This is a genomic window from Spirillospora sp. CA-108201 (assembly GCF_050936235.1).
In the GTDB taxonomy this organism is placed as follows: domain Bacteria; phylum Actinomycetota; class Actinomycetes; order Streptosporangiales; family Streptosporangiaceae; genus Spirillospora.
On record NZ_JBNJNE010000001.1, the window covers coordinates 5,107,043 to 5,220,679 of the forward strand.

The 113,637-nt window shown below is 69.0% G+C and carries 104 protein-coding genes and 6 pseudogenes (2 of these 110 only partly in view); 51 read left to right on the forward strand and 59 right to left on the reverse strand.

Annotated features, from left to right (window positions below):
• Positions 1-1,653, forward strand: the 3' portion of a protein-coding gene (locus ACQEU6_RS24525) for a DUF262 domain-containing protein (RefSeq protein ID WP_499335314.1). The gene continues 213 nt to the left of window position 1, outside the view; the window shows 1,653 of its 1,866 coding nt (coding positions 214-1,866); its start codon lies beyond the left edge, outside the window; its stop codon occupies positions 1,651-1,653.
• Positions 1,654-2,068: 415 nt separating this feature from the next.
• Here the strand turns inward: ACQEU6_RS24525 and ACQEU6_RS24530 are convergent, their stop codons facing one another.
• Entirely contained in the window at positions 2,069-3,598 is a 1,530-nt protein-coding gene (locus ACQEU6_RS24530) for a tyrosine-type recombinase/integrase (RefSeq protein WP_499335316.1), read from the reverse strand.
• Between the two features lie 476 nt (positions 3,599-4,074).
• Between ACQEU6_RS24530 and ACQEU6_RS24535 the strand changes: the two genes are divergently transcribed.
• Positions 4,075-5,679, forward strand: coding sequence for a restriction endonuclease (locus ACQEU6_RS24535; RefSeq protein WP_499335317.1), 1,605 nt, complete (start codon positions 4,075-4,077; stop codon positions 5,677-5,679).
• Positions 5,680-5,884: 205 nt separating this feature from the next.
• Here the strand turns inward: ACQEU6_RS24535 and ACQEU6_RS24540 are convergent, their stop codons facing one another.
• Positions 5,885-6,949 (reverse strand): helicase-associated domain-containing protein, encoded by a 1,065-nt coding sequence (locus tag ACQEU6_RS24540; protein ID WP_499335319.1) that lies wholly within the window; start codon positions 6,947-6,949, stop codon positions 5,885-5,887.
• 353 nt (positions 6,950-7,302) lie between these two features.
• Here ACQEU6_RS24540 and ACQEU6_RS24545 point away from each other — a divergent pair, with 353 nt between their 5' ends.
• From ACQEU6_RS24545 to ACQEU6_RS24565, 5 genes are all read left to right on the forward strand, one after another.
• Positions 7,303-7,959, forward strand: coding sequence for a hypothetical protein (locus ACQEU6_RS24545; protein WP_499335320.1), 657 nt, complete (start codon positions 7,303-7,305; stop codon positions 7,957-7,959).
• Positions 7,935-8,336, forward strand: a complete 402-nt coding sequence (locus tag ACQEU6_RS24550; protein ID WP_499335322.1) for a hypothetical protein — start codon at positions 7,935-7,937, stop codon at positions 8,334-8,336. Before ACQEU6_RS24545 ends, ACQEU6_RS24550 begins: the two co-directional genes overlap by 25 nt.
• 398 nt (positions 8,337-8,734) lie before the next feature.
• Positions 8,735-9,109 (forward strand): hypothetical protein, encoded by a 375-nt coding sequence (locus ACQEU6_RS24555; RefSeq protein ID WP_499335323.1) that lies wholly within the window; start codon positions 8,735-8,737, stop codon positions 9,107-9,109.
• Positions 9,110-9,237: 128 nt separating this feature from the next.
• Complete coding sequence (locus tag ACQEU6_RS24560) at positions 9,238-10,008, forward strand: transposase family protein (RefSeq protein ID WP_499340330.1); 771 nt, start codon at positions 9,238-9,240, stop codon at positions 10,006-10,008.
• A gap of 173 nt (positions 10,009-10,181) precedes the next feature.
• Complete coding sequence (locus tag ACQEU6_RS24565) at positions 10,182-10,853, forward strand: hypothetical protein (protein ID WP_499335325.1); 672 nt, start codon at positions 10,182-10,184, stop codon at positions 10,851-10,853.
• Between the two features lie 100 nt (positions 10,854-10,953).
• Here the strand turns inward: ACQEU6_RS24565 and ACQEU6_RS24570 are convergent, their stop codons facing one another.
• The 5 genes and pseudogenes from ACQEU6_RS24570 to ACQEU6_RS24590 all read right to left on the reverse strand — a co-directional run.
• Positions 10,954-12,906, reverse strand: a complete 1,953-nt coding sequence (locus tag ACQEU6_RS24570; protein ID WP_499340332.1) for a tyrosine-type recombinase/integrase — start codon at positions 12,904-12,906, stop codon at positions 10,954-10,956.
• A 139-nt stretch (positions 12,907-13,045) separates the two neighbouring features.
• Complete coding sequence (locus ACQEU6_RS24575; protein WP_499335326.1) at positions 13,046-14,620, reverse strand: DUF5722 domain-containing protein; 1,575 nt, start codon at positions 14,618-14,620, stop codon at positions 13,046-13,048.
• The gene (locus ACQEU6_RS24580) at positions 14,617-17,916 is read right to left on the reverse strand and encodes a cutinase family protein (protein ID WP_499335328.1); all 3,300 of its coding nucleotides are present in this window, start codon (positions 17,914-17,916) and stop codon (positions 14,617-14,619) included. The genes ACQEU6_RS24575 and ACQEU6_RS24580 overlap by 4 nt, the downstream gene beginning before the upstream one ends.
• 241 nt (positions 17,917-18,157) lie before the next feature.
• Entirely contained in the window at positions 18,158-19,141 is a 984-nt protein-coding gene (locus tag ACQEU6_RS24585) for a helix-turn-helix domain-containing protein (RefSeq protein WP_499335329.1), read from the reverse strand.
• A 509-nt stretch (positions 19,142-19,650) separates the two neighbouring features.
• Positions 19,651-19,860, reverse strand: a pseudogene (locus ACQEU6_RS24590) (IS1380 family transposase); the annotation flags it as partial.
• Between ACQEU6_RS24590 and ACQEU6_RS24595 the strand changes: the two are divergent.
• From ACQEU6_RS24595 to ACQEU6_RS24615, 5 genes and pseudogenes are all read left to right on the forward strand, one after another.
• Positions 19,775-20,005, forward strand: coding sequence for a hypothetical protein (locus tag ACQEU6_RS24595; protein ID WP_499340599.1), 231 nt, complete (start codon positions 19,775-19,777; stop codon positions 20,003-20,005). The pseudogene ACQEU6_RS24590 and the gene ACQEU6_RS24595 sit on opposite strands and share 86 nt — an antisense overlap.
• A 555-nt stretch (positions 20,006-20,560) precedes the next feature.
• Entirely contained in the window at positions 20,561-20,998 is a 438-nt protein-coding gene (locus ACQEU6_RS24600; protein WP_499335330.1) for a nuclear transport factor 2 family protein, read from the forward strand.
• 640 nt (positions 20,999-21,638) lie between these two features.
• On the forward strand, positions 21,639-21,767 hold the full coding sequence (locus tag ACQEU6_RS24605; protein WP_499335332.1) for a hypothetical protein: 129 nt from the start codon (positions 21,639-21,641) through the stop codon (positions 21,765-21,767).
• A 461-nt stretch (positions 21,768-22,228) separates the two neighbouring features.
• Positions 22,229-22,691 (forward strand): annotated as a pseudogene (locus ACQEU6_RS24610) (IS701 family transposase); the annotation flags it as partial.
• 2,364 nt (positions 22,692-25,055) lie between these two features.
• Positions 25,056-25,370, forward strand: a complete 315-nt coding sequence (locus tag ACQEU6_RS24615) for a tetratricopeptide repeat protein (protein WP_499340334.1) — start codon at positions 25,056-25,058, stop codon at positions 25,368-25,370.
• On the opposite strand, the gene ACQEU6_RS24620 is transcribed toward ACQEU6_RS24615, so the two are convergent.
• Positions 25,367-25,654: a DUF397 domain-containing protein gene (locus tag ACQEU6_RS24620; RefSeq protein ID WP_499335334.1), complete on the reverse strand. Its 288-nt coding sequence runs from the start codon at positions 25,652-25,654 to the stop codon at positions 25,367-25,369. The two genes, ACQEU6_RS24615 and ACQEU6_RS24620, sit on opposite strands and share 4 nt — an antisense overlap.
• Positions 25,635-26,186 (reverse strand): DUF397 domain-containing protein, encoded by a 552-nt coding sequence (locus ACQEU6_RS24625; RefSeq protein ID WP_499335335.1) that lies wholly within the window; start codon positions 26,184-26,186, stop codon positions 25,635-25,637. The genes ACQEU6_RS24620 and ACQEU6_RS24625 overlap by 20 nt, the downstream gene beginning before the upstream one ends.
• Between ACQEU6_RS24625 and ACQEU6_RS24630 the strand changes: the two genes are divergently transcribed.
• Together ACQEU6_RS24630 and ACQEU6_RS24635 are read left to right on the forward strand one after the other, a co-directional pair.
• Positions 26,082-26,339 (forward strand): hypothetical protein, encoded by a 258-nt coding sequence (locus ACQEU6_RS24630; protein ID WP_499340601.1) that lies wholly within the window; start codon positions 26,082-26,084, stop codon positions 26,337-26,339. The two genes, ACQEU6_RS24625 and ACQEU6_RS24630, sit on opposite strands and share 105 nt — an antisense overlap.
• A 201-nt stretch (positions 26,340-26,540) precedes the next feature.
• Positions 26,541-26,822: pseudogene (locus ACQEU6_RS24635) on the forward strand (IS110 family transposase); the annotation flags it as partial.
• Positions 26,823-26,952: 130 nt separating this feature from the next.
• Here the strand turns inward: ACQEU6_RS24635 and ACQEU6_RS24640 are convergent.
• From ACQEU6_RS24640 to ACQEU6_RS24655, 4 genes are all read right to left on the reverse strand, one after another.
• Positions 26,953-28,179: an IS110 family RNA-guided transposase gene (locus ACQEU6_RS24640; protein ID WP_499335337.1), complete on the reverse strand. Its 1,227-nt coding sequence runs from the start codon at positions 28,177-28,179 to the stop codon at positions 26,953-26,955.
• Between the two features lie 316 nt (positions 28,180-28,495).
• On the reverse strand, positions 28,496-29,545 hold the full coding sequence (locus ACQEU6_RS24645; protein ID WP_499335339.1) for a pentapeptide repeat-containing protein: 1,050 nt from the start codon (positions 29,543-29,545) through the stop codon (positions 28,496-28,498).
• A gap of 839 nt (positions 29,546-30,384) precedes the next feature.
• Complete coding sequence (locus ACQEU6_RS24650; protein ID WP_499335340.1) at positions 30,385-30,750, reverse strand: hypothetical protein; 366 nt, start codon at positions 30,748-30,750, stop codon at positions 30,385-30,387.
• Positions 30,751-30,807: 57 nt separating this feature from the next.
• Positions 30,808-31,932 carry a glycoside hydrolase family 76 protein gene (locus ACQEU6_RS24655; protein WP_499335342.1) on the reverse strand — a complete coding sequence of 375 codons (1,125 nt, stop codon included), beginning with the start codon at positions 31,930-31,932 and terminating at the stop codon, positions 30,808-30,810.
• A gap of 282 nt (positions 31,933-32,214) precedes the next feature.
• Here ACQEU6_RS24655 and ACQEU6_RS24660 point away from each other — a divergent pair, with 282 nt between their 5' ends.
• Positions 32,215-32,967, forward strand: coding sequence for a DeoR/GlpR family DNA-binding transcription regulator (locus ACQEU6_RS24660; RefSeq protein ID WP_499335343.1), 753 nt, complete (start codon positions 32,215-32,217; stop codon positions 32,965-32,967).
• Positions 32,968-33,463: 496 nt separating this feature from the next.
• Here the strand turns inward: ACQEU6_RS24660 and ACQEU6_RS24665 are convergent, their stop codons facing one another.
• Positions 33,464-34,051, reverse strand: coding sequence for a tyrosine-type recombinase/integrase (locus ACQEU6_RS24665; protein ID WP_499335345.1), 588 nt, complete (start codon positions 34,049-34,051; stop codon positions 33,464-33,466).
• A gap of 106 nt (positions 34,052-34,157) precedes the next feature.
• On the opposite strand from ACQEU6_RS24665, the gene ACQEU6_RS24670 reads away from it, so the two are divergent.
• Positions 34,158-34,286 carry a hypothetical protein gene (locus ACQEU6_RS24670; protein WP_499335347.1) on the forward strand — a complete coding sequence of 43 codons (129 nt, stop codon included), beginning with the start codon at positions 34,158-34,160 and terminating at the stop codon, positions 34,284-34,286.
• A gap of 59 nt (positions 34,287-34,345) precedes the next feature.
• Here the strand turns inward: ACQEU6_RS24670 and ACQEU6_RS24675 are convergent, their stop codons facing one another.
• The 4 genes from ACQEU6_RS24675 to ACQEU6_RS24690 are packed head-to-tail and all read right to left on the reverse strand — an operon-like array spanning position 34,346 to position 37,955.
• Positions 34,346-35,140: an ABC transporter permease gene (locus ACQEU6_RS24675; protein WP_499335348.1), complete on the reverse strand. Its 795-nt coding sequence runs from the start codon at positions 35,138-35,140 to the stop codon at positions 34,346-34,348.
• Positions 35,141-35,180: 40 nt separating this feature from the next.
• A complete protein-coding gene (locus ACQEU6_RS24680) occupies positions 35,181-36,218 on the reverse strand; it encodes an ABC transporter substrate-binding protein (protein ID WP_499335349.1) in 1,038 nt (345 codons plus the stop codon).
• Positions 36,219-36,252: 34 nt separating this feature from the next.
• Positions 36,253-37,119: an ABC transporter permease gene (locus ACQEU6_RS24685; RefSeq protein WP_499335351.1), complete on the reverse strand. Its 867-nt coding sequence runs from the start codon at positions 37,117-37,119 to the stop codon at positions 36,253-36,255.
• The gene (locus ACQEU6_RS24690; protein WP_499335352.1) at positions 37,116-37,955 is read right to left on the reverse strand and encodes an ABC transporter ATP-binding protein; all 840 of its coding nucleotides are present in this window, start codon (positions 37,953-37,955) and stop codon (positions 37,116-37,118) included. Before ACQEU6_RS24690 ends, ACQEU6_RS24685 begins: the two co-directional genes overlap by 4 nt.
• A 314-nt stretch (positions 37,956-38,269) precedes the next feature.
• Between ACQEU6_RS24690 and ACQEU6_RS24695 the strand changes: the two genes are divergently transcribed.
• From ACQEU6_RS24695 to ACQEU6_RS24730, 8 genes are read left to right on the forward strand one after another with little or no spacing between them, the layout of a single operon-like run.
• Entirely contained in the window at positions 38,270-39,079 is an 810-nt protein-coding gene (locus ACQEU6_RS24695) for a nucleoside phosphorylase (protein WP_499335354.1), read from the forward strand.
• Positions 39,080-39,105: 26 nt separating this feature from the next.
• Positions 39,106-40,107 (forward strand): dihydroorotate dehydrogenase, encoded by a 1,002-nt coding sequence (locus tag ACQEU6_RS24700; protein ID WP_499335356.1) that lies wholly within the window; start codon positions 39,106-39,108, stop codon positions 40,105-40,107.
• A gap of 2 nt (positions 40,108-40,109) precedes the next feature.
• Positions 40,110-40,991 carry an IclR family transcriptional regulator gene (locus tag ACQEU6_RS24705; protein WP_499335357.1) on the forward strand — a complete coding sequence of 294 codons (882 nt, stop codon included), beginning with the start codon at positions 40,110-40,112 and terminating at the stop codon, positions 40,989-40,991.
• A complete protein-coding gene (locus ACQEU6_RS24710; RefSeq protein WP_499335359.1) occupies positions 40,988-41,590 on the forward strand; it encodes a hypothetical protein in 603 nt (200 codons plus the stop codon). Before ACQEU6_RS24705 ends, ACQEU6_RS24710 begins: the two co-directional genes overlap by 4 nt.
• Positions 41,587-42,108, forward strand: a complete 522-nt coding sequence (locus tag ACQEU6_RS24715; RefSeq protein WP_499335361.1) for a hypothetical protein — start codon at positions 41,587-41,589, stop codon at positions 42,106-42,108. The genes ACQEU6_RS24710 and ACQEU6_RS24715 overlap by 4 nt, the downstream gene beginning before the upstream one ends.
• Complete coding sequence (locus tag ACQEU6_RS24720; protein ID WP_499335362.1) at positions 42,098-43,420, forward strand: Zn-dependent hydrolase; 1,323 nt, start codon at positions 42,098-42,100, stop codon at positions 43,418-43,420. The genes ACQEU6_RS24715 and ACQEU6_RS24720 overlap by 11 nt, the downstream gene beginning before the upstream one ends.
• On the forward strand, positions 43,417-44,271 hold the full coding sequence (locus ACQEU6_RS24725; RefSeq protein ID WP_499335363.1) for an iron-sulfur cluster-binding protein: 855 nt from the start codon (positions 43,417-43,419) through the stop codon (positions 44,269-44,271). Before ACQEU6_RS24720 ends, ACQEU6_RS24725 begins: the two co-directional genes overlap by 4 nt.
• Positions 44,264-45,550, forward strand: coding sequence for a dihydroorotase (locus tag ACQEU6_RS24730; RefSeq protein WP_499335365.1), 1,287 nt, complete (start codon positions 44,264-44,266; stop codon positions 45,548-45,550). Before ACQEU6_RS24725 ends, ACQEU6_RS24730 begins: the two co-directional genes overlap by 8 nt.
• Positions 45,551-45,805: 255 nt before the next feature.
• Here ACQEU6_RS24730 and ACQEU6_RS24735 read toward each other — a convergent pair whose 3' ends face one another.
• The 4 genes from ACQEU6_RS24735 to ACQEU6_RS24750 form a co-directional block, all read right to left on the reverse strand.
• The gene (locus ACQEU6_RS24735) at positions 45,806-46,594 is read right to left on the reverse strand and encodes a VOC family protein (protein WP_499335366.1); all 789 of its coding nucleotides are present in this window, start codon (positions 46,592-46,594) and stop codon (positions 45,806-45,808) included.
• Positions 46,595-46,769: 175 nt separating this feature from the next.
• Positions 46,770-47,267 (reverse strand): hypothetical protein, encoded by a 498-nt coding sequence (locus ACQEU6_RS24740; protein ID WP_499335368.1) that lies wholly within the window; start codon positions 47,265-47,267, stop codon positions 46,770-46,772.
• Positions 47,268-47,380: 113 nt separating this feature from the next.
• Positions 47,381-47,857 carry a hypothetical protein gene (locus ACQEU6_RS24745; protein WP_499335370.1) on the reverse strand — a complete coding sequence of 159 codons (477 nt, stop codon included), beginning with the start codon at positions 47,855-47,857 and terminating at the stop codon, positions 47,381-47,383.
• A complete protein-coding gene (locus tag ACQEU6_RS24750; protein WP_499340603.1) occupies positions 47,814-48,365 on the reverse strand; it encodes a hypothetical protein in 552 nt (183 codons plus the stop codon). The genes ACQEU6_RS24745 and ACQEU6_RS24750 overlap by 44 nt, the downstream gene beginning before the upstream one ends.
• Here ACQEU6_RS24750 and ACQEU6_RS24755 point away from each other — a divergent pair.
• Complete coding sequence (locus ACQEU6_RS24755) at positions 48,260-48,580, forward strand: alpha/beta hydrolase (protein WP_499340336.1); 321 nt, start codon at positions 48,260-48,262, stop codon at positions 48,578-48,580. The genes ACQEU6_RS24750 and ACQEU6_RS24755 overlap by 106 nt on opposite strands.
• A 103-nt stretch (positions 48,581-48,683) precedes the next feature.
• On the opposite strand, the gene ACQEU6_RS24760 is transcribed toward ACQEU6_RS24755, so the two are convergent.
• Complete coding sequence (locus tag ACQEU6_RS24760; RefSeq protein ID WP_499335372.1) at positions 48,684-49,241, reverse strand: BlaI/MecI/CopY family transcriptional regulator; 558 nt, start codon at positions 49,239-49,241, stop codon at positions 48,684-48,686.
• A gap of 808 nt (positions 49,242-50,049) precedes the next feature.
• Here ACQEU6_RS24760 and ACQEU6_RS24765 point away from each other — a divergent pair.
• The 4 genes from ACQEU6_RS24765 to ACQEU6_RS24780 all read left to right on the forward strand — a co-directional run bounded on the left by ACQEU6_RS24765 (position 50,050) and on the right by ACQEU6_RS24780 (position 53,643).
• A complete protein-coding gene (locus tag ACQEU6_RS24765; protein ID WP_499335374.1) occupies positions 50,050-51,141 on the forward strand; it encodes a serine hydrolase domain-containing protein in 1,092 nt (363 codons plus the stop codon).
• A gap of 358 nt (positions 51,142-51,499) precedes the next feature.
• Positions 51,500-52,594, forward strand: coding sequence for a serine hydrolase domain-containing protein (locus tag ACQEU6_RS24770; protein WP_499340338.1), 1,095 nt, complete (start codon positions 51,500-51,502; stop codon positions 52,592-52,594).
• A 218-nt stretch (positions 52,595-52,812) separates the two neighbouring features.
• The gene (locus ACQEU6_RS24775; RefSeq protein WP_499335375.1) at positions 52,813-53,142 is read left to right on the forward strand and encodes a hypothetical protein; all 330 of its coding nucleotides are present in this window, start codon (positions 52,813-52,815) and stop codon (positions 53,140-53,142) included.
• Between the two features lie 27 nt (positions 53,143-53,169).
• Positions 53,170-53,643 (forward strand): SDR family NAD(P)-dependent oxidoreductase, encoded by a 474-nt coding sequence (locus ACQEU6_RS24780; protein WP_499340340.1) that lies wholly within the window; start codon positions 53,170-53,172, stop codon positions 53,641-53,643.
• A 234-nt stretch (positions 53,644-53,877) separates the two neighbouring features.
• On the opposite strand, the gene ACQEU6_RS24785 is transcribed toward ACQEU6_RS24780, so the two are convergent.
• Positions 53,878-54,828 (reverse strand): WD40 repeat domain-containing protein, encoded by a 951-nt coding sequence (locus tag ACQEU6_RS24785; protein WP_499335377.1) that lies wholly within the window; start codon positions 54,826-54,828, stop codon positions 53,878-53,880.
• Between the two features lie 493 nt (positions 54,829-55,321).
• Here ACQEU6_RS24785 and ACQEU6_RS24790 point away from each other — a divergent pair, with 493 nt between their 5' ends.
• Entirely contained in the window at positions 55,322-55,684 is a 363-nt protein-coding gene (locus tag ACQEU6_RS24790) for an SH3 domain-containing protein (RefSeq protein ID WP_499335378.1), read from the forward strand.
• 409 nt (positions 55,685-56,093) lie between these two features.
• Here the strand turns inward: ACQEU6_RS24790 and ACQEU6_RS24795 are convergent, their stop codons facing one another.
• The 9 genes from ACQEU6_RS24795 to ACQEU6_RS24835 all read right to left on the reverse strand — a co-directional run bounded on the left by ACQEU6_RS24795 (position 56,094) and on the right by ACQEU6_RS24835 (position 66,596).
• Positions 56,094-57,149 (reverse strand): alpha/beta hydrolase, encoded by a 1,056-nt coding sequence (locus tag ACQEU6_RS24795; RefSeq protein ID WP_499335381.1) that lies wholly within the window; start codon positions 57,147-57,149, stop codon positions 56,094-56,096.
• Positions 57,150-57,295: 146 nt separating this feature from the next.
• Positions 57,296-58,495, reverse strand: coding sequence for an amidohydrolase family protein (locus ACQEU6_RS24800; RefSeq protein ID WP_499335383.1), 1,200 nt, complete (start codon positions 58,493-58,495; stop codon positions 57,296-57,298).
• A complete protein-coding gene (locus tag ACQEU6_RS24805; protein ID WP_499335385.1) occupies positions 58,492-59,751 on the reverse strand; it encodes a metal-dependent hydrolase family protein in 1,260 nt (419 codons plus the stop codon). Before ACQEU6_RS24805 ends, ACQEU6_RS24800 begins: the two co-directional genes overlap by 4 nt.
• Positions 59,752-59,793: 42 nt before the next feature.
• Positions 59,794-60,792 carry an ABC transporter ATP-binding protein gene (locus tag ACQEU6_RS24810; RefSeq protein ID WP_499335387.1) on the reverse strand — a complete coding sequence of 333 codons (999 nt, stop codon included), beginning with the start codon at positions 60,790-60,792 and terminating at the stop codon, positions 59,794-59,796.
• Entirely contained in the window at positions 60,770-61,774 is a 1,005-nt protein-coding gene (locus ACQEU6_RS24815; RefSeq protein ID WP_499335388.1) for an ABC transporter ATP-binding protein, read from the reverse strand. Before ACQEU6_RS24815 ends, ACQEU6_RS24810 begins: the two co-directional genes overlap by 23 nt.
• Before the next feature lie 10 nt (positions 61,775-61,784).
• Positions 61,785-62,696, reverse strand: coding sequence for an ABC transporter permease (locus tag ACQEU6_RS24820; RefSeq protein ID WP_499335389.1), 912 nt, complete (start codon positions 62,694-62,696; stop codon positions 61,785-61,787).
• Entirely contained in the window at positions 62,689-63,612 is a 924-nt protein-coding gene (locus ACQEU6_RS24825) for an ABC transporter permease (protein WP_499335391.1), read from the reverse strand. Before ACQEU6_RS24825 ends, ACQEU6_RS24820 begins: the two co-directional genes overlap by 8 nt.
• A gap of 16 nt (positions 63,613-63,628) precedes the next feature.
• A complete protein-coding gene (locus ACQEU6_RS24830) occupies positions 63,629-65,167 on the reverse strand; it encodes a peptide ABC transporter substrate-binding protein (RefSeq protein ID WP_499335393.1) in 1,539 nt (512 codons plus the stop codon).
• 262 nt (positions 65,168-65,429) lie between these two features.
• Positions 65,430-66,596 carry a diaminopropionate ammonia-lyase gene (locus ACQEU6_RS24835; protein ID WP_499335395.1) on the reverse strand — a complete coding sequence of 389 codons (1,167 nt, stop codon included), beginning with the start codon at positions 66,594-66,596 and terminating at the stop codon, positions 65,430-65,432.
• Between the two features lie 114 nt (positions 66,597-66,710).
• Here ACQEU6_RS24835 and ACQEU6_RS24840 point away from each other — a divergent pair, with 114 nt between their 5' ends.
• Genes ACQEU6_RS24840 through ACQEU6_RS24850 form a run of 3 tightly spaced genes read left to right on the forward strand, consistent with a single transcriptional unit; the run spans position 66,711 to position 69,678 of the window.
• The gene (locus ACQEU6_RS24840; protein ID WP_499335396.1) at positions 66,711-67,370 is read left to right on the forward strand and encodes a GntR family transcriptional regulator; all 660 of its coding nucleotides are present in this window, start codon (positions 66,711-66,713) and stop codon (positions 67,368-67,370) included.
• A complete protein-coding gene (locus ACQEU6_RS24845) occupies positions 67,371-68,474 on the forward strand; it encodes an aminotransferase class I/II-fold pyridoxal phosphate-dependent enzyme (RefSeq protein WP_499335398.1) in 1,104 nt (367 codons plus the stop codon).
• Positions 68,455-69,678, forward strand: a complete 1,224-nt coding sequence (locus tag ACQEU6_RS24850; RefSeq protein WP_499335399.1) for a pyridoxal phosphate-dependent aminotransferase — start codon at positions 68,455-68,457, stop codon at positions 69,676-69,678. Before ACQEU6_RS24845 ends, ACQEU6_RS24850 begins: the two co-directional genes overlap by 20 nt.
• Positions 69,679-69,792: 114 nt before the next feature.
• Here ACQEU6_RS24850 and ACQEU6_RS24855 read toward each other — a convergent pair whose 3' ends face one another.
• Positions 69,793-70,857 carry an acyl-CoA dehydrogenase family protein gene (locus tag ACQEU6_RS24855; RefSeq protein WP_499335400.1) on the reverse strand — a complete coding sequence of 355 codons (1,065 nt, stop codon included), beginning with the start codon at positions 70,855-70,857 and terminating at the stop codon, positions 69,793-69,795.
• 235 nt (positions 70,858-71,092) lie between these two features.
• Here ACQEU6_RS24855 and ACQEU6_RS24860 point away from each other — a divergent pair, with 235 nt between their 5' ends.
• The 6 genes from ACQEU6_RS24860 to ACQEU6_RS24885 all read left to right on the forward strand — a co-directional run bounded on the left by ACQEU6_RS24860 (position 71,093) and on the right by ACQEU6_RS24885 (position 77,333).
• On the forward strand, positions 71,093-71,506 hold the full coding sequence (locus ACQEU6_RS24860) for a hypothetical protein (protein WP_499335402.1): 414 nt from the start codon (positions 71,093-71,095) through the stop codon (positions 71,504-71,506).
• Positions 71,507-71,614: 108 nt separating this feature from the next.
• On the forward strand, positions 71,615-72,769 hold the full coding sequence (locus ACQEU6_RS24865) for an MGDG synthase family glycosyltransferase (protein ID WP_499335404.1): 1,155 nt from the start codon (positions 71,615-71,617) through the stop codon (positions 72,767-72,769).
• The gene (locus ACQEU6_RS24870; protein WP_499335406.1) at positions 72,766-73,545 is read left to right on the forward strand and encodes a polysaccharide deacetylase family protein; all 780 of its coding nucleotides are present in this window, start codon (positions 72,766-72,768) and stop codon (positions 73,543-73,545) included. Before ACQEU6_RS24865 ends, ACQEU6_RS24870 begins: the two co-directional genes overlap by 4 nt.
• An 879-nt stretch (positions 73,546-74,424) precedes the next feature.
• Positions 74,425-74,760: an ArsR/SmtB family transcription factor gene (locus ACQEU6_RS24875; protein ID WP_499335407.1), complete on the forward strand. Its 336-nt coding sequence runs from the start codon at positions 74,425-74,427 to the stop codon at positions 74,758-74,760.
• A 13-nt stretch (positions 74,761-74,773) separates the two neighbouring features.
• Complete coding sequence (locus ACQEU6_RS24880; protein ID WP_499335409.1) at positions 74,774-75,028, forward strand: hypothetical protein; 255 nt, start codon at positions 74,774-74,776, stop codon at positions 75,026-75,028.
• A gap of 178 nt (positions 75,029-75,206) precedes the next feature.
• A complete protein-coding gene (locus tag ACQEU6_RS24885; protein WP_499335411.1) occupies positions 75,207-77,333 on the forward strand; it encodes an MMPL family transporter in 2,127 nt (708 codons plus the stop codon).
• Between the two features lie 398 nt (positions 77,334-77,731).
• Here the strand turns inward: ACQEU6_RS24885 and ACQEU6_RS24890 are convergent, their stop codons facing one another.
• The 6 genes and pseudogenes from ACQEU6_RS24890 to ACQEU6_RS24915 all read right to left on the reverse strand — a co-directional run.
• Positions 77,732-79,540, reverse strand: a complete 1,809-nt coding sequence (locus tag ACQEU6_RS24890) for a hypothetical protein (protein ID WP_499335412.1) — start codon at positions 79,538-79,540, stop codon at positions 77,732-77,734.
• 712 nt (positions 79,541-80,252) lie between these two features.
• Positions 80,253-80,720, reverse strand: coding sequence for a nuclear transport factor 2 family protein (locus tag ACQEU6_RS24895; protein ID WP_499335413.1), 468 nt, complete (start codon positions 80,718-80,720; stop codon positions 80,253-80,255).
• A 621-nt stretch (positions 80,721-81,341) separates the two neighbouring features.
• Positions 81,342-83,897 (reverse strand): helicase-associated domain-containing protein, encoded by a 2,556-nt coding sequence (locus ACQEU6_RS24900; RefSeq protein ID WP_499335415.1) that lies wholly within the window; start codon positions 83,895-83,897, stop codon positions 81,342-81,344.
• Positions 83,898-84,073: 176 nt separating this feature from the next.
• The gene (locus ACQEU6_RS24905; protein ID WP_499340342.1) at positions 84,074-85,300 is read right to left on the reverse strand and encodes a WD40 repeat domain-containing protein; all 1,227 of its coding nucleotides are present in this window, start codon (positions 85,298-85,300) and stop codon (positions 84,074-84,076) included.
• A 139-nt stretch (positions 85,301-85,439) separates the two neighbouring features.
• A pseudogene (locus ACQEU6_RS24910) lies at positions 85,440-86,114 on the reverse strand (serine/threonine-protein kinase); the annotation flags it as partial.
• 192 nt (positions 86,115-86,306) lie between these two features.
• Positions 86,307-86,476: pseudogene (locus tag ACQEU6_RS24915) on the reverse strand (ATP-binding cassette domain-containing protein); the annotation flags it as partial.
• A gap of 869 nt (positions 86,477-87,345) precedes the next feature.
• Between ACQEU6_RS24915 and trpA the strand changes: the two are divergent.
• A complete protein-coding gene (gene trpA, locus ACQEU6_RS24920; protein ID WP_499335416.1) occupies positions 87,346-88,356 on the forward strand; it encodes a tryptophan synthase subunit alpha in 1,011 nt (336 codons plus the stop codon).
• 256 nt (positions 88,357-88,612) lie between these two features.
• Here trpA and ACQEU6_RS24925 read toward each other — a convergent pair whose 3' ends face one another.
• A complete protein-coding gene (locus ACQEU6_RS24925) occupies positions 88,613-88,996 on the reverse strand; it encodes a DUF5997 family protein (protein ID WP_499335417.1) in 384 nt (127 codons plus the stop codon).
• Between the two features lie 55 nt (positions 88,997-89,051).
• Here ACQEU6_RS24925 and ACQEU6_RS24930 point away from each other — a divergent pair, with 55 nt between their 5' ends.
• Entirely contained in the window at positions 89,052-89,840 is a 789-nt protein-coding gene (locus ACQEU6_RS24930; protein ID WP_499335419.1) for a LysR family transcriptional regulator substrate-binding protein, read from the forward strand.
• Positions 89,841-89,993: 153 nt separating this feature from the next.
• Here the strand turns inward: ACQEU6_RS24930 and ACQEU6_RS24935 are convergent, their stop codons facing one another.
• Positions 89,994-90,260 carry an FAD-dependent oxidoreductase gene (locus tag ACQEU6_RS24935; RefSeq protein WP_499335421.1) on the reverse strand — a complete coding sequence of 89 codons (267 nt, stop codon included), beginning with the start codon at positions 90,258-90,260 and terminating at the stop codon, positions 89,994-89,996.
• A 381-nt stretch (positions 90,261-90,641) separates the two neighbouring features.
• A complete protein-coding gene (locus ACQEU6_RS24940) occupies positions 90,642-91,280 on the reverse strand; it encodes a DedA family protein (protein ID WP_499335422.1) in 639 nt (212 codons plus the stop codon).
• Between the two features lie 325 nt (positions 91,281-91,605).
• Between ACQEU6_RS24940 and ACQEU6_RS24945 the strand changes: the two genes are divergently transcribed.
• Both ACQEU6_RS24945 and ACQEU6_RS24950 read left to right on the forward strand, forming a co-directional pair.
• The gene (locus ACQEU6_RS24945) at positions 91,606-92,238 is read left to right on the forward strand and encodes a TetR/AcrR family transcriptional regulator (protein WP_499335424.1); all 633 of its coding nucleotides are present in this window, start codon (positions 91,606-91,608) and stop codon (positions 92,236-92,238) included.
• A gap of 41 nt (positions 92,239-92,279) precedes the next feature.
• A complete protein-coding gene (locus ACQEU6_RS24950) occupies positions 92,280-93,188 on the forward strand; it encodes an alpha/beta hydrolase (protein WP_499335426.1) in 909 nt (302 codons plus the stop codon).
• A 155-nt stretch (positions 93,189-93,343) separates the two neighbouring features.
• Here ACQEU6_RS24950 and ACQEU6_RS24955 read toward each other — a convergent pair whose 3' ends face one another.
• The 6 genes from ACQEU6_RS24955 to ACQEU6_RS24980 form a co-directional block, all read right to left on the reverse strand.
• Positions 93,344-94,066, reverse strand: a complete 723-nt coding sequence (locus ACQEU6_RS24955; RefSeq protein ID WP_499335428.1) for a class I SAM-dependent methyltransferase — start codon at positions 94,064-94,066, stop codon at positions 93,344-93,346.
• Positions 94,067-94,071: 5 nt separating this feature from the next.
• The gene (locus ACQEU6_RS24960) at positions 94,072-95,055 is read right to left on the reverse strand and encodes an ABC transporter substrate-binding protein (protein WP_499335429.1); all 984 of its coding nucleotides are present in this window, start codon (positions 95,053-95,055) and stop codon (positions 94,072-94,074) included.
• 33 nt (positions 95,056-95,088) lie between these two features.
• Positions 95,089-95,895: an ABC transporter ATP-binding protein gene (locus tag ACQEU6_RS24965; RefSeq protein WP_499335431.1), complete on the reverse strand. Its 807-nt coding sequence runs from the start codon at positions 95,893-95,895 to the stop codon at positions 95,089-95,091.
• Positions 95,896-95,902: 7 nt separating this feature from the next.
• Positions 95,903-97,009 carry a FecCD family ABC transporter permease gene (locus ACQEU6_RS24970; protein ID WP_499335432.1) on the reverse strand — a complete coding sequence of 369 codons (1,107 nt, stop codon included), beginning with the start codon at positions 97,007-97,009 and terminating at the stop codon, positions 95,903-95,905.
• A gap of 58 nt (positions 97,010-97,067) precedes the next feature.
• On the reverse strand, positions 97,068-97,205 hold the full coding sequence (locus ACQEU6_RS24975) for a hypothetical protein (protein ID WP_499335434.1): 138 nt from the start codon (positions 97,203-97,205) through the stop codon (positions 97,068-97,070).
• 92 nt (positions 97,206-97,297) lie between these two features.
• Positions 97,298-98,143 carry an NAD(P)H-binding protein gene (locus ACQEU6_RS24980; RefSeq protein ID WP_499335435.1) on the reverse strand — a complete coding sequence of 282 codons (846 nt, stop codon included), beginning with the start codon at positions 98,141-98,143 and terminating at the stop codon, positions 97,298-97,300.
• 80 nt (positions 98,144-98,223) lie between these two features.
• Between ACQEU6_RS24980 and ACQEU6_RS24985 the strand changes: the two genes are divergently transcribed.
• Entirely contained in the window at positions 98,224-99,165 is a 942-nt protein-coding gene (locus ACQEU6_RS24985) for an AraC family transcriptional regulator (protein ID WP_499335437.1), read from the forward strand.
• A gap of 69 nt (positions 99,166-99,234) precedes the next feature.
• Here ACQEU6_RS24985 and msrA read toward each other — a convergent pair whose 3' ends face one another.
• Together msrA and ACQEU6_RS24995 are read right to left on the reverse strand one after the other, a co-directional pair.
• Positions 99,235-99,744, reverse strand: coding sequence for a peptide-methionine (S)-S-oxide reductase MsrA (gene msrA / locus ACQEU6_RS24990; protein WP_499335439.1), 510 nt, complete (start codon positions 99,742-99,744; stop codon positions 99,235-99,237).
• A 181-nt stretch (positions 99,745-99,925) separates the two neighbouring features.
• Positions 99,926-100,225 (reverse strand): hypothetical protein, encoded by a 300-nt coding sequence (locus ACQEU6_RS24995; RefSeq protein WP_499335441.1) that lies wholly within the window; start codon positions 100,223-100,225, stop codon positions 99,926-99,928.
• Between the two features lie 63 nt (positions 100,226-100,288).
• Here ACQEU6_RS24995 and ACQEU6_RS25000 point away from each other — a divergent pair, with 63 nt between their 5' ends.
• Complete coding sequence (locus ACQEU6_RS25000; RefSeq protein ID WP_499335442.1) at positions 100,289-101,326, forward strand: hypothetical protein; 1,038 nt, start codon at positions 100,289-100,291, stop codon at positions 101,324-101,326.
• Between the two features lie 38 nt (positions 101,327-101,364).
• On the opposite strand, the gene ACQEU6_RS25005 is transcribed toward ACQEU6_RS25000, so the two are convergent.
• From ACQEU6_RS25005 to ACQEU6_RS25025, 5 genes are all read right to left on the reverse strand, one after another.
• Positions 101,365-102,600 (reverse strand): FAD-dependent monooxygenase, encoded by a 1,236-nt coding sequence (locus tag ACQEU6_RS25005; RefSeq protein ID WP_499335444.1) that lies wholly within the window; start codon positions 102,598-102,600, stop codon positions 101,365-101,367.
• Complete coding sequence (locus tag ACQEU6_RS25010) at positions 102,597-104,111, reverse strand: MFS transporter (protein WP_499335446.1); 1,515 nt, start codon at positions 104,109-104,111, stop codon at positions 102,597-102,599. Before ACQEU6_RS25010 ends, ACQEU6_RS25005 begins: the two co-directional genes overlap by 4 nt.
• A 244-nt stretch (positions 104,112-104,355) precedes the next feature.
• The gene (locus ACQEU6_RS25015; RefSeq protein WP_499335449.1) at positions 104,356-105,036 is read right to left on the reverse strand and encodes a response regulator transcription factor; all 681 of its coding nucleotides are present in this window, start codon (positions 105,034-105,036) and stop codon (positions 104,356-104,358) included.
• Positions 105,033-106,319: a sensor histidine kinase gene (locus ACQEU6_RS25020; RefSeq protein ID WP_499335453.1), complete on the reverse strand. Its 1,287-nt coding sequence runs from the start codon at positions 106,317-106,319 to the stop codon at positions 105,033-105,035. Before ACQEU6_RS25020 ends, ACQEU6_RS25015 begins: the two co-directional genes overlap by 4 nt.
• 186 nt (positions 106,320-106,505) lie before the next feature.
• On the reverse strand, positions 106,506-107,207 hold the full coding sequence (locus tag ACQEU6_RS25025) for a TetR/AcrR family transcriptional regulator (RefSeq protein WP_499335457.1): 702 nt from the start codon (positions 107,205-107,207) through the stop codon (positions 106,506-106,508).
• Between the two features lie 59 nt (positions 107,208-107,266).
• Here ACQEU6_RS25025 and ACQEU6_RS25030 point away from each other — a divergent pair, with 59 nt between their 5' ends.
• Complete coding sequence (locus ACQEU6_RS25030) at positions 107,267-108,031, forward strand: DUF4097 family beta strand repeat-containing protein (RefSeq protein ID WP_499335459.1); 765 nt, start codon at positions 107,267-107,269, stop codon at positions 108,029-108,031.
• Positions 108,032-108,141: 110 nt separating this feature from the next.
• Here ACQEU6_RS25030 and ACQEU6_RS25035 read toward each other — a convergent pair.
• Positions 108,142-108,623: pseudogene (locus tag ACQEU6_RS25035) on the reverse strand (DUF998 domain-containing protein); the annotation flags it as partial.
• 34 nt (positions 108,624-108,657) lie between these two features.
• Here ACQEU6_RS25035 and ACQEU6_RS25040 point away from each other — a divergent pair.
• The 3 genes from ACQEU6_RS25040 to ACQEU6_RS25050 all read left to right on the forward strand — a co-directional run bounded on the left by ACQEU6_RS25040 (position 108,658) and on the right by ACQEU6_RS25050 (position 110,395).
• A complete protein-coding gene (locus ACQEU6_RS25040) occupies positions 108,658-109,038 on the forward strand; it encodes a TetR/AcrR family transcriptional regulator C-terminal domain-containing protein (RefSeq protein WP_499335460.1) in 381 nt (126 codons plus the stop codon).
• Positions 109,039-109,565: 527 nt separating this feature from the next.
• Positions 109,566-109,817 carry a DUF4873 domain-containing protein gene (locus ACQEU6_RS25045; protein ID WP_499335461.1) on the forward strand — a complete coding sequence of 84 codons (252 nt, stop codon included), beginning with the start codon at positions 109,566-109,568 and terminating at the stop codon, positions 109,815-109,817.
• Between the two features lie 224 nt (positions 109,818-110,041).
• The gene (locus ACQEU6_RS25050; protein WP_499335462.1) at positions 110,042-110,395 is read left to right on the forward strand and encodes a hypothetical protein; all 354 of its coding nucleotides are present in this window, start codon (positions 110,042-110,044) and stop codon (positions 110,393-110,395) included.
• Between the two features lie 103 nt (positions 110,396-110,498).
• On the opposite strand, the gene ACQEU6_RS25055 is transcribed toward ACQEU6_RS25050, so the two are convergent.
• Positions 110,499-111,650 carry an epoxide hydrolase family protein gene (locus ACQEU6_RS25055; protein WP_499335463.1) on the reverse strand — a complete coding sequence of 384 codons (1,152 nt, stop codon included), beginning with the start codon at positions 111,648-111,650 and terminating at the stop codon, positions 110,499-110,501.
• A 62-nt stretch (positions 111,651-111,712) separates the two neighbouring features.
• Here ACQEU6_RS25055 and ACQEU6_RS25060 point away from each other — a divergent pair, with 62 nt between their 5' ends.
• Positions 111,713-112,765, forward strand: a complete 1,053-nt coding sequence (locus ACQEU6_RS25060) for a helix-turn-helix transcriptional regulator (RefSeq protein ID WP_499335464.1) — start codon at positions 111,713-111,715, stop codon at positions 112,763-112,765.
• A gap of 14 nt (positions 112,766-112,779) precedes the next feature.
• Here ACQEU6_RS25060 and ACQEU6_RS25065 read toward each other — a convergent pair whose 3' ends face one another.
• Positions 112,780-113,301, reverse strand: coding sequence for a hypothetical protein (locus ACQEU6_RS25065; RefSeq protein ID WP_499335465.1), 522 nt, complete (start codon positions 113,299-113,301; stop codon positions 112,780-112,782).
• Positions 113,302-113,388: 87 nt separating this feature from the next.
• Between ACQEU6_RS25065 and ACQEU6_RS25070 the strand changes: the two genes are divergently transcribed.
• Positions 113,389-113,637, forward strand: the beginning of a protein-coding gene (locus tag ACQEU6_RS25070; RefSeq protein ID WP_499335466.1) for a serine hydrolase domain-containing protein. It continues 888 nt past the right edge of the window; only the first 249 of its 1,137 coding nucleotides appear in the window; it begins with the start codon at positions 113,389-113,391; the stop codon falls past the right edge of the window.

The window sequence follows — 113,637 nt, forward strand, 5'->3', positions numbered from 1 at the left end:
CTCGGCTCGGTCATCATCAGCCACAGGGAGAAGAAGCGGTACATCGTCGATGGCCAGCAGCGACTTACGTCGCTTACCCTGCTCCTCGTCCACCTGTACCACCTGGCCAAGGACGTGGACGGCGTGACGCCGGTCACCAACCTGATCTTCTCTGAGAGGTTCGGCAAGCGCTCCTTCAATCTCGAGGTCGATGTCGAGGATCGCGAGCAGGCGATGGAAGCCCTGTTCAAGGGGGTCGCCTTCGAGACCCATAGCGACTCGCCGTCGGTTCGGACGCTGCTCGCACGTTACGAGGACATCAAGGAACTCTTCCCCGATACCCTCACCGGCCATGCCTTGCCGTACTTCGTCGACTGGCTGCTCGACAACGTCTCGCTGATCGAGATCACCGCCTACAACGACGACGACGCCTACACGATCTTCGAGACCATGAACGACCGGGGGCTGTCGCTCACCCCGACCGACATGCTCAAGGGTTTCCTGCTAGCCCACATCAACGGCGACGACGAGAAGGCGAAGGCTGACGCGACCTGGAAGAAGACCGTCGAGCGGCTCGTCCAGCAAGGCGGCAAGGACACCGCCGCCGACTTCATCAAGGCATGGCTGCGGGCCAGGTACGCCACCAGCATCCGTGAGCGCAAGAAGGACGCCGTCCCGCGCGACTGGGACCGGATCGGCACTGAATTCCACAACTGGCTCCGCAACAACCGCGAGGCCGCCGGGCTGACGTCGTCGGCTCCCGCCGCCGAGTTCACCCAGCCGTACGCCGAGTTCATCCACAGCCACTTCGCCGGCTACAGCAGGCATTACCTGAGCATCCTGGACGCGACAATGAATCCGGTCCCAGGCCGGGAAGCGATCTACTACAACGCACACAACGACTTCACGCTGCAGTTTCCGCTGATTTTGGCGCCGATCGAGATCATCGACAGTGCCGCCGAAGTCGACAGGAAGATGCGTCTGGTAGCGGACTTCCTCGACATCTACTGCGCCCGCCGCGTGGTCAACTACCGCCAGATCGGCTATTCGGCGATGTCGTACACGATGTTCAACCTGCTCCGCGAGATCCGGGGCTTGAGCGTCGAGCAACTCGCCACGACCCTCAAGAGGCGCCTGCAGGACCAGCCTGAGTCCTTCGCCGGGATCAGCGACTACAGGTTGCACCAGATGAACCGTCCGCAGGTCCGCTACATCCTCGCCCGGCTCACCGCACACGTCGAGGCCGAATGCGGAGTCGAGTCCGACTTCGTCACCTACGTCTCCGGTAAGATCAAGAAACCATTCGAGATCGAACATATCTGGGCCGACGACTATCAGAGGTTCAAGGACGTGTTCGCCTCACCCCAGGACTTCTCTCTCACTCGTAACCGGCTCGGCGGCCTCATCCTCCTCCCCCGTGGGTTCAACCAGTCCCTGGGAGCGAACGACTACAAGGACAAGGTCGGCCACTACTATGGTCAGAACCTGCTCGCGAAGACTCTGTCGCCGCAGTGCTACCAGAACAATCCCAGTTTTATCGCGTACACCACTAACAGTGGCCTGCCGTTCAAACCATACGAGGGAGAGTTCACTAAGGACGCCCTGGGAGAGCGGCAGGATCTTTACCAGCGCATTGCCGAACAGGTCTGGAGTCCGTGCAGGCTCGACGTATAGACGATCGACGTCATCGCCCAGGTAGCGGGCCAAGCGCAGCCGTCCGGTCTCAGTTAGCGGGCGTCCGGTCGGGCATGAGGGCCTCCTGGACACCTGCGCTGGCCGAAGGCTTCGTCCTTACAGGTCGGCGGCAAGGGACCGCCAACGACGAGAAGTCACAAGGTCCCTCAAGGGCCCATGTCGGCTCGTTGTCGGCTCGGCGGTTCCGAAACGAATCGATACGCGACGACATCGAGCGACATGGAAATTGGGCTTGATGCGGACAGGCCAGCATAGAATGGCACCGAAAGCACCGCGCTGATACGACAAGTTCCGGACTTTTAATCCGTAGGTTGTGGGTTCGAGTCCCACGCGACCCACCTAACGCATCGCCTATGCGGCTTGCGTATACGCGTCGTGTGCACGCGGCGACGGGCTACTCTTCCTCGCCTTGGGAGGACGTGGGGAGGACGGGAGTCCGGGCTTCCTGAGCCGGGATCTTCCTTGGCACCAGTGCTACGGCGGCTTCAGCGGCCTCGCGGGCGATCTCTGGGAGGACGCTGGTGTAGGTGTCGGCGGTGATGGCGAGCGAGGAGTGCCGCAGCATTGCCTGGATCAGTTTCATGTCCGCGCCACCGGCGAGCATCAGCGTCGCGGCGCCATGGCGGAGGTCGTGCAAGCGGATGGGTTGTAGTCCGGCACCGTAGGCGAGCCGAGCGAAGGTATCGGTCACGTGGTCGGGGTGCAGCGCCGAGCCGTCCTCCCGGGTGAACACTTTTCCTGAGGCCTGCCACGCCTGGCCCCATTCGTCCCTGGCCTGTTCCTGCCGACGGCGGTGGGTTTGGAGCACAGTGACCGTGCCGGAGTCGAGCGGGACCGTGTCGTCGCCCGCGTCGGTCTTGGGGGCGCCGTCCTCGATCTCCTGGTAGGTGATCTTCACACGGTTCTCCCGGACGATCAGCGACGCGGCAGCCAAGTCCAGGTCCGGCCACGCCAGTCCGCAAGCCTCCCCGCGGCGCAGCCCCCGGAAGGCCATCAGGTGGAAGAGCGGATACAAAGGGTGGCCTGCGGCGTGATCAAGGAAGATCCCGGTCTGTTCGGGCGTCCACACCATCACCCGCGAAGGGCGCGGCAGCGACACCCAGATCTTGAACGCGTTGCCCGTGCGGCCGCCAGCTCGTTCCCGCTCGGCCGCCAGTTCCCGCTCATAAGCGGTCTGCCATGCGGTGACGCGTTCGGCGGTCCACACCAGTGCCTTGGGGCGCTTGCCTATTTGGAGCTTGGTCAGCTTCGCCACGTTCACCGTGACCAGGCCTTGCCCTACCGCATCCGCCAGGGCCGACCGGAGGGTCGCGCGGATCCGCTGCATGGTCGCTGCTCCGACCGTCCGACGGTGCGGCGGAAGCCCGGCGAGTTCGGCACGGGCGGCCTTGTGTGCGGCCTTGTCCCCAGACCGCCATGCCTGCCGGGCAGCCGCATGCAATCGTCGGCGTTCCCCGGCTACGCAGGAAATGCGCTCGTTGTCGGCCTCGATCGCGGCGAACATCTCCGTCAGATGCGCAATGCATAGCTGATCCAGGTCGATGTGGCCGAGATGGGGTTTGAGGTAGTACTCGATGTGCTCGCCGTAGGATTTGCGGGTACTCCTGCGCAGGCCGCGGTGGTCGGCGAGCCACTGATCTAGGTATTGCCCGACCGTGTACCGAACGCCCGGATTTAAGCCGCGCAATGCCCGGCACCGCGCATCCTCCAGAGCGTTCTCAGCGTCCTCTTGTGAGGTGAACCCGCCCCGGCGGATCCGACGGCGCTTGCCACCCGGGCCAGGATCGAGCTCCAGGTAGAAGTACCAGGTACCGTGCCGTGGATTCCAGGTGCCGTCCGAGTGACGCAGCTGCGGGCAGCGGGAAGCAAGTTCCTTTCCGTCCGCACCACGGCATTTACACCTCTTGTACGTCGACCCCTTCATGGAAACCTGAGGCTACATACCGGGACGCGGCGTGAACCAGTACCGAAGATTTCTTCAGCGTCCGCCCATAACGCCGGGAACGAACCCATTTCCCTTGTTCTGCCGCTTGAACCTCGGCGCCGTTTCCGTCGTTTGGTAGCCGAAAGCAGGGATACAACGCCACATGATTGAGCCCCTGCCGGGTGCGCGGCCGGGGCGAGGAGGTCTGCGTGCGCCTGCTCAGAACGGTCAGCCCTGGTCCGCGGGCCCGCGCCCGTTACCTGCCGACGTTTCAGGGCCGGGTGCGCGCGCGAGTTCACGGTCTGGACTGACGTGCTTGCGGCCGACGACCGTGCTCGGCTTTCCCTCGAACTCGGAAGGCCCCTACACCGGGGCCTGGGGTCTCCGCTTGGGCGGGGCGCAGTTCATCCCTTCCATTACGGAAGTCGACAACTTACAGTGGACAAGGGGCGTACGTCAGGATCTGACAGGAGGTCGTGACCGTGGCGCAGCGTGGGGGCGGCCGTTCGGAGTGGGAACGACGGCAGGTGGCGATGCGGCGCGAGGCCGAGCGCGCGGAGCGAGAACGAGCCCGGCAGGAGAAGGAGGCCGAAAAACGCCGCAAGGAGCAGCATATCACGGCCCAGCAAGAACTGGCCGAACGCAAGACATCCGAGATCGATCACCGCCTCGGGCTGTTCGACTCGATCCTGACCGATGCTCTCTCGAAGAAACCGTTGCGCATTGAGGACCTATCGGTCACGCCGCGCATCCCGCCCTTCGACTCCGGTCACCTCGCAACGGCGGAGCGGGCTCCCGAATGGGGCGACTATCCGCCCGTACCGCCAGGTCCAGTGGGACGGCTCTTCGGTGGTGGCGCCCGCCACGAGCGAGCACTCACCGAAGCGCGGCGGCAATACGAGGAAGATCTCGCCGCCCACGGGCAACGCGAGTCGCAGCGACTCAGCGCCCTCGATCGGGCCCGAGCCGCGTACACCAGCCATCTGCAGGCACTGAAAGCGCAAGCAAAGGCCGCGAACGCCAAGTTGAGCCGGCGCCGGGCCGGTCTGGACGCTGGAGAGCCTGAGGCGGTCGAGTGGTTCGTCGATCAGGTGCTACAAGCCTCCCGATACCCGGATGACTTCCCTCGACGTGTCCGGGTCGCCTACCGGCCGGAGAACCACGACGTTGTGGTGGACTGCGAATTTCCTCCCAACACCACGATCCCGGACATCCGCGGCTACAAGTACGTCAAGACACGGGATGCCATCGATCCACTTCCTCGACCCATCACCGAGACGAAGAAGCGGTACGCGCAACCCATCGCCCAGATCACGCTACGAACCCTGCACGAGATTTTCAGCGCGACACCGCCCGCGGTGGTGGAGGCGGTCGTCTTCAACGGGCGACTCACCACCATCGACGCCGCCACCGGCAAGACGGTACGGCTCCACCTGCTCAGCGTGGAGGCCGAACGCGCCACCTTCGAAGACCTGGTCCTCGCCAAGGTCGACCCAGCGGCGTGCCTGAAACGGCTCAACGCACTGGTCTCACCCAACCCCTACGATTTGGAGGCAATCGAGCCGTTTATCACCTTTGACCTCAAGCGCTTCCGGTTCACCGAGGATATGGACGTGGTCTCGGGCCTGGATTCCCGGCCCAACCTCATCAAACTGTCACCGACGGAGTTCGAGCACCTCATCCGCCAACTGTTCGTTGCGATGGGCGCCGAGGCATGGACCACCATCCCGTCCAAAGACGGCGGCGTCGACGCGGTCGCCACCAGCAAGAACATGTTCTTCGGCGGCGTATGCCTGATCCAGGCCAAAAGATGGTCCGGTCTGGTCGGTCTAGATGCCGTGCACGCACTCACCGGCGTCATGGCAGACCACAACGCGACCACCGGGGTCCTGGTGACGACATCATGGTTCGGCCGCGCCAGTGAACAGTTCGCACAGCGCAACCGCATCACCCTCATCAACGGCGCCGAACTCAAGCACCTGCTCAAGAAGCACCTGGGTGCTGATGTCATTCCGGGCGTCACCCCGCCCCGCCGGGTCCGCGCCTCCAACAACACTCAGACCGGCCGTCCCGGCCCCTGAACATGTTCGGACCATCCTCAGGCCACGGCCCGGACGCGGCCGGCGTGGAAGTCCCGTGCGCGGTCGCGCAGTCGACACCAGGCGGGTGAGGAGGGGACGTCGAGCCGGATCTTCTCGATCACACGAGCCAAGCCTCCCCGCGTCGCTGCCCCCGGAAGCGGCCCCGCACCGCGGGCCTCGGCGGCGATGCGCCGGTGGCCGGTCCTCAGGTCATGAGAACGGCTGGAGTCACGGCTTGGACGCGGCCGATGTGGAAGACCCTCTCGTCGTCGCGCAACCGGCACCAGGCGGAGAGGAAGGGGGCGTCGACCTTGACCTTCTCGATCACACGGGTGGTGGGATTGCCCTCGCCGTTGACGTAATCGATGCCGACGGCAGCGCCCGTCCGCACTGCGTGGACCAGCATGCGCCGTTCGGAAACCGACAGGTGCGGAGCGAGGTCCGCCATGCCGGCCCCGACGACGTCCGCTTCGGCGGGCGGTTCCCGTGGCGTTCCGTGCAGCCGGGCGGCCAGGTCGATCGGCGTGCGCGGCCGGGAAGCCTCGTCTTTCCTGGCCGAATGCTTCATGCGGCGTGAGGGGCGCGCCGGCGCGTGTTCGATCAAGGGTGCGCCACCGTCGCCCGCACCGACCGGTACGTAACCGGCAGCCCGGAGAGCCGCGAGGGTCCGGTCCACCGGCTCGGCGCTGGCGAGCACCGTGGGCGCCAGTTCTCGGAGCTTCAGCCGGCGCAGCCCTCGATGGGCCAGGATCTCGGCGAGCAGCGCGGGACGGGAGCAGCAGATCGCGCAGGCGAACGCGGTGACGGTGACCTCGCCGTGCCTGCGGGCGACGTCGTCGATCAGGTACGCCAGCGGCTGCGGCAGGTCGGTGCCCGCCGCCGCCTCCAGGTCGGAGCGGATCCCTTCGGCGAAGCGGCCCTCGTCCAGGGCGCGCCGCACGCTGGCCATGCTGAACCTCCAGACCGAGGCGGTGCCCCGGGATTCGCGATCGGCGACCAGATCCAGGAGTCCCGCCAGCCACGGCGCGGGCGGCCCGGGGACCACGGCCGTGAGGTCGCTCTGCAGGAGTACCCGTCCGCAGGACGCTTCCAGCGCGTCCACGGCGGCCTCGTCCAGCGTCGGGGCGTCGGCGCCCGCCAGCACGCGTCCGGTCGCAGTGAGCGCGCCTTGGGCGAGCACACCGAGCAGTTCCGCCTCCTGCCAGACGGCCGCGATGTAAGGCGGTGCCAGCTCGGCGTCCTCGAACAGAAGCGGGGACCGCCATGTCACCGCCGCGACCAGCTGCTCGGGTCCGGACGCGCCGCGCCCTCCGGGCGACCGACGGCACGCTCCCGACCACAGACGCCCCCGCACCCTGCCCTTCGCGCCTCTACCGGCGCACCGGCTCCACAGGCCGGCGGCCCTCGGAGATCAGCAATGAGCTACCCCACTGGTCAGCGCAACAAACGACCAGGTCACCGCCGGGAACCGAACACACCGCGGCCTTTGGACGGGCTTTGACCCAGCACCTCCCCTGCGGTGGGCCTGGCCGGGAACACTCACCGCAGGAAAGGCCAGACATGTGGCGCAATCACAGTCGCAGTGACACCACCGCAGCGATCTACCGAACGAAGGCAGCGACCATGGCACCCCAGGCGAAGCTCTCCATCACCCACGACGACGAGCAATCCGCCCCCAGCAAAAAGCCCAACGAGTACCGCAAGTGCTGCGACTTCAGCAGACTCGCCCCGAACGGCGAGACAGACCCGTTCTCGATCACCCTCACCCGCCACCACATCGTCCCCAGAAACCGTCTCGCCACCCTCTGGAACTGGGCACTGGAGAACCAGAAATTTACCCTTCTACACGACTTGTTCCAAGCGATGGCCCACAACCTCACAAACTACAACTGCGATGGCATCAGCAAAGAAATCATGGGAAGACTACTGACACTCCTGGGGGACTTGTCGACCTATGACGACAACGGCGAGAAGAAATCCGCGGTAGACGAATTTCAGGCGGTCAAACGGATCTATCTCTGGCTGCCGGCCAACTGGTTCGTCGGACCGGACGCCGATTTCCGCTGCGACGACCCCGACAAGAACCTCGAAGCACACATCGAAGAGTACCTGACAGATGAGAAGTGCGACATCTTCCCGGACCTGCAAGAAGTGTTCAATGCCTGCAAGACGCTCATCGAGACCGTAGACCAGAGACTCCCCCGGAAAAGAAGCAACAGAAACAGGAGGTACTCAATAAAGCGAAGGACAAGGCCGTGCTGGTCGCACTGCAGTCACTGACGCGAATCGCCGGCACGATTCCCACGAGTCTGCCCGAAGACTACAAGCCTTATGGCAACAATTTCTGGCGCGCCTTCAAATATTACGAACTGGCACTGAAGAAGGTCACCAAAACACCGAAGGGCAAAGACAAGATCGCGTACGAGACGGTCGTCGACCAAAAATGGTGGTGCGACCACTTCTCAAAGGACACTTCGCGTTACCGGCTCAGGCCGAGCGCCTCACAGAAGGCAGGAAAGCCGAAGAAGCAACGCGCGCCGCGGCTCGCCGTGCTCCCCGTACCGCCCAGGCCCGTCGCTGACTGGCCACCCGACATCGACGCCCCACCCGGCTCAGCCCGGCGACCTGCCCGCTCCCTCGAGCACCTGCTCGCCTGAACCGCCCGATCACAAGTCACGCGGACTTCCCGCGAACGTTTCGGCCACCAGCCCCGAGCATCCCTGCGCTCGTAGCACCTGCGAGCAGGACTGGACCGCTCACCAACAGGGTGGAGTGCTTTGCCGACCCGACCAGTGCGCAGCGCCGGGTCGGCCTGGTCCCCAACCCCTCGGCGAGCCGCGACACGATGAGGCTGAGCCTCTCGCCCTTCCTGCACACGGCGGTTCTACGCATCCCAGTCCCAGCATGTCCACGCACCGGGAAGGCCGAGATGGGAAAGGTATTCGTTCTCACCTCGCCTCCTTCCGGTCATGGTGGGTGTGGTGAGCTGACAGCTTGGTAGGTGCGATGGCGAGCAGCGATGCCGTTGCTGCGCCGACCTGGAGGTGGAGAGGCTGTGACCACGGAAAAGGACCCGAAGACGCGGCTGGAGGGGGCCGAGGGGATCCGGGCGGAGGACCTGAAGGTGCCGCCGCGGATCGAGAGGAACCCCGGCGACGTTCCCGATGCGCTGTCCATCGGGGAGAGCACTCCGCTGCTGGGCCGGTCGGTGTCCATCACCGAAGTCCAGATCGGCGGCGCGATCACCAACGGACAGCACATCATGACGGTCGATGGCATCCCCTACAGTTTCGTGGCGGCCGGGAACGGGTCCTGGCATTTCATGTCACTGGACAAGGACCACCGCAACTGGTGGATCGGCCACCTGACGGCCGGGCGGCTTCCTCAAAGCCATGAACCTGCGCAAGAAGAACGAACCGATCATCAATGAGGCAATTCCAACCTGAGCCTGCAGGTCACGGGCTGGTTGCGGACGGCAGATAGGCGCCCGCAAAGAGTGAAGCTCCTGCTAGATGAGGTTGTCGACCAAGATCAACCTTGTCCGCGCAGGAGCTTCATGTGCTTTTCTACCGTGCCGCGCTCGATCTGTCGCGCCAGACCCTTACGTTCGTGGCCCAGCTGGTGCGCGAGCGCCGCCGCCAGATCGGAACGCGGTGGCGAGTGCTGGGCCCGGACCGCCAAGCGCTGCTGGTGCTGGTGCATCTACGCCGCAACGAACCCTTCGCCCGCCTGGCCGCCGCGTTCGGCGTCGGGGCCGCCACCGCACACCGGTATGTGACCGAGGTCGTGGAACTGCCCGCCGAACAGGCACCCGACCTGCGCGAAGCCCTCCGGATCGCACAGCGCAAGGCCTACGTCATCCTGGACGGCACCCTCATCGCCACCGACCGCCTGTCGGGCGAGAACGATCGGCTGTTCTACTCGGGCAAGCACCGGCGGCACGGAGTGAACGTCCAGTTCCTCACCGATCCGCACGGCGAACTGATCTGGGCGTCCCCGGCGCTGCCGGGATCGACCCATGATCTGACCGCCGCCCGTCACCACGGCATCGTCGCCGGCCTGACCGCGCGAGCGATCGCCTGCTACGCCGACAAGGGATACGTCGGCGCCGGCGGCGCGATCGGCACGCCGTACAAACGGCGCAAGCGCCGCACACTGGGCAAACCCAAGAAGCTGTTCAACCGGCATCACGCCCAAGTCCGTGCCCAGGGCGAGCGGGGCGCTGCCACGCTCAAGAACTGGCACATCCTGCGCAAGGCCCGCTGTTCACCCAGCAGACTGACCGCCATCGTCCAGGCCATCCTCACCCTCCACCACCAGGCCAACTGAAGATGGAATGGGCTCAATGGAATGCCCCCAGGAAAATGGAGTCTTCCGAGCGCGGGAGGAGACGGCAGATTCTACATCCAGGACGAACAGACCCTCCAGTACATGAAGGCGATCGGGCCCGCGAACATGGTCATGCAGGTGTACATGGTCGACGATCGGAAAGATGCGAGCGCGTGGCGCATCGCCGCCGACGGGTTTATGACGCGCCAGCGCTGCGGAGCCTGCGGGGCGCTCCCGATCCACCCGACTACGGAACACCGCCCGCGCAGACCTCGCTGGCCCCGCCGCCCGAGCACACGCCCGAAAAGTTCATTGGCGAGGTGGCGCTGCCCGCACCGGTCGTGGACGATGGCCACGATCTTGAGTGGAAACTCAAGCACAGCCCGTTCTATGTGCTGCGCCGCTACACCAAGTGGGTATCGAAGTACCAGAGTTACGACGGGTACAGCACGACGACCTACAAAGATTCCTACACCGAGGGGGTGGAGCACACCACCTCCGAGACGATCGAAAAGAAGCTGAACCTGTCGATCACCTACACCTGCGGGTTCTCGCTTAAGGGCCTGTCGGCCCAACTCAGCACTACCTTGTCGGCGGGACTGGCGATCACCACCACCGATCAGTGGGTGACCTCCTACAGCCATCTGCATGAGTACTTCGTGAAATACCCCTCCAACAAGGGCCACGAGTACATCATCGCGACCTGGCACCGCGTGGACGTGTACCGACTGCTGCGCGTGCCCAACGGCACCACCGACCCCACCGACGAGACCCTGAACTGGGAGGTCGTCGTGCCCGGCGCGTTCATCGCCCGCTCCTTCGGAGCACCCGACCCCATCAAGTGATCCTGCCGGTCGCCGGCTCCGCCCGGAGCGTGGGACCCGATGGTGCGTCCAGTCATAGGCTCTATCGCTCTGTCGGTGGTGGTCGGTCATGGTCACTGCCTCATGGCGGGTGCGCAGCCGTGTCGGTAGAGCAATCCAAGGGCTGGTCACGGGAGGTTGCCGACGAGCAGCAATCCCAAAGGCCATGTCGGCTCGTTGTCGGCTCGGTGGTTCCGAAACGGACTGGCACGGAGCGGGATGTGGCGGCACGGGGATGGTGCTGGATGCGGACGAAGCGGTACAGTCTGATACTGAGAGCACTGTTCTGATATGAGAGCAGCCGACTTTTAATCCGTAGGTTGTGGGTTCGAGTCCCACGCGACTCACCACCCTGACCAGGGCGAACACGGCTTTGACAGCCCTCCGATAATCGTGCCTGGGGCCGGGCTGAGGCCCTCCTGGGGACGGGGATCCAGGCACAGAGACCTACAAAGGGGCACTTCTCCCCCAGGCCGTCGTTAGGGCAGGTTGGATCGCGCACCGTCCGGTCGTCAGGTGCGGAGATGGGTATGTGGTTGTCCTTTCCGGTCGCAGATCTCAAGGCAGATCTCAAGTCGGGAGCCGAAGCTCTGAGTTGCGTACAAGCGCCGCTACAACGCGGGAGGCTTCGCGGCCGGTCGAGCCCGGGGGCGCGCACGCGTAGGCCTGCTTGTCCTGCTGATGCGCTTTCGGGGCAGCCGCACCTGTCCGTTGCGCGGGCGTACCGCTTGCGGCGGGTCGGGCCTTTGCCGCGGCGGCGGTTGGTGCCGACCACGATACCGGCGGCGTGCATGAGCAGCGCGGCGGTTTTCTCGGCTGCGGTGTGGGCGACCTGGGGTAGGACGCTGGTGCAGGTGTCGGCGGTCGGCACGATGCTGGAATGCCCCAGCATCTCCTGGACCACCTTCAATTCCACACCCGCTGCCAGGGCCAGGGGCGCGGCGCCGTGCCGCAGATCGTGCAAGCGGATCGGCGGCATGCCCTGCTCAGCGATCAACCGCTGGAACTGATGCGTCAACCACCCCGGCGGCACCGGCTCACCGTTGAGATTGGTGAACACATAACCGCTGTCGCGGTACCCCTCGCCGAACGCCTCCTGCTGGGCCCGCTGCCGGCTCCGGTGGCCCGCAAGGCGGTCACGGTGGTGCGGTCCAGCGCGATCACTCGGTTGCTGTGCGGCGTCTTGGGCCCGCACGCGGTCAGCCGGGCGTTTCTGCGCTGCACCTGCTGGCAGATCACCGCGGTTCCTGCGTCTAGGTCGACCTCGCACCAACGTAATCCGGCCGCCTCGCCGCGCCGCGGCCCGCGCAGCGCGATGAGGTGGTAGGCGGCGTACGGCCGATGGCTTCGGATGCCGTTGAGGAACTGGGCGGTCTGCGCGACCGTCCACACCGCCACGCTCGGGCGCTCCCCCCTCCGCCGCCACTGCTCGACCCGACCCGCAGTCCACACCACCGCACGCGGCCGCCGCGCCGATGGAAGCACCACCAGCGACGCCCGGGTTCTCCTCGATCACGCCCGCCCGCAGCGCGGCATTCAACGCCGCACGCAACGTCGCCCGGATCCGGTGTAGCGTCGCCGCTGTAACCGGCCGTCCCTTCTGTTCGTAGTCGGGCGCGATCGTGGCCAGCATCCGCTCCACCTGCCCGACCGACACCTCCGCCACCAGCAGATCACCCAGCAACGGCTCCAGATAACGCTCCACGTGATCGGCGTAACCGGCCACCGTCGACGCGGCACCGGGATGGTTCGCCAACCACCGCCCCAGCCACTCCGCCACCGTCAATGGACTGCCCGTCGGCCCACGCAACCGCCGCAGTTCCTCCTCAGCCGCCTTCCGGGTGGGGAACCCGCCCCGCCGGACCCGCCGACGGATCCCGCCCGGACCGCTGCCCAGTTCCAGCCGCAGATACCAGCTCCCATGACTCCGCTCCATCGCCAGCCGGGGGCATCTGCCACCCACCGCCCGGCCCGAAGCCGGATCTTCACACCCACACCGGCGGTACACGCCACCAGCACCTCGAACACGTCCCATACGACCATCGTGCGCTCCACCGGAACACCCCAGGCGAGACAACACCACATCGACCAAGCCAGAGGTCACCAACGCCACCCGCTACGTCCACTCCTGCACGACAGCCTTGAACCTCGTCACAGAAACCGGGGCACCTTACTTAGAAGGCGTAGCCGAGTCTGCCCTCGGCTCGGTGTCCTTCGCATGCTTGATCGGTGGAGATGAAGTGGTCTCCGTTCGCGGGGATCTGGCAGCGGTACAGGGGGACGGTCCCTGGCAATTGCTGGTTGTAGGCGTAGCCGACTGGGCCGAGCGGGAACTGTCCTTCGCAGCCGGGGTCGCGGCTGAGCATGCTGTGCGTGCCGACACGGCACTCGAACAGCGGTGACGTGCCGGGCACCTGGTCGCGCCATAGCCGCCAGTTGCGTTCGGCGGTGAAGCCGGCCGGTAGCAGCCGCGACGAGGCCCAGTGGCCGCGCGCGGGGTTGTAGCCGCGGACCAGGCGGGTGTACGGGAATGTCTCGAACCCGCAGGACAGCCGGGGCGGCGTCAGGTCGTTGCGGTTGGCCAGTGCCCACGTCGCCCAGGCGGGTTTGGCGGAGCCGTCGGGGTTGCGCAGGCCGAGTGCGAGGTCGCCGGCCACCTCGTCGGGGTTGTCGCGCATCCGGTGGTACACGTAGTTGCTGATGCCGGGGGTGGCGAGCACATTGCGGAAGGAGTCGCAGACGGCGGTCGCCTGCCGTTGCGGGGTGGAGGGTGCGACGGAGTTGAGGCCGCTCTCAGTGAGCTGGATGTCCCAGGTGTGCGGACGGGTGGGGTAGGTGGCGCGCAGCCAGCCGGCGAGTACGCCGATGTTGCCGTAGGTGACGTAGGGGAAGTCGTCTGGGCTGGTTGCGGGGTCGCGCAGGTTTTTCGGATACGGGTGGAACGCGACCCGCCAGGCGCGGTCACCGACCCGGTCGGCCAGGCCGCGCAGGACGGTCTGGCCGGCGAGGGTGGCATCGCTTGCGGTCGGGCGCTGCAGGGCGGTGCCGAACTGGTGGTCCAGCGAGATGAGGACCTTGGCGGTCGGCTGCTCGGCCACCACCCGGTCGTATGCGGCGGTGTAGTCGCCGGCGATCTCGTCGAGCCAGGCGTCGACGTCACAGGGCACGCCCTGGCCGCAGCCGATGTCGAACCAGGTGTTGGAGTTGACCTCGTTCATCACCACGAAGTCGGCGATCCGGCCGTGGCCGCGCAGGCCGTCGTAGCGATGGGCGAGCATGCCGGCAAACCGGCCGTAGTCCGCGGGGTCGGTCGGCGTGCAGAAGATGTCGAAGCCGACCGCCGCCGGCGAGCAGACCTTGCCCTGCCGAGCCCAGGCCGGCACCCCGTAGACGACGGCGGTGACGATCAGGCCGCGCGCGGTCCAGTCCGCGATGTCGGCGTCGACCCGGGCCGGCACCGCGAAGCAGTACCCGTCGTAGGTCTCCTCACCCGCCGCGCACGGCGCCGCCTTACGGGTCGGCTGCCACTGTGCCCAGACCAGGTTCATCGCCACGCCGCCGGTGTTGTTGCCGGCGATCTCCGCCTTGTCCGGCCAGAAGTCCGGCTGGATCGCCTTGATGCGGTAGGCGTCGCGCTGCGGGTAGGGCAGTGGCGGGTCCGCCGCCGCGACCGGCGTCGATCCGAGGACCAGAGCGAACAGTGAGGCGAGTGCGGCGGCGGCCAGCGCATGGAGGCGGCGGGCGGTCACAGGTTCACCCGCAGATAGCCGAGCAGCCCTTGGTTCGGGTGGCCTCCGCAGGCCACGTCGGTGGCGTCGAAGTGCTCACCGGTGTCGGTGAGTGCGCACCGGTACAGGGGCAGGCTCGGCACGCCTGTCGGCGGCCGGCTCCAGATCCAGCCGAGCTGCCCGAGCCTGTCCCGGCCCTCGCAGTCGGCGGCGAGCGCGGTGAAGGCGTTGCCGCCGCTCTGGCAGGAGTAGAGCGGCACGGTGCCGGCCTCGTTGGTGCCGGCCAGGATGCCGAGCGTGCCCTCGTGGCGGTAGCCGGCAGGGAGGGCGCCGGTCCCGCTGCGGTGGTCGGTGCCGCGTGTGGCGCGGGTCAGCATCTTGCGCGCCAACACGTAGCCGAGCCGTCCTTCCACGGTGCGCCCTTCACAGGCGGCGTCGAGCGAGTCGAAGTGGTCGCCGGCGGTGGTTTTGCACCGGTACACCGCGACCGACGGCTGATCCGCCGGCGGTGCCGTGTAGATGAAGCCGAGCTGCGACACCTCTGTCTGCCCCTCGCAGGTGGCCGACGTGGCCGTGAACAGATCGGTGCCGGCACGGCAGGCGAAGACCGGGACCGTGCCCGGCGTGGTCGCCAAGGGCAGCAGACCCAGGGTGCCCTCCGCCTGGTACCCGACCGGCACCGTCATCGTGGCGCTGCCGTGCTCACCGCCGGCGTTGTACCGCGTCAGCTTGCCGTACCCGAGCACGTAGCCGAGCCGTCCTTCGACGGTCATCCCGCCGCAGGTCGGGTTGGCCGAGTCGAAGTGTTCACCCTCGGCGGTCTTGCAGCGGAAGACCGCGACCGCGGGATGCCCTGCCGGTGGCGAGGCGTAGATGTAACCGAGTCGGGAAAGGACGGTCCGCCCCTCACAGGTCGTGGAGGTGGAGGAGAACACGTCCTCGCCGGTCTGACACGAGTAGAACGGCAGCGTCCCTTCGTCGGCGGTGCGGGCCAGCAACCCGAAGGTCGCCGCCAAGCGGTAGCCGGCGGGCACGCTGCCGAGGCTGCTGCGTGTTTCCGTGCCGTTGGCGTAGCTGGCCAGCAACCCGTATTGCGGACCGCGGTTGGCCACACCATGCGCGATCGGGTCGACGGACGCCTGGTTGACGACCACCGCGGTGGAGCAGCCGCTCGCGGCCGGGCACTGCCCAGCAAGGTCCGCCTCACCGCCCCGGGTACGGAACAACGTGCCGTTCTCCACCGCCTTGATGTTGGTGCCATTGGCCGGGGCAGGCTTCATGTGTTCGCGGCTGTCCACAGTCCACTGTGTGACGTTGACCGGATCACCGCAGCCGGGATCGCAGTTGGACAGCCACAGCGGCGCGCCGCCAGCGAACTTGTAGACCGCACCCGTCTCGGTCCGCACTGTCGCGTTGTCGCCGGGCACCGGACGCATGTGGTCCAGGTTCGCGACGCTGGCGCCACTGATCCGGACCACCGTGTCACAGCCGATCTCGCAACTGGACAGGCGCAATGGCGCACCACCGGCGAACACGAACGCGTCGTTGCTCTCGGTCACGATGGTCGTCCCGTTCTCCGGGACGGGATTCATGTGATCGAGCATGACGATGCTGCCCGCCGAGATCGACACCGGATTCCCGCACTCGACGGCGCAAGATGCCAGATGGATCGGGGCGCCACCGGCGAACTTGAAGATGTTCCCCGCCTCGTCCTTCATCGTCGCACCGTCGGCCGGCCGGCTGCGCATGTGATCACCGATGACGATGCTGCCCGCCGAGATGCCCACCGGATTCCCGCAACCGCCCGCAATATTGCAGGTGGTCAGGTGGATCGGCGCCCCACCCACGAACCGGAACACGTTCCCGGCCTCGTCCTTGGCCGTCGCGCCATCGACCGGCGCCGGGCGCATATGGTCGTAGTTGACGACGCTCCAAGCCGTGATCGGCACCGGGGTCCCGCAACCGCCCGCGATGTCGCAGGTGGTCAGGTGGATCGGCGCCCCGCCCACGAATTTGAAGATGTTCCCGGCCTCGTCCTTGGCCGTCGCGCCATCGGCGGGCACCGGGCGCATGTGGTCGTAGTTGACGATGCTGCCCGCCGTGATCGGCACCGGACTGCCACAACCACCCGCGATATTGCAGCTGGACAGGTGGATCGGCGCACCACCCACGAACTTGAACACATTGCCCGCCTCATCCCGCGCGGTCGCCGCATCCCGGGGGACCGCCGGACCAGCGTCGATCACCGCCTGCGTGGTCGGCCGCGGATCCGGGCACAGGCCGTTCGCGCAACTGGTCAGCCACACCGGTGCACCGCCCACCATCTTGTAGACCCGTTTGGAGTCGGAGGTGACCAGCACGGTCCCGTCCTCCAAACCGTGCACCGAGGTGACCGGGGGCGGGCCCGCCGGAGGCGCCGGAATCTCAGGCGGCGCAGGCCGCCCCTGGCCGCCCAACCCCAGCAGCCGCTCCCGGAAGCTCCCACCCAGCCGGTACCGGTAGTCGGTCACCCCGCAGCAAACCTGATAAGCGTCCCTATGGATTCGACTGTTCAACGCCGCGACCAGCGAATTCCACAGCACACTCGAGCTGCGGGAATCACATACCTTATCCCCGGCGACACACAACTCACTCGACCGGTCTTGAACGGACCAGGGCAGTTCGCGGTTGCCGAGCATGCCATGACCATCGCGATAGGCACTACCGCCATAGTCGGTGATATAAGTAAGATACCTCTGATAGTTCCCACCATTAGTGGAGCTGTTCGGGTTTCCGAGCAGCAACACTGACTTGACCGCGTCGAGGGCCTTCGATTCCGCCATTTGCTGCAGGGTCATGGCGATGACCAGCGCGCCCTGCGAGTAGCCGACCAAGCCTATCCGCTTGCCGAATTGAGCACATTCTTCTATCTGCTGCCGAAGTTCACTTATTCCCACGAGTACCGATAGCCACCACGCCGCGACGTTGGTTACCGGCGTAGCGGGGTATTCGAGCGCCTGTACGATTGTCTTATCGCGTTGCTGCCAGTCCATTCCATTGAGGGCTTTCTCTATATAGGGGGCCACGCGCGTCCCCACCCCCTCGGGCGACCCGCTATTCGCCGGCTCGCCCGATCCCCGCACCCCGATAATCCAATAATCGTAAATATCGCCCTCATAGCAGTGAAGAGGGCTGAGCGTGCGGTGGGTCCCGGACGCGGCCGGCGGACCAGCGGGTGCCGCTTCCGCATCCGGAAGCGTCGCGACCGACGCCACGAGAACCACCACCAGCAGCGCGCCAACGCGTCGCCGCAGCCGACCGATCCAGCCTCTGTCCACGACCGACCTTTCCTCGGACCCGCAGGCGGCCCTCATCGCCATGGCCACCCTCACCTGCGGCGGCCGCTGTGCTCCGACCTCCCAGGAAGGCGGTGACCCAGGGAACGACATGAGGGCCGACCTGACCGGGACGGTGAGCTTGCCAACGGTTTCAGCTCTTACTTCTCGCCCCCGTTGGCCTTCCTCACCAAAGGATGCAGACCGAAGGCGATCTTGTCGTTACGCGTGAGTGCACAGGTCTTTAGTCAGAGCGCACCGTCGCGCACTGCTGGCGGAACTGGCGCGGTGACAGGCCGTAGGCGCTGCAGAACGCCTGGCTGAAATGCGCGGGGCTGGTGAATCCCCACCGGGCCGCGATCGCCTTGATCGGGCGGTCGGCCAGCCGGGGGTCGGCCAGGTCGCGGCGGCACCGCTCCAGGCGACGCCCGCGGATCCAGCCGGCGACGGTGTGGCCCTCCTCGTGGAACAACTGGTGCAAGTAGCGCAGGGAGATGTGGTGCGCGGCGGCGATCACGCCCGGGGTCAGGTGCGCATCGCCCAGGTTGGCCTGGATGAAGGCGTGGATCTGTGCCATCAGAGCACGCCGCCTGGTGTGGGCCGGCACTGCCTCGTGGGCGTCCAGCGCGCCGGCCAACGCGGCGGTCAGCACATCAAGGGTCAGGGTGGATACCCGCGCCGCCTCGGTCGGGCTGAACTCCTCCAGGCGCCGGGTCAGTTGCAGCAGGAACTGCGAGGCCAACGCACCGATGCCTCGGTCGCCCCGGATGCGGACCGCGCTGAGCCCCCGCACGCCCCGCTCGGGCAACGGCAGCATCGAGCGCGGGAACTGCAACGACAGCAATTGTCCCCCTGCGGGATCGCTCGACCCGAACCTGGTCAGGTAGGGACGCGAGCTGTCGCGCAGCATCAGATCCCCGACACCCAGATCCGCCTGCCGACCGGCTTGCTCCCCGATGGCGTGACCGCGAACGGTGCAGGTCACGAAAAGGGTTTCCGGGTCGGACCGGCGGATCAGCCGGGGCGTGCGCCGGATCGTCAGCGACGGCGCGGTCAGCAAGGATGCCTGAACGAGGCCGAGCCCGCTGAGCGCCACCTGAGCTTCAAACGCGCTTTCCGCATGCGGTTCGCAGCGCACATCCAGCGGCATCCACATCTTCGAGCTCATCTCGCGCCAGAAGGCCAATCGCTCTTCCGCGGGGACCTCGGCGAAGCTGACCACGTCCATGGCTTCTCCACGGTGGAGTATCGCTGCGGGGTCCGACCCAGCATCGCCCGATCAAGCCTTCGGATACAACCCGGACGGCTGCCCTCTCTAATCACCCCCTACGCCCAACCAGCGAGTTCACCTCGATCTTTCGTGAGGTCGGTTGGGTCGCGGAGCGGCCCAACCGACCCTCCGTTTTCAGTGGCGGGTCAGCCGTTGGGACCGACTGTCGCGTCGGGTGGGCGGGGTCCCATGGGCCCTGGTGGTCTCCTCCTGGGGTCGTTGGGACGGTTGGTCCCTGGTCAGGGTGCGGGCAGCATCTGCAGCCGGGTGATCGCGGTGGTGATCGGGCCGGTCCAGGGCCAGCGGTGGCTCAGGCGGAGCTGGAGCCGTCGTCCGCCGCGGACCAGGCCACCGGCGGCGGAGAAGATCCGCAGCCGCAGGCATTTGGGGTTCCCAGGTGCGGGCCGGCCCGTCCAGCGCGAGCATCTGGGCCCAGGCGGTCAGTTCCGAGGCCAGTGCGACCAGGACGCCGGGGATCTGGTTGAGGGCCAGGCGGCCTGCGTGACGTGATCGGCGGCGGTGCCCGGCCCGGCGTTGCCCGGTCGCAGCACCAGTGCGGCAGCCTCCCCGGCCCCGCCCGGGCCGTGGTCGATGAACGCGGTCATCGGGTGGACCCCGAAGGTGCGCTTCCACGTCGGGGCGACTTGTTCCTTCTCCGAGTGCGCGAGCACGAGCGTGATCCACCTGATCCCGGTCGTGCTCGGCGCAGGGCGGCGGCTGTTCGGCGCAGACCGCATCGAGGTCGAGCTGACGCGTGTGCTCGACGCACCCGGGGTCACGCACCTGCGCTACCGAGTGGCGTCAGGAACGGCCGCAGGCTGACGCTGCTGATGTGGTCTCGATGGGCGGCTTCGCCCACAGCGGCCTGAAATAGACCAGCAAGGGCATCCGCGCTGGCGCTGGCGCACGAGGTCCGCGCCACCGCCGACCCTGCTGGACCCTCGCCAGGAACGTCCGGCCAGCCGGATCACCGCATTTCCGTGCCGATCACCTAGCCCCTTGCGTAAGCGCCGGCAAGCACCATTGGTTATCCAGGTCGAGTCGCTGGACGCAACACACGCCGATCTTGCCGCCAAAGGGATCGAGCCCAAGCCGATCGAGCATCCCGGCGGCCCCGCCGGGCCGCGGACCTCCTGGAGCACTAAGCCGCCCGGTCCTTTCCGAACGTCCCCGCTGACTGCGCCGCCGCGGCATTGCTGGCGCTGTGGGCGGGGAGGGCGGCGTGGGGGAACGGTGCTACAAATGGCGGCCAGATGGTTCGGAAACCGTGGACTCCCGCTAGGAACGCTCAGGGGAGGACTCGGCGCGGCCACGTACCTGCCTGAAGGGCTGGTGGAGACCGTTGACCAGGAATGAGAACACGTTACAGTTTCAGCCATGGGCACAGTCACTTGGGACGCGCCGGACGGCGACCACCCCGCACGCCGGGCGGTGCGCGCGGCGATGGCCGCGGCCGCGGGCGGGCGCAAGCAGGAGTGGCTCGCGCTGTTCGGCCCGGACGCCGTCATCGAGGACCCCGTCGGCCCCTCGATGCTCGATCCCGAGGGCAAGGGGCACCGAGGGCCGGACGGGATCGAGCGGTTCTGGAACGAGAACATCGCCCGGGTGCGCAAGTTCCACTTCCGGGTGAGCGACTCGTTCGCCAACGGCCCCGCCTGCGCCAACGTCGTCACCATCACCGCGACGTTGGACGGAGGGACCACCACGACGATCGACTGCCTGACCGTCTACACCGTCGATGACGACGGCCTGATCACCTCGTTCCGCGCCCATTGGGAACCGGACCGCGTAATGGCCACCCTGACCTCCCCGTAAGACGCAGGGAAGCGGCTTCAGGGCCATGCGCGCTCCCCGGCACCGTAGTGGCTCCCCACGCTAGCGGTCGTGCTGTACACCGCCGAGCTGACGGTCGCGCTCGCGGTCATACTCACCGGGGTCTTCGTTCCGCCCCGCGGTGAACGAGCGCGCTTTCCGGCTGCTGCACCGGATGACCGGCCACCCCGAACCGGCCCACCCGGCTCCTTAACGGTGCGCATGCCGAAAACTACGTCCGCGCAGGTCAAGCAGAATGCTCGTACTCGTTGAGGATTCCGACCAGACGTTGCCTTCTTTAGACGTTCAGGTGGGCGGTCTGGTCTGGTTGGCTGATCGGTGAAGGCAGCGGGGGGGCGGTGTGCCGGTGGCGGGTGCGACGTGCGACCCGGTCGTCGCGGTCGGCGGGGGTCTGGGGCTGCGCCGCCGCTTTCGGTGGTGGTGGTGAAGGATCCGGTGGCACGCTCGGCGCGGTGGTCAGGTGCTGCAGGTGGCCGCGGTGTTCGGCGAGGGTGTGTTCGACGGCGTCGCCCAGGTTCGACCACAGAGCGCTGGTGGGCCGTCGGTGAGGTGCCCGTGGCGGGTCTCTTATCCGGCGGCCTGCTCCCAGGCGCGGTCCTGGACCCCGGTGGAAGCCGGCTGTGTGCGGTACCAGCCGGGTGCGGCGGTCTACATGCGGACGGCGACCGTGACGGCGCTCACTGCGGTCCGCGGGCTGGTGGTCCCGGCCGCCCGTTTCACAGCGTTCCTGGACGCCCATCCGGCGACGTGATTGCTGGTCACCGGCACGTTCGTGCGGCGGCTGGACGACGCGGACCGGCGGGTACAGGCGAACGTTGCACCTGCCGAAAACTCTACCCGTGCAGATCGGGCCAAGCCGCTGGCAAGGGATCCGCCAGATCGTCAACGCCCCATGTCGGCTCGTTGTCGGCTCGGCGGTTCCGAACCAGATCGGCACGCAGCGGCACAGTGCGGCACGAGAATCGGGCTCGATGCGGACGGATCGACACAGGCAGACACTGAGCAGGCCGCTCCGAAACAGCAGTTTCGGACTTACATGCCCCGATCTGCTCGGCCAACCAGTTCGCAGGGTCCACACTGTTGTCGGCGGCCATCGCGTTCCTCTCCTTCTGATCTTGGTCAATTCAAGGATTCACGCGGTGGCCGTCTCAGTCACGACGCCATGCCACTTGACCTGGTCAAACTCGTACACCACGTCCATGGACGCAACCGACCGGATTGCCCGAACTGGTGCGGGTGGCCGGGTCCCGCTGGAGCGTGGAGGAATGCTTCCAAGCGTCCAAGAACGAGGTCGGCCTGGACCACTACCAGGTCCGCAAGCACACCGCCTGGTACCGGCACGTCACCTTGGCCATGGTCGCCCACGCCCACCTGGCCTTCCTGGCCGCCGGCCCACCTTCAGACTCAGGCACTGACGGCGATGGCGAGGCCGACGACCTCGTCACACAGGGGGCCCGACCAACAGGGACGACCACGTCGCAACGACTCAGACACAGACGAACCCGACGAGCTGGCCCCGCTCACCGTCAACGAGATCCGCCGCCTGCACGCCCAACTCCATCAGCCCCGGCACCCACCCCGACGCCGAATCCACTGGTCACGCTGGCGACGCCGCCACCAAGCCCGCGCCCGCCGCTGCCACTACCAACGACAACGACGCCTCATCGATCACTAAATGCGGCTGGAGTATTAAGGACCATCCGTAACAAACGTCTCCTACCAAGGGATACTACATAGAGGTCTAGCGTTACCTCGAACGATCCATCGATCCCCGAGGGGGCCCGGCTGTGAGCCCAACAACTCAACGAATCGTAGGGGCGATTGGAACAATCATCGTTGCCGCGTCGATTAATATCGCAACGGGTTTTTTCACCGACCACAAGGCATTGCACTGGTGGGTCACAGGAGTCGCACTTCTCATACTCGGTATAGCCGTCCAGTGGTGGCTTCCAGTGACAACACAATCGGGCCAGAGAGCTGAGCAGTCCGTGACGGGCGCGACGGCTGGTAGGGCCCTCCGTCAAACCATGCATGGCACTGGGCAGCAAAAAGTAACCGATTCTCAAGTTGGTACCAACCTAACCCAAGAACAAAAAGCACAAGACTGATGCGCTGGCGACCATTCCAAAGCAAAAAGCGCACGCAATCCACTTACCAGCAGGTCGACAGGACCTCCGTTGGCCGTGACCTGATTATTAATTACAATCAATCCGAACCGTCCACCGAGCATGAAGAACGCAACAGAGATACAGGTCAAGGGATACTGTTTCCACCTTTGGGGCGTCTACCAAAGCAAGTCCGAGGTCGCGAGAGCCTGATAAATGACTTGAAGCAGCTGGTGGATACACCTGACGGGCGTGTGCACGTCCTGACAGGTATGGGGGGGACGGGCAAGTCAACGGTCGCCTTGGCAGTGGCGGAAGCTGCAATGGCCACAAGAAGGATCGTATGGTGGGTGACGGCGGTAGACAGCGGATCACTGACGTCATCGCTGCTCAATCTTGCCGTCGAACTCGGAGCCAGCGTGGGTGAGGTGGAAGCTACAAGAGCTGGCCGCCGTGACCCTTCGGATGTGCTGTGGCCACAACTCCTTCGCCACAGAGGTTGGCTGCTAGTGGTCGATAACGCGGACGATGTTTCAGCGTTGTCATGTGCGGGGAACCCGGTTCAGAATGGGAATGGCTGGCTGCGGCAGTCACAGCGTGGCTTAGTGTTGGTGACCAGCCGGGAGAATGACCCGCAAGCATGGGGCCGTGGCGTAGAGCAACACTATGTAGGTTGGCTTGCCGACCGGGATGGCGCACTAGTTCTAACGGACCTCGCCCCGAATGCGGGGCCTGCCATCGATGCTGAATCACTATCAGCGCGCCTGGGGGGATTGCCCTTGGCGCTGCACCATGCGGGCCTACAAATTTCCTCCCCTTTTGCAACAGAGAAAACCTTCAACTATTACAAACGTGCTCTGGAGAGCGATTTCCCCGTCCTATTGGAGGGCAACGCAAGTGATCGTGAGTCTGTAACCGGCACATGGGAGGTGTCACTCAGACAGCTCGGCTCGCAGGGCCTTCCCCAAGCCCGAGGGCTACTTCAAGTGCTGACTTGGTTCGCGGGGGCGATTCCTATACCTGCCCGGCTGCTGAACCACCGGATCCTCGCTAAAGCATGTCCTGGTCAGGATATACAAAGAGTGATCTCGGGCCTGGAGGGCCTGCAATCTGTGGGGCTTATACTTGAGGCGAGTTGGGATAGAAGCAGCGCAACATCTCACGGTTCGACGGGAGATGTGGATAGCAGAGGGATAACCATCCACCCTCTCGTTGCGGAGACCATACGCCACTTTTCATATTCATCAAGCGAGCCCGGGCAGCCCACTCTCGAAAGTCCATGTCTCACCCCGCGTGAATCCATGGAAATCGCTCTGGACCTACTAACGACTGCAGTCGATGACCTCGATACCGAGAAGTCCGATGACTGGCCTATTTGGCTAACCCTAAAGCCTCACCTGGAGGAGGTAATCAGACATTTTAACGCGGCACCGTTGCCGGCTATCACATACAGGTTTGTTAAGTATCTCGAACATAGCGGAAGTTACGGCGACGCGATTTCCATTCAACTAAGATACCTGAGATCGCTGGAGGATGCTCTCGGAGCAAAGCACGTGGAGACATTGCACGCCAGAACCTGCTATGCAGACCTTCTTGGGCAGGATGGAAAACCCGACCGAGCGGTCGAAGTTCTTACTCGAGTGACCACGGACTGTCAATCTACCCTGGCTTCAACAGAACCCGCATCGCTTATAGCGAGAGCGGATCTTGCCCACTGGATCGGCGAAACAGGACAAGCGGATTTGGCTTGTCATCAGTATGGAGCCGTCATTCCCCTTATGGAGGAAACTATGGGGGAGGGGAACACTCACACGCGCATACATCAGGCAAATTTCGCTTACTATACCGGTAAGGCCGGCGATCCTGCCGGTGCTCGAGATAAATTCGCAGATATCGTGTCGTCAAGAACCCGGCTGCTTGGACCCGAGCACCCCATGACTTTGGTAAGCAGACTTAATCATGCTCGCTGGACAGGGGATGCCGGAGACGCGGTAACCGCTCGAGAACTGACTGCGGAGATCTTGCCTGTGCGCATTCGCGTATCTGGCGCCGAGCATCCCCATACCTTGATCGTGGTTAGCAACCTTGCTCGATGGACAGCAGAGAGCGGAGACATCTCGTCGGCTTGCACCCTACTACGAGACCTGATTCCGGTTTGCGATCGGATTCTAGGTGAAGATCATCCGATATCGGTCAAGGCAAGGGCGAGACTTGAAGCATGGAATTCCAGGCAGCACTCCTGGGACTAGACGTCCAAATGGCCGCTCTTAAGGGCATTCAACAAACGGCGAAACAAAACGCCCGGAATCACTACAGTCACTGCTTGAGACTTACTGTCACGAACGGCAACGCCATCCTTGGTTGGCGCGACCTCCACACAGGAATCCTGCGCTTCGGAGTAACTACTCTTCCGCCAGACGTGTTGCGTCATACATGTCCCCTCAATTATGCCCTTAGCCCCACTTGTAAATAGTGTACCACTTGATCCAGTAAAGCTCGATAATGCGATCCCTTTATAGATTGTAACAATCATTTCTTATGGCGCACAACAATCTACGAAAGACAGGATTTGTGATCAGAATAATCGCTTCTCGAGACTTACTGTCACGAACGGCGATGCGGTCGGCGGCTCGCGCGACTTCCACGCAAGACTCCTGCGCCTCAGATTGACTACTCTTGCGCCATTCAATAAACATCCATCTACGACCTTGAGAGACGGGGTTGATCAGGCCCTGCTTATTGCTCCAGCCGCACTTGGAGATCTCGGTCTGATCGAGGCCGGGACGTAAGGCGGGCACCGCTGTGATCATGTGGGTGTGTTGGAACCATACGATCGGCGGTGTCTGTGCCGCCCACTGTAGAAGATGTCGACCCCCGGCCGGGTGGGCTGATCGGCTCGATGAGTTGCTTGCGCAGATAGTGGCTCCGTTCTTCGGGCGCAGGTGATGCAGCGTGCGCATGTGGTCGAGCAGGCGATGCTTGAGGACGCGACCGCGCTGGTGCCCGGCACGGTGCAGGGGCTGCACGAGCTCGCCGACATCTACCTGGACTTTCATCTGTCCCATCCGCACATCGCGCGGTTGTGGCTGCACCGGTGGTTTGCCTCGAAACTCGCAGTCTGCCGACAACTCGGCCTACCGCTCGGTCATTCGCTCAGCCCCGTTCCCGTTTTCACGTCCCCGCCATGGCGGGGAGCCAGGTCACCAGGCCCGGCATGACTCAAGCCCCGTGTCGCATGCATGATCCGGGGGGTGTTGTCACCGGGCCCGGGTGGCGTCGGTGGACCGCTCATGGGGACGAGGCAACCTTCTGCGACGAAGTCATCGTCTCGCCGTAACGTGGATGTCGGCAGCCGTCGCCAGGGCTTGTGACCAGGCCGAACACCCTCGATCGAGGTGAACGTGAGCGTCGAGTACGCGATGTTCTTGGGGTTGGACGTCGGCAAGGGCGAACGCCACGCCTGCGCCCTGGACCCCGCCGGCAAGCTGCACGACAAACCCCTGCCCAACGACGAGCAGCGGCTGCGTGCCCTGTTCACCCAGCTCGGCCGGCACGGCCGGGTGCTGGTGGTGGTCTATCAGCCCGCCTCGATCGGTGCGCTGCTCGTCGCCGTCGCCGTCGCCGTCGCCCGCGACCAGGGCTGCCAGGTCGTCTACCTGCCCGGCCTGACCATGCGGGGACTGGCCGACGTGCATCCGGGCAACCACGAAAGGATCATCGAACCCGTTCTGTTCCGCGCGCGGTCACCAGGCGGTGCGCGTGGCCCGCGCGACGGCCCGGGTTCCGGTCCGGGCAGAACGGGATAGGTCAGACACCCCATGTCGTTTGATGTCAAGCGGCATGGAGGTGTGCGTGGTGCGACCAGGCGGTCGCTTCGTCGTAGAGGGTGCGGGTCTTGAGGCATCCGTGGAGGATGCCGACGAGGCGGTTGCCGAGCTGGCGCAGGGCGGGGTTGTAGCCGGTCTCGCGGGCGCGCTGTTTGTCGTAGTAGCGGCGGGCGCCGGGCGAGGCGCGCAGGGCTGAGAACGCCTGGGTCTGCAGCGCGTCGGCGAGGCGGTTGTTGCGGACGTAGCGGGCCTGGACGGTGTGGCTCTTGCCGGAGGCCCGGGTGATGGGGCTGGTGCCGGCGTAGTTCTTGCGGGCTTTGGCGGATGCGTAGCGGGTGGGGTCGTCTCCGAACTCGGCGAGCACCCGGGCGCCGGTGATCTCCGCGATGCCGGGCATCGAGAGGTAGATCTCAGCGTCCGGGTGCGTTCGAAAATGGGCCTTCACCTGCTCCTCCATTGCGGCTATCTGCTCGTTCAGCGCGATGATCAGATGGGCGTGGGCGGTGGCGGTGGCCGCGTAAGCGGCGGTGACCGGCTCGGGCAGGCCGAGCTGCCGTTGGCGCAGCGCGGTCTGGATCGTGGCCGCTTTGGCGTCCCGGTTGCGTCGGCGGGCGCGGGCCAGGACGGCCGTGATCTGGGTGCGGGTCAGCTTCGCCCCGGCTGCCGGGGCGGGCGCCTTGATCAACAGTTCCGGTGCGTCCGTGCTGGTCAGGGCCAGGTCGGCGTAGGCGTTCAGGGCAGCGGGGAAGTACTCCCGCAGCGTGCTGCGCAGCCGCTGGAAGGCGCGGGTGCGTTCCCAGATCAGGGTCTGGTGGGCGCGGGCGACGACCTTGACGGCCTGGGCCTGGGCGCTGTCCCCGGCCACCGGCCGCAGTTGGGCCCGGTCGATGCGGACCATGTCGGCCAGCGCGTGTGCGTCGCCCTTGTCGCTTTTGGCGCCGGAGGAGGCGTACCGCTCCTTGAACCGGGCCACCTGCCGGGGATTGATCGCATAGACCTGGTAACCGGAGGCGATCAGGGCCTGCACCCATGAGCCGCGGTCGGTCTCGATCCCGACCACGACCTCGGCGGCATCAAGGTCCCCACCGCCGTGCTCGGCGACGAGCTCGTGCAGCTTGGCGATCCCCTCCACGCCCTCGGACAACCTCGCGGCGGCCAGTTTCCGGCCGGTCTCGTCCTGGACCTCGACATCGTGGTGGTCTTCGGCCCAGTCATCGCCGATCAGCAGCACTCGTCCTCCTGGTCAGGTACTTCGCTCCCTGCAGCCTGCGGAAAGCGCGGCACGCGGCCTAATGGATCCAGTGCTCACACCCCACTGGGCGGGCACGCCACCCCATCAGCGGTCTGGCCTCCCGGCCGACCAGCAGGGGCACGGTCTGACCTCAGAAGTCGGACGGCTTCCGGCGGCGGGAGTGCTCACCTGCTGGCGGCTACGGCTACCGAGTCTCTACGACCCGGCAGCTCCCATTAGGCGGGGGCGCGGTGACGCGGCCTGACCACCGTTGTGTCGATCCTGGCTGTGGGCTTCACGGTCAGTGCGCGGCCTGCTATTGGACAGCTCCGAACCTGGTGCGCTTGTCGGTCGTTGCCATAGACCGAAGCTGCTGCTCGGATCGGCCGATGATCTCGCGCAGGTCCGCGCCCCGCAGATCCGCGCATTCCAGGTCTGTGCCATGCAGGTTGGCGCCCCGCAGATCCGCGCCCGCCAGGTCCGCATCTTTTAGGTCCACGTTCAGCAAGTTCGCGTCCCGTAGGTCTGCGTCTTTGAGGGCCGCGCGCTGCAGATGTGCGCCCCGGAGGTCCGCGCCCCGCAGGTCGGCGCCCCGCAGGTCAGCTTCCTGGAGGTCTGCGCCTCGCAGATCCGCGCGATGGAGGGCCGCGCAATGCAGGTAGGCGATCTGCAGGTCTGTGTCCCGCAGGTCTGCGCCCTCGAGATCCGCGCGCTTGAGATTCGCGTGCTTGAGACACGCCTCCCGCAAGTTCGCGCCCCGCAGGTCCGCATCGTGCAAGGTCGCACCCCGCAGATCCGTGCGCCGCAGGTTCATGCTGCCAAGAGCCAGACCGGCCAGGCGGGCGGTGGTGAGGTGGAGGCCACTGAGGTCCACCTGCCGGCGTTCGGGGCGGTGGGGGCGGCGGCCGAGCGCGGTCAAAGCGGCCTGGACGTCGGAGTCAGGCCGGTCGGTTAGCGCTGGACGCCTGCCGAGACTCGGACCGCCCTGGTCCAGGCGGGCTTCGGAGGCTCGGTGACGAATGAACGATTCCAGCACCTCGACGACGTCGTCGTGGTGGGTGCGCGAATCGCTGGCGACGTGCCCAAGAGCGTGAAGACCGCCGAGGCGAGCTTCAATATTGGCAGAGCCGAGCCGTTCCACCGCCTTGGCGAAGCGGTCGGTGACTTGCCCCCGATGGCTGAGCCGGTAGGAACGAGCGGTGTAGAGAAGCGACACCGTGACCACCACCGCGCCACCGGCAGACACCACGAGCAGCCGCGCGTTGTGGCGATCCTTTGGATCGTGCTGATGCATCCAGTCGGGCATTCGCCACAACGCGACCGCATAGGCCGCCGTCAGCGCGACCATGCCGACCCCGGCCAGCACTGTCCCACCGCCGCGTACGACCGGCCGCGCGAGCCCGTACTGCACTCGGCGGCGAAGACGCATCATTCGATCCACAGCACTCTGACGCCACTGACCGGCGAGCGGTTCGCGAGCAGCGTTCCTGCCGGCGCCGTGTCTCTACAGCCTCATGGCGGTCGCGCTCGGCTGGTCAGGGAGTTTCGAAGGCCGCTGGACCGAAGCCGCCGTGCATCGCCGCACATCGAGGCATCGGCAACCTCACTGCTTTGTCACCGCCTGCCGGTCTGGCCTCGCCGCCACCGGAACGAGAACTGGATCATGTCGTGTCGGAAGCACTCACACTGATCGCCCAGCGCCAACCAACGACCGCTGCGATCCGTACCCGCGCAGGCCCCGCCACGCTCGACCCGGCCGCGAACCACCCCAACTGCGAAACCTCCTCGTCTGACACCAAGAAAGCCAGCACCCCGTGAGCATGTCTACGTTCCACCTCCAAGCGGCCCCAAGGGCAGACGTCATCTGGGACCGCGGGGCTCGGGGGTCCCGCGCACGCCGGGGATGGTCCGGCGGTTGGGATCATGCGCTGGCGTGCGTTGGGTCGGCCCGCGCCGCAGAGGTGGTGGCGCGAGTACACCACGCCATGGCCGGGCAGCGCGGCGTCCGCCGTGGCGGGCGCCTGGCCGCGCGCCCACGCCGGCTCGCGCATCACCCGAACAGGTACGGGAGGCGGTCAGGTTACTGCCGCGGGAAGGGCGGGCCCAGAGCCAGTCGGGGCGGTGACCTGCCCTAGCACGGTATGGCCGCAGCCGGAGTAGTGCAGGACGAATCCGGACGCCCAGACGTACGACCACCCCAAGCGATCACGCCGTGGTGAAGGCAGCGGCATTGCTCTTCCCCCCGAAACACATCCGCCAAGGTCCGCGGATGGCGTGCAGGAACGCGGCGTTCTGCTCGGCGGTCCACACCGCCACCGCCGGCCGCTCCCCGGTCCGTTCCCGGTGCTCGACTCGGGCGACGGTCCACACCACCGCCCGCGGCCGCCGCGCCGCCGGCATCGCCAGCAGCGCCGCCGGGTTCTCGCTGATGAGGCCGTCCCGCAGCGCGGTGTCCAGTGCGCTGCGCAGTGTCGAGCGGATCCGGTTCAGCGTCGCCTGCCGAATCCGCCGCCCCTCGGCCTGATGGTCGTCCACGATCGCGGCGAACATCTCCCGCCGGCCGGTGTTCACATGGCGTGGCGGATGTGGCGGCGTCGTCGTGGGCGGGCGAGTCCGTTCGCTCAGTGGTTACAGGACGGCGGTGAGCAGGCTTACGGCGGACTCCTGGCGGGCGATGTCGGCCTGGTCGAACGGGCCTGTCCAGCGCAGGCCGTACTGGTCGGCGTTGTTCCGGCCGTAGGTGAAGGCGGAGCGGGCCTGGGTCGTCAGGTAGTTCCGGTACGGGTGGCCGGGGAGCGCGCGGTCGAGTTCGGCGAGGTTCCGCGCGAAGATGCCCTTGAACGCCGCCTGGTCGGAGTTGCACGTGACGGCGGCCTCGCAGGGTTCTGTGAGGATTCCGCGCGGTGACAGGCCCGGGTCGGTGGTCACGGCGTCGGCGATCCGCCGGGCGGTGGCGAGCAGGGACGGGTCGCCGGTGGCGCGGTGCAGCTCCGTCAGGCCGCCCAGGATCACGCCCTGGTTGTACGTCCAGGTAGTGCCGCCGTTGTTGCCGCAGTTTCCGCTCTGCGTCGCCAGGCCGTCGTTGACCAGGTGGGATCCGTTGATCATCCCGCTACGGGCGAACCAGCGCCAGGCCTGGCGCGCGCGGGCGAGGTACTCGGTGTCGCCCGGGATCCGGTTGTGCAGGGAGGCGGCCAGTTCGAAGTAGAGCTCGTTGCTGATGGCGTTCTTGTAGGTCTTCCCGGGCAGGTCCCACCAGATGCCGCCGCCGCAGGTGTCGTCCCAGTACTGGCGCATGTACGCCTCGTCGGTCTCAGCGATCTTCAGGTACCTGGTGTCGCGGGTGAGGTCGTACATGCGGACCATCGCCAGCGCCCACCAGCCGGTGTCGTCGGTGGAGTCCGCGCGGAACTCGCCGTCGCCCTGCGGCCACCAGGGCAGCGGCTTGCGCTGAAGCTTGATGGTGTTCTTCACCTGGGGCAGGTAGCGGGTCGAGCGGGTCCGCACCATGTAGTCGAGGAGCGCTTGGAGCGCGTTGCCCGACTGCCACCAGGGGCTCTCGGGCTGCCAGCGTCCGCTCGCCTGGTCGTAGAACCCCATCATCGCGTCGACGGCCGATGTGGCACGGGCCCGCGCGGTCCTGTCCTCGCCCGCGTCCGCGCTTGCGGCGGACGTGCCCACGGCGAGCGCCAGCACGGCGCCCGTCACGAGGGAGACCAGACCCTTTCCCGTACGTCGCTTCAGTCCGGTCATCGCGCACCCTCCATGGCAACGAGACGTCCCAGCCCATGGCCTCCGCCCGGGCGGGCAGTGCGCTGAATTGTGCCCCGGGCGGGACGAGGCACGCAAGAGTCGTCAGGATCGTTCACATATGTGAGCGTTCTTGCTTGAAATTGTCGGAGGCGTCGGTTGGTTTGCCGTGACGGCGGGCAGGTGGGGAGCGCGTGTCGGGTCGTGCGCCCACGAGCGCCGACGCGCAGGAGCGTGATGGAGAATGTCTGGTGGTGATCGGTCTTGCGCGAGTACGGTCGGCGCATGCTCCGGGACCGACGTCATGAGCTGATCCTCCGCGTCCTGCGCTCCGAAGGGCCGGTGACGGTGGAGACGCTGGCCGGGCGCTTGGCGGCGAGCCTCGCCACCATACGCCGCGATCTGCAAAAGCTCGACGAGGAGGGCCTGCTCAAACGGGTGCGCGGCGGTGCGATGCCGGTCGAGGGCCATGACGCCCCCTTCACGGACGTCGCCGAGGTCCGGCCCGCCGAGAAGGACGCCGTCGCGCTGCGCTGCGCCGAGCTGATCCAGGACGGCGAGACCGTGCTGCTCGACATCGGCACGACCGCGCACATGGTGGCGCGGCACCTGCGGGGCCGGGCGCTGACGGTCGTCACCAGTAGCCTCCCGGTGGTCGAGACGCTGGCCGACGACCAGCACGTCCGACTCGTCGTTCTCGGCGGCATGCTGCGCCGTGACTACCGGTCGCTGGTGGGCTACCTGACGGAGGACAACCTGCGGCAGATCCACGCGGACCGGCTCGTCCTCGGCACCAGCGGGATACGGCCGACCGGAACCGTCATGGACACGACGGTGGTCGAGGTGCCGGTCAAACGAGCCATGATCGCGGCCAGCGGGCAGGTGGTCCTCGTCGCCGACGTCGGCAAGTTCCCGGGCACCGGCATGGCGAAGGTCTGCGATGCCACCGACCTGGACGTGGTCATCACGAACGCTCCGGTCGATCCGGACACGGGGGCGGCCCTCGTGGATGCCGGAGTGCAGGTGCTGGAGGTGTGAGGTGCTCGGCGTCCGCTGAACCGCTGCGGCTGTTCAGACGTCGCTTTCTGGGAGTGCGCTTGCCGAAAACTCCATCCATGCTGGTCAGGCCGGGTTGCCGACGAGCAACCCACAAGATCGCCAACGGCCCATGTCGGCTCGTTGTCGGCTCGGCGGTTCCGAACCGGATCGGCACGCGGCGGCACGAATATCGGGGACAGCGCGCCGCAGACAAGCCCGCCGCCAGACCACGCCTCGGGGTAGCTGCCCAGCAGACACCGAAGGCCAAGGCCCCAAGGCCGCGCCTGACTGAACGTCACGAACGAGGGAGGCCGGTGCACGGGCGCTCCCACGCTCCGCAACACACTCGTAAGCCGCGACGGAAGGTGCACCGGCCGCCGGCGCGGGTCACTGGCGAGTGCCGTCGCCGGTTCCCGCACGACGGCACCCGCCGGTCAGCCTGCGTCGCCGCCTTGAAGGGCTACTTCAAATGACCGCAAGCCTTTAGCGACCGGCCTTAACTTCGATCAGCCGATGTGGCGGCCCGAGTGAGCCTTACGGGTTCGCCGGATCGCTTCCTGCCGGATCCAGTACCGGGCTTTGCGTGGTCGGGCAGGGTTACGACGGTCCTGCGGTGGCGCTTGGGAGCGGGCGGGTCGGCGTTCAGGATGATGGCGGCGGCGTCTTCGGCCGATTGCCTGGCCAGTTGCGGGAGCAGGCTGGTGTAGGTGTCGGCGGCGATGGTGATCGAGGACAGCCGCAGCGTCTCCTGGACGACCTTCATGTCGTATCCGGCGGCGAGCAGGAAGGTCGCGGCGCCATGGCGCAGGTCGTGCAGCCGGATCGGCGGCAGTCCGGCCTCCATGGACAGCTGCTCGAACTGCTCGGTGACTTCAGCCGGGTTGACGGGTTTCCCGGTGGATGTGGTGAAGACATATCCGGTTTCGGTCCAAGCGTCGCCGGCAGCGAGGCGCTCGGTGTCCTGCCGAGCCCTGTGGGCCCGCAGTTCTTTGATGGTGGTGGTGTCAAGGCTGCGAACACGGCATAGTCGGCCGTCACCAACGGTCAGGCCGGTCGGTCCCAGGGCGGCGAGTGCGGCAGCCATCCAGGCGCGCGACCGCACCGCCTACCGCGCACCGCTGGACCGGCTCGGCAAGGCCGGCAAGGCCGGCAAGGCCGGCAAGCGCAAGGAACTGGCCGCCGCCACCACGATGGGCCCTGCCAAGTCCCTCATCCAGGACGCGAGCCACTTCGCCACCTTCCGCCGCCCCGATCAGTTCCTCGACCTGATGCGCACCAAGGTCCGGCCCCTGCTCGCGCGCCAACCGGTCACCTGGTGAAGCGGGGCCCCTGAACCGCGGGTACGCGACGCGTTGGCAACGCCCCCCTCTCGGGCAGGTCAGGTGGCGCCAAAGCGGTTGCTCAGTTTGCGCTCGACCAGACCGACCACGGTGTAGAGCAACCAGGCCAGCAGACAGAGCAGGCCGAGGGAGACGATGACGAGGCGGATGTCATCGTTGTCCTGGGCCTGCCGTTCCAGGTAGCCAAGTCCTGCCTCGGCGCCGATGAACTCGCCGATGACCGCCGCCGTGACGGCCTGCAGCACGCCCAGCCGCAGACCGACGGCGATGGCCGGGAGGCTGTAGGGCAGATCGATCTTGACTGCCCGGGCCACCGGGCCGATCTTCAGCAGCCGGGCCAGGTCGTCCACCCCGGTGGGGATGCTGCGCAGCCGCATCGTCATGTTGATCAGCACCGGATAGAACGACACCAGCGTGATCAGAGCGATCTTGGAGCCGATGCCCAGGCCCAGCCAGAGCACGATCAGCGGGGCAATCGAGATCTTGGGCGTGACCTGGGCGATCACGATCAGCGGCATCAGTACGCGTTCCGCCAGGGGGACCCGCACGAACAGCATCGCCAGGACGACTCCGAGTGCGCTGCCGAGCAGTACGCCTTGGACGACCTCAGCGAGCGTCTGCTCGAGATGCAGGGTGAGCGCGCCGTCCTGGGCCAGCGCCCAGCCGTGCGACGCCACCGCGCCCGGCGTGGGGAGCCGGTAGGCCGGGATGCCGAACGCGACCGTCACGAACCACCACAGCACGACACCGGCGGCCAAGGACAGGGCGCCCACGAGCACCGGCCGGGCCGCCCTCAGCCGGTCGGCGGTACCCGGGCCGGGACCCGCCGGCATCGGTGCTCCGGCCGGTCCCTTCGCGTCCGAGTGGGCCGGACTAGGCGAGCGCATCGGGCTTCACCACGAGGTCAGCGGCCTTGAAGGAGGAGTCGATGAGCTTGAATCCGACCTGGGCGTCGATCGCCTTCTGCCAGCGGGCCTCGTCCGGGTAGCCGAACTCGTGCTGCCGGGTGGTGGCCGACTGCCAAAGGCTCTTGATGAAGACGTCCTGGATGACGGTGGTGACATCCTTCTGCTGGCCGTTGAAGGTCGGGGCGTACTTCTGCACCGCCATGTCGACCGCGGCGGCCGGGTTCTTCGTCGTATACTCCAGGCCCTGGTTGAGGGCCGTGGTGAACGCCTTGACGGTCTTCGGGTCGTCCTTTACCTTCTCGGGGCTGCTGATGACCACGTTTCCGAAGGACGGCAGGTACTGGTCGCTGAGGATCTGCTGCACGTCCACCCCAGCCGACTTCAGCGTGTAGTAGCGGAGCCGGGAGAAGACGATCGCGTCGACCTGGCCGTTCTTCAGCGCGTCGACGATGGCGCCGGTACCGATGGTCTTGACCTTCACGTCGCCGAGCCCCATGCCCGCGCTCTTGAGCATGGCCTGGAGCTGGAGGTAGTTCGGGCTGCCGAGGTCGGTGACGGCGACGGTCCTGCCCTTGAGGTCGGCGGGTGAGGAGATCTTCGCGTCGGTCTTCGTCAGCAGCGCGCCGATGCCCTGCTGGTAGGTGGTGTGGACGACCTGGGTCTTGACGCCCTTGGCGTAGGCGGTGATGACCGAGTCGCCGTTGGGGAAGCCGAAGTCGACGTTGCCGGCCGCGACGTTCTTGACGATGTCCGAGCCTTGGGCGTAGGTGAACTTCACGTCCAGGCCGGCCTTGGAGAAGTAGCCCTGTTCTTTGGCCTCGTACAAGGGCGCGTAGTAGGGGACGGCGGAGCCGTCGATCTGGATGGTCACCGACTTGGTGCCGCCCGCACCGGTCTCCTCGCCCTTGGACCCGCCGGACGAGGCGGGGCTGCAGGCGGCCAGTGCGACGCCCACCAGCAGGGCGGCGCCGATTCCGGGCACGCGACGCAGGTATCTCTTCATGGTTCTCCTTCAGGAAGGTGAAAACGCGCCGGAGTCAGCGGTCCCAGCGCAGCAGGCGCCGTTCGACCAGCGACACGAGGCCGAAGCCGAGCAGGCCGACCAGCACCGTGATCAGCACGGCGGCGATGAGCAGGGGGGTGTCGTTGGAGGTGTTGCCGAGGATCATCAGGTAGCCGAGACCGCGTTGCGCTGACAGGTACTCGGCGAGGAAGGCACCGGTCATCGCGTCGATGACCGCGATCTTGGCGCCGGCCAGCAGCGCGGGCGTCGCCGCGGGAATCTGGATCGTCAGCAGGTACCGCGCGCGAGACAGGTTCAGCAGCCGGCCGAGGGAGGCCATGTCGTCCCGCACGTCGCGCAGGCCGAGCATCGTGGCGGTCATCATCGGGAAGAACGCCAGCAGCAGGATCAGTACGAACTGCGAGGTCAGGCTGAGGCCGAACCACAGGACCAGCAGCGGCGCCACGGCGATTTTCGGCGCGGCCTGCAGCAGGACGACGTAGGGGTTGATGACCTCGCGCACGATCCTGGACGACCACAGCGCCCACCCGAGCGCGATACCGATCACCGAACCGCCCACGAACCCGAGCACGATGTTGCGCGTGGTGTAGCCGAGGTTGGACCACAGCTGGCCTTCACGCGCGAGGTTCTTCGTGGCCGACAGGACCTTGTCCGGCGCGGGCAGCAGGTAGCTCGGCACGTCCGCGTATCGCACGTACAGGCTCCAGGCGCCGATGATGACGACCGAGTACAGCACGGCGGTCAGGACACGTTTGCCGGTCTTCGCCAGGCCGCGGCGCCACTCGGACCTCCGTTCCACGCCGTCCCGGTCACCGCGCCGGCGGAGGCCGCCGGGCCCTCCGCCCGTCCCGCGAGCGGGTGCCACCGTTCCGCCGGTCATTCCAGCTCCTGGCGGAGCATGCCGGCGAACTCGGCGAACTCGGGCAGCCTCCGGGTCTCCGGATTCCGGTTCCGGTCGAGCGGCACCCGGTGGACGGCCTTGATCCGTCCCGGCCTGGCGGACATCACCGCCACCCTGTCGGCGAGGTAGGTGGCCTCCTCCACGCTGTGCGTGACCAGGATGATCGTCTTGTGCGTCGTCTCCCAGATGCGCAGCAGGTCGTCGTGCAGCCGGTCACGGGTGATGGCGTCCAGCGCTCCGAAGGGCTCGTCCATGAGCAGGATCTGCGGATCGTAGGCCAGCGCGCGGGCGATCGCGGCGCGTTGGCGCATGCCGCCGGAGAGCTCTTTGGGGAAGGACCCGGCGAAGTCGGTGAGCCCGACCAGATCGAGCAGGTCGCGCACCCGTGTGCGCGCCTCAGCGGACCTGTCCCGCTGCGCCTCCAGGCCGAGGGACACGTTGCGTTCCACCGAGCGCCAGGGCAGCAGCGCCGGTTCCTGGAACACGAACCCGATGTCCTTGCCGGGACGCGGCGGCCTGGTCCAGGAGAGTTCGCCGGTGAAGTCGTCGTCGAGTCCGGCGATCATTCGCAGCAGCGTCGACTTTCCGCACCCGGAGGGGCCGATGAGCGCGACCACCTCGCCCTCGGCGACGTCCAGACGCACGTCGGACAGTGCCACGACCCGCTGGCGATGGGCGCCGACGTAGGTCTTGTCGACGTCCCGGATGGAGAGGAACTCCGTCATCGGCCCGCTGTTCTCCTCCGCGCCGGGACGGAGCCGCCCCGCGGCCACCCGCCGGCCGTCGTCCTGCGACGCCACTTGACGATGTCGCACGAAGCCTCCCTCGGTCTCTGCGTCGTGCCGGCTCTGCACAGTGCGGCCGTGACTCGGGCAGGACCCGCGGCCGTGTCGGCGCCGTGTGCAGCGACTTCCCAATATCGGAAAGCCACCCTCCATCAATGGAAGTCACAGAGTGCAGTCAATTTCGGACCATGTCAAGACCGGCTTAAGTGAATCTACCGGACATCTTTCGAGGTCCGCGTCTCCAGTTACGGGCAGCTCACTCTCCGTCACGGCATTGACGTCACGCTGGGCAGTGGTAGAGACTTCCATCTTCGGAAGGTCATTTTCCACTTCTGGAGGCTCTGATGGCCCGTAGCGCCCGGGATCCCTGGCGGGACGGTGTTGCCCCGCACGTCCCTGCCCGCGCCGGCACCTTGCCCGCGGCGTGCTTGTTGCCCGGCGATCCGGCCCGGGTGGACCTTGCCGCCACGGTGCTCGACGACTTCGAGATCGTGGGACACAACCGCGAGTTCCGGCTCGGTGTGGGCAGCCTGGGAGGGACGCCGATCGCGGTGTGCTCGACCGGCATCGGCGGCCCCTCGACCGAGATCGCGGTGGTCGAACTGGCCAGACTGGGCGTGACGACGGTGCTGCGTACCGGTGGCATGGGAGCGCTGACCGAGCGGATCGCGGCCGGCTCGCTGTGCGCCGTGACCCGTGCCGTGCCCGGGGGCGGCGCGGCCGTACCGTACGCCGTAGGGCAGGACGGCCGCGCGGCCGAACCGGAGGTGACACGCAGCCTCGCCGACGAGGCGGCGGCCCTGGGCATCGCCCTGACCGAGATCACCGTTGCCTCGTGCGACTCCTATTACCTCGGTCAGGGACGCTCCCTCCCCGGCTACGAGGAACAGGCCGCGACCCGCTACGAGGAGTTGCGGTCGCTGGGCGTGGACGGCATTGACATGGAGACCGAGACCGTCCTGGCGGTGGGCCGGGCGATGGGGCTGCGCGCGGGTGCGGTGCTGGTGGCCCACGCCAACCGCGCCACGGACGCCTGGCTGGAGGACTACGAGCCCGCCCAGCTCACCATGCTGCGGCTCGCCGCGCGCACGGCCCGAGCACTGTCGAGCGCGGCGCGACCGAATCCGGCGCCGGATTCGGCGGCACGATCATGACCGCGTTCCGGCGGGCGACTTCCGGCTTGCGCGCAGGCGACGCCCGCGAGCGGTTCTTCGCCGGCGGGCCCTCCCGGCGCAACGCCGACCTCTCGGTGACCGTGGGGGAACTACGCCTGCCCAGCCCCGTGATGCCCGCATCCGGATGCTTCGGCCCGGAACTGGCCTCTCTCCTGCCGATGGACGAACTCGGCGCCGTGGTCACCAAGACGGTGTTCACCCAAAGGCGCGGCGGCAACGCCGCCCACCGGCTCACCGAAACCCCGCTCGGCATGATCAACAGTGTCGGCATCCCCAGCCCGGGGAGCACCGCCTTCCTCGCGGACGTGCTGCCGCGCTACCGGGCGACGGGACGTCCCGTCGTGGTCAGCATCGGCGGTCTGCGGGTCGAGGAGTACTGGCGCATCGCCGACGAACTGGCCGGCGTCGACTGCGCGGCCATCGAGATCAACGTCTCCTGTCCCAATCTCGAACACGGGGGTCTCGAGATCGGGACAAGTCCCGAGGCCGTGCACCGTGTCACCGACGGCGTCCGGCAGCGGGTGGGCGGCGTACCGGTCTGGGTGAAGCTCACGCCGATGGCAGCCGATGTCGCCGCCGTCGCCGAGGCGGCGCAGGACGCGGGGGCACAGGCCCTGACGGTCGCCAACTCCTTTCCCGGAATGGTGGTGGATCCGGACACCGGGACGCCCGTCCTCGGCAACGGGGTGGGCGGTGTGTCCGGCCCGGCGATCAAGCCGCTGGTGCTGCGCCTGGTGTGGCTGGTCGCCCGGGCGGTCTCCGTCCCGGTCATCGGGTGCGGCGGGATCGGCTCCGCCCAGGACGTCCTGGACCAGCTACGTGTCGGCGCGTCCGCCGTCCAGGTCGGCACCGCGACCTTCGCCCGCCCCCAGGCGATGGCGGAGATCGTCCGCGATCTGGACGCCATGTGCGCGCGGGCAGGCACCTCTAGTCTTCAGGGGCTGGTCACCGCAAGAGGGTGTCGCCAGCACACCACAACCCGCTTCACCGGCGAACGGACGGCTTGAGCATGCAGGTTCTCAATCGCGCGCTAAGGGTGATCAAAACGCTGTCGGCGAGCCAGCAGGGGATGACCTTGCAACAGCTCCACGAGGAGCTGGAGATCCCGGTCGGCAGCCTGCACCGCGTGCTGGCCTCCCTCAGCGAGGACCGCTACGTCACCAGGTCCCCCACCAACCGCCGGTACTTCCTCGGGCCGGCGGCCACCGAACTGGTCGCGGCCTCTTCAGGGGCGCGCGGGACGCTGGTCACTCCGCCGGCCCCGCTGCTGAGGGCGGCGCGGGAGAGCGGCGAGACCGTCTTCCTCACCGAGCTGATCGGGCTGCAGGCGGTCTGCGTCGCGTTGGTCGACGCCTCTCATCCGCTGCGGCTGTTCGTCCAGGTGGGACAGGAGATGCCGTTGCATGCGGCGGCCTCGGCCCGCAGCATCCTGGCCTACCTGCCCACCGAGGCGGTCGAGACGATCTTCCGTGAGCGCGACCTGGCCGCGTTCACCGCCGGCACCCTGCGCACCCCCGACCAGGTGATAGCCCATCTCGCCCAGGTCCGGGCGCGGGGCTACGACATCTGCGAGAACGAGTTGGACGAGAACGTGTGGGCGGTCGCTGCACCGGTGTTCTCCTCAACGGCTCAGGTCGTCTCCAGCGTGACGGTCGCCGCTGCGGGCAGCCGCATGCGCGACCCCATCCAGCGCACCCGGGCGACGGAGGTGGTGCTGAGGACGGCGAGCTCCCTCTCCGAGGAACTCGGCCACACGGGAGGGTTCCCGGACCTTCCCGATGACGCGCGAGGCGGAACGGAATCCGGTGGAACGGACATGACGGCCGCCGGAGCGACGGCGGGCAATGAACCAGCGGGCGCCGCCAATGACACAGGAGGGCGTAGCCAATGACCGAAGGCCGTCCAGCCCACGCCCCCTCATCAGGGGACGGCCGCCGCCGTGCCGAGTTGCTCGCAGACATCGTCGCGATCGCCGTCCCCTACCGGGGGCCGCTGCGCGACGTGTCGGAGTTCAGGGAGTCCGCCGCACTGAACCGGCCCTCCATCCTGCGCAGGGTCGCGGCCGATCTCGCAGCCCAGGTGCCCCGTGAGGCAAGCCGGCTGGTCGCCGCAGGATGGGGGGCCGCCGTCCTCGCCACGGCCCTCTCCTTGCACACCGGCCTCCCGCTGAACATCACGACCCGGCCTGCCTCAGCCGGTCCGGAGCCGGACGGCGAGGGCGAAGCCGATGGGAACAGCCCGCCACAGGGCGACGAATTCCTGGCCCCTGGTCAGTCCGTCGCCTTGGTGGTCACGTCAACGGCCAGCGACACCCAGATCCAGGCATGGGTGACGGCTTTGGCGGAAAAGGGTGTCCACGTCGTCTCCGTACTGGCCCTGCTGGCCCCCTTCGGCCGGGGGCGCACGGTCAGCGGTGGCACGGACGCGCCCCGGACGGCACTGCTGACAGAAGAGGAACTGGCCGTATCGACCGCAGGAGACCGACCATGACCAAGACGCACTCTTCCCCCGAGTTGATCGCAGCCGCACGCCGCCTCATCGATGCGCCGGGCAACGGGATCGGGTGGGCGCTGGACCCGAGCCGCTCCGCGGAGGCGATGGAAACGGTCGGCCGCGCGATGGCCGACGTGGTGCGCGCGCTCGATCCCGAAGTACTGCTCACCTTCAGCGATCGCAGCGATGCCGTGCTGGCGCACATCGTCGCGCGGGAGTTGGGAATCCGTGCGGTGCCCTTCTACCTTGAGGAGGGCGTCATCGAGATCGACGCCGGACTGGTTCGGGGCCGCCGGGTCGTGTTGATGTTCACCAACCCGGTCCGCCCGCTGCTGCCGAGTGCGATGCACTCGGCCGTGACGACGCACCAGGCGGAACTCGTGGGCATCACGGCGGTCGTCGGCCCGCCCGGCGCGACCCCTGATGTGTCGGTTCCTTACCTTGCCCTTGTGGACGGGGCCGAGCCGGCGCCGGACGAGCCCGTCCAGTCAGGGCAGCAGGCCAATGAGCGTTGACACCAAGGCGCCCAGCACCGCGCCGGACGTCCACGGGCTGGCCGAGCAGGTCGACCCGGAGCGCCTCGCGGGGCTCATCGAGGCGTTCGCCGCTCTCTCCGAGAAGGGTCCGGGAGTCACACGGCCGGGCTACACCCTGCTCGAACGCCAGGCGCACGAGATCTTCGCGGGGCACATGCGGTCCCTCGGTATGCGCGTCTGGACCGATCCGGCGGGCAACACCTACGCCGAGCGGGCGGGAGGATCCGGCGACGAGATGGGGGCGATCGGGACGGGTTCGCACCTGGACACCGTGCCCGGCGCCGGGTGCTTCGACGGCATCGCCGGTGTCGCCGCTGCGATGGAGGTTGCGCGGATCCTCGCCGAGCGCGACGTGGCGCACACCCGCCCGATCCGCTTCGTCGCCTTCGCCACCGAGGAAGGCGCCCGGTTCGGGCAGGCGTGCATCGGCAGCCGCATCGTCGCCGGCCTCACCGGCGTACGAGACCTGGACATGCTGCGCGACAGGTCGGGCATCACACTGGGCCAGGCCATGGAGCAGGCCGGGCTCGACCCCGCGCGCGTCGAAGACGCCCACTGGGACCCCGCCGAGTGGAGCGCCTTCATCGAACTGCACATCGAACAGGGCAATGTACTTGAGAGCCTGGGGATGCCCGTCGGGGTGGTCGACACGATCTCTGGCAGCACCCGGCTCCAGCTCACCCTGACCGGACGTGCCTCCCACACCGGCGGAACGCCCATGTGGCGACGGGCGGACGCCCTCGCCGCCGCCGCCGAGTGCATCCTGCTCGCCGAGCGGCTGGCCAACGACCCGCGCCACCACGGGACCCGCGCCACCGTCGGCAGGCTCACGGTCACGCCGGGATCGATCACCACCATCCCGGGCGAGGTGACGATGGCGGTCGACATCCGCGACATCGACAGCGACCGGCAGCGGGAGACCGCCGCGGAGTTCGTCACCCGGTCACGGGAACTGTGCGAGCGGCGCGGGATCGGGCTGCGCGCCGAAGAACTGGCCGATGCGTCCCCGGTCGTCCTGCCGGTCTGGATCGCCGACGCGATCGGTGCGGCCTGCACCGGCCTGGGGGTCGGTCACACCGTCCTGACCAGCGGTGCCAGCCACGACAGCCAGGCGATCAACACCATCGTTCCGACCGGCATGATCTTCGTGCCGAGCAGAGACGGGCTCAGCCACACCCCCGATGAGTGGACCGACCCTGCGGACCTGGCCACGGGAACGCGCGTGCTCCTGGCCGCACTCCTGGGGCTGGACCGGACGCTCGCCACGCCTCGTCCAGGGAGCGACGCTTGACCGCCCCCGGTGACCGGCGGCTCGTCCTGCTCACACGCACCGAACCGGCGGCCCCGACCTGGGACCATGCCGAAGTCGTCGCGCACCACCCGGTCGGCGACCGCTACCACCGGATGCGGTTGAAGGCCCCGACGATCGCGGCCGGCGCCGGCGCGGGACAGTTCGTCATGGTCACCGTCCCGGACACGACCGGCACGCGGGCGGTGCTGCCACGGCCGATGGCGATCCACCGCCGCTTCCCCGATACCGGGTGCGTCGACATCGTCTACGGCGTGCAGGGTGCCGGCACCCACGCGCTGACCCGCACCGAGGTCGGTGCCCGCATCCAGCTCGTCGGGCCTCTGGGCGTGGGGTTCGCGCCTGCACCCGGCACCACCCGGCTCCTCCTGGTGGGACGCGGTATCGGCGTCTGCTCGCTGATGACCTCGGCCGAGGACGCCCTCCGTGACGGCGTCGAGGTCACCGCCGTGGTCAGCGGGCGCACTCCCGCCGCGCTGGTCGGCACCGGCGACTACCGCGATCTCGGCGTCCGGCGCCTGATCGAGGTCACCGACCGGCATGGGGACAGCGCGCCGGACGCTCTGGCCGTGCGCCTGCGCCGGGCGCTGGACCGCACACCGCCACAGCAGATCTTCACCTGCGGCTCCGAGCGGTTGACCGATCTGTGCGCGCGGCTGGCCGACGGCTGGGGAGCCCAGGTCCAGGTGTCGCTGGAGGCCCACATGGCCTGCGGGCTCGGCTACTGCCACGGCTGCGCGACAGCGGATCGGACGGCCGCCGACGAAAGCCCGCTGATCTGCGCCGACGGCCCGGTGTTCGCGCTGCGCCGCGGGGTCCGGGACGATGGCTGACATCCTCATCCGCGACGCACGGATCCTCGGTGGCCCCCGTCAGGACGTGCTCATCCAAGGCCCCCGCATCGCGGCCGTCGGGACCGGCCTTCCGTCCGGCGGTGCCGAGGTCGTCGAAGCCGGCGGACAGGTTCTGCTGCCCGGTCTGGTCGACCTCCACACCCACCTGCGCGAGCCGGGACGCGAGGACGCCGAGACGATCGCCACCGGCACCCGCGCAGCCGCCCTCGGCGGCTTCACCGCCGTGCACGCCATGGCCAACACCCAACCCGTGGCCGACACCGCGGCCCTCGTCGAGAAGGTCGCGCGGACCGGCGCGGACTACGGCTACTGCGACGTCCGTCCGGTCGGCGCGGTCACCCTCGGCCTCGAAGGCGACCGCCTCGCCGACCTCGCCGCGATGGCCGGATCGTCCGCAGGCGTCCGGGTCTTCTCCGATGACGGCAAATGCGTGCACGACGCCCGGATCATGCGACGCGCCCTGCAGATCGTGCGCGAGTTCGGCGGCGTCGTCGCGCAACATGCCCAGGAACCCCGCCTCACCGAGGGCGCCCAGATGAACGAGGGCGAAGTGGCCCGCGACCTGGGGCTGCCCGGCTGGCCCTCGGTCGCCGAAGAGACGATCATCATCCGGGACGTCCTGCTGGCGGCCCACACCGGCGCCCGACTCCATGTCTGCCATCTCTCCACGGCAGGCTCCGCGGCCATCGTTCGGTGGGCCAAGGCGCGGGGGTGGCCGGTCACCGCCGAGGTGACACCGCACCATCTCCTGCTCACCGATGAACTGGTGCGCTCCGGCGACCCGGTCTACAAGGTGAACCCGCCGCTGCGCACCCAGGCCGACGTCCTGGCCTTGCGCCAGGCACTCGCGGACGGCACCATCGACTGCGTCGCCACCGACCACGCCCCGCACCCTCGCTCGGACAAATGCCGTGACTGGACGACCGCCGCCCTGGGAATGATCGGCCTGGAGACGGCGCTGTCCGTCGTCCAGCACACCATGGTGGACACGGGGCTGCTGGACTGGGCGGGCGTCGCCGACCGCATGTCGTTCCGTCCCGCCGCCATCGGCCGCCTACCGGGGCACGGGCGCCGGATCGCTGTGGACCAGCCTGCGAACCTGTCGTTGGTCGACCCCGGCCGCCACACCACCGTCGATCCCAAGGCATCTGCCTCGCTCAGCCGCAACAGCCCCTTCTCCGGGCTCGTGCTGCCCGGCCTCGTCACCGCCACCTTTCTCCGTGGCAGGCCGACCGTGCTGAACGGCGCTCTCTGCTGAGCCAGCGCCGCGCAACGACGGCCTGGCTCTTCGCCGGCGAGTTGGCCCGGCGCAGCCCGGACACCGGCGTCCGGCCCGAACACCTCGTCGTCACCGACACGGGGGGTGACGACGGCGGCCTTCAGCGCCATGTACGACTTCGCGCTGAGCCTGGTCCGCCGGCACAGCGGCCCCGGCGTGGCCCGGACGACCGCGCGGATCGCCGCAAAGACCCGGCTGCGGCAGCCGACGCCGCACGATCACCAGTGTGACGGTTCATGAGCGCTGCTGAAGAAGGCCCAGCCGCGCGGACGTCGGGTCCTTGATGATCGCGCTCGGCCCGAACATCGACTGGGTGAGCGGTATGTTCACGGACCCGCCCAGCACCACGGCCTCGGCGAGGGACGCGTCGCAATCGGCGACGACGACGTAGGGCAGCCAGTATGCCCGCAGGCCCTCGCCCAGCAGTTCCTCGTTGGCGAGCAGCATGAAGGGGAACAGCCGACCGACGATCTCCCACTCGTAGACGGACTCGACGACCATGCCCTGATATACGGCCGGTTCCTTCCATCCCAGGACATGGCCATAGAAGCGCTGGGCGGCGATGGGGTCTCGGGTGACCAACCCCACCTTGCTCACCGTGTTCAGTTCGCCGACCACGCCGCAGCCCGCGAACGCGTAGGGCTGCCAGAGGCCGAATTCCGCGCCCTGGGGGTCGGCCGCCAAAGCTACCCGCCCCAGATGCGCGACATCGGTGGCCTCCATGTAGACCAGGCCGCCCGCTTGGCGGACCCTCTCAGCGGCCGCTGACGCGTTCTGGACATTGAAGTAGCATGTCCAGGTAGCGGTGATGGTGTCATCAGCCATGCGGGTCAGCCCGGCGGTCTCCGGACCGGTGGCGTCGCCGAGCGTGAAGATGCTGAAGTCGCCCACGAACGCGTCGGTGACGTCGTAGGAGGACCAGCCGAGCAGGCCGCCGTAGAATCTCTTCGAGACCTGGACGTCCGGGCTGCTCACCTCGACCCAGTTCGGTTCTCCCAGCTCATACGACTCCACCTCAGGCATGCCGACCTCCCTTCAGCGCCTCGCATGCCACGTCGGCTCGCCGCAGGCTCACCCCTCAGGTGTCCTACTGTTCACGCTACGGCTCATAGGGCAAACGTACATATCGCGAGAGAATCACTTTCCCAAGGAAACGCAATTCTCAGTCGAATTCGGCCTCTGGGGCACTTGCTGAACCTCAGTCGAGTTCTCCGCTCTCGTGCGTCACGGCGCCCTCCCAGGGTCGGGGCCTTGGCCGAGAGTTCCAGGGTGCCGGTCCCGGCCGGCTCGGTGAACGCCTCCAGTGCGGCGGGGAAGTGGTCGCGCAGCGCGTGCCGCAGTCGTTGGATGTGCCGGGTGCGTTCCAGACCAGCGTCTTGTGAACACGGGTGACGACCTGGATGGCCTCAGCGGCGTCGCTGTCGGCTGCCACCGGCGCCCGCACCCTCTGGCCGCAGCCGGTCTCGATCCCAACCACCACCTCCACCTGGTCGTCGGTGCTGTCGCCGAGATTCCGCGACAACGCGCCGGCCCAGGTGTGGGCCAGGCTGCTGTCCCTGGCCGCCGTGGGCGGACCGAACGGTGTCACCAGGTGGGCGCGATGGGTGTTTTCCCACACCTGGCATGCGTGCATGTTGACCAAGTGCGTCGTTCGGGGGGCCTCGGTGAGGATCACGGCCAGGACCACCACGGACATGGCCGGATGCCCGGACTGCGGAACGGCGTCCGGGGCGGCTGGGCTGCCCGCTCACGAGAGAGCCGTGACCGACGCCGCGCGGGTCAACGGCGGCGAAGTCAGGAGGCCTCGTCCTATTCCTGCTCCGGGTCGAACGGTTCCAAGGGGCGGGCGCCGAGCACGTAACCGGCTGGCACGCGCGGCAGGCACGCCTGCACACCGGCGGGCTCCTCCCGGTCGATCGACCAGTCCATGGTCGCCGGCTCTCCGCCCAGCAGGATCGCCTTCATGAAGTCGTTCCAGCGTCCGTACGAGCTCACCAAGACCATCTCGTCCGGCACGTCCAGGTCCAGGACGACGTAACGGGCGTACTCGTCGTCGGTCTCGGGGCAGAGAAGGATCTCGGCCGTCACGGCTACCGCGTTGTCGCGGGTATCGGGACCGAGCCACGCCCACATTGGCGGGCGTCCCCGGCAGTCGAGGCCGCGCTGGGCCATCTCCGCCACCATCGCGTCATACACCGGCCGGTACGACGCGACCGACAGGCGGGCCCAGTCGCCGACCAGCTCACCGTCGGTCTCCAGCGAGTCGAGGACCGCCCTGTGCTGCACCGTCCACAATTGCACGGGGCGATTGCAGCAAAGACGGCACAGTACTGTCCACGCATTTTCTGCCGAGACTCGCGCCCTCATCGTCGAAGACCTCGAACTGGAGGACCTCATCCCAAAATCGGTCGGACGGGCGAGCCGGATAGGCCTTTCGATCGAGGCGGCCGATCCCGTACGCGAGCAGCATGGTCAACGCACTCTCGGCGCTCTTGCTGGCGTTGCCCCCCGCAGCCGTGCCCGCCCATGTGCCGCCGCCGATCTCCTGGCAGCCTTGCGGTGAGCAGCGAGCCGAGTGCGGCGCCGTCGAGGTTCCGCTCGACTGGGCCGCTCCGGCCGGCCGCAAGATCAAGTTGTCCGTCGTGCGCCGCAAGGCCACGGGGGAGCGTCTCGGCACGCTGTTCTTCAATCCCGGCGGTCCCGGCGTCCAGGCGGCGATGCTGCTGCGTACGGCAACGGCCTGGCCAACGGCATCGTCCAGGCCGAGAACGGCGACGCCCAGATGGCGTCCCACCGGTGCTCATGGTCGGCAACACCCACGACCCCGCGACCCCGCTGTCGTGGGCGCGCAGCCTGTCGTCCCACATCCAAGGGTCCGGGCTCCTGGTGAACGACGAGAACGGCGGGAACGGGCACAGTTCCTATCTCAGGACGTCCTGCGCCACGTCCCGCATCGACGACTATCTGATCTCGGGCTGGCTTCCCTCTGCCGGAACCGTCTGCCGATAGGCGAGAATTCCTGTCCAAACCTGGGCGGAGAAGACAGCCTCGCAGTACAGCCTCAAAGCCGACGCGCACCCGGTCACGCACGAGCGGCGGATCCACGACGCGGTCATCCGACCGTCGCTGGAAGCGCGGCACCGATCCGCTCGTCGGATGCGGGCGGGCGGCGCGCGTAGTCCCGCCCGCACACCCGCCTCGTCTGATAGGCGATCAGGATCAGCAGGACGGTGGTCGGATGAGTGAGGCGCCGATGGTCCCGTACCCCGGGCCGCCCTCGGCGATCAGGGTGGTCTCGGGAGTAGAAGTTGGTGGGCTCACCCTGCCCAGGTGCGGCTTCCCCCAACGGCGGTCGGGGGTTTCGCCGACATCGGCGCCAGCGCCGCGGAGCAGGCTCTGCAACAGCGCCTCGTCCCCGGGGGGCGAGTTCGGACACGAACCGGGCGAGCACCGCGGCGCGGTCGCTGCGGCGGGCCGGCAACTCGTGCATCGCGGCGGCCGTGTGACCTGCCTCGTCAACGCTCGCGGAGTACACGAACCCGCGCTCTTCGCGCCAACGTGTCGCGAGCCCCTTGCGGGCCGGCCGCGCCAAGGTGGTCATCACGGCCGTATAGGCGGGCGAGCCGTCGAGAACGGCCTGGACGTCGGAGGACTCATCGACCGCGCCCATCCCACAGGGCGGAGTCCTGGGGCTTCGGGGTGATTTGCAGAGAAGTTCGGATCGTCGTGCTGTTCTGTACCGGTGTGCACTACGGTCGAGCTTCGTCTGTAGTCGTGTGCACAACAGTGGGGTTGGGGCATGGACGGCGGGTCGGCGGAGCTCGTTGAGCGGGGTGTGCTGACGGCCTCGGAGCAGGCGTGGTCGATCGCGGTCCGCCGTGCCGAGGTGATCGGCGGGCGTAGCGTCCCGGGCTGCATGACCACGCCCTTCCCATCGGCCTGGAGCACCAGTAGGTCCTCGGCGGTGCGCGGCTCGGGGACGCGGGCGGCGTAGGAGGCCTCGATGTCGACGGCGACCGCGACCACCTGGTCCTCGATCTGCCGCTTGCCGATCACGTCCCCGTACCGGGCGGTGATCGCGGCGTGTGCGTCGTCGAATGACCCGCACGACCGGTCGCGGGCCGGGGACCACCGGGATCGATGGGACGCGGCGGGCGTGACCGGATGTGAGGCGCGCCGGCGGCCGAGTTAGGGCATCGTGCCCGCAACAAGATCCAGTAGCGCGCCGATCGAACCAAGATGCACATGACGTCGGCGTAATCCCATTCCGCGGCGACGGCGGCGGGCGGTCCACGCACTGTCTCGCCGCTCAAGGACGAGCCCGGCCAGGCGCTGGCCCGAAGGCGGGCAGTGATGGCGCCAAGGCCGCGAGGAGCAGCTGACACCGCAACGCCCACTGTCAACAGGGGGGAAACAGCCGCTGGTCTACCCATGGGGGCGACCACCTCGCAGAGGAAGGGATACTGATGATAAGAGGCATGGCCGCTGTGGTCTGTGCGGCGTTCGTGGCGGTGAGCAGTGCGGTTCCGGCCGTCCACGCCGAGCAAGAGGAGTTCGGAGACGTGCAGGAGGCGCTGGAGGTGCTGGCCTCCAGTCCTGAGGTGGTCGGGGCCGTCGGCGAGGTGTACGTGGACGGCGAACGCGTCGGTCGGGGATCGGCGGGGACGAGGCTGATCGATGGCAAGGGCGGCCGTATCCCGGACGGATCGCGCTACCGCGCCGGCTCCCAGACCAAGCAGATGACCGGCGTGGTCATCATGCAGCTCGTCCAAGAGGGCAAGCTCTCGCTCGATGCCAAGCTGAGCGATCTGCTGCCGGAGGCGGCCGGCAAGGATCTGGTCGAGCGTTCCGACGAGATCACCCTGCGCCAGCTCATCCAGCACACCTCGGGCATCCCGGACTGGTTCGACCCCAAGCTCGTGCCCTTCTTCGACTTCACCACCCGCTACTCGCCCATGGAACTGGTACGAAGGTCGCGTAGCGTGCCGCGGTCGCAGGAGCCGGGTGAGAAGTTCTCCTACTCCAACACCAACTACATGCTCCTCGGCCTGATCATCGAGCGGACCACCAGGCACACCGTGGCCGCCGAGTTCGACCAGCGGATCTTCGAACCGCTCGAGATGACCCGCAGCCACCTGCGGACCGGGTTCCCCGGCGCGGTCGAGGGACCGCACGGGCACGGCTACTATCCGGATGAGAAGGGCAGGCTCCACGACTTCGACCGGTTCAACGTGAGCTACGGATACGCCGCCGGCGGCGTGATCTCCACCGCCCACGACCTCAGCACCTTCCAGCGGGCGTTTGCCGCGAACCGGCTGCTGCCCAAGGAGCTCCAGGACGAACTCTTGCCGCCCGGCGCCCCGCAGAATCCCACGCCCCTCTGTGGAGGCGATCCCGCATTCGGAACGGTCGCGGGCAGCGCACCCGGCTTCAACTCCACCACCTACAACTCGCGCGACGGGCGGATCCAGTTCGCCATGTCGGCCACGCTGGCCGTCGACAACGCCGACCCGCGTATCCACGAGCTCATCAGTAAGGCGGCCGAGGCCGTCCTGTGCCCTGCCAAGTGACGGTGAACACCTGAGCTCACGCCCGCGACGTCGAGGCGTCGTCCTTACCGGAGCCAGGACCATAAGGAGATCCCCCGAACGGCCGGCCCTGGCGGCCAGGCCGTTCGTCAGGCGATCGGACCGGGAGAAGCCAGAAACGCTCGCCGGGCGTCCTTCGTTGACCGATGCCGTCCACCGGGTCCCCGCGACTCGCGCATCTCGCGGACCGCCTGCGAAGTCTGTCCGCCATCCGAAGGGGGCAGATGGCAACGCCGAAGAAACATTGCTCTGGCTAGAAATTGCTCGACATCTTCACTCCGAGCTGCGAGAAGGAGCCCTCATGATCTCGCGTCGAGCAATATCGACCGGTGTGGCCTCGATGGCGTGCGCCACCCTGCTGCTGAGCCCGATCGCGCCTGCCAGTGCCTCTAACAAATCCGCCCGAGTGCAGGTCGGGGACGTGCAAAAGGCGTTGGAAGGCCTGGTGGGAACGGGCGATGTGGTGGGCGCCATCGGCGAGGTGTACGTGGACGGCAAGCGGGTCGGGAAGGGGTCGGCCGGGTCCCGTCTGCTCGGCGGCAAGGGCGGCGCGATCCCGTCGACCGCCCGCTACCGGATCGGCTCTCAGACCAAGAGCATGACCGCCACCGTCGTCCTGCAAATGATCAGGGAGGGCAGGCTGAGCCTGGACGACAGGCTCAGCGTGGTCCTGCCGGAGGTGGCGGACAAGGATCTGGTGGAGCAGGCCGACGAGATCACGGTGCGCAACCTCATCCAGCTGACCTCGGGCATCCCTGAGTTCATCGGCCCGGACACCTCGAACACCACGCGTGCCTACCGCCCGACCGAACTGCTGGCGGCCTCCCGCAAGAGGCCTCGTCCCGTCGAGGTCGGGACCTTCAACTACTCCAACACCAACTACATCCTGCTCGGCATGATCATCGAGAGGTTCGCCGGGCGGCCACTGGCGGCCGAACTCAACCGCAGGCTCTACACACCGCTCGGGATGCGCGACACCTACCTGCCCACAAAGGTGTCCCAAGGCATCAAGGGCCCGCACGGGCACGGCTACGCTCCGGACGCGACGGGCACGATGACCGATGTGGACCACCAGAACGTCACCACCGCGCTCGGCGCCGGCGGCGTGGTGTCCACTGCACATGACATGAGCATCTACCAGCGCGCCTTCCGCCAGGGCAGGCTCCTGCCGGAATCGCTCAGCAAGGTGATCACCGACCCGGCGCCCGGCCGGCCCGCGCCGACTCCGGGTGGCCCGTGCGCCGGCGATCCCGAGTTCGCCGCAGGCGGCGGAGGCGCCGCTCCCGGCTATGTCGCCGCGACCTACACCTCCTCCGACGGCCGCCTGCAGTTCGCCGTGTCCGCCACCCTGGCCATGGACGACACCGAGCGCCTGACCATGTCGACGCGCGTCACCAACACCCTCAAGTCGGTGTTCTGCCCCACAGTCGACTGAGACTCTCGCAAATCCTGCGGGGGGGGGCGCACCGCGACCCGACCGGTACAGCCTGCCGCTGGAGGACGCGCGGGCCCGCTCGGCCAACGGCATGGGCAGCACGGTCCCCAAGGTCCTGACGTTGCACGGCGACATCGAAGAGGGCCGCGTCCGCGTGGTGCTCGTGGACGAGCCGCTCGGTCATTGACCCACCCGATCCGCGAAGGAAGACACCACCCATGACGCCACCCCTTGCCGGACAGGTCGCACTCGTCGCCGGCGCCACCGTCTACGTCACCGGCCGATCCACGCGCACCGCCAGATCCGACCTCGACCGCCCCGAGACGATCGAGGACACCGCCGAACTGGTCACCAACGCCGGTGGCACCGGCATCGCGATCCGCTGCGACCACACCCGCCCGGACGACGTCGCTGCCGTCATCGAGCGGGTGCGCGCCGATCACGGTCGCCTGGACCTGCTGGTCAACGATGTGTGGGGCGGCGACCCGCTCACCGAGTGGGGGACCCCGTTCTGGGAGCTCGACCTGGGCAGGGTCCAGGCGCTGTGAGAACGCGCCGTTCTCACGCATCTGATCATCAGTCAGCACGCGGTACCACTCATGCTGGAACACCGCGGTGGCCTCATCGTCGAGGTGACCGACGGCGACGGCGCCCACTACCGCGGGAACCTCGCCTACGACCTGGTCAAGACCGCCGTCAACCGCCTGGCACTGGCCCAGGACGCGGAACTGCGCGAGCACGGCATCACCGCCCTCGCCGTCACCCCCGGATTCCTGCGCTCGGAAGCCATGCTCGACGGGTTCGGCGTCTCCGAGGCCAACTGGCGCGACGCCGGCGAGCGCGACCCGCACTTCCTGGCCTCAGAAACCCCCCGCTCTATCGGCCGCGTCATCACCGCCTTGGCCACCGACTCCAACGTCGAACGCAAAAGCGGACAGGTGTTGACATCCTGGGATCTCGCCGAGGAATACAACGTGTACGACCTCGACGCCGCCCGCCCGCACTGGGGCCGCCACTTCACCAACAACATCCTCAACGCACCCGCCTGACCACCGATCGTCGACAGCACGTGGAGGTGCGCCAGAGCATCGGCGCCGCCGGGCGCACCTCCGCACGATGAACCCGTTGGATCACCTGTTCAGGTTGTCCCGTAATGATCAACCGGAATGGGCGCTGTTGGTGTTGGGTAGACCGCGTTCCGGAGACGCGCGTGGGCTGGAGCGGGCACTCGAGTACGTTGTGCGGCGCTGTGGCCGGAGGAGAACCGCTGTCCCCCGCAGGACTCACGACAGGTACCAGCACCGGATGATTCCCTCCCCCCTGTCACCGGCCACGGCAACCTGGCGGCCACCGAACCGGGTGATCAGGACCTGTGCCTTGCCGCTGACGAGGACCTCGTCGCATTGGCGGCCCTCGGCCAGATCCCAGGTGCGCACGGTTCCGTCTTCGGCGGCGGTGACCGCGGTGGTACGGCCGTCGGCGACAGTGGCGTCCACGCTCATGATGCCCACGTCATGGCAGTTCAGGATCGTCACGAGCGAACCGTCCGCGTCCCACACGTACAGGTCGCCGCGGTCGTCGCCGCCGACCACCACCGGACGACGGCCGAGAGAGGTCAGAGCCAAGCCGCGCACCCCTATGCCTTCAACGTGGGAGAAGGTGGCGATCCGCTCTCGCGAAGGCAGGTCCCACAGAGCGACCATGGCATCGAAGCCGCCCGCCGCCAGTACCGTGCGGTGATCCAGTTGTCCACCGACCAGGGAGAGAATGGCGTCCCTGTCGGAGTTGTCCAACTCCATCAGTTCACCACCGGAAGGCCCCCACAGGCTGACCTGCCAGTTGTAGTCGCCACCGCAGGCGAACCACAGTTGCCCGTCCACCTCGAAGGAGGTCACCGACCACAGCGCACGATCGTCCTCGTCAAGGGAGGACGTCCGCAGCACCGCACCGTTGTCGAGGTCCCAGGCGGCCAGGCCATGATGTTCGCTGCCGCCGGCGAGGATCATCCGGCCCCGGTGAACCCCGGCCGCCACGTAGAACAAGTCGGGTTCAGCGTCCGGGTAGTCCTCGTAGGCCGGTGGGAGTGATGGATGGGTCCAGCGGTCAGAGGACGGGTCCCACAGCCACGCCTTTCCGTCGAAGGTGGCACACACGACCCAGGTTTGGTCGCGCACGGTGACGACGTCCAGATCAGTGATTCCAGGTCCGTCCGGCAGGGGGCTGCTCTGAAACATGGACGGAGCGTAACGTCCTTCCTCTTTCCGGACGTCCGGAATGCCGCGATCGAGCGACCAGGCTCCGATGCGCTAGATCCCGAGTGAGTACCGGTGCCGTGATGGCCGATTCACTGACAGCGGTGACAGGGGGCCTCCTTCTGAGTGCCGCTGCCAGCAGCCGGCCATCACCAGGTTGCACATGGGGCGATGCCGCGGTCGCATTCGCGGCGGCCATTGCGCAGACTTCCTATAGGTGTTGGGTCAAGCCGTGGTCGCTTCGACTGCCGGAAATGTTGTTGTTTGGTCGAGCCTGGCCGAGTTTGGGGCGAGCGCGACGGGCACTCACACCTAATCGAACAAACGCCCATCTCCTGCGGTTGCCGTGCCCCCTGATAATCGGACGATCTTTCTTGCAACCCGACTGTCTTGAACCACCGCATTGCCTTGCAGCGACGGCTCTCGTGGCCGTCAGCAGCGCGACGGCAACCCACTGGGAAGGAAAAGCTCCCGCATGAAGAAGGTTTTTCTGGCCGGAGCAGCCGCCTCCACGTTCACGGTCGCAGGTCTCGGGCTCTCCGGCTCCGCCTCCGCGACTCCAACCACCACCCCGTCGACCGCTACCACAGCATCGTGCAAGTACTACATGCAGGCGAAAGACGCCATCAAGATCCGCGCCACCCCGAACCTCACGGCCACGGCCCTCGGCGTCCTGCCGAAGGGGGAGAAGGTCTGCTCCGATGAGTACAGGTACGGCGGCAAGTACGTCTACACGGGCTCATGCAAGACCAAAGCGGACGGCGACAACCGGTGGGACCACATCACGTACAAGACGATCAAGGGCTGGGTTCCCACGACCTGCATGAACCTCCTCTGAGATACGAGGAGGAGGCCCGTGACCTCACCGAATCCGCGGACCTTGATGTCCGCATCCAGATCTCGCTTGAGAGCTCGAACCGCGGACGGATCAGCACGCTGATGTGGTGGTGCAGCCTGCGCAGCGGCCTCCCCGAGGTGTGCGTGCACGGTGGTCTGTGGTGAGCGGTCACGCTGCGCGCACCAGCGCAGGGCGGCAGCTCGGGCACTTTGGGGGCGCAGCTCGGCGCACCGAGCCAGCACTACCTCACGACCGGCGTTGAGGGTAATCACCTGGGCCTGGTAGGCGGCGTACTCGGCCAGGGTCTCAGGGAGAAGTCGGTATGTACCACCCACACATCGCAACCCCAGGAGACTCCTGATTGGGCGGAGAAGGCGCAACTGGGGGCAGCAGCGCAGCTTCCGAATCGTCACTCGGCGACGGAGGACACATGTTTCTTCAGCCAGGAGTCGATCAGATGGGCCACCTGGTTGGAGTTGCCGTCCATCATGATCATGTGGGAGTTTCCGCGCTGACCCGTAGCAGGCAGGTCGATCCAGGTCGACCGTCCACCGGCCCTGCGCAGTGCGTCGTGGAAGCGCCGGGTCGATGAGTACAGCTCGCCCCACGACTTGTCGGCGTCGAGATGGTCTCCCCAGATGATCAGGTGGGGGATCCGGCGAAGCCGGTCGATGTCCACGGTCGATGGATCGGGGGCGCCCGATGGCTCGATCGCGACGTGGGCACGCACGCGGTCGGGCGCTGTGATGGTCGCGGCGAAGCCGAGCGGCCCTGCGGCGCTGTGGGTGAGGATCACGCTCGGCCCGACCTTCGCGATCAGCGCGTCGTAGCCGGCCTGGGTAGAATCGTCATAAGTGCGAAAGCGTGGCACCGCCTGCTTGACGAGCATCTCGAAGTCGGCGACGGGGAACCGAATGTCGGCGTACGGCCTCCGCATGTCCGGGGCAGTGGCGTACGAGTCGGCGGGACCGATTCGGAACAGCTCCCAGAGCTGCTTCTTCGTGCGGAACAATGGCTCCGCCTCGGAGACCTCTGGATAGCGTTGCCACGACGCGCGCCCGGCGCCGAATCCGTCCGCCAGGTAGACGTCGTGGCCACTGGCGAGAAAGCGTTGCTGCCATCCCGCCCGGCCGTCCGGCGTGCTCTCGAAACAGGCACCGGACAGGCCGCCGCCGTGCCACATCAGCAGCGGAAAGGGGCTGCGGGGCCGTACGAGGCGCACGTACTGGACGTAGACCTGACCGGTCTCGAAGTCCCCGTTCGGGTCCACACGGAACGGCGCCCGCCCCTCGCTGACGTATGCGTCTCTGGAATCGGCACCGGTCAGGGTGATCGATTTGCCGCCGACGTGATAGCTGCCCATCTCTCGTACCCGGATGCCGTCGCCGTCCGGTAGGCCTGCTGCTCCGGTGGAGACGGCGATCGCTCCGACCCCGCCGGTCGCCAAGAATCCGCGTCTTTTCATGACGTGCCTTCCATTCCTCTGTCTGGGACGGAATGTGCTGCTTGGGAGCGATCGTCGGGCCGAAACGGAGGGAGCGCCCGGCTGAGCGCGGCCGGGCCGGCCGCACTCAGCCTCCGTCAGCGCCGCGGCCGCCGAGGTGGGCGGCTTTACCGCACCACATGCCCATCGCGTACGACGGCGAGGGGGCGGTCCAGCGCGGTGAGGTCGTCGACCGGGTCGGTGTCGGCCGCGACGAAGTCCGCCAGGTACCCGGGGGCGATCCGACCGAGGAGATCACCCTTGCCGAGCGCGGCGGCCGCGTCCGTGGTCGCTGCGGCCAGCGCCTGCCTCTTCGTCAACGCGCCGTCGGCCATCATCCGCAGCTCGCCCGGCAGCGCGTCGAACGGCGTGAACCGCCAGCCCGCGTCCGTGCCGCTCACCACGCTGACACCGCTCTCGACCAGTCGGCGGAAGTCGTCGAGGTCGTGCGGGTGCCGCCGTCCCCACAACGCACCCGCTTCCCCGGATGCCTCGGGCGGGGCGGCGAGCACGTGATGGCCCACGGACAGGGTCGGGCAGACGACGGTGCCCGACCGCGCGAGCAGGTCCGCGACGGCCGGGTCGAAGCCACGGCCGTCCTCGGCGGCGTTGCGGAACTTCCCGTGTTCGATGAGAGTGGCGCCGGCAGCGACGGCGGTCCGCATCGAACTGGCCGACAGGCAGTGGACCTTCAGGGGGAGGCCGTTCGACGCGGCCGTCTCGACCGCCGTGCGCAGGGCGTCCTCGTCGAAGCCCGGTTCCCACGGCGGTGCGCCGGGCGTTCCGCCACCGGAGGCCATGACCTTGATGAAGTCGGCGCCGGCCGCGGCGAACCGCCCCACCAGCTCTCCCAGGTCCGCCGCGTCGCGCACTTCGCCGCCGTAGCGCCAGGAGTGGCCGCCCACCTTGGTGATCGGTGCGGCGGCCACGAGCACTCTGGCGCAGTCGGGCAGCTCCGCGGCCTTGGCGCGCACCGCGAACACGGCCTCGGGAGGGCCGCCGCAGTCCGCGACGGTCGTGACGCCCGCGCGCAGCGCGGTCCGCGCGTTCGCGACGCCCAGCTCCACGTTCTCGGCGACGCCGCGGAGGACCGGTTCGGTGCCGTCGCCGGGCTCGGTCAGGTGGACGTGGGAGTCCACCAGCCCGGGGAACACCACCGCGTCGACGAGATCCAGGTGGGGACAGTCGGCGGGCCAGTCTCCGGGCCTGTCGTCGCCGGGGGCGATCTCGGCGAAGCGCCCGTCCCGGACGAGCAGCCACGCGGGGCGGAGTTCGCGCGCCCACGCGTGCGCGCGCAGCCGCCCCGCGTAGACCACCAGTTCGTTCACCGTGCCGGCTGCCAGCGGAGCTCGGGCGTCTGCTCGGTCGCGCCGGCGTCGTCCCGGTGGACGAGGCCGCCCTTCATCACGAAGCCCACCCGCTTGAGCGACTCGATGTCGTTCACCGGGTCTCCGTCCACGGCGATGAGGTCCGCGTGGGCGTCGGCCGCGAGTGTGCCGATCTTCCCTTCCTTGCGCAGCACCTCGGCCGCCACCACGGTGGCCGACCTGATCGCGTCCAGCGGCGACATGCCGTACTGCACCATCAGGCTGAACTCGTCCATCTGCTCGCCGTGCGGGAAGGACCCGACGTCGGTGCCGAACGCGATCTTGATGCCCAGTTCGAGGCCGCGCTTGAAGGCGCCCTCGTGCCGCTTGACGAAACGCCGGTCGAACTCGGTGTGCTGGCGCTTGTAGTACGTGCCCATCGTCGGGACCCAGAAGGTGCCGAACTCGAGCATGGTCTGCAGGTCCTCTTCGGTGAGCAGAGGGCCGTGTTCCAGGGTGCGCACGCCGCCGCGGATCGCGGCCTGGGCGCCGTCCTTGCCGTAGGCGTGCGCCGCCACGTCGCGCCGGTACCGCTTGGCCTCGGCGACGACGGCGGCGATGTCCTCCACGGTGAACTGGTGCAGCGGCTCCAGCTCTTCCGGCTCGACGTCCTTGCGGGTGCTGGTCGCGTAGATCTTGACCCAGTCGGCGCCGATCTTGATCTGCCGGCGCACCTCCTTGATCAGCTCGTCGCGGGTGTCCACCATCCCGGCGACGTCGGGGAGGCCGAGCTCGGGGTTCACCTTGTCGTCGATGCGCATGTCACCGCCGGTGATGGAGATGCCGTCCGAGGCGACCTCCATCCGCGGGCCAGGGATGATGCCGGCCTCGACGGCGTCCCGGAGCGCGGTGTCGCCGTGCCACACCTGCTCGTTGTCGGTGTCCCGGGCGCTGGTGAAGCCGATGCGCAGAGCGCGCTCGGTCGCCGCCACGCCCTCGATCACCCGGTAGACCTGCGTCTTGAACAGGATCGCCGGTGGCCATACCTGGTCCTCGGGGCGCAGCAGCATGTGCGTGTGGCAGTCGATGAGCCCGGGCATCAGGGTCAGCCCGCCCAGGTCGACGACTTCGGCGTCTGAGGGCGGTGTGTCCACGACGGCCACGATCCGGCCATCGGCGACGACGACGCTCGCGTTCTCGTAGTACTCACCGCTTGCCGGGTCGAGTACCCGGGAGGCCCGCACGGCGAACTGCCGATCGTTCAGCGACTCAGTCACATGTCCTCCTGTGTTCTAGGTTCTGTGTTCAGAGTACAGCACTCAGAAAGAATTGAGGGAGGCAGGAGGGGCGAAATGGCAGGCGACATCGTGCGCCTCCTCATCCGCCACCAGCATCGGCTCGTCCGCGGCGCACTTCTCCGCCGCCTTCCAGCAGCGGGTACGGAACCGGCAGCCGCTCGGCGGCGCGATCGGGCTGGGGGGATCGCCTTCCAGCATGATGACGTCCTGGCCCCGCGCCAGATCGGGATCGGTGGGAGGCGCGGCCGACAGCAACGCCTGGGTGTACGGATGCCGGGGCCGGCCGTAGACCGCGTCCTCCGGTCCCACTTCGACGACCTTCCCCAGGTACATCACGGCCACCCGGTGGCTGATCTGCCGGACGACGGTCAGGTCGTGCGCGATGAAGACGTACGACAGGCTCAGCCGCTCCTGCAGATCGGCCAGCAGATTGAGAACCTGCGCCTGGATGGAGACGTCCAGCGCCGAGACGGGCTCGTCGCAGATGATGAGCTCGGGCCCCAGCGCGAGCGCGCGGGCGATGCCGATGCGCTGCCGCTGGCCCCCCGAGAACTCGTGCGGGTAGCGGTTCGCATGGTCGGGGTTGAGGCCGATCAGCTCGAAGAGCTCCCCCGTACGCCTCCGGCGTTCGGCCGGCGTCCCCTCGCCGTGCACGACCAGGGGCTCCGCGACGATGTCGCCGACCGTCATTCGCGGGTCGAGGCTGGTGTACGGATCCTGCAGGACGATCTGGATCCTGCGCCGCAGCGCCTTCAGACCGGCCCGGCTGAGGCGGTGGATGTCATCGCCCCGGTACTTGATGGTCCCCGACGTGGGCCGATCGAGGGCGACGAGCATCCGGCCGAGCGTGGACTTCCCGCAGCCGGACTCACCGACGAGACCGAGCGTCTCCCGCTCGCCCAGGGTGAAGGACACCCCGTCCACCGCGCGGACCCATGATGCCCCGCCGAAGGGCCACCGGGCGCCTGACGCGTAGTGGCGGGTGAGATCGGTGACCTCAAGAATGGGCTCGGACAGCACCGGCGATCACGTCCTTTCCAAGATGACAGGCACTCCACCGGCCGGGCACGTGCTCGCTGAGCGTGGGCTCCCGCTCGGCGCAGACGGCCTCGGCGAGCGAGCAGCGGAAGCGGAAGGGGCAACCGACCGCACCCCGCTTGAGCACCGGAGGTTGCCCGGGCAGCGCGGCGAGCCGTCCGGCGCGGCGGTCGGCGCGCGGGACCGCGTCGAGCAGCGCCCTGGTGTAGGGGTGGGCGGGCCGGCGGAAGATGTCGCGGACGGCGCCCGTCTCCACCACGCGTCCGGCGTACATCACCGCCACCCGGTCGGCGATGGACGCGACGGCGCCGAAGTCGTGCGTGATCAGCACCAGCCCCATGCCCGACTCCTTCTGGAGCGTCTGGAGCAACCGCAGGATCTGCACCTGCACGGTGGCGTCCAGCGCGGTCGTCGGCTCATCGGCGATCAGCACGCCCGGGGACAACGCGAGCGCCATCGCGATCACGGCGCGCTGACGCATGCCGCCGGAGAAGTGGTGCGGGTACTGGCCGTAGCGCTTCTCGGCGTCCGGGATGCGGACCTGCCGCATCAGATCGAGGGCCCGGTCCCTGGCCTCCTTGCGGGAGAGGCGGAGCCGGGTCCGCAGGGTCTCGCCGATCTGCGGTCCGACGCGCACGACGGGGTTCAGCGCCGACAGCGAGTCCTGGAAGACCATGCCGATCTTCTCCCCGCGGACGGCCCGCCTGGCGGCCTCGGGCCGGTCGAGCAGTTCGCGGCCGTCCCAGCGCACGCTCCCGCCCACGACCCTGGCCGGCGGGCTCTCCAGAATCCCCATGATCACTTGGGCGGTCAGGCTCTTGCCCGAGCCGGACTCCCCGAGGACCGCGAGCGTCTCCCCGGGGTCCACGTGCCAGGTCACCCCGCGCAGCACCGGCACGGGGCCGCCCTCGGTGCTGAACTCGACCCGCAGGTCGTCCACTTCCAGCAGATGTTCGGCGGTCATGATGCCCCCTTCATGAGTGGATCCGCGGATCGATCGCGTCCCGGACGACATCGCCGAGAAGGATGAAGGCCAGCACGGTGAGGCTGAGGAAGAGGGCCGGGCCCAGCACCGGCAGCGGCGCCCCGAGGAAGCGCGCCTGCGCATCGTGGATCATCTGCCCCCAGGAGATCGTCGGCGGGCGCAGGCCGATCCCGAGCATCGAGATGATCGACTCATAGGTGATGAACACGCCGAGGTTCGTCGTCACGACCACCAGCCAGGGCCCGAGGCTGTTCGGCACGACGTGCCGGGTCAGGGCCCGCAGCCGGGAGCAGCCGATGGCGGCCGCCGCCAGCATGTAGTCCTGCTGCTTCGTCTCCATCACCGACGAGCGGGTGATGCGGGCCACCTGCGGCCAGCCGTGCACCGACAGGGCCACGATCACCGTCAGGGCGCCGCTGCCCTCGGAACCGAAGAGCGTCAGCAGGACGCTCGCCCCCAGCAGCAGTGGGATCGCCAGGAAGATCTCGGTGATCCTGGACAGGACGGCGTCGACCGGACCGCCGAAGTAGCCGGCCGCCGCGCCGATGGCCCCGCCGAGCAGCCCCGTCACAAGGGAGACGGCGATGCCGATGCCGAGGCTGGCGCGGGCGCCGTGGACACTGCGCGAGAAGACGTCGCAGCCCTGCAGGTCCCTGCCGAGCCACTGGCTTCCGTTCGCGCCGGCGAGCGTCTGGCCGAGGTCGCATTTGTGTGGATCGGCCGTGGCGAACAGGGCGGGAACGACGGCCATGCCCACCATGAGCACCAGCAGGACGGCCGACACGTAGAACAGCGGGCTGCGGGAGAGCCTGCGCCAGACCGCGCCCCAATGACCGCGTCGCTTCCGGTCGGCGATCATTCGCGGCTCGACGACCCCGGGGGCCGTCACCAGTTCAGGCATAGCGGATCCTCGGGTCGAGTACGGCGTACAGCAGGTCCACGACGAGGTTCGCGATGACGTAGACCAGGACGAAGACGGTGACGATACCGACGAGCGTGGTGCGTTCCCCCAGGTAGACGGCGCGTGCCATGGCCTGGCCCATACCGGGGAGGTTGAAGATGCTCTCGGTGATGACGGCGCCGCTGAGCAGTGCTCCGACCTCCAGGCCGAGGAAGGTCACTACGGGGATCAGGCTGTTGCGCAGCGCGTGGTGCGCCACGACCCTGACCCTTGTCAGGCCCTTGGCCGTGGCCATCCGCACGTAGTCGGCGCGCAGCGTCTCGACGAGTTGCCCACGGGTCAACCTGGCGACGTAGGCGGTGGACAGCGACCCCAGCACGAACCCGGGCATGACGTAGCTGAGCATGCCGCCCTCGACGCCGGCCACGGGCAACAGGCCGAACTTCACACCGAGCACGAGTTGCAGCACGAAGGCCGTCACGAAGAACGGGACGGAAAGGCCGGCGAGGGTGATGATCCGGACGCCCGCGTCGGCGACGCCGTTGCGGCGCAGCGCGGACAGGATCCCGCCGCTGATCCCGATGACGATCTGGAACGCCAGCGCGAACGCCGCGAGCTGGGCGCTCACTCCGATCCGCTGGCCGATCACCTCCGACACGTCCTGGCCGCTGTAGGTCTGCCCGAGATCGCCGTGGACCATCCCGGACAGGAACCTTCCGTACTGCTGCAGGAGCGGCTCGTCGAGGTGGTAGCGGGCCTTGATCGCCGCCGCGAACGCCGGGTCGGCCGCCCGCTCCCCGGCCAGTGCCTGCACGGGGTCGCCCGGCAAGGCGAAGGTGATGACGAAGATGACGAAGGTCGCGCCGACCAAGACCAGCAGTGCCTGCAGGAAACGGCTTGCGATGTAGCGAGGCATGATCACCGCTCTCCGGCTATCGGGCGACCACGGACTCGATCCGCAACCGGCGGAAGGAGTCCACGTGGACTTGGCTGACCCGCTCGGAGTGCCCGACCATGACGCCCTGGTACCAGAGCGGCACGTACGGCATGTCGTTCAGCAGCACCTGCTCGGCCTGCGCGAACTTCGTGTTCGCGGCGTCGGGGTTCTTGGCCGCCGCGCCTTCGCGCAGCAGCGTCTCGAACCGGTCGTTGCCGTAGTCGGAGAAGTTCTCGCCCGCGCCCCGCGCGAACAGGGGCTTGAGGTAGTTCTCCGGGCTCGGGAAGTAGAAGGTCCACGCGGTGCGGAAGGCGGTGTCGATCTTTCCGCTGCCGAGGCCGCTCAGGAGCATGGCCAGCTTGGGGTACGCCTGCGTCTTGACCGTCACGCCGAGAGCCTCGGTGATCTGCTGCGCGGCCGCCTCGACCCACTCCTTGTTCTCCGGGGCGTCGCTGTTGTAGCCGATGGTGATCGTGTTGCCCGGGATGCCGCCCGCCGCCTGGAGAGCCGCCTTGGCCTCGGCGGGGTTGTGGACGCACAGCTTTCCGCACGCGTCGCGGGCCGCGCCGGGGACGACGGGCGGGACGTATCCGGTCGCCGGGATGCGCGTGCCCCTGAAGATGGCCTTGGCGATCGTGGGCCTGTCGATCGCCATCGAGATGGCCTTGCGCACGCCGGGCGAGGAGAACTTCTCCCCGTCCACGCGGAAGCCGAGGTACTCCATGCGCCCGCTCGGCGACTCGCTGAACCGGTCCCCCAACTGGCTCTTGGCCTCGGCGACCCGCGCGGTGGGGACGGCGGGCAGCACGTCGAGGTTGCCGGCGAGCAGGTCGTTGTATGCGGTGTCGAAGCTCTGGTAGATCCTGAAGCTGACCTCCTTGGCCTTGGCTTTGGTGCCGGCATAGGTGTCGTTGCGCCGGAGCTTGATCTCCTGGTCGTGCTGCCAGGGGCCTTCCATGCTGTAGGGGCCGTTGCCGATCGGCTGCTGCTCGAACGCCTTGGGGTCCTTGTAGGCCGCGGTGGGCAGCGGGGAGAACGCGGGGTAGCCGAGCAGTTGCTTGAACTGTGAGGACGGCCTGTCCAGCGTGATCTCGAAGTTCCTGTCGTCGGTGACGTGAAGACCGGACATCGACGTCGCGGCCCCGGACGAGACCTCTCGGTAGCCCTTGATGTCTCCGAAGACGTACGCGTTCAGCTGGGCCGACTTCTTGCTCGCCGCAAAGTTCCAGGCGTCGACGAACGATGCGGAGGTGACGGGTTCGCCGTTGTGGAACCTCCAGCCGGGTTTGACCCTGACCTTCCACACCTTGTTGTCGGCGCTCTCGATGCTCTCGGCGACCGCCAGGGCGGTCTTGTTCGTCTCGATGTCGAACGTCACGAGCGGCGTGAAGAGCGCGGTCACCACCTGCGCCCCGTAGATCTCCGAGTAGTTCGCGGGCATGAGCGAGGACGGTTCGAGGATCGCGGTCGAGAACGCCTGCGTCTTCGTCCCCGCCGGGGACCCGCCGCAGGAGGCGGCAGAAGCGGCGACCATGAAGGAAGTCGCGCCGACTGCCACCATGCCTCTGACTCGTAGGAACACGGTCATCCCACCTTCAGTGAGTCGTCGATGACGCCGTAGTCCGGCAGTCGGGGGGTGGAGCAGGCAGCCGAAGCACTCTCCGACATGAAGGCCCACCTGCGTGCTGAACACAGAATGCAGACGCCCTACGCCAGTGTCAAGGACGAAAAAGTGGGAGCTTCCTCGGAAAACAATCCGGGCGGACCCGCTCGATCCGGCCTCCGGGGGCGGACTCTCAGGCCGGGAGGGCGTCCGCGCCCTCTCTCCTGACGACGCTGAGATAGCTCGCGGGGTCGCTGGCCCCCTCGGTGTTCAGGAGCAGAATCGTGCTCCGCCGCGTCAACTCCAGAGGGGCACGAAATTCCTGGTCAGCGCACACGAGGAGCGCGCCGGCCAGGGAGGCGGCCCCGCTCTCACCCGACTCGATCCCACATCGGGCGAAGATCTTCATCGCTTCGCGGGCCGCCCGGTCGTCCACCGTGATGGTCGCGTCCACCGTGCCGCGCAGGATCGGCCATGCGATGATGCTCAACTCGCCGCAGTTGAGGCCCGCCATGACGGAGCGGTGCGGGCCCTGGACCGTCGTCGGCACTCCGGCCGCGAGCGAGCGGTGCGCGCAGTCGGCCGAATCGGGTTCGACCGTCGCGACGCGCGTCGCGGCCCGCCGGCCGAACCGCAATCCGACCGCCGCGGCGAACGCACCCACCCCCGTCGGGACGATCACCAGGTCGATGGCGTCGCGGGGATCGAGGCCCGCCTCGGCGAGCTGCTCGTCGACCTCGTCGAAGATCGTCGAATAGCCGGCGATCACATGGCGCGGCACCGTCTCGTATCCGGGCCAGGACGTGTCGGACACCAGGATGTCGCGGGCATCGAGAGCGGCCTGACCGGCAACATAGCGGACCGTGTCGTCGTAGCTCGCGAACACCCGGATGACCTGCGCCCCCTCCTCCTCGATCGCCGCCGCACGCGACGCCGACACGTCGAGGGGCACATAGATGCGGGCGCGCATCCCGAGCATCCCGGCCATACGAGCCACGGCCCTGCCGTGGTTGCCGTCCGTGGCACAGGTCAGCACGTGGTCGCGCAGCGGACTGGCGGCCCGCCGAAGGTCCCCGAACGAGATCGACGGATCGAGGCCGAGGCGGTCGCACAGGGTGCGGTGAATCCCCCAGGACGAACCGAGGATCTTGAACGATGGCAGCCCGAGCCGGGACTGCTCGTTCTTGACGAACACGCGCCCCACGTCCAGCCTGCGCGCCAACCCCGGCGAATCGATCAGCGGCGTGCGCTCGTAGCCTGGCAGCGATCGGTGAAACCGCGAGGGCGCATCGCGGGGATCACGATCCGGTACGGGCACCGAACCGTCTCTCGGCGATGGGGTCATAGCAAAATCGGGCATGGGGCCGCCTCCAGAGCACAGGGATGGGATCGTTGACAGCCTAGCGGGTCTGCACACTGAGTTCAGTATGTAATATGGGGCAAGGAGAAGAGGAGTAGATCGAAGGAGGCGTCCATGGCGGTCGACCGCAGACTTCTGCGTGAACAGGTGAAGGACGAGATCCTCAGCCGCGTTTACCTGGGCAAATTCCCTGTGGGCAGCCGGATCAACGAGGTGCGGCTCGCATCGGAGATCGGGGTCAGCCGCACCCCGCTGCGCGAGGCGCTGGCAAGCCTGGAGCAGGAGGGCATTCTCGAAGCCCGCCCGAACCGGGGCTACTGGGTCTCCGCCCTGAGCGAGCGGGAGATCCGCGAGACCTACCCGATCATCGCCCAGCTCGAAGTCCTCGCGATCAGGCTGTCCGATCCCGAAGAGCTCGCCCAGCGCGCCCCGCAGCTCATCGAACTGGCGGAGAACATGACGAACAGCGCGGACACGCAGGAGGTGCAGCAGACCGACGACGAATGGCACGCCGCCTTGCTGGCGGCCTGTCCGAACCGGCGGCTCCTCGAAATGATCGGCGACACCAAGCGCATCGTTCACCGCTACGAGTATGCGTACCTCGGCGACGCACACCATGTCCAGGAGTCGGTCAACCAGCACAAGCGCATAGCGACGGCCCTGCGCGAGCAGGACCCGGAGGCCGCCTGCAAGGAGCTGGAAAGCAACTGGACGACTTCCATGCACCAGCTCGTCACGCGCATCACCGGGTCACCAGAAGCGAGCGCAGACTGAATGACGACACCGCCCATACGCGACGACTTGCGAACGACCCGGCCGTACGTCACCGTTCCGTTCCCGTCGGCGCCGCGTCCGCTCGCACACCTGAACAACAACGAGAGCCCGCGTCCGCCCGCAGGACGGCATCTTGCGGCACTGCGGGCAGCGGCGGCACTGGCGCTGACAAAGGTGAACCGCTATCCGGACACCACCCTGCTCACACTGCGGACCGCCCTGGCCGGATACGCCGGCCACGCCGTGCGGGCCGACATGGTGTGGCCGGGAAACGGGTCCAACGAGACGCTGCTGCACCTGCTCCAGGTGTACGGCGGACCCGGCCGAACCGCCCTGGGCTTCGGGCCGACCTATTCGATGCACCAGCAGCTCGCGGCCATCACAGGCACCCGATGGGTGCAGGCCGACCGCGACCCTGGTTTCGGGCTGAGCCCCGAGGCGGCCGGCACGACGATCGACCGTCACAGACCCGACGTCGTCTTCCTCTGCGCGCCCAACAACCCGACCGGGACACCGCTCGACCCGGCGACCTTGGACGTCGTCCTGCGGGCGGCGCCGGGGCTGGTGGTGCTCGACGAGGCATACGTCGAGTTCTCCGCCGCCGGCAGCCGAGCAGGCCTGCTCGCCGAACACCGCGGGCTGGTGATCGCCAGAACCATGTCGAAGGCGTTCGGGATCGCCGGAGTACGGATGGGATACCTGCTCGCCTCACCGGACGTACTCGCGCCGCTCCACGTTGTGGCACTTCCGTACCATCTATCGACTTTGACCGTTTCGGTCGCACTCGCCGCGCTCGAACACGCCGAGGAGGCGCTATCGCACATCCCCGCCATCCTCGCCGAGCGCACGAGGGTGCGCGACGGCCTCGTGAGCGCTGGGCACGCGGTCACGCCCAGTGACGCGAACTTTCTCTTCTTCGACACCAACACCGATTCCTCCACCGCGGCGGCCAATCTGGCCGCACGGGGCGTGCTGGTTCGCGATCTGGGCCCCCGCGGTTGGCTGCGTGTGAGTGTTGGAAGTCCAGAAGAGAACGACGTCTTCCTCAAGGTCCTGGCCGAACTGGCACCATCGGAAGGTCATCATGTCGATCGGTTTGAGTGAACGAGCAGGCGCGGTCGGCGGTTCCGCGACCATGGCGGTTTCGGCCCGCGCCGGAGAACTGCGGGCAGCCGGATTCCGCGTCGTAAGCTTCGGCGCCGGCGAGCCGGATTTCGCCACCCCCGACCACATCGTCGAGGCGGCCCAGCGCGCCTGTGCGGACCCGGCCAATCATCGTTACACCTCGTCGGCCGGGCTGGCGGAACTGCGCGGCGTCATCGCCGAAACCGTGCTGACGGACACCGCACTCACGATCGACGACACGTCGATCCTGGTGACCAACGGCGCCAAGCAAGCCGTCTATCTCGCTTGCATGGTCCTCCTGAACCCGGGCGATGAGGCGCTGATCCCCTCCCCTTACTGGACCACCTATCCGGAGGCAGTACGGCTCGCCGGCGCGACACCCGTCCCGGTGCGCAGTGATTCAGCCCAGGACTACAAGGTGACACCCGGTGACCTGGACGCTCACCTCACGCCGCGCACAAAGGTGCTGCTTTTCGGGTCCCCCGCCAACCCGACGGGAACCGTGTACACGCCCGAGGAGATCCAAGCCATCGGAGACTGGGCGGCGCGGCGGGGAATATGGGTGATCAGCGATGAGATCTACCAGCACCTTGTGTACGACAACGCGGTGGCCTCGTCCATGCCGGTCGCGGCACCCAGTGTCAGGGACCAGTGCATCGTGATCGGTGGCGTGTCGAAGACATACGCCATGACGGGCTGGCGGGTCGGCTGGCTCTACGGCCCTGGCCCGGCGGTCAGGGCGGCCACGAACCTGCAGTCTCACATGTCCTCGAACGTCTCAAACGTGGCCCAGGTCGCCGCGGTGGCGGCGCTACGTGCGGGCCGTCCGGGTTTCGACGACGTCCTCGCCTCCTATGATCGGCGCCGCCACCTCATGGTCGACGTCCTCCAGGGAATCCGCGGAGTCGACTGCCCCACCCCAACGGGGGCCTTCTACTGTTTCCCCTCAGTGAAGCGACTGCTCACCCGCACGATCCTCGGTCAGTCGTTCGCCTCCACCGCGGAACTCGCGACGTTCATCCTGGAACAGGTGTCAGTGGCCCTCCTGCCCGGCGAAGCCTTCGGCGCCCCCGGCTGCCTGCGCCTGTCCTACGCACTGGATGACCGGAGTCTCCAAACCGGCCTCGAACGCCTTCAGCGACTCCTCAGCTCGCAGGACATCCCCCGCGCTCACGTGCACTGACGCCTCCCGACGCCGTGGGCCGAGTCCGCGCCGGGCACGTGCGCGACCCGGCCCACACCGACGCGTTCGGGAAGTGATTCTGCAGGAGACCGTCGCGCCATGCGCCGGCCTCGCTCAGCTCGACTCCTTGCCGCCGAACGTCCGTACCGCCTGGTCCACAGCGAAGCGGCTCGCATCGGCGCACGTGAGCCTGGCCATGCCGGCCTCCCTGTCGCATGGCTCACCCATGTCGTAGAGCCAGGCTGCCCGGCGGGCGAGAACGCGGGCCGCAGCGAGTCGGGCGGCGGCCTCGGCGAGCGGGAACGTGTTACCTCGGCTGGCGCCGACTGACCGCCCGGACGCCATTCGTTCATGCTCATGGCCGATCGCGGCCTCCACGGCGGCCCCGCCGAGCCCGAGCGCCTCGTGCGCGAGCAGGATCCGTTCGGGGTTGAGGACATCCGGGAGGCAGCGGAACGCTTCGCCTTCCTCTCCGATGCGAGCATCGGCCGGCACTCTCAGCCCGTCGATGAACCACTCGTAAGGGGAAACGGCGTTGCGCCTCGTCGTGAGGATCGGCCGCATCTCAACGCGAGTCGAGGCCAGGTCGACCAGGAACAGTGTCATACCGTCGGCAAGCCGATCGCCCTGCTCGCGCGGCGTCGTCCGCGCCACGAGCAGCACCTTTTCCGGCCGGGCGGCCACGGTGATCCCCGCCTGGCGGCTGTCGATGAAATAGAAGCCGCCCTCGCGCCGCGCGAGAGTGGAGGTCCACACTCTGTCGATGCCCAGGTCTGCCTCGGTCACGCCGAGACAGACCTGCAGATCTCCTTTGAGCGCCAGAGGAAGCACCTCCCGCCGCATCCCCTCGGAGCCGTGCTTGGCGATCACGTTCAACCCGACCATGGTCAGAAGCATCGTTCTGCACCCGTTCGTCCCGGCACCGGAAGCGATCGCCTCCTCCAGTACCAGAGCTGTCTCGATCATGCCGAGGCCACTGCCGCCGTATTCGGCAGGCACCGCAAGGCCGAGCCAGCCTGCATCGGCGAACGCTCGGTAGAACTCCCAGGGGAACTCACCTTGCTCGTCGCACTCGGTCCAGTAGGAGCGCTTGAAACGCCTGGCGGCATCCCGCACCGCGTCGCGAAGCTCGACCTGGGGATCAGTGAGATCGATCATGCTCCGCGTGTCCGTCGGCATCGCCCGAGAGTACCGACCGGGCGCCCGTCGCGACCAGACGCGGTGCGCCGCACCCACCGAGGCCGGGCACTGATCGGGCTGTGGTACGGGCAGGCGGCGTTTCTGGAGCAGACGGGATGGCCGATGGTGAACCTAGTGCCACCTGAAGTCGGATGGCCGCGTTACTGTTCTTCGCTCCCGGAACGACCACGCTGATCCCGTGCCCGATGAGGCGGGCACGGGAGGAGATCACCCCATGGCCACCAGCGCGGCGCCCGTCGAGCAGTGCCTGACCGGCACCCCGTGGGCGATTCGGCTCGGCCATGCCGCTACGGAGCGGCCCGCGCTGGAGATGTACGAGGCAGAGACGCTGGTCGACGTCGTCGTGCGGTCATCGGTGGCGCCGGAGATGCTGCGGGGCGCCCGCCGCGGCGTCTCCCGCGGACGCCCGTGCGCCATCGCCTGGGGCCGCCTGCCGGAAGATTCGACCCTCCCGGTGGTGCTGTTCACCGGCGGCCGATGGGCCGGCCGGAAACAGCGCGCCGAGGTGATCGCGGTCGGCGGGTTCTGCTGGCTGGCCATCGCGTACGGGCGGTTCACCACCGTCGGCGTCGAGCACCGCGGCACCTTGTGCGGACGCCTGCGCATCCGGCGCCCCCGCCGGTCGTGACGGTCGCCGCCGACGCGGGACGCGCGGCGGCGAGCGATCCCTTCCCTGATCCCCCGTCCGGCCGGCGACGGCCGACTTCCATCACGTCGAGATAGAAGGCACCAGGTCGTGAACCCCTCCTTGATCGGCCCCGGCACGAGACGGCACGTCACGATCGTGTCGGCGAGCGTCGGCGCCGGGCACGACGGCGCGGCGAGCGAGCTGGCCCGCCGGCTCGGCGAAGCCGGATTCACCGTCGACCGCCACGACTTTCTCGACCTCCTCCCAGCATCGCTCGGCCGCCTCCTGCGGCAGACGTACGCGCTGCAACTGCGGGCCGCCCCGGAGAGTTGGGAGCGGTTGTTCATCGCGCTGGACCGGCGCCGGAAACTCGCGGCGGCGGTACGTGCCCTGAGCGGGCTGGCCGCCCGTCGCCTCGCCCGTACGGCGGCGGGCTCCGACGTCGTCGTGTCGACCTACCCCCTCGCGAGCCAGGCGTTGAGCCGGCTGCGGCGGCGCGGCGAGCTCCGGGTCCCGGTCGTCACCTACCTCACCGACATGTCCGTGCACCCCCTGTGGATCGCCGAACGGGCCGACGCTCACCTGGCGCTGCACCCGGCGGCGGCGGCGCAGGCGCGACGGCTCGGCGCGGCTGACGTCCGGGTGTGCGCGCCCGCCGTACGACCCGGGTTTCGGCCCGCCTCGTCCGTCCTCGAACGGCGGCTGGCACGGCTGCGCTTCGGCCTGCCGGACGACGACCGCCTGGCCCTGGTGGTCGCGGGGGCGTGGGGATCCGGGGACGTGGCGGCCACCGTACGAGACGTGGCCGCGTCCCGGTTGGTCACGCCGGTCGTCGTGTGCGGGCGCAACACCGCGCTGCGGGAGGCGCTCGCCCGCTCCGGCGTCGGCGTCACGCTCGGCTGGGTCGAGGACATGCCGGCCTTGATGCGCGCCTGCGACCTCGTGGTTCAGAACGCCGGCGGCCTCAGCTCCCTCGAGGCGCTGGCGTCCGGCCTGCCCGTCATCAGCTACCGCTGCCTTCCGGGACACGGCAGGACCAACGCCGCCGCTCTGGAGGAGTCCGGGTGGGCACCGTGGGCACGCAGACCCGACGAGCTGCCCGAGGCGTTGTTCGCGGCGCTGACGGCACCCCGCGCCATGGGGTCCACCGGAGCCGCCGACCCGGCGGCGATCGTCGCCTCCCTGGCGACCGGACGAGACTCCGCGGCCACCGGCCGACCCGCGTCCATGGAGCTTTCCGAGATGGTGGAGGCGTCCCGATGAGCGCCACGCGTCTCGCCGTGACGGCGGCAGGTGTCCTCGCCACCGCGCATGCCGCGCCGGCCGTCACGTCGATCGGGCCGCTGCGCCGGCGGCTGTTCCCCGGGCTGGCCGGCGTCGGCGAGCCCGGCCATGTGGCGCTCACGTTCGACGACGGTCCGGACCCGCGCTCGACGCCGGCGTTCCTGGCCGCCTTGCGGGAGTACGGGGTGAAGGCCACCTTCTTCCTGCTCGGCCGGATGCTCAGGGCCGCCCCGGAGCTGGGCCGGGAACTCGCCGAGTCCGGACACGAGATCGCCGTCCACGGATGGGAGCACCGCTGCATGCTGCTGCGTGGGCCCGCCGCGACGTACGACGACCTGGCCCGGGCGATGGAGTCGATCGTCCAGGTCACCGGGACGGTGCCGCGATGGTACCGGCCCCCCTACGGTGTGCTGAGCTCCTCGGCCTTGCGGGCGGCCGGCCGCCTGGGCCTCACACCGGTGCTCTGGACGAACTGGGGCCGGGACTGGACGCGCGCGGCGACCCCCGCCTCCATCCTCGCGACCCTCACGCGCGACCTCGGCGGTGGAGGAACCGTGCTCCTCCACGACTCCGACTGCACATCAGCACCCGGCTCATGGAGGAACACGCTCGACGCGCTGCCGCCGCTCTTGGAGGGGATACGCGACCGCGGCCTGTCGGTCGGTCCCCTACGCGACCACGGGCGGAACGCGCCGCGACAAGGCCCTCGGCCTTCCGCCCCGCCCGGCGCAGGCCCAGGACGGGGTGGCCGTTGAGCTCCTCTTGGAGCAGCTTCCAACGCCGGCGTGAGAAGCGCCGCGACGGCACGGGCGGTCCCGTCTCGCCGTGCCCGGCCAGCAGACCGTCAACGCCACGCCCAGCACCCGCACCTGCACCACCACCGGCCGCCCGTCGACCGGAACATCGGCCACGGTCCGCTCGCATCACCCATGCGCGTGAGCAGCCTCGACAGCACATCCCGGGCACGGAACCGGCACCTCCCGGCTCCGGGCCCGCACCCGAATCAACCCACCCTCATCCGCCACATCGTCGATGACCAGGCCGGACAGGCCCGAGAACACCACATTGACCAGCCCGCCGCCCTCGACCGCCCCTCAGCGTGCGATCGGCCGTCGCCGCGACGGGCTCGGCTTCGCGCGTCGAGCCGGATCTCGGAGGTCCCGCTGATGGCCGCGTCGGGCCGGTAGACGAGGGCCGCCGAAGCTCACCGGCTCCGGACCGTTCAGCACCGCTGCGCCCAGAACGCCCGCGGCTCCGGGTGAGCATTTCACCCGCTGGAGGCCGGTCTCCCGGCGGCCTCGGCGCACGGAGATCGGCCCCGGCACCCCTGCCTCACCGTGCACGCGCCGGGCATCGAACCGGCCCGCGACCGCGGCGCGGTCGCGGGCCCGGCGGTCGGGCGGTCGGCCCGCGGGGGACGGACCGGGGCCGGGGTCCCCCGCGCGGCCTCGGGGTCGGGGTTCCGGAGGGCCGGCTCCTCGGTGGGATTGGGGCCGACGTCGAGCACCACCGGGCCATCCGCCCACAGGAATGCATGGTGGACGTACCCGCATCCCTGAGATGTGTCAGAAATAGTTGACATGTGACAGGGCCAGCTGTCTACTTGGCCCCAGGAAGGTCCAGAAGGGGGTGCGATGGGCGAGGTTCCGGCGGCGCCGACCGGGGACGAGTTGCTGACGGTCCTCGCGGCGCTCGGCAATCCGCATCGACTGCGTATCGTCGCCGCGCTCGCCGAGGGCGGACGCAACTACGTCAGCCGGCTCGCGCGGGAACTGGGGATCGGCCGCCCGCTGCTCCACATGCACCTGCAGCGCCTGGAGGCGGCCGGGCTGGTGACCGGTTCGCTGGAGCTGTCGGAGGACGGCAAGGCCATGAGGTTCTTCGAGGTCGCGCCGTTCACGCACGTGCTGACACCTGACGTCGTCGTCGACGCGGCCCGGACGATCAGCAAGGAAGGGAAGCGACCGTGAAGGAGAAGGCGACATGAGCCAGGACTGGGCGGGGGTGGTCGGCGCCGCCGGCGTCTTCCTGCTCCTCATCGTGGTCGTCTGGCAGATCGCCGCGACGTGGCGGGCCCGGATGCTCGCCGCCCGCGAGGAGCAGTACAGGCGGCTCGCCGCCAAGTACGCCGAGTTGCTGGAGGACAACGTCGAACTGCAACGGCACACGCTGAGGGAACTGGAGCAGGCCCGCACCTCGATCGTCTCGATGGAGAAGATGATGCGCTCCATCGACTAGCACCGCCCGCGGAGCCGTACGGCCGGGAGCGGGAACTCCCGGCCGTACCGATGGAGAACACAGCAGGCACCAACCCGTACGCCACGGCAGGTCCTCACACCTGCAGCGCCGTGGCACGGACCCATGCGCCCTTGCGCCGGCCGGAGGCCGGCCGCACTCCACATTCAGGAGACTACTCATGAACGCGCTGCTCAAGCGAGCGGCGAGCGCCCCCGGCGGTCGTCGCTCCAAATGGCTCGTCCTCGCCGCGTGGCTGGTCCTGGTCGTCGTGCTCGGTCCGCTCGCGGGCAGGCTCGGCGACGTCGAGGACACCGGCGCCAACGCCTTCCTGCCGGGCGGAGCCGAATCCGCGCAAGTCAACACGGAGTTGGAGAAGTTCCGCACGGACGAGGTCATGCCGGCCGTGCTCCTCTACACAGGCCGCGACGCGGCCGCCACCGCCGCCGCCGAGCGGACGGCCCTCGCACGGTTCGCGGCCCTGGGCGAGCGGGTGTCGCCGCCCATCCCATCCGAGGACGGCAAGGCCGTGATGACCGTCGTCCCCCTGTCCACCGAGGACGGCGATGTCACCGCCACCGTCGACGAGATCCGCCGGCTTGCCGGGGACGGTGCACCGCCCGGGGTGGACGTCGCCGTCGGGGGGCCGGCCGGGTCACTCACCGACCAGGTCGCCGTCTTCGACTCGCTCGACGCCACGCTGATGATCGCCACCGCCCTGGTGGTGGCCGCCCTGCTGCTGATCACCTACCGCAGCCCGTTCCTGTGGCTGCTGCCGCTGCTCTCGGTCGCCTTCGCCGCGGTCCTCACCCAGGTGGGCACCTACCTGCTCGCCAGGTACGCGGGGCTCCCCGTCAATCCGCAGAGCTCCGGCATCCTGATGGTCCTCGTCTTCGGCGTCGGCACCGACTACGCCCTTCTGCTCATCGCCCGCTACCGCGAAGAACTGCACCGTCACCAGGACCGGCACGAGGCCATGCGGATCGCTCTGCGCCGCTCGGGTCCTGCGATCCTCGCCTCCGCCGGCACCATCGCGGTGGGCCTGGCCTGCCTCGTCCTGGCCGACCTCGACTCGGCCCGTTCCATCGGCCTGGTCGGCGCGGTCGGCGTCCTGTGCGCCCTGCTCGCGATGATCAGCGTTCTGCCGGCCCTGCTGGTCGCCACGGGCCGCTGGGTGTTCTGGCCCTTCGTCCCGCGCGAAGGCACGCCCGCCCGCAGTGCCGTCACCGTATGGTCCCGGATCGGCGCCGCCATCGCCCGCAGACCCCGCCGGGCCTGGACGGCAGCGCTCGCCGTCACCGGCGTCCTCGCGCTCAGCGCGACCGCCATCGACCTGGGCCTGCGGCAGGCCGAGATGTTCCAGGACAAGCCCGAGTCGGTCATCGCCCAGGAGGGGATCTCAGCGCACTACCCTTCCGGCGCGTCCGACCCGGCGACGATCGTCACCAGCGCGGAGAAGGCGGCCGCGGTCAAGGCCACGGCGTCCGCGGTGACCGGCGTCTCCCGAGTCGAGGACGGCGACCGCACGCCCGACGGCCGGCTGGCCACCCTGTCGGTCGTGCTCAAGGACGCCCCGGACAGCCAGGCGGCCGAGGACACCATCGACGCCCTCCGCGACGCCGTGCACCAGGTCGACGGCGTGGACGCGCTCGTCGGCGGCACCACCGCCCAGACCCTCGACACCCGACGGGCGACCGCCCGCGACCTGAGGACCGTCATCCCGGTGGTCCTCGCCGTGGTGCTGCTCGTCCTGGTCTGGCTGCTGCGGGCGCTGGTCGGCCCGCTGCTGATGCTCCTCACCGTCGTCGTCTCATTCCTCGCCGCGCTCGGCGCCTCGAACCTGCTCTTCGAGCACGTCTTCGACTTCGCCGCCATCGACTGGTCGCTCCCCCTGCTGGGGTTCGTCTTCCTCGTCGCCCTCGGCATCGACTACAACATCTTCCTGATGCACCGCGTACGAGAGGAGGCCGCCCGCATCGGCCACACCCGCGGCCTACTGGAGGGCCTGACCAGCACCGGAGGCGTCATCACCTCCGCGGGCATCGTGCTCGCCGCCACCTTCGCCGTCTTCGCCGGACTGCCGATGGTGACCATGGTCCAGATGGGCGTCGTCGTCGGCATCGGAATCCTGCTGGACACCTTCCTGGTCCGCACCATCCTGGTCCCCGCCCTGGCGCTCGACCTCGGCCGCTGGTTCTGGTGGCCCGGCCGCCTCTTCCAGGACCTGGGCGACTCCGCCATCACCGGGGAGGCACCGCACGCGTCGGTGTCCGGCTCACCGGCATCGAGTGCGCCCAAGCCGGAGTGAACGAGCGGTCGTGGGAGCACCATGAACATGGACGGCGCGGTCCGGGAGTGCCGGGGTCGACGCAGCCGCGTCGAGTCCAAGGCCTTCCCATCCCGGCGGTGGCCGGACGGCCGGAGACAGGGGGCCATGTCGGGCTCCGAGGCCGCGAACACGCCGAACGCTTCGTCCTCGCGCGGCCAGGCCATTACGAGAGACCCCTGACGGCCGGGTCGAGTGGTGATCAACCCGTCTGCCAGGGGTCTCTCTACGCCATGGCCCAAGGGACGCATCGCGATCACGCCGTGACCAGCGGGTCGCCACTGGAGGATGGAACAGAGTCAGTGGTGGATCCCTCGCTCGGGCTCGGCCCCGGCAGCGCGGCCAAGCGGCTTCTTCACCGCGCGTACCGGGTTGCCGTACTACGACTCCACAGGGGAGGTCAGTTGATGATCCTCGGTGTACAGGAAACTGAAGCGCCCGTACGGCGCCGTGTCGCCGTTGACGTAGAAGTCCATGACGTCTCCGTCCACCTGCATGTTGTCCGACCACTTGAACTGGACGTGAAGTTTTCCGTGTGCGTGGCGGCCGAGCATCGACCGTGGAATGGCCAGGTGCAGCTCCCGACCCGATGTCCGGTAGCGCACCTCGCCGACCTCCCGCCAATGCCAGCCACCTCTGCTGGTCTCCAGGACGGTCTTGTTCGAGTCGCGCCGGATTCGGTTGACGACGAACTCGTACCCCTCCCAGCCGCTTCCGGAATCACCATCGATGTTGAGGAACAGGGTCATCCAGTTCTTGTCGGCGTCCTGGCCGGTGATGGGTTGCGCGGTGCGCACGTAGAAGTAGATGTGCTGCGCGTCGCGGGCCACCTTGGCGATCTCGAAGTCGTTGCGGCCGGTCTTGTTCGTGAGCGTGACGTCACCGAACCCGGGGTGGTCGCGCGGCTGCGCGTCTCCTACGAACCCGCGATAGGTCGGACCCACACCATCCCACTGGTCGAAGGCGCCGGCCACGTCGATCGACTGGCGGGCGCTGGGGCGGGCCTGTGCGCCCAGTCCCTTGTACCGCCGGATGAAAGCGACCATCTGGAGGTAGTAGTTGTCGTTGAAGCCACCCTTCATCGGCCCGACGTCGCGGCTGAACTCCGCGGTGGCGCAGTCGACGAAGAAGACGGGACGTTCCGGCGGGCGCGTCTCGTTGTTCCAGCCCGGGAACTGGCCGGCCCCGCGCTGCGCCACCCACTCGTTCCACTCCAAGAGCATGACGATCTTCGGGTCGACCTGGAGGGCGCGCTCCCACTGCTCGGTGAACTGGTGGCCCCGGGTGTACGCGTCGGGAGCGGGGTCGAGGGCGCCGTCGTGGAAGCTGCGCGACCAGTTGTCGCCGTACCCGTAGAACGGCTGGTCGCTGAACGGGAAGTTGTTGTGCACCGCCGCAGCCACCGGGACGATCTCGGGCTCGCCGCCTACGTAGAACACCTCCTGCGGCTTCTGGAAGCTGATCCACGGAAACGCCAGGGGCTTGGTGGGCTCGTTGGGCCACTGGTCCCGGCGGAAGGTGAAGAAGTCTCGAACCTCCTGCGACACCTGGTCCGGATCACCGATGATCAGCGGTTTCCCCTCCCACCGGAACCAGAGCTCTGGGAACAGACCGGACTTGTAGAACGCCTCGTAGTCGGCCCGGATCACGTTGCCCGAGTTGGTGTGGGTGTAGAAGACGATCTTCGGAACGTTCCAGCCCTGCCGCCTGACGTCGTCGAACACCTCCATCAGCCGGCGCATGTTGTCGACGTTGGGGAACGCGTTGGTCTGATCGATGACGAGGAAGTCGACCTGCGCGTCGGCCAGCATCTGCGCGTCTCGGCGCAGCACCCAGGCGTCGTCGCTGAAGTAGTAGTCGAACAGCGGCTCGCCCCAATGGTGCATCGCCCCAACGGGACCCCACGCCGGGTGGCCGGAGTCGTGGACCGCCTCCGGGTGGTTCTCGAGGATCTGAGTGATGTCGTACGGACCGGAGGTGCCGTGCTGGCCCAGCCAGACGGGGTAGAAGATTCCGACGTACCGGTCCGTGCGAGGTGCCCGCACCTCCCCGAACTGCGGCAGCGTCCGGCCGAGCCCGTCAGTGGCCGTCAGGGAGCCGAACTCATACGGTCCCGGCGGCGGCTTGGGCGGCTCCTGCGCGGGCAGTTTCCCGGTGGCCGGGCTCGCGATCGCCGAGGTGACCCCCATCGACGACGCCGCACCGGCCGCTGCCAGGCCCGCCGCGCGCCGACCAAGAACCGGACCGCTGGTCGTCGCTTCCGGCGTGCATCCATACCTCGACGCCAACGCCCTTCCCGCCGGGAGGTGAACGGATTTTAACGTTTTAATGCATGCGCGAAGACATTAGGTCGGCGAACGTCACTCCGTCAAGAGTCACCTTTGACCGGCCTGCCGCCGACACTTGCAAGAATGGCTCTGAGCTGGGAATACTCGACCCAGAGAACAAGACCTTCACTCCCGGACAGCCGCTGGGCGACGGTCCCGGTCGTTGACACGTTTTAATCAGCCGTCACCGTGAGCGCCTGTTCCGAACTCCCGCGGGCGACGCCGGCTGCGCGCAGCATGCGGACGCGAGGGCCACGGTGGCGTGGGCCGGCGGACGGGGGTGATGTCGTGCGTCAACCGGCATGTCCCTACTCGTTGGGGACTTCCGCCCAGACGTTGTCTCCTTCGGATGTTCGGGTGGGCGATCTGGCTGGTCCGGTGATCGGCGGAGGCAGCGGCTTCCACGGGCGCGCATTGGCGAGGCCCTGATGAGGCCGATGCTCGTAGCAGAAGGTCTCGAACTCGCGGAGTACGTGTGGAGGAGGCCCCGACCTCCCGCGATCAGGTCGCGGCGCCGAGACGCGGGATCGCGAAGGCGCTCGCCGCGGTCACGTTGGCCGGTCGCAGCGGCCCATCATCCCGCGGCGACCTGGTCGTCCCAGGATCCCTGGGGCGGTGCGCCCGTCAGCGGAGTGGTGTCGAGGTACCTGGGCTCGAGAACGCGCTCGGTGAACTTCCAGCCATCCGGAGTGCGCTGGTAGCGGTCGTGGAACAGGCCGTACATGACGACCGACCTGCCGTCGCGCTGGCGACCGATCTCGAAGACGTAGTCCCGGCCGGTCGCGGTGTCGCCATCGATCAGAATCGTGCCCGAGTGCGAGTTCTGCACCCAGAACTCCCACGCACGCTGCAGACGTTCGATCCCGACGCGGATATTCTTCCGCCCGACGAGCTCGACGCTGGCGAAGGGGAGTTGCCACACCGCGTCCTCGGTGAACAGCGACGCGAAACGGTCGTAGTCGCCGAGCATGGGCGCGTCGACGTGCTCGCCGCGCAGCGCCTCGATCTCGACGCGGTCAGCGATGGCCGCAAAGTCACTCATCCATGTCCTCCGTGATGTCGCCGAGTGCTCTCCTCAGCTGAGTGCTCTTCTCAGTGGTATGACCAGACAGCCCCTCGGAATGTGAGTCGGCATGCCACCCACCGCGGCTGTGCCGGGCCGGTTCGGCGGGCCGGCGCCGGCACGGTCAGTACGATCGCGCCGAGCGGTTCCACGACACCGATGAATCGCTGTCGCATCTGCGAGAGTCGGCGCGCCGCACGTCCACTCCCATGGAGGCCGTGTCGGTCTCGCTGTCGCGCATGAGGCGGAACGCCCGTCCGGGCCGTCCGCGCAGAGGTGCTCGACGTCCCCGAACGGGACACCGGCCACCACCAGGCCGGACGCGTCGGTGAACTCGTGCCCGGCCGGCGAGAACGGCGTCACCGAGGCGCATCCACGTCGGGGACCACGAGGTCACCGAGCACCGCCATCCCGTCCACCGGGGTCCTGGTGACGACATCATGGTTCGGCCGCGCCGGCGAGCAGATCGCGAACACCTGGGTGCTGAGGTCATTCCGGGCGTCACCCCACTCCGCCGGGTCCGCGGCTCCAACAACGTCGAGGCCCCCGGAGGTGGCCCCGCATCGCCGCCCTCGGCGGCGATGCGCCGGTGGCCGGTCCTCAGGTCATGAGAACGGCTGGAGTCACGGCTTGGACGCGGCCGATGTGGAAGACCCTCTCGTCGTCGCGCATCCGGCACCAGGCGGAGAGGAAGGGGGCGTCGACCTTGACCTTCTCGATCACACGGGTGGTGGGATTGCCCTCGGCGTTGACGTAATCGATGCCGACGGCAGCGCCCGTCCGCACTGCGTGGACCAGCATGCGCCGTTCGGAAACCGACAGGTGCGGAGCGAGGTCCGCCATGCCGGCCCCGACGACGTCCGCTTCGGCGGGCGGTTCCCGTGGCGTTCCGTGCAGCCGGGCGGCCAGGTCGATCGGCGTGCGCGGCCGGGAAGCCTCGTCTTTCCTGGCCGAATGCTTCATGCGGCGTGAGGGGCGCGCCGGCGCGTGTTCGATCAAGGGTGCGCCACCGTCGCCCGCACCGACCGGTACGTAACCGGCAGCCCGGAGAGCCGCGAGGGTCCGGTCCACCGGCTCGGCGCTGGCGAGCACCGTGGGCGCCAGTTCTCGGAGCTTCAGCCGGCGCAGCCCTCGATGGGCCAGGATCTCGGCGAGCAGCGCGGGACGGGAGCAGCAGATCGCGCAGGCGAACGCGGTGACGGTGACCTCGCCGTGCCTGCGGGCGACGTCGTCGATCAGGTACGCCAGCGGCTGCGGCAGGTCGGTGCCCGCCGCCGCCTCCAGGTCGGAGCGGATCCCTTCGGCGAAGCGGCCCTCGTCCAGGGCGCGCCGCACGCTGGCCATGCTGAACCTCCAGACCGAGGCGGTGCCCCGGGATTCGCGATCGGCGACCAGATCCAGCAGCCCGGCCAGCCACGGCGCGGGCGGCCCGGGGACCACGGCCGTGAGGTCGCTCTGCAGGAGTACCCGTCCGCAGGACGCTTCCAGCGCGGCCGCGACGGCCTCGTCCAGCGTCGGGGCGTCGGCGCCCGCCAGCACGCGTCCGGTCGCAGTGAGCATGCCTTGGGCGAGCACACCGAGCAGTTCCGCCTCCTGCCAGACGGCCGCGATGTAAGGCGGTGCCAGCTCGGCGTCCTCGAACAGAAGCGGGGACCGCCATGTCACCGCCGCGACCAGTTGCTCGGGTCCGGTCGCGCCGCGCCCTCCGGGGAGGCTCGCGAGGCTTTCGAGCACCGCGGCGCGAAGCCTGGGCGCCGCTGGATCGTACGCCCGAGTGTCCAGAGGCGTGCTTCGGCCCTCCTCCGGGTGGTTCAGCATCGGAAGGCGCGGCATCCGCGCCCAGGTACGCAACATGGACGCCAAGCGCGTGGCGGCCGGCATCGGGTCACCGCCTTCAGCCGTCGGGACGAGCGCACCCTCACGCCAGTCCAGCAGCCCCTCGGCCGCGGCCATTTCCAGCCAGAGCCGGACGGCGTCCTCGGAGCCCCCTGTCCGCTTGGCCGTCCGCCGCATCTCTCGGACACCGACACCACCGGCCTTCAGACGGGTCGGCGGCTCCGAGGCGCAGGACCGGAGAACCGCTTCCATCTGCTCTACGGCGCGCGCCGACGCTGCGGCGAACTCCGCCGTCACCGCGCCCTCCGACGCCGCGGTCGTGTCGACGGACGGCGCGGCCGGTGTGAAAGGCGCCTGATAGGACGGGCCTCGCAGCGCCAGTGCCACCTCCGCGGGCATGAGCGGCTCCAGCCAGTCGGGCTGGACGAGCAGTCCCCGGGCCAGCGCCCAGGCATACGGGCCTTCCTGACCGAACAGGTGAATGCCCTGGTAGTCGTCCACGCGGCCGGCGCGTGCGATCTTCTCGATCCGGCTCCGTTCCCGTTGCGGCGCGGCGGCCGCGACCCGCCGCACCCGTTCCGCGTCACCCAGACCCGCGAGAGCCGCGTCCAGGAGCTCGGCCTTGCGCTTCCCCGTCGGCTCGACATCCAGACCGCGGACGATCCGGCGGAGATCCTCGGCTCTCAGGTGCGGCAGCAGAACGGCGGCCGATGGCCCCAGACCGAGCGGTCCGTCCCCGATCGGCCATTCCCTCAACGGCTTCACGAGATGCAGCAGATCATCCGCCGACCATACGAGGCCGCGCCGGACGAGTTCGTCCAGCACCCTCTCGAAGTCGTCCGGCGCGGCGCCGAGCAACGCCTCGGCGGCCGCCCTCGCCGCAGTGCCGCCGAGGGCCGCGAGCACCTCCGCGAACTGCACCATCGGCAGATCGCAGGCGGCGAACGCCGCCATGACCCCGCGCGGGCCGGAGAGCCGTTCCGCGAGCTCACCCAACGTCAACGGCTCCGGGTCGGCCAACGCGTCCGGCCGCTCGGTCAGCAGGCCGGCGAGCTCCTCCCGGCTCAATCCCGCCAGCCAGGTGCTCAACGACCCCGTCACATCTTGTTCCTTCGGCGCCACTCGCCCACGATGCCACCGCGTGCGGCCGTCCCGCGAGCCGAACAACAGGTCCGTACCGAGCCGACCCGCGATCGTGTTCCGGGTGAGCGAGGGCTCCGCAGCATCGGGCAGCACGAAAATCAGACTCGAAGCGAACAGGCCAACATAAATGACACGCAGCGCGCTGCACTGCACGCAAGCCGAGGCACCATCGCCCACCAGGGCACCTACGGCGCTCACACCACCCACCGACCCGGCCGGCCGCTAAGAGATCCAGCCAACGGTGCGCCTGATGCAGCCTCTGTCCGGTCTCGCGGGTGTCGAGCCAGGATCAAGATGATCCCCGGCAGAGTCCTCCGGCGGGTTCGCAGTCGCGGTCGTCTCTGTGGCGTCGGTCAGGGGCAGACTTTCCGGTACCTGGGTCCGGTCGGCACGTACTGGGTCCATTCCTGAGGTGTCAGCGTGCGGCGGGCGGCTGCGCAGACGGAGCCGACAAGGTCAGCGGGCATCGCCACGTCCCACAACCGCACCGTCTCGTCCACGCTCCCGGTGGTCAAGGTGCGGCCGTCCGGACTGAAGGCCACCGACTTGACTATGCCGGTGTGGCCGGTGAGGGGTTCGCCTATCGGACGGCGGGCGCCCACGTCCCACAACCGCACGGTTCCGTCGGTGCCGCCGGAGGCCAGGATACGGCCGTCCGAACTGAAGGCCACCGAACTGACGACGCTGGTGTGGCCGGTGAGGGCGCCGATCTGGCGGCGGGCTCGCACGTCCCACAACCGCACTGTGGGGCCGTCGTGGCTGGTGGCCAGGGTGCGGCCATCGGGGCTGTACGCCATCTCACTGACGGTCGGGGTCCGAATGGTGCCCGCGGGCAGGAAGCTGTTGGTGAGGACGTTGATGAGCGCGGCCCGGCTTTCGGGGCCTTTCTGCAATCGCCAGGCAGCGGCGGCGAGCAGGGCGGATACCGCCGGGTCGGTGGACTGCTGGCTTTGGGTGATGAGTTGGCGGGAGACAACGGCGTCGCGCTGGCGGTTGGCGGTCTGTTGTGCCCGGACCGCCCATCCCGTCGCGGTCAGGGACAGCAGTGCGGTGACCGCCAGGACCAGGGCGATGGTGCGGGTACGGCGGGTGCGGATGGTCTGGGCACGGGTGCTGGCATCCAGCAGGCCGCGTTCGATCCGGTCGGGGGACGGCCGGTGCCCGGTGGTGATCCAGTGCAGGGCCTGGTCCAACCGGGCGCCGGTCAGCACGTCGCCGCGGCGCCGTCCGTTGTCGTCCCAGACCCCGGCGGTTTGGCGGACGCGGTGGTGGACGGCCGGGTCCTGCTGGTGGTTCTCGGTCCAGTCCCGCAGGCGGGGCCAAGCCCGAAGCACCGCGGGTCGCGCCAGGACCACCTGTTCGCCGGTGAGGGTCAGCAGGGGCGCGAAGGCTCGCACCACCCGCTCCAGCGCCTCCCCTTCGGCGGGGTCTGGGCGGTCGAACAGTTCCGCGGCCGGCACCGGACGCACCGACCAGCTTCCGTGGTCTGCGGGGACCAGGCAGCGCAGGAACACCTCCGGAACCAGGGACTGCTCGTCCGATGGCAGGGCGGTGTAGGCGTCCTCGGCGAGCCTGCCCAGCGCCGGGTCGCCCGGCGCCCACCCCGAAGCGGCCCGGCCAGCTCAGCCCCCCGATTGACCAGGTCGCGCAGGTCACCGGCGCGCGCAGCGAGTCGGGCAGCACTGACAGATCGGGGTCGCAGGTCCGCACCTGGTGAGCGATCTGCGGCAGGTCACCGCCGGTGAAGGCGTGCCGGCCGGTGGCCGCGAACACCATGATCGCGCCCCAGGCGAACACGTCGGCCTCGGCACCGGCGCGCTGCCCCGCATACACCTCCGGCGGCATGTACCGCAGCGTCCCGACCAGCCCGCCGCCCTGGGTGGCCGAGCCGGTGTCCAGTACTCGGGCGATCCCGAAATCGATCAGCCGGGAACCATCGGGCCCCAGCATCACGTTGCCCGGCTTGAGATCGCGGTGCACCACCTTGGCCTGGTGGATCGCCGCCAGCGCGACGGCGATCCCCACCCCCAGCCGGTGCCGATCGTCCCCGCCGAGCCGGCGCGGCTCCCGTCCGTCCGCACCGTTGACGGTGCCCTGCAGGCTCAGCCCGTCGATGTACTCGCTGACGATGTAGGGCCGCGGCGGCTCCAGGTGCACCTGCAGGATCCGGGCGGTGCAGAACGAGGCGACCCGCTGCGCCGCGCGCGCCTCGGCCGCCATCCGCTCAAGTTCCCGCGGCGATTCCGACGCCCCGTGCAGGACCTTGATCGCCACCCGGCCCCCGTCGGGCCCGTAGGCGTCGTACACCACGCCCTGCCCGCCGGCCCCCAGCCGTCCCGCCAGCCAGAACTCCCCGATCCGCTCCGGATCCCCCGGCTCCAACCGATCCACCACGCGCCATCACCCCCGGGCTCTTCCACGGGGCCGGTCAGCCGCCGACTGCCTCACAGCACCACGGTCAAGAATCGCGATCTACAGGCTGTGACGTCACCAGAACGGGCAGAGTTCACCGGGGACCTCGAGCGCGCATCTTCGGCTGGCCAATACGCACCGCACAACTGTTCTCCGGAGGCAGGACGGCCACTGCAGGACGGTGACGCCGGAGCCGCGGACGTCCTCGATCAGCTGCCAGGTGTCGCGACGGGCGCGCGCGGGTCGAGGCCGGTGGTCAGCTCGTCCAGGACGACGATCCGGGGGCGGCCGATGAGGGAGAGGGCGATGAACAGGCGCTGCTTCTGGCCGCCGGACAGCCGGGCCGTTGGTCGCCCCGCGTCCCAACCGGCTCACGAAAGTTCGAGGCTCACACACGACCGCAAACCGGGGAACGTCAGGGTGTCCGCGCGCCGGAGGGAGGCTTGAGATGTCGTCAGAAGGCCTCACTATGACGCGGTCGTCGAGCCCGACATGTCATTTGCTCGGCTGGGGAACCCTGCAGTTGGCGGTGGGGTTGAGACCGATGTAATTGAGCGGACCCGAGGCCCAGGTGATTCCGATCGTGGCGATTTTGGCGCAGCTGCCGTCGAATCGGGTGTAGTAGTGGCGCTGTCCCGCGGCGAGCGCTCCAATGATCAGCCAGGCGACGAGTATCCACCGTCCGGACCTCATCGCTACCTCCAGTGACCGCTTCGCCGACCTGGGGTACGACAGTAACGACAAGATCGTGCATAGTTAAGCAAGTCGGGCCGGGTGTGTCATGTCACCAACGTCCCGCGCGGCCCGCCGACGGGCTCGGAAGCCGCGCGCCCGGCTACCCGGTTCAGCCCGCGCGACGGCACCGCCGACGAGATCCACTCCTACGATCTCGGCGAACCGCTGCGCCCGGACCGGTGCTTCGCTTGCCTGTTTGAAGCTTGGCCAGGTTCGCACGTTCACCGTGGACCGGCCTTGCCGTTCCGCGTCCGCCAGAGCCGACCGGAGCATCGCGCCGATGTACCGCATGGTCGCCGCTCCGACCGTCCGGCGGCGCGGGGAGTCCGCCTCAGCCACCCCGGTGACCACGAGTCGGAGGTGAAAGTCCACAGAACGCAACAATTGATAGCACGGAACCCCTTTCCGAAGCGGTTCGGATCCCGCAGTATGTCCAAGATCGACTACTGGTGGGGCCGGGCGCCGGAGGAGGTGGCGGATGAGCGAGCAGGACGGTCGCGCATGGCTGGAGGACGTTCTCGCCGCAAAGCGGGAGCGGGGCCGGCCGTCGTTGATCGGCTATCTGCCGATCGGCTATCCCAGCGTGCAGGCCTCGATCGAGACCATGTTCACCATGGTCGAGGCCGGTGTGGACATCGTCGAGATCGGCCTCCCCCACCATGATCCGGTCATGGACGGCCCTGTGATCAGACAGGCCACCGAGAGCGCGCTGCGGGGCGGGACCCGGATCGCCGACCTGTTCACCGCCGTGACGGCCCTCGCCTCGGCGGGAGTCCCCGCGGTCTGCATGACGTACTGGAACCCCGTGGAGCGGTACGGGGCCGAGCGGTTCGCGCGCGATCTCGCCATCGCGGGAGCCTGCGGGGTGATCGTCCCGGATCTGCCCAGCGGCGAGGCGCCGGAATGGACGGCGAGCACCGACGCGCACGGGCTCGCCAGGATCCTCGTCGTCCCGCCAGACGCCTCCGACGAGCAGATCTCCCGTATCGCATCGGCCTGCACCGGCTTCGTCTACGTGGCAGGCCGTCTCGGTCCCACCGGCTCCGGCGCGGTGGACATCGCCCGGGCGAAGAACCTCGTCAACCGGGTGCGCCGGGTCACGACCACCTACGTCTGCGTCGGCTTCGGCATATCCACCCCCGCCCACGCCTCCGGAGTCGCGCCTCTCGCCGACGGCGTCATCGTCGGCACCGCCCTCGTCGCGTGCGTCGCCGCCTCGTCGCCCGACGCCGGGCTCACCCGCCTCACCACCCTGATCGACTCCCTCGCCGCCGCCCTCCGCACCCCGGCCCTCACCCCCCGGGCCACCGCCTGCGACGCTCCCCCGAGCCGGCTCCAGGACGTCCCGACGGGCCGAACCGGGCCCCGCACCCACCCTGGTCACACCTCGAAGCCGGGCACTCTCCAGCCGCCCACGCCGTTCATACCGCCCACAGAACCAGCGGCCAGGCCCACCGGAGCAGTCAGCAACGCCCTCCTGCACGAGTGAATCCCCGAGCTCGCATCCCGATGGCGGCATCACCGAGCGCTTCCCATCAGGTGGCCAGAGATGGTCCCTGCGCGAAGTGGTCGGCCAGCGCCCAACCGGGACCGCGCGGCTGTGACCTCCCGCAAGCCGGCGCGGCCGAGCCCGGGCACCGCCTGATCTACCACCGAGAGCGACAGAATCGACGACCGTACACTTCCCGGCCAGCTGGCACCCCAGGAGCCGCAGGCCCGCGCCCCCGCCGGGGGCATCACGCTGGTCAGGCCTTGGCGCGCTGCTGCTTGAGGCGGAGTTCCTCTTCGCGGACTTTGGCTCGGGTGGCCCGCTCGCGTTCCAGCCAGTCGGGGTTTTCGGCCTTCAGGTTCTCGATCTCGGCTGTGGTGAGGGGGCCGGTGATGCCGGCGCGGGCCAGACCCGAGGCGGAGACACGGAGCTTGGCGGCGACGACCTGGCGGGGGTGGGGGCCCTCGCGGCGAAGCTCGGCGAGCCAAGGGGGCGGATCGGCCTGGAGCGCGTTCAACTCGTCCCGGGAGACGGGGCCTTCCTGGAACTCGGCGGGCGCTGCCGACAGCAGGATCCCCAGCTTCTTGGCCGCGGTCGCGGACTTCATGGTCTGCGGGGTCTTCGCCTTGGACGTGCTCATGACCTCAAGGGTAGCCAGCGGAAGGGGGCTGCCCGGACGCGACTAGGCTGAGGGAGTGACCGAAGGTGAGTTCCGGCTGGCCTACGTGCCGGGGGTGACGCCCGCGAAGTGGGCGGGGGTGTGGGCCGAGCGGGTGCGGGATGTGCCGCTCCGGCTGGTGCAGCTCCCCGCCGCCGAGGTCGTCCCCCTGCTGCGGAAGGGTGATGTGGACGCGGCGTTCGTACGCCTGCCCGTCGACCGCGAGGCCCTCCATGTGATCCCGCTGTACCTGGAGACGACCGTCGTGGTGGTGCCCAAGGCTCACACGGTGGCCGCGGTGGAGGAGGTGGAGCTTGCCGATCTCGCCGACGAGGACGTGTTCGAGCCGCTCGACGAGGTCCTGGCCTGGGGCGACCGCCCCGGGCAGCCTGCCTTCACCCGTCCGGAGAACACCGCCGATGCGATCGAGTTGGTGGCGTCGGGGGCCGGCATCCTCCTGCTTCCGCAGTCTTTGGCCCGCCTCCACCACCGCAGGGACCTCACCTACCGCACCGTGACCGACGCTCCCCAATCCCAGATCGGCCTGGCCTGGCTTGAGGCCGTGACGACCGACCTCATGGAGGAACTGATCGGCATCGTCCGCGGCCGCACCCCCAACAGCTCCCGCGGCCGCAACGCCCAACAACAGCAGGCCCAACAACAGCAGGCCCAACAACAGCAGGCCCAACAACAGCAGGCCCAACAACAGCAGGCCCAACAACAGCAGGCCCAACAACAGCAGGCCCAACCACAGCCCGCCCGTAAGAAGCCGCCGCGCCAGCGTTCCACCCCTGAACGCCGCCACCAGAAGCGCCGCCGGACGTGAAGCGAGTCATCGCGGGCGCCGGAGATCCTGTCACCGCATGCGGCCGAACTGTGCGTACTTATGAACGTGCTCGTTGAGGGGTATCCCCCGCGCTCCCCGATCCGGTGACGCCGGCCGCTCGGCGGACGCAGCACGCCGGGGCCCGCAGACCGTTCAGCCTGGCAGGTCGGCCAGGACGGCATCGGCGGCGCGGCGGCCGGACACCAGGGCGCCTTGGATGGATCCGGTGTCGCGGTGGTCGCCGCACACGTAGCGTCCCCTGCGTATCCGCACCGGGCGGCGCAGCCGCAGTGGCGGGAGCATCGCCGGAAGAGCGGCTTTGATCGGATAGGTGGCGATCAGCTGCCATGCGGCGGTGTCACCGTAGATCTCGTCCAGCCGCCCGCGCACGCGCGACTCGTCGGCGTCGATCCCGAGCACGGAGGTCGAGACGAGCGCGCGGCCGTCGGCGGAGTACTCGGGCGCCGCGTCGGCGAGGACGAGGGTGTCGGTGATGCCCCCTCGGCGTCCAGGATTTGCAGGGGCTCGATCTCCTCGGAAACGCCCCAGTGGCGAAGCTCCTCGGCCGTGTCGCGTTCGGCTTGGCGCAGGATTCGCGAGGCGGGAGACGCCAGGTCGCGGGCGGTCATCGCGGCCGGCGCCGACGACCACGGCACCGGACACCGAACCCCCGCTTTCCGCAACGTCCCCCGAACGGGCGGTTTGGCCTTCCGGGTCTCGTGCCCATCCTGTGGCCCCTTATCCGGTCGTTGAGTTGAGCGGCTCATGGACGTCACGGAGCCTTGCCGGGGAGTCGGGTCCTCAACGGTCGTCTGGACCGCTGCGGCCATCGCGCTTCCGATGCAAGTGATCGCGAAGCCGCCAGATGACGACGGCGAGGACGACCACACCGACGATCACGATCGCGGCGGCCCGCCCGGCAACACGCTCGACCCGGGCGTAGGCGTGCCCGGCGAAGTATCCGAGCAGCGTGAAGCTCACGCCCCAGACCAGGCCTCCGGCGGCGTTGTAGGCCAGGAACACCCGGCCGGGCATCCCCGAGGCCCCGGCCAGCGCGGGCATGATCGCGCGGAAGAACGCGACGAACCGTCCGGCGAAGACGGCGGCGCCGCCCCTGCGCCGGATCAGGTCGCGGGCGCCGTCCACGCGGTCGCGGTGGCGGCGGAGCGGACGGCTGTCCAGAATCGGCTGCCCGACATGGCGCCCGATCTGGTACCCGGCGAAGTCCCCCGCGATCGCCGCCAGGACCACGATCACGGTGAGCCACACGACCGAGACCTTCTGCTGGGCGGCCAGCGCCCCGCCGAGGACGACGGCGGTCTCACCGGGCAGCACGAAGCCGAAGAAGAGTGCGTCCTCGCAGAAGACGAGCCCGGCGACGACCCCGTAGATGACCGGCCCGGACAACCCTCCCACCCACGACACGACCGAGGCGAACAAAGCTCAGCGCCTCCATCCCCCGCACGGCGGCAGCGATCCGAGCCCACCCGCCGACACCTCGCCTGTCGGACTCTTGCTTACCCAGCATCACTACCCCGGCCGGGCCAGCGCCCCCCATGAGCTGGCCAGAAGTGGGGGCCCACATGTGGAGGGGGATGTGGGCGGCACCAGCGAGTCCTCCGGTTGCGGCCCTGAGCGGGACTGCGGTTGATCCCGAATCGTGCGTTGGGCCGGCGGGCGGGCGCCCCTCGCGTTCACCTGCCACTCTGTTAATGCAAAGAATTTCGCGTTACCCTGTGACGTGACTCACGGAGAGGGGCGCCGCATGGACGTGGAGCCGCGTGCGACGGGCGCGGTGCGGCCCGGCGGCCGGACGGCGCGCACCCGTGCGGCGGTGCTGGCCACGGCCCAGGACGAACTGGAGGCGGGCGGCTACGCCGGACTCACCCTGGAGAAAGTGGCCGAGCGTTCGGGCGTGCATCTGGCCACGCTGTACCGGCGATGGCGGACGGTCGAGGGGCTCGTCGTCGACCTGCTGGGCGAACTGGGCAAGAACGAGATCCCGATACCTGACACCGGCTCGCTGAAGGACGACCTCCGGGCGCTCGCGCTGGGAATCGCCGCCCTGTACCGGCAGCCCAGGGCTCGGGCGCTCGTCGAGGGCGTCGTGGCCGCCGCCGTCCGGTCCCCCGAGGCGTCCACCGCCTGGGCAACCGTGATCGCCGAGCGCAACCGCCTCGCGTCCCGGATCGTCGAACGGGCCGTGGGACGCGGCGAACTGCCGCCGGGGACCGACGGCATCGCGGTCATCAGCGCCGTCGGCGCCCCCCTCTACTACCGCCTGCTCGTCGCCCGCGGGCCGGTGGACGACGAGATCGCCGATCGCGCCGCCGCGGCCGCGCACGCCGCGGCCCTCGACGGCGTCTTCACCCCCGGTGTCCCCCCAAGCCCGCGATAGGCCGCGGCGTTCACCCGCCGCACCAGCGAAAGGACCCGCAAATGCGCCAGGACATCGAGTTCACCTCGGCCGGGACGACCCTCCGCGGATGGCTCTACACCCCCGACGGCACCCCCGGCCCGCACCCGGCCGTGGTCGTCACCCACGGGCTCGGGGCGGTCAAGGAGCAGTACACCGACGACATCGCCGGAGCGCTCGCCGCGGCCGGGCTGGCGGTCGTCCTCTACGACCACGCCTCGTTCGGCGCGAGCGACGGCGAGCCGCGCCAGGAGGTCGACCCCTGGACGCAGATCCAGGGATACCGGGACGCGATCACCTTCCTGTGCACGCGTCCCGAGGTGGACGCCGAGCGCATCGGGGTGTTCGGGTCGAGCTTCTCCGGCGGGCACGTGCTCGTCGTCGGGGCCGTCGACCGGCGGGTCAAGGCCGTCTACTCGCAGGTGCCGGTCATCAGCGGCGGGACGACCCTGTCGCGGTTCATCCCCAGCGAGGCGCTCGCCGAGGTGCGCGGGAGCTTCGACGCCGACCGGCTCGCCCGGTTCAACGGCGAGGCGCCGGCGATGATCCCCCTCGTCACCGCGACCCCCGGGGAGCCCGCCGCGATGGCCGACCGGGAGACCTACGAGTGGTACCAGACGATCGAGCCGGAGCGCCTGGCGACGTGGCGCAACGAGGTCACGCTCCGGTCGGTGGAGGCGATCGCCGGCTACGAGCCGGGCGACTACATCGCCCGCCTCTCCCCGACGCCGCTCATGCTCGTCGTCGCCCAGCACGACATCCTCACGCACAGCGACCTGGCCTTCGCCGCCTACGAACGGGCCCTGCACCCCAAGCAGCTCGTCACCCTGCCCGGCGGCCACTTCGTCGTCTACAACCAGGAGTTCAAGAACACGCTCGCCCTCATGACCGAGTTCTTCCTCCAGATTCTCGCCCCCCGGACAGCCTCCTGACCGGCCACCGGGATTTCCGGCGCTTCCCCTGACGGTTGCGCCTGCACCGTGGTCCTCGGCTCCGGCGTCGGGCCGAGCGCGCCTCGGCCTCCGGGAAGCGCCGGGGGCACCTGGTCACCGCTCGCCGTCCGGTTCGCTCCGCCCCCTGGCGCCGGTCACCGGGCGGCGGGATTCCGCGCGATGATCAGGTGCTGCAGGGTGCGGCGGTGGTCGGCCGCGACGCCGTGCACGCCGTCGAGTTCGAACAGTTCGGTCAGCGGCGTGACCTCGACGTCCACGAAGCCGGCGGCGGTGATTCGTTCCTGCCAGGCGGTGATGGTCTCTGCCTCGGCCAGTACCAGTGCGCGACGGGCCTCGTCGTCGTAGGCGCGGGCTCGGGGGTCGGTGTCGGGGTGCCGCATGCCGCCGGCGTGCCAGGGGGCGTCGACGACGGCCAGTCGGCCGCCCGGCCGGAGCAGGTGGCGCCAGTTGGCCAGCGCGGTGTCGACGCCGGGCAGCGTCCAGAGGAGGTAGCGGCTGACGAGCGCGTCGAAGGGGGCGTCCGGCACCGCGGGGTCGACCGCGTCGCCTTGGACGAAGGTGATGTCGAGGCCGCGGCTCCGCGCGTTCGCGCGCGCGTAGGCCACCATGGCGGGTGCGATGTCGATCCCGGTCACCCGGTGGCCGAGGGAGGCGATGGTCAGCGCGGCGTGACCGGTGCCGGTGCCGACGTCGAGCACCGTGGCGGCGCCGCCCGGCAGCGCGTCCCGCCAGACCCGGGTCCAGGCGGCGCCGTAGCCGGGGTGCGCCAGCCGCTGCTCCTGGAATCTCTGGTAGGCGGGGGCGTGCTGGTCCCAGTACCAGGTGATCCGGTCCTGGACGGGCGGGTTCGACGGCATGGCGTTCACTTCTCCCTGAGGTAGGTCGCGAGACGCTCCAGGCCGTCGAGGACCAGGGGCGTGGGCGGTTCGGTGAAGTTGAACAACTGCACCGTGATCGCGTCGTTCCCGACCGCGCGCAGATCCTCGGCGCCGGGGATGTCGAGCAGTGCCTGCTTGATCTCCTGGTCGGTTCCGTCGGTGTGCAGCAGGACGATGACGTCGGGGTCGCGCCCCAGCAGCTCCTCCATCGAGACCTCGAAGACGCGCTTGTCGACGTCGGCGAACACGTTCTCGGCGCCGAGCGTTCTGAGCTGCGGCGTCGCCATGCTCTGGTTCCCGTAGGCCCCGACGGTTCCCTCGCCCCGGTAGGGCCACAGCACGGCGACCTTGCGGCCCTTCCGGGCGGACGGGCCGGCCTCGATGGCCTCGATGCGCTTCTGGAGGTTCCGGACGGCCTGCTCGGCCTTGCCTTCGCGGTCGAAGACCCTGCCGTACAGCCGCATCTGGCTGTAGATCGTCTCGTAGCCGGGGTTCCTGATCCCTTCCGGGCAGAAGCTGGGCTCGTTGAGCACCGGGATGCCGGCCGCGGCGAGGGACTCCCGCGTGACCCCCTCCGGCAGACCGAGCAGCAGGTCGGGCTCCTCGGCGATGATCGACTCGGTGGAGATCCTCAAATGCCCGTCCGAGCCGAGCCGGTCGGTGAGGGACGGGACCCTGCCGACCGCGTCGAGGGTCTCCTTCGAGTAGTACTCCGGAGGGAACTTCCCGGCCCGCGACGTCAGCCGGTCCAGCACGCCGAGCGAGGACAGGTACTGCAGCGGCGCACTGTTGACGATCATCACTCGGGAGGGCGCCCTGTCCAGCCTGACGTCCACCCCGCAGTTCCGGACGGTGACGGGATGGCTGCCCGTGTTCCCCCGGCCGCCCGCCTCCGGGCCCGTCGAGCCGCAGCCGGCGAGCGCGGCGGCCAGCAGGCCGGTCCCGAGCCAGGCGAGGTTTCGCTTCATCTGACGATTGCTCCTGCAGTGATCGGTGTGGCCTCAGGTCGTGGACGGTGTGGAGGCGCCCCTGTCCGCCGGTGCGGTCGCGTCGCCGAGGGGGTGAAAGAGGAACTGGATGCCGCGGGAGGTCTCCACCCGTTCGACACCGACGCCGTAGACGCCTTGCAGCAGTTCAGGTGTCAGCACCTCGGCGCCGGGCCCGTGCGCGACGACCTCCCCGTCCTGGAGCACCAGGACGTCGTCGCAGTACCGGGCGGCCAGATTGAGGTCGTGGAGCACGATGACCGTGGTGACGCCCAGCCCGCGGATCATGCTGAGCAGTTCGTGCTGGAACCGGATGTCGAGGTGGTTGGTCGGCTCGTCCAGCACCAGATGCGCCGGCTGCTGCGCCAGCGCACGGGCGATCATCACGCGCTGCTTCTCGCCGCCCGACAACCGGACGAAGACCCGGTCCGCCAGGTGCCGCGCCCCGACCCTGCGCAGCGCCGCCGCGGCGATCCGGTGGTCGTCCGCGCTGTTGCGGGAGAACGTCGCCCGATGCGGGGCCCGGCCGAGCATGACCATGTCGGCCACGGTCATCGGCAGGTCGCCCGACGACTCCTGCAGCACGACGGCGACCTGCCGGGCGAGCGCGCGGTGGCCGATGGAACTCAGCGGGCGCCCGTCCAGCAGGACCTGCCCGCCGGCGGGCGTCACGATCCCCGTGAGCATCCGGACCACCGTCGTCTTGCCGCTTCCGTTGGGGCCGAGCACCCCCAGGATCCGGCCGGACTCCGCCCGCACATCGATGCCGCGCACCACCGTGGTCGCGCCGTAGGCGTAGCTGAGGCCGCGTCCTTCGATCATGGCCGCCTCACTCGCTTCCGGCGTGCAGGCGGCGGACCAGGACGAGCAGGAACGGTGCGCCCACCAGCGCGGTGATGATGCCGATCGGCAGCTCCTGCGGGCTCAGCACCATGCGGGCGGCGAGATCCGCCCACAACAGGAAGGTCGCGCCCATCAGGGCCGCGACGGGGACGGCCCGGCGATGCGCGGCCCCCACGACGCGCCTGGCCAGGTGCGGGATCACCAGCCCGACGAACCCGATGCTGCCCGACGCGGCCACCAGCACCCCCACCGCCAGGGACACCAGCACCAGCAGCACGAGGCGGAACCTCGTCGGCGAGATCCCCAGGGTGTGCGCGGTCTCGTCCCCGATCGCCAGCGCGTCCAGTTGGCGCCCCCACAGGGTGAGCGTCACCGTCACCAGGGCGACGGCGGCCAGGACCACGACCAGTGGCGCCGACCAGTGCGCGAGCGCCAGGGTGCCCAGCAGCCAGAACAGCACCGATCGCGAGCCCTCGGCCGAGTCGGAGGCGAAGATCAGAAAGCTGGTCAGGGCGTAGAGCGCGTAGCCGACGGCCACCCCGGTCATCAGCAGCCGGGTCGAGGTGATCCGTCCGGCCGTGCGAGCGATCACGAAGACCAGCAGGGAGGCGGCCAGCGCGCCCATGAAGGCGGCGATCTGCAGCGCGTACTCGCCCCACCCGACGCCGAACCCGAACAGGATCGCGGCCGCCGCGCCCGTCGACCCGCCGGAGTTGACTCCCAGCAGGTAAGGGTCGGCGAGCATGTTGCGCACCATCGCCTGCAACGCCATGCCGGTGACGGCGAGCCCGGCGCCGACCGCCGCGCCCAGCAGCACCCGCGGCAACCGGACCCGCCAGACGATCGAGTCGTGCGCCGACCGCCAGGTGACCTCGGCCGGGCTCCCGACCAGGTGATGACCGACGATGTCGAAGACGGTCGCCGGCGGCACCGACACCGCCCCCATCCCCACCGCCGCGACGACCGACCCGCAGAGCACCGCCGAGAGCCCGAGCAGGAGCAGCAGGTACCGGCGCCGCCGGGAGGACGCCCCCAGATCGTCGAGGTCGTGTCCCGGTTCCGCGACGGCCGGGACCAGCGACGGCGAACTCATGCATCCCCTTAGTTATTGCAAGTGATATGCAACAACTAAGGGTGTGCAGGAGCATCTGTCAAGCACGGTGATCACGTGACAAACCGCTCATCCGGGGCTGTTCGGCGTCGTCCGCGGTGGGCCGCACGGACCGGCGTCCCTCCTCGGCCTCGCGATGCACGATCGCCTCGGCCAGCGCCGGCGGGATCGTCACCATCACCGGAACGCTGGGGCACAGTCCCTCTGCCGTCGCGCCCTGGCACCGGGTGCCCGCTTCGGCGGCCGTCTGCTTCGGCGGTCCCGGGACGGTCAGGTCGGCCAGCCGCCCGCGGCGGCGGTGGACCTGGCGAAGTCGGCGAAGGTCCGCGGCCGGCGGCCGAGGGCCCGCTGTACGCCGTCGGAGACGTAGGCGTCCGTCCCCTTTCTGAGCGGTCCGATGACGTCGGCGAAGGCTTCGGCGTCAGCGGGCGGCCATCCCTGCCGGACGAGTTCCGCGACGTACTCTCCGACCGAGAGCGGCACGTAGCGGATCTCCCGGCCGGTGGCCTCGGAGATCGTGGCGACCGCCTCGGTCAGCGTCACCGCCCGGGGCCCGGACAGTTCGTAGATCCGGCCCGCGTGCCGGTCCTCGGTCAGCGCGGCGACCACGACCGCGGCGATGTCCTCGGCGTCGACGAAGCTCGCGGCCCCGTCGCCGGCGGGCAGCCGCAGCTCACGGTCACGGACGGCGTCGGCGAAGAAGCCCTCGCTGAAGTTCTGCGCGAACCAGCCCGGCCTGCTGATCGTCCATTCCAGGCCGCTTTCACGTACCGCGGCCTCGCTGTCGAGGATGCCCTCCAGGACACCGCCGCCGTCCTCGGCGTAATCTGGATCGTCGATGCCGCGTCCCGAGGCCAGCACGATCCGCCGGACCCCGTGCCGCACCGCCCGCTCGATGAACGGGCGGACGAGCTTCGTGCCGTCCAGCTGGACGATGTAGACGGCCCGCACGCCCTCCAGAGCGGAGTCCCAGGTGCGGCCGTCGGTCCAGTCGAAGGGGTGCTCACCGTTCCGGGAAGCCGCGCGAACCGGCACCCCGTCGGCTCGCAGTCGGCTGACGACGCGGCGGCCGGACTTGCCGGTCGCTCCGGTGATGAGAATCGGATGTTCGGACATGACCCCAGCCAACCGGCTGCCGCTGAGACGGTCCATGGCTTGAACGCTCTACCAGATGTCCAGGCGTCTACGCTCAGGGGATGGACGCCGTGTCGGAGCTGTTGGCGGAGGTGCGGGCGCACGGCGCCGTCTTCCGACAGACGATCATGCGGCCCCCGTGGGCCCTGCGGATGGCCAGCGGCGCTCCGCTGACGCTGGCCACCATGCTGCGCGGCCGTGCCTGGATCGTCCCCGACCAGCACGAGCCGGCGCTCATCGAAGCCGGAGACATCGCGGTCGTCCGAGGCGACGCGCCCTACACGGTGGCCGACGACCCCGCGACCACGCCTTCGCTGGAGGTGACCAGAGCCGACTACTGCTCGGCGACCGAGGGCATCGAGCGCGCTCCTGGGCCCGCCAGGACCTGCGGGACGCTCGTCGACGGTGCCCCCGTGCTTGTCAGCGGTGCTTTCGAGCGCCGGGGAGAGCTCAGTGAACGGCTGCTGCGGGCCCTGCCCGCCGTGCTCGTGGTGCCGGCCGAGGGCGGCCTCTTTCCAGCGGTGGAGACGGTGGCCGCGGAGGTCGCCAGAGCCCGGCCGGGACAGCAGCTGGTGCTGGACCGGCTGCTGGACCTGATGCTGGTCGCCGCGCTGCGCGACTGGTTCGACGACGCCGGTTCCAATGCCCCGGCCTGGTGCCGCGCGCTGGACGACCCGGTGGTGGGAGCCGCGCTGCGGCTGCTGCACGACGCACCCGCCCACCCGTGGACGGTGGGGGACCTGGCGGCCAAGACGGGCGTCTCGCGGGCGGCGCTCGCCCGGCGGTTCACCGCGCTGGTCGGGGAACCGCCGATGGCCTATCTCGCGGACTGGCGGATCACCCTGGCCGCAGACCTGCTGCGCGAGACCGACCACACGGTGGACGCGATCGCCAGGAAGGTGGGCTACGCCAACGGCTATGCGCTGAGCGTGGCGTTCAAGCGCCTGCGCGGCACGCGTCCCACCGATCACCGGAGCCCGGAACCCCGCTGGCGGGCAGGATGACGCGCCCGCTGCCCGCCCCGCGCGCCGCGGAGGACGGCGATGCGCTGACGCCCGCGCCGTCCCGCCGTGTCAGGCTCCGGCGGTCCGCTGGGGCAGCTTCCAGCCGGGGCGGGGGAAGTGGCACGTGTAGCCGTTCGGGTACTTCTGCAGGTAGTCTTGGTGCTCGGGCTCGGCTTCCCAGAAGTCGCCGGCGGCGGTCACCTCGGTGACGACCTCGCCCGGCCACAGGCCGGACGCGTCGACGTCGGCGATGGTGTCCTCGGCGACCTTCCGCTGCCCGTCCGAGGTGTAGAAGATCGCGGAGCGGTAGCTCGCGCCGACGTCGTTGCCCTGCCGGTTCCTGGTCGTGGGGTCGTGGATCTGGAAGAAGAACTCCAGCAGCGCCCGGAAGTCGGTCTCGTCGGGGTCGTAGACGACCTCGATGGTCTCGGCGTGGGATCCGTGGTCGCGGTAGGTGGCGTTCGGCACGTCGCCGCCGCTGTACCCGACCCGCGTGGAGACCACTCCGGGCAGCCGGCGGAACAACTCTTCCATCCCCCAGAAACAGCCGCCCGCGAGCAATGCCCTCTCGGTTGCCATGTTCCTCGTCCCCCTCGTGTCCTTCGTCTTCCACTAGAGCGGGCGTCGCATCAGCGTTATTCCATGCGTCCAAGCGGGGCAGTGCGAGGACCTCGGTCTCACTTGCCCGTGCGTCACTCGGCCCACAGGGCATCGCCGGGCGGGGCGAGACCCGCGTTGCGGGTTGCCCGGTGCGGGCGTGTCAGCCGCTCAGCTTCACGACCAGCGAGCGCAGGTGGGCCGCCGAGGCGTTCTCCTGGCCGCGCGTCACCCACGCCGCGATGTGTTCGTTGACCAACTCGGCGAGGCTCGCACGCTCGTCGTCGCTGAACTCAACCGTGATCGTGGTGCCGGTCCGGCGGTCGTAGGCCGTGAAGAGGATCTGTCCGACCGCCTGTTCGGCGGCAGGGGGCCTGCGGTTGCGCTGAGCATGCCACCCGGCACTGCTGTTGACGACGCCCCAACCGTGCAGGGCTTCGTAGCTGGTGAGTTCGAGCCTCATGGGGCCGGCACCTCTCGCCGCAGAGGGGCGTGGCCGCACCCTACGCAGATACCCTACGCGGGTGTGGCCGCCACATTGGCCGAGGTCTACGTCGAACTGACCACCGCCCGCTACGCCCGGCCGGCCGGGCCTGCCGCGCATGTAGAGGCCGTCTCGTTTCGAGTGTTGCCTACGATTGTGCGGATGCGTGTCCTCTCCATCTCGCGGGTGGCTCCGTCCGTGCCATTTGCGGACGGAGAAGTCGGGCTGTCGTACGCGGCGAGCGCCGAAGGCGTGATCGGTGTTCTCGCGACCAGCGAGCCCGGCCTGGCTCGCGGCTTCGTCCGTGGGCCGGGCGGCGGTTCGATGCCGTTCTACCGGCCGCCTCGGTCCTGCCCGGTGGTGCTCTACACCTACGAGGCGCATGGGTGGCATCGGCTGGAACTGTCCTGCCTTCCCGTGTCCTACCCGGTGATCGCCCTGCTGCCGCGCGGTGAACTGCTGGTCGTCTGCCCCTGCCTTCCGTGGATCGACGGGCAGTGGGAGTCCCGCAACGCCCACGTGTTCGGCCCGGACGGAGCGCATCGGCGCACCTTCGCGCTGGGCGACCACATCGAACAGATCGTCTCGGACGATTCCGGCACCATCTGGACCTCGCACGGCGAGCAAGGCTGGCACGAATCGTTCGGTCTGGTGCGCCGGGACCCCCGCGGCACGTGGCTGTGGGATTCGGGGATCGCATGCCTTGACGACGCCGTCAACTCGCACGCGGGAGTTGCCTGGGCGTACCGGGGCGGTTCGCTGATCCGGATACAGGCCGACCGCACGGTCGAACACGCATGTCCGGTGGATGACGTTCGTGCACTCGCTTTTGTCGACGACCACCTGCTGCTCGCCGGACCCGATGACCGGCTTTCGTGGTGCGTGCTGAGCGACGGTGTGATCCGGTTGCTGGACGCCGCGGAAATCGTCGGGCCGACAGGGAGACCTGTGCATGATTGGCAAGTCCTCGACGCCCGCGGCCCTTACCTGTACCTCCACGACCATGGCGATGGATATCACCGCCTGGATATCACCGACGAAGCACACGTCCGCCCCCATGGGCCGATGTCCGAGCGGTGATCGACACCGTGCGCGTGACGGTTCGTGGGCTCGTTGGGTCACGGCATCGGGGGGAATTCGGGCAGTGTGAGGGCCGAGTGGGCTGGTCGTGCCGGTGTTGAGGGCATGGTGACGAGGCCGCGCAGCATGGTGTCGCGTTGCTCCAGGGCCGACGCGGTGGTGGGGAAGAGCGTGGCCGCGCCGTTGTCGACCAGCGCTTGATTCATGGCCACGAACTCGCGGACGTCGCGTTCGTAGGCGGTGAAGGCCGCGGCGTGGTCCCGGGTCGAGGCCAGGGCGTTGGCGAGCATGTAGGCGCCGACCAGCGCGAGGCTCGTTCCTTGTCCGGTAAGGAACGAGGGTGCGTACGCGGCGTCGCCGATGAACGCGACGCGGCCGCTGGACCAGCGGGGCATGCGGATCTGGCCTGCCATGTCGAAGAACAGGTCATCCGCGTCGCGCATGGCGTCGACCATGCCGGGGACCTCCCATCCCGCGCCTGCGAAAGTCGTGGCGACGAGGTCCCGCTGGGCGTCGAGGTTCCGGAGGGCATCGAGGTTCCGGAGGGCATCGCGCGGCGGTTCAGGTCGGTGAAAGGTCAGGAAGGCGTGCAGTTCGTCGCTCTCCCCGACGGCGTAGAGGGCCGCTGCCCTCCCTGGGGTGTTCCACATGATGAGCTCGCGGGAGAGCCCGAACGTGTTCGGCATGGTGAATATGGCGAAGCAGTAGCCGAGGTAGCGGTGGAACTCTTCTTCGGGGCCGAACAGGGACTCTCTGGTGTGAGAGTGCATACCGTCGGCGCCGACCACCACATCGAACGTGCGCTGTCGGCCGCCGTGGAGAGTGACGTCGACCCCGTGCTCGGACTGCGTGAGAGTTTCGATGGAGTCGTCGAACAGGAATTCCACGTCGTCGCGAACCATCGCGTAGAGGATGGCCGCCAGGTCCCCGCGGCGCACCTCCAGGTCCCGTCCCTCGACGCTACCGGCGACGGCGCTCGGGGTGACCGAGGCCACTTCGCCGCCATCGGCGTTGAGGAAGGTGCAGCGGCGCGAGTCGATATGGACGTCCCGCAGTCGCGGCAGTATCCCCATTCGCCGGACCACTTCGATCGCGGTACCGCGGACGTCGATCGGGTAGCCACCGCCGCGCACGGCGCCCGCCTTCTCCAGCACGGTGACCGCGAATCCGGACCGGTGCAGCCAGTACGCCAGCGCGGGTCCGGCGATGCTCGCCCCAACGATCAGGACTTCGCGCTTCGCGGTTCCCCTCACGTCCATCGTCAGACCGGTCATGCCCGGGCTCCCTTCTTCGTGATGCGGACGACGAGCAGCGACGCGGCCGCGATGAGGCCGGCGGTGACGAAACCCGTGACGAAGGCCGATTCGGCCGGGAGGCCCGTCGCCGGGTCGGCGCCGGCGGCGAGGATCGCGCCGCCGACCTGGACGCCCACGGCGACGCCGATCACGCGGGTCACCACGAGCAGGCCCGTGGCGATGCCGGTGTCCCCGGCGTCGACGGCGGTGGCGGTGCCGGCGAGCAACGCCGTGGTGCCGACGCTCGCGGCGAACGCGGTCAGCGCCTTCGCGAGGGCGAGTTGCCATGCCTCCGTGTGCAGCGACGCGAGGGCGATCATCGTGGCCGCCGTGACGACGGCGCCCGCGATGACCACGGCACGCGGGCCGAAACGCCGCGCCGCGACCCCGCCGACCGAGTCGCTCACCGCCCCGGCGATGGCGCCGGGCATCAGGAACAGTCCGATATCGGTGGTACTGATCCCGAAGCCGTAGCCGTCGGCCGAGATCGCGAACAGCTGCGGGAGCAGGAAGGTCACCAGGCCGAATCCGGCGGTGATGGCGAAGGTGAGGACGCACGCGCTCCACATCGCGGGCTTGGCCAGCATGCGCAGGTCGACCATCGGCGAGGCCGCCCGGCGCTCGACGACGACCCAGCCGGTCGCGAGGGCGACCACGACCAGCGCGATGGCGCCGACCCCGAGCGGCGGCAGGCCGGGGCTGGTCACCGTCACCAGGCCGAGCATGAGCGCGAGCAGCGTTCCGCTCAGCAGGACCACGCCGGGCCAGTCGATGCCGTCGTCCGACGGGATCGGCGGATCATGCGGCATCAGCCGGGCCACGACCAGCGTCGTCGCGGTGATCGCGATCGTCGGGAGTGCGAACATCCAGTGCCAGGACAGCTCTTCCGCGATCGGCCCGGCGACCAGCGTTCCCACCATGCCGCCGCCCGTGAACAGCGCGACGACCAGCCCGATCGCCACCTGCGACTCCCCTGCCGAGAGATGTTTGCGCACCAGGATGAAGGAGATGGGCAGCACGCCCACCATGGCGCCCTGCAGTACCTGGCCGAGCAGCAGCATCGGCAGGTTCGGCGCCAGGCCGGCCAGCAGGCCGCCGGCCGAGACCACGGCCATCAGCCGGACCAGCACCCGCTTTCCGCCGTAGCGGTCGCCGAGTTTGCCCGCGACGGGTGTGACGACCGCGCCGGTGATGAGCAGTGTGTTGCCGACCAGCGCCCCCTCGGCAGGGCTGACGCCCAGTTCACGTTGCAGCAGCGGGAGCGCGGGCTCCACCACTGACTGCAGGGCGCCGAGGGCGAGCGCCAGAATGCCGAGGGCGCCGATCCACAGCCTTCCCGTGCGGGGCGGGGAACCACAGCTTTGGGAAGAGGTCTTCTTGTCATCGCTGGTCGTGAGCGTGTGCGTGGAACTGCTCGATGTGTGGACCGCGCTCTCGATCTGGCGTCGCCAGAAGGCCCGCCGATCGACCCGGTGAAGAAATGTCGCCATCTGCTGATCACTCCAGAGACCACTGGGCAAGGGAAATGCGTGGGATTCACGCGTCTCCAACATCTCCCTCTGGGGCCTCGCCGGGCATCGTCCCCCGCCACCGTCTTCCTCTGGTGCACTCGGACCAATCCCTCACGCGTTTTGGTGCGTACGCACTACGCGCAATGGGACGCCTGGTGGTGGCGATGACCGGGGCGAGCAAGCAAAGAAGGGTGCGTGGCGGCCGCGTTGAGGCGCCGACGGCTTATGGCAACCCGTCGTGGTCGGCTTGGGCCAGGCCCGTCCGGTAGGCGATGACGACGAGTTGCGCCCGGTCGCGGGCCTCCAGCTTCGTCATGGCGCGCTGCACGTGGGCGCGGACGGTGAAGGGGCTGAGGAACATCCGTTCGGCGATCTCCTGGTTGGACAGGCCGGTCGCGACCAGAGCCACCATCTCGCGTTCGCGCGGGGTGAGCACGGCGAGCTTTTCGGAACGGCGCGGCGGGACGCCGTCCGGTGTCGCCAGGAAGCGGGCGACCAGGGACCGGGTCGCGGCTGGGGAGAGCAAGGTGTCGCCGCCGGCGATCGTGCGCACGGCGTCCATCAGGTCCTCGGCGCCGATGCCCTTGCCGATGAAGCCGCTGGCCCCCGCGCGCAGCGCCTGGGCGACGTACTCGTCGGTCTCGTACGTGGTGAGGATCAGGATGCGGCTGGCGCGGAGGTCCGGGTCCGCGCAGATCTCCGTCGTGGCGGTGAGACCGTCCACCTCGGGCATCCGGATGTCCATGACCACCACGTCCGGGCGCAGCTCCCGGGTGAGCGTCACCGCCTCCCCGCCGTCGGCGGCCTCGCCGACGACGGTGATGTCATCGGCGGTCTCGAGAAGCGTCCGGAAGGCGCCGCGAAGCAGCGCCTGGTCGTCGGCGAGCAGCACCCGGAGCGTCATGGCGCGTCCCCAGCCTCCCCGTCGGTCATCCGCCCCTCGATCGTCGCCGCTCCGCCGGTCTTCCCCGCCGTGTCCTTGGCGGGAGGGAGGGGCAGCTCGGTGGAGACGAGGAAACCGCCCTCCGGGCGCCTGCCCGCGGAAAGGCGCCCCCCGACCGCCGTGGCACGTTCACGCATCCCGATCAGACCGTAACCGGGCGGACGATCCGGCGGCGGCGTCGCGGGGGCCGCCGCTCCGTCGTCGGCGACGGTGACGGCCACGCGATCGCGGTCCCAGGCGAGGCGCACCCGGGCGCTCCCGGCGCCGGCGTGCTTGGTCACGTTGGTCAGGGCCTCCTGGACGATGCGGTAGGCGGTCAGGTCCACTCCCGGCGCCAGCGGCCTGGCCGTGCCGTCCTGGTGCACCGACACCTCCAGACCCGCGCGGCGGAAGGACTCGACGAGCGCGGGAAGCCGGGCGAGACCGGGCGCCGGTTCGGCGGGCGCGGCAGCGTCCCCGGACTGGCGCAGCAGACCGACCGTGGCCCGCAGGTCGTCGAGCGCGGCGCCGGTGGTCTCGACGAGCTCTTTCAGGCTCCTGCGGGTCTGCTCCGGGCGGGAGTCGAAGAGGTGGGCGGCGACCGTCGCCTGCGCGTTGGCCAGAGTGATCTGGTGGGCCACGAGGTCGTGCAGCTCCCGGGCGATGCGCACCCGCTCCTCGGCCACTCTCCGGCGCGCCTCGCTGTCCCGGCTCTCCTCGGCGCGCCGGGCCCGTTCCTCCATGGCCGCCAGGTAGGCCCGCCGGTTCCGCGTCGAGTGACCGAGCACGCCGGCCACCATCGGGAACGCCGCCACCGCTCCCACCCTGCTCGCGTCCTTCCACGAGAGGGCCCCGAACAAGGGGGCCGAGGCGACCAGCAGCGCCGCGGAGGTGAGCGCCACCGCGCTCGCCGCGTGCCGTTCGGTGCGCGCGGTGAGCGAGTAGGCGGTGACCACGGCGGGGGCCACGATGAGGGGGCTCAGCAGGAGGTCCGCGAACGGCACCAGTACGCCGCTCGCGGTCGTGACCGCCATGGCCGCGAGGGGCGCCCGGCGCCGCGCCGGCAGCACGGCGCAGGACACCGCGGCGATGAGGCAGGCGGCGGCGGACGGCGGTGACAGCGTGCTGCCGTCGTCCTGCAGCATGCCGCCGAGCAGGCAGAGCGCGAACGCCGTCGCCGTGATCGCTCCCTCCCGCCACCACGCGCCGCGTGGTCGCGGGCCGCCGCCGCGTTCCTCACCCTCGATGTCCGCAGTCGACAGCACACGGTTCAGAGTACGAGGCCGAAAGGTCGCCACCTGCTGATCACCTGAAACCGTCGGGCAAGGGAGATGCGTGAGGTTCACGCGCCTCCAACACTTCCTCCTCGCGTCCTGCCGGGCATCGTCCCTTGGCACCGTCTTCATCTGGTGCGGACGGACCAGCCCTTCATGCGTCCTGGTGCCTGCGCACTACACGTCGGACTCGGGGTGAGGCGCGGACGGTGGGGCGGTCCGCCCGGCCCGGGGCAGCCGACGGGGTCGCTTCAGGCGTGGGTGGTCGGGGGGGAGCAGGGCGGTCAGCACGGCGGTGAACGCTCGTCGGATGACGTCGGCGGTGACGGCTTCGGGGTCGGCGAGGTGCTCGTTGACCAGGCCGTTGGTGAGGCTGTGCAGGATCAGCCCGGCCAGTTCCGCGGGGACGGCCGGGCCGGCGCCGGTACGCCGGGTCACCTCGGCGATGGAGCGGGCGGCGGTTTCGCGCTGGGCCCGGCGCATCGGGGTCAGCACGGCCCGGGTCTGGTCGTCGCGGGCGGCGCGGGCGGCGAACTCCAGGCCGAGTTGGCCGCGCCCGCCGTCGGTGACGATCCGGGCGGCGATCAGCGCGGCGACGCGTTCGACCACCGCGTCGGCGTCCTCGGCTCCGTCGATCTCGGCGGACACGACCGCCAGCTCGTCGTCGGCGGCCTGGGCGAGGACGGCGCCGAACAGCTCCTGCTTGCCACCGAAGTTGGAGTAGACGGCGCCCTTGGTGAATCCGGCGGCGTGGGCGATGTCCTCGATCCGGGCGTCGTCGTAGCCGCGTTCGGTGAACACCCGCACCGCCTCGGCCAGCAGCCGCCGCCGGACCTCCTCACGCGGGACCCGCCGGGCGGGTTCTGGCTTGTCGGTCACGACCGAATCGTAGCATACTCAAAGTATTCAATACTTTTGGTATCGACTGGGGAGGTCCCTTGACCGTCTCGTTCCACCGCGCCCTGCCGTCCGCCATCACGGCGCTGATCGCGCTGGCGCCCCTCACCGGCTGCGGCGCATCGGCGGACGACGCGCCGCCCGAGACCCGCTCCTTCAGCCCCGCCGGTCCCCGGCTCACCATCGCCAAGGACCAGGGCGACCTGGACATCCGGCCCGCCGACGTCAAGGACGTGCAGGTGACGCGCCGTTTCGACCGGTGGGCGGTGATCGGCGGCAAGCCGGCCACGACATGGGAACTCACCGGCGACCGGCTCACCCTGGCCACGGACTGCGGCACGCTGATCGGCGGCTGCGCGGTGCGCTACCAGGTGCGGGTCCCCCGCGACCTCACGGTCGACGTCCAGGGGCAGAACGGAACGATCTCGGCCACCGGTTTCAGCGCCGCGCTGGGCATCCGCAGCGAGAACGGCGCGATCACGGTCGACGGCGCCACCGGCCCGCTGAGCCTGCGCAGCGAGAACGGCGAGCTGCGCTCCACCGCGACCAGGTCGCCGCATGTCTCGGCCACCTCCCAGAGCGGCAAGGTCGACCTGTCCTTCGCCGCCGCGCCGCAGCAGGTGACGGTGACCACCGAGAACGGCGACGTGAAGGTGACCGTCCCGCAAGCCGGCTACAAGGTCGCCACCACCACCGGCAGCGGCGACGTCCGCACGGACGTCCCCGGGAACGCCTCGGCCCCCCGTTCGATCACCGCCCGCACCGACAGCGGAGCGATCACCCTGACCACCGCGACGGACGGCTGAACGACCGGGGGCCGCCCTCGGCGGCCCGGCCGTGCCGTCGGAGCAGGCCGATGGCGAGCACGCCGAAGTAGCCGAATCCGACGGTGATGCTGATCCGCTGCCACAGACCGTGGCGAGTACAGCATCCAGCCCCGCCGCCCGTCGGCCGCGAACCGGGCGGCGAGCACGAGCATGGCGGTGGTCATCACGGTCCAGGTCGGGAACAGGTTCGCGTCGTGGACCAGGCTGTGCAGGCTGGGGTTCGCGGTTCCGGTACTTCCCACGGGACAGCCGGGCTTGGGGTCGGCGGCGAACACCCCGGCCACCACCGGGCCGAGCCCGAACGGGCCGACGGCCACCGGCGCCGCGGGTGCCCACGGCCCGGGTTCGGCACGTTCCGCAGTCCGAAGGCGAAACACATCGTGAGCGCGCCGGCGGCGACGAAGTTGCCGATCATGAGCCGGCCGCGGTCGCCGTCGGCGAGTTCACTGCCGAAGTGGTGCAGCGGGTCGTAGCCGGGTCGCGTCAGGCCGTCGAGGAGCAGCACGGCGGTGTACAGCGCCGGGGCAAGGCCGGCCAGCAGCAGGAGCCGAGGACGCGGATCGCGCGGCATCGCCACGAGGAGACCTCCAAGTCACGGACGGGAGGTGTCTGCCGAGCAGTACGTCCGCCGTCTGCGGGACACGCTGCTCACCCACCCCCACGCGGTCACCATCTTCGCCACGCGCCCGGTGCGCTCGCCGGCGGCCGTCGAGACCGGCAACCACATGATCGAGGTCATGACCGAGTCCGGCTTCGCTCCGGGCACCGCCCTGCAGATCCAGCGCTGCCTGCGGGAATTCACCGTCGGGCACGCTCTCACCCTCGCCGTGCTCAGGCTCGGCGGCGGCCGGCGCAGCCGGAAGCCACCGCCGCACGCACCCGAGTACAACCTGCTCGCCAGGAGCGCCGACGACGCGGGTCCCGGCGACCACTTCGAACTCGGCCTCACCGCGATGCTCGACGGCTTCGCCCGATTGACCGACTGAACGGGCGATCACCGCACGACCCGAGAGTGGACGACAGCGGTGCGGTTCCACCCACGCGACCGCGCAGCAGGTCCTGCGTGTACGCGGCGAGACGGGCGGCATCGTCGGGGTCCAAGGTCTTCATGGACGGGTCGACGGGCTTGCCGCGGTCGATCGCGGACCCGGCGGGCGGTCGGTCGAGCCATTCGACGATCGGCCGGACCGCGTCGGCGACGGGACGGGCGAAGAACCTCGCGAGCAGTTTGATCGTGCGCTGGACGACCGGGTTCGGATGAGCCCCGGCGCCGCTCCGGGTGAATCCGGGATCACCCCGCTCGGCCGCACGTTGCTGGACCCCTTGTCGGCGCTGGCCGACTGGGCCGTCCGCCATGAGGCGCAGATCAACGAGGCCCGTTCCCGTCGCACAGGCGCATAACGACGCCGGGACAAGGCCGGGCGACCGGGGCGGGCCGGGAACGTCCGACCACCGCACTAGGGTGCGTCTTCATGAACACACTCCACACCAGCGTCGTCGAGAAGGCCCGGGCGTGAGCCGCTACAGGGGCGCCGCCACACTGATCAGCAGCGGCGGAGCCGAGGTCGAGGTCTACGTCGATCTGCGCGCCAAGCAGCGGGAGTGGTCCGGGACCGCGACCATCGCCGACTTCGATGGCGGCGACTCCCACGACCAGACGCTGAGGCTCCCCGACGGCCGCGAGGCGCAGGTCACACTCGGCGGTTCGGAAACCTGGTCGGACGTCATCACACTGATCGGCAGCGGCCCGCCGCCGTTCGCCTGAGCAGGTTCTCCAGCCGGCGAACTCAGCAGCCCTCGCCCGGGTAGGCGGTTCCGGGGTCAACGGCGGACGTTCCAGCGATCAGCGGGCCGGGGCGGCCTCCAGCACGGGGACGGACCATGCCCGCCGGGCGGGCAGCGCGGAGGTGGCCAGGTGGATCAGGCCGACGGCGCCGACCGCGACGCCGAGGCCGAGCAGAGTCCCCAGCCCGATGGCGGGAGCAGCTCATGGACGGCGTCCTCGCGCTCCCGCACGCCGGAGGGATCCCCCCGCGCGACGCGATGGCGGCCGCCGACGCCCTCTCACCGCACATGACCGCCGCCGCGTACGAGATGAGCCTGCTGACCGACGCGGCCGCGACGTCCGAGCAACTGCAGCGGCGGACGTCCCAGATCACCCAGTACCTGGAGGTCCTTCCGCCGGACCGCCTTCCCCGCCTGCGCGCGTCACCGGCCCTCTTCGGCGAGGAGGAGGAGGAGGAGGCGCAACCCGACGGTCTGCGGCCCGGTCTGGAAATGATCTTGAACAGCGTTCTGGCCCGCATCCGGCCCGCCGGCCTCCGCCCGGCCGCGCCCGAGTGACCACGACGCGTCCCTTGGTGGACGGAGCCCCGGGGGTTTCGGGGCGGACGTCGGTGCGGCGGGAGCGGGTCGTGGTCGACCTGCTCCCGCCGCAGCCGGAGGTTCAGCTCTCGCGCAGCGCCGCGAAGAAGGTGCGCAGGTCGGCGGTGACCGCGTCGGGGACCTCCAGCGAGGCGAAGTGGCCGCCGGTGGGGAACTCGCTCCAGTGCACGATGTTGGTGTTGTCGCGTTCGGCGAGGGAGCGGATGGTCTGGAAGTCGTCGGCGAAGACGGCGACGCCGGTCGGCGCGGTGTTGATGGCCGGTTCGGCGCCGGAGTGCGCCTCGGCGTAGTGGTAGCGGCCCGCGGTGGCCTGGGTGTTGGTGAGCCAGTACAGCGTGACCTGGGTGAGGATCTGGTCGCGGGTCACCAGGCTCGTGCCGTTGCCGAAGGAGTTGAACAGCTCGCTCCAGGCCAGCTGGCCGACCGGCGAGTCCGCGATGCCGACCGCGACGGTCTGCGGCCGTGAGGCGTTGATCGCGTTGTAGCCGCCGACCGACTGGAACCACCGCATGTGCTCCAGCGCCGCGTACTCCTTGGGCCCGAAGCCGGCGAACTCGTCCGGGTCGCCCGAGGGGAAGGAGAACAGCTGCAGCACGTGCATGCCGAGGTATCCGGGCGGCTTGAGCAGTCCGAGCTCCCTGGAGACCATGGTGCCGGCGTCGCTGCCGTGCGAGCCGTAGGTCTCGTAGCCGAGCCGGCGCATCAGGGCGTCGAAGGTGCGGGCGACCCGCGCCATCGTCCAGTCCCCGCCGGACAGCGGGGTGCTGAAGCCGAAGCCGGGGATCGAGGGGACGACCACGGAGAACGCGTCCTCGGCCCGTCCGCCGTGCGCGACGGGGTCGGTGAGCGGGCCGATCATGTCGAGGAAGTCCACGAACGAGCCGGGGTAGGTGTGGATGAGCAGCAGGGGCGTGGCGTCCGGCTCGGCGGAGGGGACGTGGATGAAGTGGACGTCCTGGCCGTCGATGTCGGTGAGGTAGTGCGGGAACTCGTTCATCCGCGCCTCCTGCCGCCGCCAGTCGAAGCCGTCGCGCCAGAAGTCGACGGTCTCGCGCAGGTAGTCGTTCGGCGTGCCGAGGTCCCAGTTGTCGACCGCGGCGGGGCGGGGCAGCCGGGTGTTGGCGAGTCGCAGGGCGAGGTCGTCGAGCTCGGCCTGGGCGATCTCCACGCGGAAGGGGCGAATTTCGGGCGAAACGGTCTTCGTCGTCGTCATGCCCTTAAGGTAGATCCTATATAGGAAGACTTGGTTCCTAATTTTGCGGCATGATGCAGATCATGCTGGACACTTCCGCGAGGCTGCTCGCCCTGCTCTCGCTGCTGCAGTCGCGACCGTCCTGGCCGGGCTCCGAACTGGCCGAACGCCTCGGCGTGAGCAGTCGCACGATCCGCAACGACATCGCCCGGCTGCGCGAGCTCGGCTATCCCGTGGACGCCACGCGCGGGACGACCGGTTCCTACCGGCTCGGCGTCGGCACGAAGCTGCCCCCGCTTCTGCTGGACGACGAGGAGGCCGTCGCCATCGCGATCGGGTTGCGCGCCGGAACCGGCATCAGCGGCATCCAGGACAGCAGCGCCCGCGCCCTGGCGAAACTGGAGCAGGTGCTGCCGCACCGGTTGCGCCGCCAGGTCGCGGCGATCCACCAGTCCACTTCGCAGGGGCCGCAGAACACCGGTTCCAACGTGGAGGACCCCGAGGTCGACGCGGCGGTCCTGGCCCAGATCGCGTCGGCCGTCCGCGACCGCGAATGGTTCCGGTTCGAGTACGCCACCGGGCCCGACGACCGGGCGGGCGAGCTGCCCTCGGGCACGGCGGCGACGTCCGGGCCCAAGCTCGTGGAGCCCTACCGGCTCGTCAGCTGGACGCGCCGCTGGTACCTGGTCGGGCGGGATCCGCAGACCGGCGCCTGGGCGACGTTCCGGGTCGACTGGATCACCCCGCGCACGCCCACCCGCCGCGTGTTCACGCCGACCCCGCTTCCCGGGCTCGACTACACGAGCTTCGTCCTGCGTGACGTCGCCTCGACGGGATGGAAGGTGCACGCCAGGATCACCGTGTTCGCCTCCGCCCAGGAGGTGCTGTCGCGGATCAATGCCACCGTCGGGGTGGTCGAGTCGGTCGGCGACGAGCAGTGCGTGCTGGTGACGGGAGCCGACAGCCTGGAGACCATCGCGGTGTACATCGGCATGCTCGGGCTCGACTTCGAGGTCACGGGGCCGCCCGGTCTCGTCGGCCATCTCGCGGTCCTGGGCGAACGCTACCTGCGCTCCGTCGGCCGGATGCGCAGGAGCCCCGGCGACGGTGATGCGAATCCCGCCAAGCGTCCGTGACCGATCCGCCAGGGTCACCTGCCCACGGCGGCCTGGACGATCTCGACCTCTTCGCCCGCCTTCACGGGGAGGGTCGCACCTCCCGCGAGCGCCAGGCTCAGCGCCACCGCGGCCCAGCCGATCGCGGGCCGCCACCGCGGCCTCCGGGCCGGCCTCGGCTCGGTCGCGGTGACGGGACCGCCGACCGCGATGCGCTTCCTGACGGCCACCCAGGACGCCGCCTCGTCTTCGTCCAGCCCGCACGCCAGCACGAACGCGACCAGCAGCTCCTCGCGGGGCAGGCTCGTGCGGCCGAGCGCGGTGGACGCGGTCGAGTAGGGCAGCACTCGACCGGCTTCGGCGGCCCGGCGCTCCAGCCGCCGGTAGCTGAGACCCGACCAGGCCTTGAGCCGGCGCAGCGCGGCGACGAACTCGGCCTCGTCGGTGGCCACGTCCGGTGACGGTGGCGGTGGCGGTGCGGTCACGATCTCACCCCGGTGGTCGTCGATCGCCCCACTATGCCCCACGCTGAACAGGCCGTACAGCGTCTCGCACAAGCTCGAACGGCATGACCTCTTGATCACCGCGGCCCGCGGCGGCCAGCCTCTGGCGCATCCCCCGCGAGACACCGCACTGGAGGTCGCATGCAACGGATCAACCCGCTCCCCCTCGCCGTGGCGCTCACGACCGCGCTGGCCGTGGCGGGCTGCGGAGGCGGCGCCGCGGGCGTGCCGAGCGCCGCCCGAAGCGCGGCCGAGCCCGTCGACCGTTCGATCGCCCGTTACCTCGACCGGACGCTGCCCGAGGGGCCGGGCGGCACGGTGGTCGCCGCCCGCGGCGCCGAGCTCGCGCACTGCAGGGGCTTCGGCCTGGCGGACCGCACGGCCGGGATC

What these genes read in the sequence shown, in the direction of transcription:
- ACQEU6_RS24530 (WP_499335316.1), bottom strand. Translation starts at nt 3,598, where the DNA reads ATGAAGGGGTCGACGTACAAGAGGTGTAAATGCCGTGGTGCGGACGGA.
- ACQEU6_RS24545 (WP_499335320.1), top strand. Translation starts at nt 7,303, where the DNA reads ATGGCACCCCAGGCGAAGCTCTCCATCACCCACGACGACGAGCAATCC.
- ACQEU6_RS24570 (WP_499340332.1), bottom strand. Translation starts at nt 12,906, where the DNA reads ATGGGACGTGTTCGAGGTGCTGGTGGCGTGTACCGCCGGTGTGGGTGT.
- ACQEU6_RS24585 (WP_499335329.1), bottom strand. Translation starts at nt 19,141, where the DNA reads ATGGACGTGGTCAGCTTCGCCGAGGTCCCCGCGGAAGAGCGATTGGCC.
- ACQEU6_RS24595 (WP_499340599.1), top strand. Translation starts at nt 19,775, where the DNA reads ATGAACGCGGTCATCGGGTGGACCCCGAAGGTGCGCTTCCACGTCGGG.
- ACQEU6_RS24600 (WP_499335330.1), top strand. Translation starts at nt 20,561, where the DNA reads ATGGGCACAGTCACTTGGGACGCGCCGGACGGCGACCACCCCGCACGC.
- ACQEU6_RS24615 (WP_499340334.1), top strand. Translation starts at nt 25,056, where the DNA reads ATGACTTTGGTAAGCAGACTTAATCATGCTCGCTGGACAGGGGATGCC.
- ACQEU6_RS24620 (WP_499335334.1), bottom strand. Translation starts at nt 25,654, where the DNA reads ATGATTGTTACAATCTATAAAGGGATCGCATTATCGAGCTTTACTGGA.
- ACQEU6_RS24625 (WP_499335335.1), bottom strand. Translation starts at nt 26,186, where the DNA reads ATGGGACAGATGAAAGTCCAGGTAGATGTCGGCGAGCTCGTGCAGCCC.
- ACQEU6_RS24655 (WP_499335342.1), bottom strand. Translation starts at nt 31,932, where the DNA reads ATGACCGGACTGAAGCGACGTACGGGAAAGGGTCTGGTCTCCCTCGTG.
- ACQEU6_RS24660 (WP_499335343.1), top strand. Translation starts at nt 32,215, where the DNA reads ATGCTCCGGGACCGACGTCATGAGCTGATCCTCCGCGTCCTGCGCTCC.
- ACQEU6_RS24665 (WP_499335345.1), bottom strand. Translation starts at nt 34,051, where the DNA reads ATGGCTGCCGCACTCGCCGCCCTGGGACCGACCGGCCTGACCGTTGGT.
- ACQEU6_RS24670 (WP_499335347.1), top strand. Translation starts at nt 34,158, where the DNA reads ATGGGCCCTGCCAAGTCCCTCATCCAGGACGCGAGCCACTTCGCCACC.
- ACQEU6_RS24675 (WP_499335348.1), bottom strand. Translation starts at nt 35,140, where the DNA reads ATGCCGGCGGGTCCCGGCCCGGGTACCGCCGACCGGCTGAGGGCGGCC.
- ACQEU6_RS24680 (WP_499335349.1), bottom strand. Translation starts at nt 36,218, where the DNA reads ATGAAGAGATACCTGCGTCGCGTGCCCGGAATCGGCGCCGCCCTGCTG.
- ACQEU6_RS24685 (WP_499335351.1), bottom strand. Translation starts at nt 37,119, where the DNA reads ATGACCGGCGGAACGGTGGCACCCGCTCGCGGGACGGGCGGAGGGCCC.
- ACQEU6_RS24695 (WP_499335354.1), top strand. Translation starts at nt 38,270, where the DNA reads ATGGCCCGTAGCGCCCGGGATCCCTGGCGGGACGGTGTTGCCCCGCAC.
- ACQEU6_RS24705 (WP_499335357.1), top strand. Translation starts at nt 40,110, where the DNA reads ATGCAGGTTCTCAATCGCGCGCTAAGGGTGATCAAAACGCTGTCGGCG.
- ACQEU6_RS24710 (WP_499335359.1), top strand. Translation starts at nt 40,988, where the DNA reads ATGACCGAAGGCCGTCCAGCCCACGCCCCCTCATCAGGGGACGGCCGC.
- ACQEU6_RS24715 (WP_499335361.1), top strand. Translation starts at nt 41,587, where the DNA reads ATGACCAAGACGCACTCTTCCCCCGAGTTGATCGCAGCCGCACGCCGC.
- ACQEU6_RS24720 (WP_499335362.1), top strand. Translation starts at nt 42,098, where the DNA reads ATGAGCGTTGACACCAAGGCGCCCAGCACCGCGCCGGACGTCCACGGG.
- ACQEU6_RS24730 (WP_499335365.1), top strand. Translation starts at nt 44,264, where the DNA reads ATGGCTGACATCCTCATCCGCGACGCACGGATCCTCGGTGGCCCCCGT.
- ACQEU6_RS24735 (WP_499335366.1), bottom strand. Translation starts at nt 46,594, where the DNA reads ATGCCTGAGGTGGAGTCGTATGAGCTGGGAGAACCGAACTGGGTCGAG.
- ACQEU6_RS24740 (WP_499335368.1), bottom strand. Translation starts at nt 47,267, where the DNA reads ATGTCCGTGGTGGTCCTGGCCGTGATCCTCACCGAGGCCCCCCGAACG.
- ACQEU6_RS24760 (WP_499335372.1), bottom strand. Translation starts at nt 49,241, where the DNA reads ATGGGCGCGGTCGATGAGTCCTCCGACGTCCAGGCCGTTCTCGACGGC.
- ACQEU6_RS24765 (WP_499335374.1), top strand. Translation starts at nt 50,050, where the DNA reads ATGGCCGCTGTGGTCTGTGCGGCGTTCGTGGCGGTGAGCAGTGCGGTT.
- ACQEU6_RS24770 (WP_499340338.1), top strand. Translation starts at nt 51,500, where the DNA reads ATGGCGTGCGCCACCCTGCTGCTGAGCCCGATCGCGCCTGCCAGTGCC.
- ACQEU6_RS24775 (WP_499335375.1), top strand. Translation starts at nt 52,813, where the DNA reads ATGACGCCACCCCTTGCCGGACAGGTCGCACTCGTCGCCGGCGCCACC.
- ACQEU6_RS24785 (WP_499335377.1), bottom strand. Translation starts at nt 54,828, where the DNA reads ATGTTTCAGAGCAGCCCCCTGCCGGACGGACCTGGAATCACTGATCTG.
- ACQEU6_RS24790 (WP_499335378.1), top strand. Translation starts at nt 55,322, where the DNA reads ATGAAGAAGGTTTTTCTGGCCGGAGCAGCCGCCTCCACGTTCACGGTC.
- ACQEU6_RS24795 (WP_499335381.1), bottom strand. Translation starts at nt 57,149, where the DNA reads ATGAAAAGACGCGGATTCTTGGCGACCGGCGGGGTCGGAGCGATCGCC.
- ACQEU6_RS24815 (WP_499335388.1), bottom strand. Translation starts at nt 61,774, where the DNA reads ATGACCGCCGAACATCTGCTGGAAGTGGACGACCTGCGGGTCGAGTTC.
- ACQEU6_RS24820 (WP_499335389.1), bottom strand. Translation starts at nt 62,696, where the DNA reads ATGCCTGAACTGGTGACGGCCCCCGGGGTCGTCGAGCCGCGAATGATC.
- ACQEU6_RS24825 (WP_499335391.1), bottom strand. Translation starts at nt 63,612, where the DNA reads ATGCCTCGCTACATCGCAAGCCGTTTCCTGCAGGCACTGCTGGTCTTG.
- ACQEU6_RS24830 (WP_499335393.1), bottom strand. Translation starts at nt 65,167, where the DNA reads ATGGTCGCCGCTTCTGCCGCCTCCTGCGGCGGGTCCCCGGCGGGGACG.
- ACQEU6_RS24835 (WP_499335395.1), bottom strand. Translation starts at nt 66,596, where the DNA reads ATGCCCGATTTTGCTATGACCCCATCGCCGAGAGACGGTTCGGTGCCC.
- ACQEU6_RS24840 (WP_499335396.1), top strand. Translation starts at nt 66,711, where the DNA reads ATGGCGGTCGACCGCAGACTTCTGCGTGAACAGGTGAAGGACGAGATC.
- ACQEU6_RS24845 (WP_499335398.1), top strand. Translation starts at nt 67,371, where the DNA reads ATGACGACACCGCCCATACGCGACGACTTGCGAACGACCCGGCCGTAC.
- ACQEU6_RS24850 (WP_499335399.1), top strand. Translation starts at nt 68,455, where the DNA reads ATGTCGATCGGTTTGAGTGAACGAGCAGGCGCGGTCGGCGGTTCCGCG.
- ACQEU6_RS24855 (WP_499335400.1), bottom strand. Translation starts at nt 70,857, where the DNA reads ATGCCGACGGACACGCGGAGCATGATCGATCTCACTGATCCCCAGGTC.
- ACQEU6_RS24860 (WP_499335402.1), top strand. Translation starts at nt 71,093, where the DNA reads ATGGCCACCAGCGCGGCGCCCGTCGAGCAGTGCCTGACCGGCACCCCG.
- ACQEU6_RS24870 (WP_499335406.1), top strand. Translation starts at nt 72,766, where the DNA reads ATGAGCGCCACGCGTCTCGCCGTGACGGCGGCAGGTGTCCTCGCCACC.
- ACQEU6_RS24875 (WP_499335407.1), top strand. Translation starts at nt 74,425, where the DNA reads ATGGGCGAGGTTCCGGCGGCGCCGACCGGGGACGAGTTGCTGACGGTC.
- ACQEU6_RS24880 (WP_499335409.1), top strand. Translation starts at nt 74,774, where the DNA reads ATGAGCCAGGACTGGGCGGGGGTGGTCGGCGCCGCCGGCGTCTTCCTG.
- ACQEU6_RS24885 (WP_499335411.1), top strand. Translation starts at nt 75,207, where the DNA reads ATGAACGCGCTGCTCAAGCGAGCGGCGAGCGCCCCCGGCGGTCGTCGC.
- ACQEU6_RS24890 (WP_499335412.1), bottom strand. Translation starts at nt 79,540, where the DNA reads ATGGGGGTCACCTCGGCGATCGCGAGCCCGGCCACCGGGAAACTGCCC.
- ACQEU6_RS24895 (WP_499335413.1), bottom strand. Translation starts at nt 80,720, where the DNA reads ATGAGTGACTTTGCGGCCATCGCTGACCGCGTCGAGATCGAGGCGCTG.
- trpA (WP_499335416.1), top strand. Translation starts at nt 87,346, where the DNA reads ATGAGCGAGCAGGACGGTCGCGCATGGCTGGAGGACGTTCTCGCCGCA.
- ACQEU6_RS24925 (WP_499335417.1), bottom strand. Translation starts at nt 88,996, where the DNA reads ATGAGCACGTCCAAGGCGAAGACCCCGCAGACCATGAAGTCCGCGACC.
- ACQEU6_RS24945 (WP_499335424.1), top strand. Translation starts at nt 91,606, where the DNA reads ATGGACGTGGAGCCGCGTGCGACGGGCGCGGTGCGGCCCGGCGGCCGG.
- ACQEU6_RS24950 (WP_499335426.1), top strand. Translation starts at nt 92,280, where the DNA reads ATGCGCCAGGACATCGAGTTCACCTCGGCCGGGACGACCCTCCGCGGA.
- ACQEU6_RS24955 (WP_499335428.1), bottom strand. Translation starts at nt 94,066, where the DNA reads ATGCCGTCGAACCCGCCCGTCCAGGACCGGATCACCTGGTACTGGGAC.
- ACQEU6_RS24960 (WP_499335429.1), bottom strand. Translation starts at nt 95,055, where the DNA reads ATGAAGCGAAACCTCGCCTGGCTCGGGACCGGCCTGCTGGCCGCCGCG.
- ACQEU6_RS24965 (WP_499335431.1), bottom strand. Translation starts at nt 95,895, where the DNA reads ATGATCGAAGGACGCGGCCTCAGCTACGCCTACGGCGCGACCACGGTG.
- ACQEU6_RS24970 (WP_499335432.1), bottom strand. Translation starts at nt 97,009, where the DNA reads ATGAGTTCGCCGTCGCTGGTCCCGGCCGTCGCGGAACCGGGACACGAC.
- ACQEU6_RS24975 (WP_499335434.1), bottom strand. Translation starts at nt 97,205, where the DNA reads ATGGTGACGATCCCGCCGGCGCTGGCCGAGGCGATCGTGCATCGCGAG.
- ACQEU6_RS24980 (WP_499335435.1), bottom strand. Translation starts at nt 98,143, where the DNA reads ATGTCCGAACATCCGATTCTCATCACCGGAGCGACCGGCAAGTCCGGC.
- ACQEU6_RS24985 (WP_499335437.1), top strand. Translation starts at nt 98,224, where the DNA reads ATGGACGCCGTGTCGGAGCTGTTGGCGGAGGTGCGGGCGCACGGCGCC.
- msrA (WP_499335439.1), bottom strand. Translation starts at nt 99,744, where the DNA reads ATGGCAACCGAGAGGGCATTGCTCGCGGGCGGCTGTTTCTGGGGGATG.
- ACQEU6_RS24995 (WP_499335441.1), bottom strand. Translation starts at nt 100,225, where the DNA reads ATGAGGCTCGAACTCACCAGCTACGAAGCCCTGCACGGTTGGGGCGTC.
- ACQEU6_RS25005 (WP_499335444.1), bottom strand. Translation starts at nt 102,600, where the DNA reads ATGACCGGTCTGACGATGGACGTGAGGGGAACCGCGAAGCGCGAAGTC.
- ACQEU6_RS25010 (WP_499335446.1), bottom strand. Translation starts at nt 104,111, where the DNA reads ATGGCGACATTTCTTCACCGGGTCGATCGGCGGGCCTTCTGGCGACGC.
- ACQEU6_RS25015 (WP_499335449.1), bottom strand. Translation starts at nt 105,036, where the DNA reads ATGACGCTCCGGGTGCTGCTCGCCGACGACCAGGCGCTGCTTCGCGGC.
- ACQEU6_RS25050 (WP_499335462.1), top strand. Translation starts at nt 110,042, where the DNA reads ATGGACGGCGTCCTCGCGCTCCCGCACGCCGGAGGGATCCCCCCGCGC.
- ACQEU6_RS25055 (WP_499335463.1), bottom strand. Translation starts at nt 111,650, where the DNA reads ATGACGACGACGAAGACCGTTTCGCCCGAAATTCGCCCCTTCCGCGTG.
- ACQEU6_RS25060 (WP_499335464.1), top strand. Translation starts at nt 111,713, where the DNA reads ATGCTGGACACTTCCGCGAGGCTGCTCGCCCTGCTCTCGCTGCTGCAG.